Source organism: Paenibacillus sp. Marseille-Q4541 (genome assembly GCF_018310695.1).
In the GTDB taxonomy this organism is placed as follows: domain Bacteria; phylum Bacillota; class Bacilli; order Paenibacillales; family Paenibacillaceae; genus Paenibacillus.
Genome location: NZ_JAGXCY010000008.1, coordinates 75,342 through 187,217, shown reverse-complemented (window position 1 = coordinate 187,217; position 111,876 = coordinate 75,342). Strand labels below are relative to the sequence as shown.

Here is a 111,876-nt window from a genome sequence, read left to right as displayed (position 1 = left end):
TATAGAGTTTTAAATATAGTAAATCGTTGTATAAAGGAGACTATCTTTATCCACTTTCATTTCATTGAAGTAAGTAACGTCTCAAATGGAATGAAAATAAAAATAGGTAAACAAAATAAAAAAAACCAAGCCAATGATGGCTTGGTTTTTTGTTCTTTTTTGCACACTGTTGCGATATGATTCCATTCTACTTAAACTTACGCCCAAGTAGGCTGAACATTAAAACGTGCTGTTTCTGATTCCGCTACAACTGTTTCACTTGGCTTCGCTTCACGCTTAGGCTCTTCTACCGAAATACGGTAGATGTCTGCTCCAAGACCATTCAGCTTCTCTGCAAGATGCACATAACCGCGGTCAATATGATGAACACCGCCTACTTCAGTTGTGCCGTCTGCGATCAAACCAGCAAGAATCAAAGCTGCTCCCGCACGCAAGTCAGTAGCTGTTACTTTTGCGCCGGTAAGTTTAGCTCCCCCAGTAATGATAGAGGAACGACCTTCAATTTTGATTTCTGCATTCATCAGGTTGAACTCATCCACATGCATAAATCGGTTTTCGAATACTGTTTCCGTTACAACACTAGTTCCTTCGGATTTGAGCAGCAATGACATCATTTGTGATTGCATGTCTGTCGGGAATCCTGGATAAGGAAGCGTCTTGATATCTACAGCTTTCAGAGGACCGTCCGCAATAACGCGAATTCCGTTCTCGTCAGGAATAATAGTTACGCCCATTTCTTCCATTTTAGCAATAACAGGACCAAGATGGTCAGAGATCGCACCTTCGACGTAAACGTCTCCGCCTGTAATTGCAGCTGCAGCCATATAAGTTCCTGCTTCAATCCGATCCGGAATTACAGCATGTTGGACACCGTGGAGTTTTTCTACTCCCTCGATGCGAATTACCCCAGTACCTGCACCTCGAACCTTTGCTCCCATCCCATTCAGGTAGTTAGCAAGATCCACAATTTCCGGTTCTTTTGCTGCATTCTCAAGAGTGGTTGTTCCTTCAGCAAGTACAGCAGCCATCATAATATTTTCAGTTGCACCGACACTCGCTACATCCAAATAAATTTTGGCGCCGCGCAATCTTCCATTCGACCTTGCTTCTATATAACCTTGTCCTAGGCTGATTTCTGCACCCATTGCTTCAAACCCTTTAAGGTGTTGATCAATCGGGCGAGTACCAATGGCGCATCCGCCTGGAAGAGAGATTTTGGTATAACCCATACGTGTTAGCAGAGGACCCATAACCAAGAAGGATGCCCGCATTTTAGTAACCCATTCGTAAGGGGCTTCGCACGAAGTAAGATTCGTTGCATTTACGGTAATTACCTCATTTTGGTATGTAACTTCCGCTCCTAGCGATTCCAGTACCTTGTTAATTGTCAACACATCGTCTAGAGGAGGTGCATCTGTAATGATGCTTGCTCCTTCTTCCCCTAAGAGAGAGGCGGCGATGATCGGAAGAACTGAATTTTTAGCGCCGCTGACTTTGACACTTCCGGTCAATCTCTTGCCTCCGCGGACGATAAATTTGCTCATCTTGTTTCCCTCCGCGCGTTAATTTCCTTTTTCTGCACACAATGAAGATTGATCTTCACTTGCTGTCCGATTGCGTCGGAAAATTCGACATCAACATTTAATTTTCTACATGATGCCGTCCTTCAGAAAAGAATGGTTTGCACTTTTCATTTTTGAATTAGTTCATTGGTTACAAAACATGATTACAATCATGTAAGACCATTTTTATTCGAATTTATTCGAAACTGTGATTAAAAACAAAGAAATAGCAGTCTTTCTGCTAATCCCCTAACTTCCATCATAACATTAAAAGTTCATAGGAGACAAGCGATTTTTCATTTTTAAAGGTTTTTTACAGTTTTACACTTCATAAGACTCCGATTAGACGATATTACATTGTTATCAAATGAACATCTTTAGTTCCATTGTTCACATAAAAACATGATGTTATTCGACAAAAGCCGTCTTAAGTGTGAATGCCTAAGAGTGATATAACCAGCCTAGAATGCTTTAAAACAAATATTTCAGCATTTGTGTCCATGAGAGATATTTGAGCACAAACTCGGACACAAAATGACCCAAAACAATGGCTAAAAGTAGTTGCAACATTCTTGCTTGGGCACTTTGTGGATGCTTCACAAACAAGTCTAGCTTCAAATGCTGCAAAGACCACCAAGCGATAGCGATACATGAAAGAGAAATAATCATAGCAACAAGACTGTTTGTACTAATGGCCTGATTAACTTGATCATTCATTACTTGATCCATGTCCACTCTCCGCCTTTCTCAGATAACATAATTTTAACACACTGTGAAATCATATTAGGATCGATGTTTCTTGTCAACCGATCTTACAATATTGAAACTCCTAATCCTTATTTAGGCTTATAATTGTTGTATTTTAGACAAAAACATTTCTAAATCGTCTTCTTTCTGTCATTTCCTCGGAAATAATCTCGAAAACAAAAAGAACCTGACGAAAGGGTCAGGTTCTCTCTACATATATTAGTTCCCGGATACTTTAAGTCGGTTCATAGCCTTTTGCAAGGCAATTTCAGCACGACGGTGATCATAATGATCTTGGCTTCCTTTAGACGCTAAACGTGTCTCTGCACGCTCAAGAGCTGCTTTAGCACGTATAATATCAATCTCGGAAGCTAGTTCAGCACTCTCAGCCAAAATAACTACCTTCTCTTTGCGAACTTCAACAAAACCGCCTGCAACAGCGATTTTCAGTTCCTTTCCATTCGCTTTAATGGACACAGGCGCAATTTGCAATGGTGTTACGAAGGGAACGTGACCTGGTAGAATCCCCAGTTCACCTTCCACTCCGCGTACAACAAGGCTACTTACCTGCTCAGAGAAGATGAGTCGCTCCGGAGTTACAATTTCCAATAAAAAGGTACTCATCGTCATCCCTCCTGAACTCTATCCGAAGGATAGTTCAACTTCATCTTTGGGTCTTTAGTCCTAGGAACTAAACGACTATTCCATTGATTTTGCTTTTTCTACCGCTTCTTCAATTGTTCCTACGAACAGGAATGCTGCTTCTGGAAGATGGTCATACTTACCATCCAAAATATCTCTGAAACTGCGAACTGTTTCTTTAACAGGAACATATTTCCCTGGGAAGCCGTTAAATGCTTCTGCCACGTGGAACGGTTGGGACAAGAAACGTTGGATTTTACGAGCACGAGCTACGAGCATTTTATCCTCTTCACTCAGCTCATCCATACCCAAGATTGCGATGATATCTTGAAGTTCGTTGTAACGAGCAAGAATACGTTTAACCCCTTGAGCTACATTGTAATGCTCTTCTCCTACAACATCAGGAGTAAGGATACGGGAACTTGATGCAAGTGGATCTACCGCTGGGTAGATACCCATCTCAGAGATTTTACGCTCCAAGTTAGTTGTTGCATCCAAGTGAGCAAACGTTGTTGCCGGCGCAGGGTCAGTGTAGTCATCGGCAGGAACATAAATTGCCTGGATGGAAGTAACCGAACCTGATTTTGTGGAAGTAATCCGTTCTTGTAATTGACCCATTTCCGTTGCAAGCGTAGGTTGGTAACCTACCGCTGATGGCATACGACCCATAAGGGCAGAAACCTCAGAACCTGCTTGAGTAAAGCGGAAGATGTTATCAATAAAGAGAAGAACGTCTTTACCTTCTTGATCACGGAAATACTCAGCCATTGTAAGACCTGTCAAGGCTACGCGAAGACGAGCACCTGGAGGTTCGTTCATTTGACCGAATACCATTGCTGTCTTGTTAATAACACCGGAGTCCGTCATCTCATGGTACAAGTCATTACCTTCACGAGTACGCTCACCAACACCGGCAAATACGGAGATACCACCGTGTTCTTGTGCGATATTGTTGATAAGTTCTTGGATTGTTACTGTTTTACCTACACCCGCACCACCGAAAAGACCGATTTTACCGCCTTTTGCGTATGGAGCAAGCAAATCGATAACTTTGATTCCTGTTTCAAGCATTTCCGCTTGTGTAGAAAGTTCATCGAAAGTAGGTGCCAAACGGTGAATCGGGTTACGAACTGCAGTAGCTACTGCAGCACCATTGTCGATTGGATCTCCCAATACGTTAAATACCCGGCCCAAAGTTGCTTCCCCTACAGGTACAGAAATAGGTGCACCTGTATTGATTGCTTCTGCACCACGAACGAGACCATCTGTAGAAGACATTGCAATACAGCGTACACGGTTATCACCTAGATGTTTAGCTGCTTCAAGCGTAAGGTTAATTTCTTTACCGCTGCTTGTCTTTGTGTTGATTGTAACTGCATTATTAATATCGGGAAGTCCGTCACGGTCGAACTCAACGTCAACAACCGCACCCGTAATGCTGACAACGCGTCCTTTGTTCATCTTCAGTTCCCTCCTACAAGCTAGAGCAGTAATAACTCCCTTACCTTCATACTTTGAAAAGGATGAGAGGTTATTCTGGCCAGCTTCATTGTTTATCCGTACTTTAATTATGACTGCGCGTTTGCACCCGCCACAATTTCTGTGATTTCCTGCGTAATCGCAGCTTGACGTGCTCGGTTATAAGTAAGCGACAATTCGCCAATAAGCTTCGATGCATTTTTGGTTGCACTGCCCATCGCTGTCATTTTCGCCCCAAGTTCACTTGCCTTACCGTTCAGAAGTGCACCGTAGATCAAAGTCTCGGCATACCGAGGCAAAAGAGCTTCTAGTACTGCTTCAGGTGAAGGTTCATACTCGTATTGAGCAGAAGCTCCTGCCTGCTTTTTCTCAGGTCTTTCCATCGGAAGAAGTTTTTCAACCGTAGGAATTTGGGTAATTGCATTCACAAACTGGCTGTAACAGATATAAATCTCGTCAAAATTACCTTCTTCAAAACCTGAAACGGCTTGGTTTGCAATGGATTTGATATCGGCAAATGTTGGTGAGTCAGATAGATCTGTTACATCCATACCAATCGGTTGCTCACGGCGTCTGAAGAAATCGCGACCTTTCCGTCCAATTACAAACAGAACATATTCGTCTTTAGAAGTGTGGCGCTCTTTGAGTGTCAGAGAAACCTGACGAAGAACGTTGGCATTGTATCCACCCGCTAGACCACGATCTGAAGTAATTACAAGATAAGCTGTCTTTTTGACAGGACGAGTCACCAGCATTGGATGGCTAACCTCAGTAGAAGAGGATGCAATACTTGTTACCACTTCCTTCAACTTATCGGAATATGGTTTTGCAGCTTCTGCCTTCTCCTGCGCTTTTCTAAGCTTGGATGCGGCAACCATCTCCATTGCCTTGGTAATTTGCTTCGTGCTCTGAACACTTTTGATTTGACGCTTTATTTCGCGCATACCTTTTGCCATGTTTTCACCACCTTAAAGTTTTGACTATGTCAAAACTATCATCGTAAGCATTCACTTCGTTTTGACTATGTCAAAAACAATCTTCGTAGCATTTACTTTTCATATAAGAAAGAGAGGCTGCGGCGTACGTTGTGTTCGCGCAGCCCTTCTTTGATCTTTAATATATAGGAAAACGTTGCTCTCAAGCTTGCTACTTAATTCGATTTAGAAAAGCTTTTTCTGAATTTTTCGATAGAATCTTTCAGCGCAGCTTCATTATCAGCAGTAAGCTCTTTTGTTGTGCGGATAGAGTCCAAAATCTCAGGGTGATTACTTACCATGAATGAAAGATATTCTCTTTCAAAACGAGTTACGTCACCTACTGGGATTTCATCAAGATATCCTTTAGTAGCTGTGTACAAGCTGACAACTTGTTGTTCAACTGGAAGCGGCTTATGCACATCTTGCTTCAGAATTTCCATCATACGTGCACCACGGTTCAAACGAGCTTGAGTTGATTTATCAAGATCTGAACCGAATTGAGAGAACGCTTGAAGTTCACGATATTGAGCCAGATCCAGACGCAGGGAACCTGCTACCTTTTTCATAGCTTTAATCTGAGCGGATCCACCAACACGAGATACGGAGATACCAACGTTAATCGCTGGACGTTGACCAGAGTTAAACAGGTCCGCTTCCAAGAAGATTTGACCGTCAGTAATCGAAATTACGTTCGTTGGAATGTAAGCAGAAACGTCAGATGCCTGAGTTTCAATGAATGGCAGAGCGGTTAATGAACCACCACCGAGCTCATCATTCAATTTAGCTGCACGCTCGAGCAAACGGGAATGCAGATAGAAAACGTCACCCGGGTAAGCTTCACGGCCCGGAGGACGACGAAGCAGCAAGGAAAGTTCACGGTATGCAGATGCTTGTTTAGTCAAGTCATCATAAACTACGAGTACATGCTCACCTCTGTACATAAAGTACTCACCCATTGCACAGCCAGCATAAGGAGCTATGTAAAGGAGTGGTGAAGGTTCAGATGCAGATGCAGTTACAACCGTTGTATATTCCATTGCACCGTTACGACGAAGTGTTTCTACTACTTGAGCAACAGTAGATTGTTTTTGTCCGATAGCAACGTAAATACATTTCATTCCGCTACCTTTTTGGTTTAGAATCGCATCAATAGCGATAGCTGTTTTACCTGTTTGACGGTCACCAATGATAAGCTCACGCTGTCCACGACCGATTGGTACCATTGCATCAATCGCTTTGATACCTGTTTGCATTGGCTCATGTACCGATTTACGAGCCATAACACCAGGAGCCTGGTTTTCTACCGGGCGGAATTCATCAGTTGCAAGTGGACCCTTGCCGTCTACCGGTTGGCCCATTGCATTAACAACACGACCGATCAAAGCTTCCCCTACAGGAACTTGCATGATTTGTCCGGTACGTTTTACTTGGTCTCCTTCACGAATGTCTGTGTAAGGTCCCATGATAACGATACCTACATTGCTTTCTTCAACGTTAAGCGCAAGGCCCAAAACGCCTGTAGAAAACTCAACGAGCTCACCGGACATTACGTTCTCGAGTCCATAAACACGGGCAATCCCGTCACCGACTTCGATTACAGAACCAACTTCGCTGACTTCGATGTCCGTTTTGTATTGTTCGATCTGATTTTTAATGATAGTACTAATTTCCTCAGGTCTGATACTCAAGCGTCCTCACCCCTCACTACTTTACTCGTCTGTTAAAAGACTGTTCTAGACGTTTCAGCTGGCCAGCCAGACTGCCGTCATAAATCGTATCGCCGATGACTACTTTAAGTCCGCCAATCAAGCTTTTATCGATAATATTTTCAATACGAATCTGTTTATTGACACGATCACCAAAATCTTTAGCAACCGCATCTTTCTCTTCTTGGCTAAGCTCATATGTCGAATACACACGCGCAGTAACCAGTCCGAGTGAATCTGCTTCATAATTCACGTAACTTTCCACAACTGCTTCCAGTGCATGGATTCGATTACGTTCGATGAGCAATTTAATTGTATTCAATACAGGCTCTGAAACTTTGCCTTGCAAACTGCTGTCTACGACACTCAGTTTTGAAGCAACGCTGACGTTCGGAGAAGAGATAAATTTAACGATGTCGCGATCTCCGTTAATGGAGGTTGCTACCGCGTGAAGTTCGGCCTCGAATTCCAGTACGGATTGATTTTTGATCGCCACTTCAAACAACGCTTTTGCATATCGCTTGGCGACTACCGAATCCCGACTCATGGTCTGCCTCCTACTTCATTCAGATACTTTTCAACAAGTTCTTCTTGAACGTTGTCTTGCTTAACTTCTTTGTCCAAAATTTTGGAAGCGATCTGTACGGATACAGCCCCAAGTTCATTGCGAAGGGATGCAACCGCTTTGTTTTTCTCACTTTCAATCTCACGAACAGCTTCAACTTTGAGACGCTCTGCTTCTTGTTTCGCTTCACTTAGCATTTGCTCCGTTTGGTTTACACTTGTTTTGCGAGATTGTTCAATAATACTTTGAGCTTCATTACGCGCTTCTTGCAAAGCTGCCTTTTGCTCTTCTACATATTGAATTGCTTGCTCACGAGTCTGCTTTGCTTCATTAATTTGAGAAGCGACTAACTCACGACGCTGCTCCATAATAGCGAACAGTTTATTAAATGCATACTTAGACAAGAGCCAATAAAGGATCAAGAACGCAACGATGGTAATAGCAATGTTTTCCCATAAAATGTGCACTCACGTCACTCCTTTCCGTTCATTCCTGTATCGTAACAAAACGAAGGCGCGGATGGCATCGCCCTCCCCGCCAAACCGTTACTTCTGATATTATGAAAACATGATCAAGAACGCGATAACTGTAGCTGCCAAAGGAATAACCTCTACGATACCTACACCGATAAACATTGTTGTTTGCAATTGTCCACGAGCTTCTGGTTGACGAGCGATAGACTCAACTGTTCTACTTACGATCATACCGTTACCAAGACCTGCACCAAGGGCACCAAGACCTACTGCGATAGCTGCTGCTAACATTTCCATTTTTGAATTTCCTCCTCAAAATATATATACAATTTTTTTGTTAAACTAACGAATATAATAATCTCCTTGCTGGCTTACAAACCGCTCTGGAGTTACTATTGCTGTAACTTAAACCTAATGTTCCTCGTGTATTGTTGTTTGGGCGATATACACCATCGACAATATTGTGAAGATGAAGGCTTGTAAAGCACCTACGAAAATACTAAAACCTTGCCATGCCATCATGGCCGGAATTCCGAACCATCCAATTTTCAGAATGGTAGAGATGAGAATCTCACCTGCAAAGATATTGGCAAACAAACGAATCGCAAGAGCGATCGGCTTCGCCAAGTTCTCGATGATGTTCAGCGGCAGGAAGATTGGGAACGGCTCGATGTAGTGTTTCAGGTAATGCTTGCGGTTGTGTTTCAGACCAAGATAATTCATTAGAATGAAGATAATAATCGCAAGTCCTGCTGTTATCGAAATATCTGCCGTAGGAGACTTCCACCATAGAATTTCAGCGTGGTGTCCCTCACTAAGACCTCTAGTCGCCTCGATAACGTGTCCAAATGCTGTAGCTTGTTCTTCGTGCTCCGAAATAACAGAGAACGGCAAACCAAGCAAGTTGGCTACGAAAATAAACAGAATCAGTGTCAGACCTAAAGTTATGTAAGGTTTACCTTTACTTAACGGCATGGCACTTGAAATGAGATTCTGAACGAATTCAACGACCCATTCCATGAAATTCTGTACTTTAGAAGGGTTCTCCACAGATAGATTCCGAACACACAAACGAACGAGTATGAACACGAATAATACCGTCACTGTGAGCATTAATACAGCGGAAAGGTCAATGTTCAATCCTCCGAGTTTGATAATCGGTGAGTCATGCATATTGATTTATTCACCCCTTTCCCATAGTAATGTCAATTTCTAGTTCTAGAATTCACAAAAATACTTACTGGAATCGCTAAAACCTGTACCAAGAAAAGTCCTATCACAGTAAAACTCATAGATACCTGATCAAATCTCACAGCTAGCATAATTGCAAGAAGAGATATACACATCCGCGACAAAAAGCCAAAATTAACTCGTTTGCCGCCAGGAGTAGCTGCACTCTCCGAAACTTGATGGATTTTAATATACAGATACCTAAAGTTGAATAACCCTGCAGCTAGCCCGATTGTAAGGCCCAAGAACAAAGGACGTTGTTCAGGCAATAGCACCCATGCCAGAAGTGATCCTGATAATAAGAAGAACGTCACTCTGGTAACAGCATTTACAATGGAAGACAAATCATTCATTTTGTTCCCCCAAAAACTTCTTAATAAAAAGGGCTATATTGAGAACACCTAGAATGAGCCCAGTCAGACAGCCTATAGCGATCCAAAAACTTGGTCCATTCACAACATTCATTAGCCACTTTCCTATAAAGTATCCGATCGTTATGTAAGCAGCCAGCAGGATGCCTGAACCACCGATACTCAAAGCAATTAACCATGGTTTATCCTGATTCATAATTAGACACAACCCATCCCTAGAAAGCGCTGTATATGGAAAATGAGTTAATATTACGTTCACTCTATAATAGAGTGAAAACGAAGAAAAATGTGTCAGGTTTGTCCAATCCCAATTATCTTACTGAATGGTTTAAGCGTTTGTCAATCGGTAGATCAACCTGTTCTGGCTGTAAGAAATACTGAAAAACCCTGAAAGAAACGCAGAAAATCTCTCAAACCCTTATAAACCGTACAGTTTAACTGTACACTGTACTGTCTATACTAGAGAATGATAGGAATAATTATTTTTTGAACTTTCTGTGAAAAGTCTCAGGAACTTCATTCTTTTTACCGAAATAGTGCAAAATCGCACCGACAATACGTTCGGAAGCGTGTCCATCACCGTAAGGATTTGCGGCTTCACTCATTGAAGCATACAGATCCGAATCGGTTAGCAAGGCTTTGGTTCTCGCATACACATTTTCCTCATCTGTGCCAACCAGTTCCAGCGTTCCTGCCTCAATCCCTTCTGGTCTTTCCGTTGTATCACGAAGTACAAGGACAGGCACTCCAAACGAAGGAGCCTCTTCCTGCATTCCACCGGAATCCGTAAGGATGAGATGTGTGTGCGGGTAAATATTATGGAAATCAACCACGTCGAGCGGATCAATCAGCTTAATACGCGGATGGCCTCCGAGCAATTCATAAGCTGGTTCTTTAACTGCTGGGCTTGGATGTACAGGATAGACAATAGCGATATCCTCAAATTCATCCGCAATTCGTTTTACCGCTTTGAAAATGTTTCGATGCGGTTCGCCTTGAGATTCCCTGCGGTGTGCAGTCATCAGGATAAGTCTTTTACCCTTTGCAAACTCCAGTACCGGGTGGGTGTAATCTTCGCGTACTGTATATTGAAACACATCTGTTACCGTGTTGCCTGTGACAAATACACTTGATTCTGATTTATTTTCTCGCAGCAAATTACCGCCGGACATATCCGTCGGAGCAAAGTGTAAGTCTGCGAGTACTCCTGTTAGCTGTCTATTCATTTCTTCTGGATAAGGAGAAAGCTTATTCCAGGTCCGAAGTCCAGCTTCCACATGACCTACCTTAATTTGCTGTAAAAAGGCCGCATAACTAGCCAGGAATGTTGTCAGGGTGTCCCCATGAACTAGCACAATATCCGGTTTCGCTTCACGCAGAACCGGTTCAAGTCCTTCCAGCACTCGGACAGTAATTTCATTCAAGGTTTGACGATCTTTCATTACATCCAGATCGTAATCTGGCTTGATGTTAAATACTTCTAGTACTTGGTCCAGCATCTGACGATGCTGGGCTGTTACACATACTATGGATTCGATATCTTCGGAGTGACGTTCAAGCTCCAAGATGAGCGGAGCCATCTTGATCGCTTCAGGGCGCACTCCGAATACCGTCATAACTTTAATTTTAGACATTACTTAAGAGCCCCTTTTATGCCGATTTGTTATTTGGTGCCGTACAAACGGTCACCCGCATCACCAAGACCTGGAATGATATAACCATGCTCATCCAAGCGCTCATCCATAGCCGCAACATAAATATCTACGTCTGGGTGTGCATCCTGAACGGCCTTCACGCCTTCTGGCGCAGCAATTAAGTTCATCATCTTAATTTGAGTACAACCGCGCTTCTTCAGTACATTAATAGCCTCGATGGCAGAACCACCTGTCGCCAGCATCGGGTCAATCACGATAAGCTCACGCTCTGTTACGTCAGTCGGAAGCTTCGTATAGTATTCAACTGGTTGCAATGTTTCTGGATCACGGAACAGACCTACGTGTCCTACTTTTGCCGCCGGAATGAGTTTCACTACGCCATCAAGCATACCAAGACCTGCACGAAGAATCGGTATCAATCCCAGCATACGGCCTGAGATTACTTTTCCATCTGTCTCTGCAACAGGTGTTTGTACTGTTATTGTTTCGAGTGGAATATCACGTGTAATTTCGTAAGCCATTAAAGTTGCTACTTCATCTACAAGTTCGCGAAAATCCTTTGTGTTCGTGCTCTTGTCACGAATAATTGTCAATTTGTGTTGAATCAACGGGTGATCACATACCACCAATTTTCCCATTGTTATGTCCCTCCGGTAGGTTCTTCTTCCATTACCAATCTAGAGTAGTTTCTGATCATAGAAACAATCCTGTCGATAAATCCTGTATATTATATCATTCCCTATCCTCAAATTACACCTATAACCGTGACAGCTTCGGAACATCAACCAAAAAAGACCGAAACTACAAAAAAGCAGCTTCGGTCCATTTGTTAAGAAATAGCCAACGAAAGCTAATTCTCAGTATGGGAAAAAAAACGAAATTTTAGTACTTCAGTTCAGGGTAAAGCGGGAATTTATCCGTTAGCGCTGTAACTTGACGTTTAGCTTCTTCAAGAACAGCTGCATCTTTAGCGTTTTTAAGTGTCTTAGCAATGATCTGACCAATCTCCACCATAGCTGCTTCATCCATACCACGGGAAGTGGCAGCTGGAGTACCAATACGAATACCACTTGTTACAAAAGGACTCGTCGGGTCAAATGGAATTGCATTTTTGTTCACTGTAATACCAATGGAATCGAGAACGTGTTCTGCCTCTTTTCCAGTAATGTTTACGCTACGTGTATCAATAAGCATCAAATGGTTATCCGTTCCGCCAGAAACAATATTCAGACCTTCAGAAATTAATGTTTCTGCGAGCACCTGTGCATTTTTCACAACGTTCTGAGCATATGTCTTGAATGACGGTTGCAGCGCTTCTCCCAATGCTACAGCTTTAGCAGCAATGACGTGCATCAAAGGACCGCCTTGGGAACCAGGGAATACTGCTTTATCAATCGCAGCTGCCCAAGCTTTCGTTGTAAGAATCATACCACCACGTGGCCCACGAAGGGTTTTGTGCGTAGTTGTCGTAACAAAGTGTGCATGTGGAACTGGATTTGGATGAAGGCCAGCAGCCACAAGACCTGCAATATGAGCCATATCTACCATGAACAACGCACCAACGTCATGCGCAATTTTGGCAATCGCTTCAAAATCAATCGTACGCGGATAAGCGCTCGCACCAGCAACGATCATTTTAGGGCGATGTTTAAATGCCGCTTTACGGATATCATCGTAATCAATTCGGAACGAATCTTCTTGTACACCGTAAGCTACGAAGTTATACAAAAGACCGGAAGCGTTTACTGGGCTACCGTGCGTAAGATGACCACCGTGCGCCAGATTCATACCAAGAACGGTATCGCCTGGTTTCAGTGCAGCCAGATACACAGCCATGTTCGCTTGTGCACCGGAATGAGGCTGAACGTTAACATGCTCGGCACCAAACAACTCTTTTGCACGATCACGAGCGATATCTTCTACGATATCCACATGTTCACAACCGCCATAGTAGCGTTTGCCTGGGTAACCTTCTGCATATTTGTTAGTAAGTACAGAGCCCATCGCTTCGATAACAGCCTCCGATACAATGTTCTCCGATGCGATCAATTCGATGTTATTTTGCTGACGTTTCAGTTCCAGTCCCATCGCTTCCAGTACAGCAGGGTCACTTTTACGCAGTTGTTCCATAACGATAATTCCTCCTAAGAAATAAAATAATATTAAAAAAAGTTAATCACATGTTGAGATATTGCTTGATGTCTCCACCTGATACACTGCACGTTCACCACCGATAAGCTTTGGCCTTGTAATGGCTGTTGTTACGCGAGCCTCACCAATATATCGCCTTTGGGTACGATAAGGTACTGCCACTCTACGCAAATGCATACCAATCAGTGTTTCTCCAATATCGATTCCCGCATGGGCTTCTATGGTTTCAGCTAGACACGGCTCTTTTAAAGAAAGGTACGCTGCAGCTGCCATTGAACCCCCTGCTTTTGGAACGGGTACAGCAGAAACTTCCGTAAGACCAAGTTGCAAAAGCAACTTTCTTTCCATGACTAGCGCTCGGTTCAGATGCTCACAACACTGAAATACTACTTCAAAACCAAATGCTTCTTTCACCTCGTTAATACCCTGAAGTAAGGACTGGGCAATTTCCAAAGCACCGCCTGTACCAATTCGTTTGCCGGCTACTTCACTAGTGCTGGTACCGACAACTACGATGTTTCCAGGACCGAGATTGCCCGCATCTGCGAGTTCTCTCAATATTTCTGCGGTGTGCTGTCCAAACTCATGCCATCCCGAGGCAGGCTTATGTTGATCCATCGCCTTCATCCTTCCCTTCTTTGAACTAGCACAGGCTTATTATCGCCAAAAGGTAAGGGCGTTGCTAATGAACGAACATCAAAGGTAAGTTCGTCTCGCCCTTTTTTCATCCATTATAACGAAAAAAATGACGAAAGACGAAAAAAGAGCAGTCTGCACGTAAAGTTACGCACAGAATTGCTCTTTTGCCCAGGCGACCGGCCGATATTTCCGGTGCTCCATCGTGGTTTAATCCACACTCGTCGCCAGTTACACCAGAATCTACTTAATATTCCATTTCATCATAGAACATCGCATGTTAGAAATCAACCATTTATGAACGTTTCACTGTAAAAAATATATCCTTATCGCAGCTTATCCAGCACTCTTTCCACAGCTGCGCGTATTTCTGCTGCCGTTACATCGTAATCTTCCCTGCTTCCACCAAATGGATCCGAGATATCAAAACTTGGTATCCGCTGCTGTATCTCAATAATACGCTGGCGGTCAAAAGGTTCTGTCTCTTGGCCAAGTGCGCGTTTCATTTCCCATTCCGCGTACAAACGGTCCCTCTCCTTGAGATCCTCAAGAACTTTGATGTCGTCTTCTGCATATTCCTTCAGGGTATAGATCCGGTCTGCAGCATTTGGGAAGTAATGTAGCACATGCTGCTTATGTGAGCCGGTTAAAGTCAAAATAAGATCTGCCCACTCCACATGTTCGGACGTAAGCGAGGACGAAGTGATCACATCATGGACATTATGATCCTGAAGCACCGCCTTGGCGTGACGTGAAATGGCACTTCCATCTGTCGCTGCAACACCGGCAGAGCGAACCGAAAGAGATATCCCTCGTTCTTTCGCTGCTTTTCGTAGTAGCCCTTCAGCCATAGGACTTCGGCATGTATTACCAGTACAAATAAATAAAATATGTTTCATCTCGTCACCTCCACAGGGCCATGTAGCCTATATAGATCATTCCCCATCATCAGGAGATGATTTCTATTGTAAGATGCTTTCATCTAATATGCAAAACGGAGGATTAAAAACCTCTGCATATTAGGTGAAAGCATCCGTATCAGAAAATAAACAAAAGACCAAAAGCGAGTAATATGGCGCCTCCTACGGCCTCACCGTACTCTCCCATATTACGATTTACTCTTCTGCCGATTAACAGACCCACAACGGACATCAAAAATCCACAGAGTCCAAAAGCAAATAACGTGAGCCACAAATCGGTCCGGAACATTCCAAGCGTAACACCGACGGAAAATGAATCAATGCTTACACTAAACGCAAACATAAGTGTACCTATAAACGTACGATGATCCATAAAACTTGTCTCACCGGAACGAAAAGCATTAAAGATCATATGAGCACCCAGTAATAGTAATAGCCCCCCAGCTACATATGATGTAACTTGTCCGAGCAAAGAACTAAAATACTCCCCAGCATAAAATCCAATCAGTGGCATTAGGACGTGAAATACCGCGATCAAAATGCTCATACGCAGCACGTGCAATAAACGAATCCCCTTCATGCCAATTCCGATTCCGAGAGAAAATGCATCCAAGCCCAAAGCCACCGCCATTATTAAAATGGTAATGAGTTGGCCCCACTGAGCAGAAGCATCCAACATTGTTCATACCCCCATGTCCACAGCATTCTTGTACACGATATGCGGACAAGAATGGAAACATGCCGGATATGATTATTCTGCTATATGAATAATCCGATGGCCGGCTGCTTTCAGCAAGCGATTCATAATCGCATCGCCAAGACCATTGCGGGGACATGCCTCGGCATACAGGACCGAGGCACCGATTTCGTCACAGCTACGCAAGGCAGCATATAGACGATGGGCTCCTTCGGCAAGTCGGTCTAGACTGCCGAGAGAATAAACAGCGTCTGCGCGGTAGAGATGCAAGTGCTCGCTGAAAGCAAGCACCGCCGTTCGTTCTCCGCGCTGTGCCGCTTCTTCCAGTGCGCCGTTAACATACGCGGAAACTGCATTTGGCGATCCTTGTACTACGCAAAGTTCCCCTTTGGGAGCGTAATGTGTGTACTTCATCCCTGGCGAGCGAGGCGCAGGGATTGAAGCAGCTGACCCGGAGTCTATGGCTAGGCCGGGGTCCAGTTGTACCTTAGCGGCGACCTCGCCAAGCTGTTCCGCTGTAATGCCGCCAGGCCTTAGAATCGTGACCGTCCCATCATGATGTGCCTGTACAACCGTAGACTCTACACCGACTCCTGTAGGTCCACCGTCTACAATCCCAGCGATACGTCCCATCAGATCTTCCTGTACATGAGAAGCCGTCGTAGGACTTGGACGCCCTGAACGATTTGCACTCGGAGCGGCAATCGGGCAATCCGCAGCTGCAATCAGTTTCAGTGCAACAGGATGATCTGGCATACGCACACCTACTGTATCCAGCCCTGCCGTAACCTTCTCAGATAACGTCTGCTCTTTTAGCGGGAGAATTAGGGTAAGGGGCCCCGGCCAAAATGTATCCATTAACTTGTTAGATAAATCATTCACTTGTTCCGTAAAAGCGTCCAGCTGTTTCCTGTCAGCAATATGAACAATGAGCGGGTTGTCGGAAGGTCTACCCTTTGCCGCGAATACGGCCTCAACTGCGGTGGTATTTCTTGCATCAGCTCCGAGCCCGTACACCGTTTCCGTAGGAAACGCAACAATGGAACCTTCCTGGAGCAGCTGTGCAGCTACCTTCAAGTGTTCCATTGTCTCGTTATCATTTTGTTCCTCAATTATAGATTGCTGTAAGGATTGTCCATTAGCAAGTTCAAGTTCATCTCGGCTCAAAGAAGTCACGTCCCAGATCCGAGTTACAACCTTCTTTTCATTACACATGTGGTTATCATCCAGTCTCATATCATTAATTATCGTATATTATAGCACAATTCCTATCGTTTTCCGTTTAGGTCTATATTTCTATCTATTTGTATTTCTATATATGATGAGTTGAATGAGGGCAGATATTTTTTTGAAATTCCATCATGTTCAATTATGTTCTATTACAATTATGCTACAACACTTCCAACCCAATCCCACGCTTTCACCAACATATCCCATAGGAAGAATCGGACTTCAGGCTCAGAAGCACTCTCATTTCCCGCTGCCGCCCCCGTCTGTTCTGCGTTTGCTGTCACATTATTCTCAGCTACATCTCCACTTTTACCACCAACAAAACATAGAGGAGGGAATAACACGCACCACCAGTTTTGTCCTTCCCCTTTGCCAAGGGTAATCCTTACTGCTTCATAATCTCCGGCAGGATAGATCAGTTTGCCATACATCTTCGTTGGAAAAGGAACCGTCGCAAGTTCCACATTATAGTTGTAATCTAGCCCGCGAGCTTTTAACTCTTTGCCTACCAGCTTATTCAGCTCCGGCAGGTGTCCACGAACCATCGTTCTTGCTTCTTCCAGACTATGAGGATCAGCTAGTGCTGGAACCCATTCATTCATTTGCATTACCACTGCATCCCGGATCTCTCTTTTGACCAGCTGGTCGTGAGGCATATCGGAATTCGCGAGAATCCGTAACCGGATCGAATCGTGCGGAATTAGCGCTTGGTGTATGGCTGCGTCTGACTTTTGACCTTCCCAACTCATCATGACAATCATCATGCACGCCACGATCATGAAAAACTGCTTTATACTCTTCCGCATGTTCTTCTCCCCCTCGAACCCTTGATGTCTATCATTATGTCCGGGAGTTGATAGAGTTAAACCTAGCAAATCTCTTTTTTTGAAAACTACTCATAGATTTATAGAATTAACGAAGCCTATAAAAAAGAAGCAGATCCCGATCTCTTCATAAAGAGTCTCATCGTGATCATGCTTCCATTTTTGATAAATACCATCTACTCCTTGTTTTCCGTAAACAAGGATTTACGCTTACGCTTTAGCTTGCTTGCGCCCAAAAGCACTTCTCTTCTTCTGATCCCCTGAAGCGGGAGCAAGGATGTCATCATCCACCTCTTGACCGTGTACCTTAATACTCATAATGAGCCCGATACTCGCCATATTAATGAGTAGTGATGTACCTCCGTAACTAATAAAAGGCAGTGTAATCCCTGTCAGCGGCATGAGGCCAATGAATGCACCAATATTCTCAAATACCTGGTACAAATACATCGAGACAATACCGACGATAATATAGGGTCCTGCTCGTTCTTTGCTCTCTAGAGCAATCAGGATCATCCTATGAATCAATATGAAATACAACAGGAGCAGCACCGACGATCCAACGAAACCAAATTCCTCAGCGATCAGTACAAAAATGGAATCTGAATACGTATAGGGAACACGTCCGGATTGAACCGAAGTTCCTTCCATAAACCCTTTCCCCGTAATCCCCCCAGAACCAATCGCAAGTTTGGCATTATCGGTATGCCAAGAAGCTTTCGCTGTTGCTTTTTCCGGCACGAGCCATGGATCAAACCGCTCTGCCCAATGGGCACGTCCGATTTTATCTAAATAATCATAAATAGAATCATGATACACCGTATAGAGCTTAATTCCCCCGCCCACAACTACGGCAATAATGACAAATCCGATCAAGGCATGGGAAGCTTTGATATTACCGATCCATAGCAGTCCAATTAAAATCACCACATAGGCCATCGCATTCCCGAGGTCATTCTGAAGCATAACGAAGGAAAATGGAACAAAGGTCATGAGGCCAATGGGAACTACATCTCTCCAAAACTCTAGTTTGGCCTTGCCTCTTTTGATCAGTACCGAAGCCAGGAAAATAATCAAGACCAGCTTGAATAACTCGGCAGGTTGGATGGAAAACACACCGAGATTGATCCAGCCTGATGCGTTATTTATATTTCCCCCAAAGAAATTAGCAGCCAAAAGAGTGAGCAACCCAAAGAAATAAATATAAAGCGCATATTTAACAAGCAATCTGTAATCTACCAATGTTATGGCGAACACAGCTCCAAATCCAAGTACATAGAAGGCTAACATCTTAATATGATGTCCTTCAAACTTTGTACCATGGGTTGAGCTATACAGACATACAATACTGATGATCATTAACATAAAGATGATCATTAGTATGGGCGCATCCATCTTTTTAAACTTTTGCAGCATGAACCGTCCCCCTAAAGGCGAGACTGGGCATTAATCTAACCAGCCTTACTTAATAATTAGCTTCTTACACGACAAGGAAAGGGAATGACTTCCTATTTTAAACAAAACAGTTCCTAAACCGACATGAAGCTGCATTTATACTCTATTGTAAAGGATGAAATCGTAAAAAGAAAATGTTCCCGAGCTTACAATTTCGTCACATTCGTTTGAATCCCAAGTACATGTCTTTCGATCCCAGCCAGATCCGGCACAATCTCAATTAGATCCCAGTGACCTGCTTGCCTTAACAGCTCTGCCACATCCTGTGCCTGCCCTTGGCCAAGCTCAAAACCGACCAAAGCAGGAGGCGCAGCAAGAAGGTCAAGCTGCGCCATCATGATCCGGTAGGGGGCCAGCCCATCCGGCCCACCGTCAAGAGCTGTGCGCGGCTCATGTTCGCGCACTTCGCGCTGTAACCCGGCGATGTCCCCCGCCGGGATGTAAGGCGGGTTCGACACGAGAATGTCGAACCGCTCCCCCGCGAAGGGTGCGAGCAAGTCGCCTTCGCGAAAGGTCACGGCTGCGCCGTTTGCCGCTGCATTGAGCGCAGCAACCTCCAGCGCCTCTGAGCTGATGTCGCTGGCTGCGACATCCCAGCTTGGACGCTGTACCTTCAGCGTCACCGCAATGGCGCCGCTGCCAGTACCAATGTCGATGGCCCGCGGTGCACCGCCTGGCCACAGCTCATCGCCGTGCTTCATCATCGCCTCGACCAACAGCTCGGTCTCGGGCCTTGGAATCAGCACGGATGGGGTCACTTGAAACAGCAAGCCGTAAAACTCCTGCTGTCCGATAATGTATTGGGCCGGTTCCCCGCGGCCCTTGCGGTTCACGGCATCTGTGAAAGCCGTAATTAACTCAGCCGGAAAGGGCTCCGGCTGCGCCATATAATAAGCAGCTCCTTCGAGGCCAAGCACATGCATAAGCAAAAGCCGTGCGTTGTTTTGCGGCTCCAGCACGCCACAATCCTCTAAAAAAGAGGAAGCCTTCGCAAAGGCTTCCCGATTGCTGCTTCCCTGCGGTAAGCTGAATTCTTGCCGCATCAAAGCCTTATTCCCCTTTATCCATCAATTCTGCTTGCTGTGCAATAGTGAGCGCAGACAGAATTTCTTCGATTTCACCGTTCATTACCTGATCCAGTCTATGCATGGTTAAACCGATCCGGTGATCTGTTACCCGGCTTTGCGGGAAGTTATAAGTACGAATCCGCTCACTGCGGTCTCCCGTTCCTACTTTGCTTTTCCGTTCGCCGGCATACTTCGCTTCTTCTTCTTGACGCATCATATCGAAAATCCGAGTCCGAAGCACTTGAAGCGCTTTTTCTTTATTCGAGTTCTGGGATTTGCCGTCCTGACAAGTCGCTACGATCCCTGTAGGAACGTGAGTTACACGAACCGCCGATTTGGTCGTATTAACGGACTGTCCACCAGCACCACTGGAGCAGAACGTATCTACGCGAATATCTTTATCATGAATTTGAATATCCAGATCTTCTGCTTCCGGCATAACCGCTACTGTAGAAGTAGAGGTGTGGATACGACCTCCCGATTCTGTTGCAGGGATACGCTGAACACGGTGTGCTCCACTTTCGTATTTCATTTTGCTGTAAGCACCGCGGCCATTAATCATGAAAATAACCTCTTTAAATCCACCAACATCATTCTCATTAACGTCCATAAGTTCAATCTTCCAACCTTGAGACTCCGCATAACGAGTGTACATCCGGTATAAGTCAGCTGCAAAAAGTGCTGCTTCATCTCCGCCCGCTGCACCGCGAATTTCAATAATAACGTTCTTATCATCATTCGGATCTTTCGGTAAAAGAAGAATACGAATCTGCTCTTCCAGCTCTTGCTGACGAGCGCTCAGTTCATCAATCTCCATCTTAACCATTTCGCGCATTTCATCGTCCAGCTTCTCATTTTGCATTTGCTTAGCAGCTTCCAGTTCTTCCACGACCGTCTTATATTCCGTGTAAGCTTCGTATGATGGCTGCAGATCGGACTGCTCCTTAGAGTAGTCTCTTAGCTTCTTATTATCACTTGCTACATCCGGGTCACACAAAAGCTCACTAAGTTTCTCATATCGATCAACCAATGCTTGTAAACGATCCAGCATAAGTAAAATCACCTCTCCATATCAATGTTTGTCGACTTGCCTACGTTAATTTTCATCTTGTCATGTACAACGCTAATTTATATTAAAAGCTTCCAACTGTTGATGTTATTGTTATATTCCTACAATGCACAATACGTCCGGCAGCTTCTCTTCCCTATATTCACTGATGATTGTATCGCTACAATGTCATCCATCCCTTTACCATAAAATAAACACATGTGGCCTTTTATCTGACGACTCTTTATTATATCATACGACAAAGCCCTTGAGAAGATACGGGCCGCCGCCCAGATTCATACAGAGTTAGTGAATTCTATTGTAGTACATACATAAAACACACTCAAATCATAAAAAAACCTCAGGTGCATCCACTAGGATGCGCCCAAGGCTTCTTACTAGAACCTATCTTTATACGTTAAAACGGAAATGCATAACATCGCCGTCTTGCACGACATATTCTTTACCTTCGAGTCGAAGTTGGCCACGTTCTTTTGCTCCGTTCATGGAACCTGCAGCAACAAGATCATCATAAGATACAACTTCAGCACGAATAAATCCGCGTTCAAAATCCGTATGGATTACGCCAGCAGCACCTGGTGCTTTGGTTCCTTTACGGATCGTCCAAGCACGAACTTCCTGTACACCTGCTGTGAAATAAGTGTATAGGCCAAGCAGACGATAAGCAGCTTTGATCAGGCGGTTAAGACCGGACTCTTCCAGCCCCAACTCTTCAAGGAACATTTCTTTGTCTTCCCCTTCAAGCTCAGCAATTTCTGCTTCTACCTTCGCACTGATCGGTACTACTTCTGCATTCTCGTCTGCAGCGAACTCTTTAACCTTCAGTACGTAAGGATTGCTGTCTGCAGAAGATACTTCTTCTTCACTCACGTTAGCTGCATAGAGTACCGGCTTCATTGTAAGCAAATGAAGATCGCGAATAATCACACGCTCGTCTTCTGTCAGCTCTATACTACGAGCAGGCTTGTCTTCATAGAGAACAGCTTTTACTTTCTCCAGCACTTCTACTTCCTGTGCGTGCTGTTTGTTGCCGCCCTTCATATTCTTACGTGCACGATCGATACGTTTTTCAACACTCTCGATATCGGCAAGAACTAATTCCAAATTAATGGTTTGAATATCGGAGATGGGATCAACTTTCCCGTCCACGTGAGTTACGTTCTCATCTTCAAAGCAGCGAACTACGTGTACAATCGCATCAACTTCACGAATGTGGGCTAAGAATTTGTTACCCAGACCTTCCCCTTTGCTCGCACCACGAACAAGACCTGCGATGTCTACAAATTCAAAAGCGGTTGGAACTGTTTTTTTCGGAACAACGAGTTCTGTCAGTTTATCAAGACGTTCGTCAGGAACCTCTACGATACCCACATTCGGATCAATGGTACAGAAAGGATAGTTGGCACTCTCTGCGCCCGCCTGTGTAATTGCATTAAAAAGGGTTGACTTCCCTACGTTCGGTAACCCTACAATCCCTGCTTTTAAAGCCATGTATATGAACAACTCCTCAAAAGTATTTGGTGAATATTACGGTTTTCATCAAACAATCTTTCTAATTATATATGAGAACAGGGAGGGCTTCAAGGATATTACACATGGCAGCTTTCCCCTCTTGTCGTCTTTTCGAAATCTACCTATTCATGCTGTGAAAAATCTCTTATGTAGCCATCTACTTTATACGATGAATCAATACGAAAATTAGGGCAACTCCTTATACATGGTAATGCTCTTAGAATAGAATCCCATCTTATGATATAGACGAAGGGCACGTTCGTTATGTCCGAAAACATGGAGGCCGATTCGAACGGCCTGAAGTCTTCTTGCTTCTTCTTCCAGAAGGCGCATGGTTTTTTCACCATACCCTCGGCCTTGATACACATCTAGTATTGAAATATCATACAGAAACACTTCTTTGAACTCATTCTTCCTATGAATATGAAACCAGATAAATCCGATGACAGCAGGTGTGGGGAGCATTCGGTCAATAACGCGATAAAAATAGGCGTTTTCTGTATGGTACCCATCTGGGAGTATCTTGCTCATATCCTCCAGCGCACGTTTTTCTGCATGTTCTGGCAGCCACGTACCTGCCTTTACCTTCTCTTTCATATAGCCCACAAGTGTAAAAGCCATAAAGTCTTCATATTGCTCTTTATCCATTGCTAGCAATCCAAGCATGAAAATAACACCTTCCTTACTTGATCGTTTTGATCAGTCGTGGAGTGCCTTGCAAATCAAATGGACGAGCAGCACCTACTCCAAACATAGCCGTTCGAAGTTCAAATTCTACCTGGGCAAGACGAGAATGAAGTGCTTCTTCGGAGTGAACGGCCGCTTCAAGAAGCGATCTTCCGAAACCGGCGAGATCTGCGCCAAGCGCAATAGCCTTCGCAGCGTCCACGCCGGAAGTGAGCCCACCGCTGCCAATTATAGTCCCTTTCGGATTCATCTGTCTCACCTCTGAAATGCATTCTGCCGTAGAAATGCCCCAGTCTACAAATGCTTCCGCAGCTGCTCTTTTTACCTTGTCCGCGTTTCTGAATTTTTCAACCTGAACCCAGCTTGTACCGCCGGCGCCAGCAACGTCAACAAAGGAAACACCCGCCTCATACAATTTAGCAGCCGTTTCTCCATCAATTCCCCAGCCGACTTCCTTTATTCCTACAGGAACAGAAACTTCTCGGCACAATAGCTCTATCTTCCGAAGGAGTCCACTGAAATTCGTGTTTCCCTCCGGCTGAAAAATTTCCTGTAATCCGTTCAAATGCAGCACGAGCATCGAAGCACCTGCAATATTAACCGCCCGCTGACAAGCTTCCCTACCAAACCCATAGTTCAGTTGTACAGCTCCAAGATTCGCAATAATCGGTATCGTAGGAGCAAACTTACGCATGGAAAAAGAAGCCGCTAGTTCCTCTTTCTCTACTGCTGCCCGCACAGAACCAACACCAAGAGACCAGCCCCTTGCTTCAGCTACAGAAGCTAACCGTTCATTAATCTTTCCTGTCGCTTCACTTCCCCCTGTCATCGAGCTGATCAATAACGGCGTGCGAAGATCCTGGCCCAGAAACTGTGTATCCAGATGAATATCTGCAAAATCAAGTTCGGGTAGAGCTGCGTGCCGAAACCGATAAGACTCAAAACCGGCGGTAATTCCTTGTGCGTTTACGTCTTCACTAAGACAAAGCCGTACATGTTCTATTTTCCGTTCACCGGTTGGGACTTCAGGCAGCAAGTGCTCGTTAACCCCTTGAAAATCCTTATCGTTATGTATTTTGTTCCCTTGTTCCGTGTCCCGCATGTCCTGTCTCCTTTACCCTATACGTTTCAAACGTCCCTTTTCAGATAGAGTCATTATAACGTAAAAATGAGATTCTCGCCTTGCGTAAAGAAGCACCGTTCTTCTTCTCACACATTAATATTGGGTGAATTCATATTAGTCTCTTTATCTACGCCCAAGGCGAGCGATTTCCTCTGCAACCAGCCTGCCTGATAAAGTGACAATAGGTGTCCCTCCTCCAGGATGTGTGGTCCCCCCTACAAACCATAGGCCCTCTATATCTTTGGAACAGTTGGAAGGACGAGTGAACGTCTGTCTCGCCGTATTCGAGGAAATTCCGTAGATACTCCCTCGGTAAGCAAGCGTATCCCGCTGAATATCTTCTGGAGTGTAGTGACTCATTACGTCTGCCTGTTCAAGGTCAGGAATGCCAAGTTCAGAAAGACGCCGTATTAGTTTTTCTTGATACGCAGGCAGCTCCTGCTCCCAACGCCAAGCTTTTGATACATAAGGTGCATTGGCAAGTATAAATAGATTACTTGCACCGTCTGGTGCCAAATCCGGTTCTGAATAGCCAGAGTAACACAAATACAGCGTAGGATCTTCGGGAGCTCTTTTTTTGCTGAAGATATCAGTGAACTCGGCTCGGTAATTCTTCGGAAAGAAGACGGTATGATGATGAAGTTTGTCGTATTGTCTTTGGATACCAGCGAGGGTAACAAACCCAGACAAGGATGGCTCATATTGCTCAAGTCTACGGTTGTTCATAGAAGGGCGTTCTTGTTCAGGAATAAGCAACTGATGAATACTAAGCACATCCCCGTTGGCAATGACAACATCCGCCGAGTATTCACCTTGATCCGTTTCTAATCCAGTAATCTTCCCAAGATGAGTTTTGATTCGTTTGACCTCTTCACCGGTACGAAGGACAACTCCCTTCTCCCGTGCTAATTTTTCCATCCCTGAAATCAGCGAGTAAGTACCGCCCTCAACTCCATACACCCCGAGCTCTGCTTCCACGTGACCGAGCATCGCGAAGATGGATGGCGCTTCATAAGGAGAAGAGCCCACATAAGTCGCGTATCGACCAAACATAGCTAATGTATAAGGATGGCGAAAATACCGCTGAAGTAGTGTATCCAGCTTCGTTAGTGGTCTAACACGCAGCAAGCTTTTCAGCATAGATAAGTTATATTTATCCTGTGGATGGAGCATTAACTGCCCCAGGAATTTCTGGTTTGCTTCACAGTACAATGCCTCAGATTCCTTCATAAATGCTTCGTAATGTAATGCATCTTCTGGACTGTATTTAGCGATCTGTTCTTTCATTAATACCCGGTCCTTGGAAAGGTCTACCGTCGTACCGTCAGCAAATACATTTCTTGTGCGCGGCTCCAGATCATAGAGCTTCACGTAATCTTCCATCTGTACACCTGCTAATTCAAACACTTCGCGGAAAATATGGGGCATCGTAATGGTGCTCGGCCCACGGTCAAAAGTATAGCCGCCGAGCTGAATTCGCTGCAGTTTACCACCGGCATGTTGTTGCCGCTCAATAATCGTTACCTCAGCCCCGAGTGTGGCAAGGCGAATGGCCGAAGACAATCCTCCGAACCCTGCTCCGATAATAACTACTTTTTGGCTGGTCAATTATAGCGCCTCCCTTTCCATACGTATCCTTTCCCCGTGACCGCCCCAAGCCAGGAAGAAATGCCAATAGCTATAACACAAGCAATACTAGCCGGCTGCAATAAAGACAACCACAGCGGGTGCCCCCCCGTCCGGTCTGCTACTCTTTTTACTAGCATCCCAAGCAAGGTCCCAAGTGCGCCCCAAGCCATTAGCTGCCCTTCACCAGAGAAAAGTCCGAACAGGAAACTGATCGGCGGTAGAAGATAAAGAATAGCGTACATTACGAGAATACAAGTGAGCAGCAAACCACTGCGTCCTAGACCCTCGTACATGTTTTTCTTGTATCCGTTCCATACCTCAGCAGCATTCTGATACATTCGTGTACGCGTGTGAAAATGTACATCTGCAAGTGTAACGGGATGTCCTGCTCTTTTTACCGCACGGGCAAGCTGCATATCATCCAATAAATCCGCTTTGATCGCTTCATGACCACCGGTTGCTGCATACGTATCACGATGAATGAACATAAAAGCTCCCGTAGCCGCAACAAAACGGGCATTCTGCGAACCCCTGACACAGACAATAGGCAGATGACTAATGATCGTAAATTTCATCATCGGTACGACGAGCTTTTCTAGCCATGTCTCCGTAATTTGTCGAGGAAAACCGGTGACCAGTCCTTTTTCCTGAGCGATTGCTGTGGTAAGAACAGCCGATAGTGCCTCTTTTTCTAACCTGACGTCCGCATCCATATACAGCCACCACTCACCCGTTGCTTGCTGAGCAAGCTGATGACATGCATAGGATTTGCCCATCCACCCTGAGGGAAGGTCCCTTCCTTGCAGAATGCGTAACCTACGATCATGAACTGCCAATTCTTCTAGGATTTCGCCGGTTTTGTCTTCTGATCGGTCATTCAGAACAATCACTTCCAGCTGGATCTCTTTCGTATCCGCCCCCAGCACGCTTTCTACACAGTCTCTGATGTGAATCTGTTCATTACGTGCAGGTATTAACACTGAGACCCTAACTTTTTCGTCTACTGAGTCAGATTTGTTATCTCCTTTCCCTCCAAGAAGGGGGAGCTTGGACCGATTCCAGATAGAAAAGATAAGCTGAACGGCAAGAATACCGCAAAGGATTAGCAGCAAATAAAGAAAATAATTCATCGTTTATACCCGCTTCCGTACAAATACATCATCAAACCGCTCGCTTGTAGAGCGTCCTGATTTCACCAAAGGTTTGTATCTCTCTGGCCTGTTGTCTACACAGGTCATCACTTCTAATTTCTGCTGATTTAGCTGCTCTTCCATCACTGCTTCTAACTGGCGAGTGATCACTCTGCTGTCAAGATCGCCCCAGTTCTCCAAGAGCGGGGGACCCGCCATAAGCAGGGCTTCCGGCTTGTCTTGCCCATACATGCCGTGTACTAGAGTTACTGGTATCACTGCCGTGTTCGGCAATCGTCGTAACAGGACTCCGATCCCTCGCTGAAAGGATAAAGGACGCAAATCCTGATGAGTGATTTTTCCTTGGGGGTACATCCATACCCGTTTTCCTGAAAGTAATAACTGTACCGTATATTCGAACGAGGACCTCACATCCGCAGCAGACTCTTTGTTTATGGAAAAGGCCCCTAATTTACGAAAAAAGGAAAACTTATTCAGCTGTTTTTCTTCCATCATGACATAATGGTCATGGCGAGTAAGCAGGCGGAACGTATGGTAAGCAAGAAGACCGTCCCACCATGAGCTATGATTCATAATGTATAGAACGGGATGATCCTGAGCGATTACCGGATCTAGATTTCCTGCAAAGCCGACATACCTAAACCGTCGCTCCAGCAAATATTTTTTGTGATATTGGAAAAACATCTGATCAAAAAGCCGAGACTTGTTTGCGGACAGCATACTGATGCCTCCCTTCCGCAAGTAAAATACCAAGTGCAGCAATCATACCGCTGCCATAAAGCCCTGCCTGAACGGCAAGCAAACCAAACAATAGGATGAACATTTGATATAAGGTTTTACCTCTACGCTGAATCACTGGATCAGAAGGTATAGGTGGAATAAAGAAGGACAGTAGCCCTCCCATCACAAACCAGCTGATAAAATTGGTCCAGGGAACTCCGTAAAATCCTCCTGCTCCTTCCCAGTTCCAGAATCCGCGGTGGTGAGCTACGGGATCTAGTACCAGATCCATCATGAGCGCCCAAGCCCCCGTCTTCATTGCTCTCATCGCTTTGCTCTTCCAACCATATCCTCCTCCGCTAAGAAGTGCTGAATTCCCTACCACAGCAATCCATGCAAATCCGAGAGTAAAAGGAACGGCAAAGAGGTGAGGCCCAAAAATATGAGAATACGTATAGGCTCCGAATGGCCATCCGGTATGAACGCCAACCCATTCTACAGCCATTCCCCCTGTCCAAATAACGATGGCCATCAGCCACATAAGCGGCTCTCTCCACCATCTGACTGACCGGTCGGACAGTTTGTTTTTTTCGTAATTCCTAAATATGAGATCAATCGCACTCAGGGCATACAAAATTAAAAATAAGCCATTAGAGAAAGAGAGCGCATCGGGTACGCCAATGGTTAATAACAGTACGGCTCCAATACTGTACCAAATCCAGTATACAAGCTGAATCATCAGGATACCGCCGCTTTGGAGCCTTCTCTCCGCAGAGTAGGATATCTAGCAGCGATCTCAAGAAAAAGCTTCATTTTATTCTCATCGTTCACATAAGCCCGCAGTGTAAATACATCATGATTATTTCTCTCCACTGCGTCTAGAATCGAGGCATAGAAAGAAGCTGCTAGTTCAATGGCTAAGCCACTTACTGGAGGATAGGTGTTTACGTCTGATAAACCCGTTTCAAACCAGCGAAGTGCCATCTGTTTAAGTTCTGTAAGTATAGATACGAATCGTTCATCTATAATCCCCTTATTAAAATCTTCTTCTGTATAGCCATGAGCTGTCATCATATCGAGCGGAATGTATCTGCGTCCTCTTCTTTGATCTTCACCCACATCCCGAATGATGTTAACGATCTGCATCGCTTTGCCAAGCGCAATACCTGATTCCAATATCTTCAGCCCGCTGTCATCGCGCAGAACAGGCAATAACATCTCACCGACGGTTCCAGCAACAAGGTAGCAATAATGTTCAAGCTCCTGAACCGTTGTATAGTGAGTCAACGTCAAATCCGATAATTGTCCATCCATTTGCCTGAAAAAGGGCTCTTTAGATAGACTCGGAAAGGTACTAAATAACCAACGAAGCGCTGGCCAAATAAAGTGATCCTCAGCTCGCTCAAGATTATGTAAATGTTCTCGAAGCTCATGAATGGAATAAGGAGCTTTCTCCGGCTCATCTACGCTGTCATCAATAATTCGGCAAAAAGCATAAATCACAAATACCGCCTCACGCCTTGGGCTCGGCAAACCATAAAAAGCGTGGTAAAACGAGGTGGATCCTTGCTTGATCATTTCCTCGCAACGTTCAAATACCGTTTCGTTCATGATCCCAACTCCTTTATTAGTTGATTTGCTGCCAGCTTCGCGCCCTGCATTACGATAGGAACCCCTCCGCCTGGATGAATCGAGGCGCCTGCCGCATACAAGCCTTGGATGTTCGGATAGGGTTTCGGCTGAGGACGATATACACCGGATTGGAACAGTACCGGCGCAATCCCAAAGCTGCCTCCTCCATACAAACCATCACGTTTAGCATCGTGAGGTGTACGTACTTTTTGCCAGCGGATATGTTTTCTGAGACCAGGAAAAGCTTTGTTTTCTGCCTCTTCCAGTACTTTCTCGACTAGTTTTTCGGTTTCCTCCCCGTGAGTGAATGTTTCTGCATTGGGCACAGGAATTAGAAAATAGAGAACGCTATGACCTTCTGGTGCAGCTGATTCATCTGTACTAACAGGATTAAACACATAAAAAGATGGATGATCCGGAAGAGTGCGTTTTTGGAATACGTCTTTCATATTTGAAACAAACGCATCCGGAAGGAAAAATTGATGTGTTGTTGCCTCCTCAAACCTCTTTTCTACCCCCAAATACACTAAAAGACAGCCGGAAGAAGCCTTGAACGTCCTTTTTTTTCGCCTTTGTTTCGTAGTGAGCAGTCCAGTAATTTGGGGGAAATCCCCATTATAAATAACAGCATCATAAGAGGCAGTGCCCCTTGAAGTAACTACCCCTTTACAAGATCCATCTTCTACAACTAGTGATTTCACTTCTTCATTGAGATGAAAAATCGCCCCTCGGTTCTTTAGTTCCTCTGCCAGCATCGGTGCAAGCGCAGCATATCCGCCTTTTACCATCCATACACCGTACTCATGCTCTGCATAAGGTAATAACGTATAAATACCCGGCGTAGACAGCGGGGAACCCCCAATGTACAGACTTTGAAGAGAATAAGCGTCTCGTAGCTGCTCACTGCGAAAATACCGACTCATAGCAGAGCGTAAACTGGTATATGCTCTCATCTGTTTTAGAAGGCGTGTCATATCCCGGCTATAGAAATCTCGTTGATTTGAAAAAGGTCGTTCGAGAATGGAGCCTACTCCTTTTGGGAAAAGCGGATCCATCTCAGACATAAACCGCTGAAACCCTTGTCCTTCTCCGGGAAAAACACGGTTAATTTCAGCTACCTGTTCTTCACGGTTTGACCACTTGCTAAGTACTCTTCCGTCTTCAAAATAAAAACGGTGCATCGGGTCGCATCGAATGAGTTCCACTCGCGAACGATCCACACCAGCCTCCTCCAAAATGTCCAGGAGCATGTCCGGTAAAAGAACAATGGTTGGGCCTTGGTCAATCCGGTAAGGCCCCTCCTCCTCATAGGCAAGCCTACCGCCTACTCGATGCGACTTTTCATAGACCGTCACTTGATAGCCCTGTTTAGTCAGAAGTAATGCAGCAGTAAGTCCTCCAATACCGGAACCAACAATAGCGATATGTTTCTTGTTCATGTCAGTTGCCCTTCTTCCCTTTGGTGCTTCGAGAAGGAACGTGATGTTTGTTTTTTGGCATCATCCTTCTGAATCAGTCCCACTGATATTTTTGCTGACTCGAAAATAGTAGGCAGTCCGCTGCCTGGATGGGTTCCCCCACCAACGAGATAGACTCCTTCAACTTCCTCAAATCGGTTATGCGGTCTTAAATACATCATCTGTCCAAGCTTATGTGAGAGATTAAAGAGCGCTCCATTATAAATATCGAGTTCCTTCTCCCATTGTAGTGGTGTAAAGAATAGTTCCTCTTCGATATGTTCCGACAAGCCCGCAAGTTCCGGAATTTGTTCAAGTCGGTCCAGCATGCTTTGACGAATTTCCTGACGCTGCGCGTCCCAATCAATGTCAGCTGTAGTATTCGGTGTTGGCATCAGTACATACAGTGCTGACTTCCCTTCAGGTGCAAGTGTCGGATCTAGCACAGAAGGATTGTGGACATAGATGGATGGGTCTGTGGATAACGTCTTGTGCAGAGTCATCTCATCCACATTCGTACGATAATCCGCGGCAAAATGAACGGAGTGATGAGCAAGATCAATTTTTTTATCCACACCAAGGTAGAGCATCGCTCCTGAGCAGGAATATTTCATATCTTTTATCCGCTGTGGAGTATATTTTTTCAGTACCCCTGGCTCAAACAACGTATTCATCGAAGTAGCAAAATCACCGTTGAGTACCACATGATCTGCCAAAACTTCTTCACCGTTCTTCAAAAGGAGGCCCTGTGCCCGTCCCTGTTTAACGAGGACTCGTTCCACCGCTGTACCGGTATGAATGGTTCCACCATATTCCCCGATGACATCCGCCATTGCTTGAAATATTTGATTTACTCCACCTTTCGGATGATGTAATCCGAAATGATGTTCTATGTACGAAAGGATCGTAAACGCTCCCGGGCAATCCCATGCCGACATCCCCAAATACTTCGCTTGAAATGTAAATCCCCATCTGAGCCGCTCATCCTTAAAGTATCTAGAAAGTCGGCCATATACTGTATCTTGCAAGTGGAGATAGGGCAGTGCCTGGATTGCATCTTTTTTTATGTAATCCGATAATTTGCCAAATGGTCTGCGCAGCAGCGGTTCTACCTTTTGGTATTTGATCGCCTCATCTCGCATAAAGTTTCTATAGTTCTGCTCATCTCCGGGAAAAACACGAGCGATCTCTGCTTCCGTCTTCTCTTCATCACTCGAGGGTCTGAATACCGTATCTCCAAAATGAAGAGAATAGAGTGGATCGAGCTGCTCCATATCAACATAATCGTATAAAGATCGGCCAACCTTCTCGAACATTTCCTCGAGTAAATGAGGCATCATCAGAAAGGTAGCACCGCGATCAAAGCTATACTCTCCGAGCTGTAGTTTCGCAGATCGGCCGCCGATCACAGATTGTTTTTCGTATATATCAACTTTATATCCTTGTCCGGCAAGCAGCATGCCCGCCGCCAAACCGCCGGGTCCAGCCCCGATAACAACAGCACGTCTTTTTTGCTGATTTCGATTCATTGTGGACTCACCTTTCTATAATTGAGGTTAGGATTAGCGGATATGATAGACAATATTCATAGGTTTACCACAATATTCATATCAAACATTATACAAACATAATACAAATCTCCTTAAATAAAGTAAAGTTAAGACAAAGTTTATACAAACCTATTACACTAATACTTGAGCTTACTAACAAAAAAAGCACGCTCTTTTAGGAAACCTAAGAGCGTGCTTTTTCTAATATCTTTTACCCATTCATCACAACATGTTAAGGCTATTTTCTATAATATAGGTCAGCCGGGTGTGACCTAGACATATAGGTTAGTGTGAACCAATCTTGCCAGCTATGGGCGCTCCCCGTCATGATCCACTGCGGATACTTAGGAGCTTCCAGCTTCTCATATCCTTGTCCGCCAAGCACAAACTGCATTTCAGGAGCATGCGATATAATCGTCGTTATCATATCATCTGCAGCTTTTGCCATGTCTTCGTTTGTTACCGATACACACACCAGATCAATCTTCTGATCCTCAAGAATCGGTATAACTCCGTCCGTAGGAGTGTTCGCACCCAAATAAAGTACCTCTGCTCCATTTTTGCGCAAGAATAGGCTAAATAATAGTAACCCAACCTGATGATGCTCCCCTTGAGGACAGAGGGCAAGTACCTTTGGCAAATGTGGATAGATCGGAAATAGATGAAAAAACTGATAAAACCGTTGAGAAATGAGCTGTGTCATAAAATGCTCCTGAGCGACCGAAGCCCGTCCATTCTCCCAAGCATCTCCTACCCGAATGAGTATAGGAACTAAAACACGATAAAACATCGCATCATATCCGTACATCGTAAAACCAAAATCAATCAGAGCGTTTGCACGTTCCCCCTGAAATTGGTATAAGGACTGGTAAATTTGATCCTCCATCTTCCGTAATGCATCTTCCGTTCCTCCCTGAGGAATAGGTTCAGCGAGGATTGCATCCGCCTTACTCTGTTCTTCCTTATGGGATTGCAACAGACGTACGGCATGGGAAATGCTCATATGGTGAGAATCTATTTGCTCTTTAAGCCAGCGCAAATCCTCTACATTTTGTTCGCTATACATCCGGTATCCCGAATCTGTTCGCATTGGCTCCACTGCATGGTATCTATTCTCCCATGCTCGCAGTGTTACAGCAGGAATACCCAACATTTCTGTAACCTGTTTAATTGAATACAAAAGGCATTCACTCTCTTTTCTTCTATCATCCGGTCCTTAGTTAAGGGCTCAAACTCCCCAAAACATTCTACAAAAATAGTACACTCATTATACACAAACCGAAAATCACTGTCGATAACCTGACATATTCTAGAATAACTGCTTGCTTCAATTGTTGTATGTTTGTGTTAATAGTGTGCAGGCTACATAGATATACTTTTCATGCCCATAGCAACTATTAGACCCGAAGGGACGTCTCGTTATGAACAAGAATCATAAAAACCATTCAGTGAATCCAACTTCCTCTCATCCCTATCCTATAAAATCCGTTACAAAAAGACATGAACGAGTAAAGAAAATCATTTTCTGGTTTGTTCTCATAAATATAGTGTGGCTGGCTGCAGTTATTGTCTATCAAATGAATAAACCACTTCCTCCGGGCGTTGCTTATGAAGGCCAGATACATAACGTAAGTGATGTTGAATTTCTAACAGACCTTACCTATCCCTCCTCCGATGGATCGATGAAACATGAACAGCAAATCATGAAACGAATGGAAAAGGTGGTTTCCGAAGCAGAACAGTTCCTTGTTATCGACCTGTTCTTATTCAACAATTATCAGCACACGGATCAGAAATTCCCCCAAGCGAGTGAACGGTTCACTAACTTGCTCATCAACAAAAAGAAAGACAACCCGGCGATGGAAATGGTCTTCATCACAGATGAAGTGAACACCAATTACAATTCACATCCGAATGCTCTTCTAGAGCGAATGAAGCAGCATGGGATTCGAGTCGTTGTTACGGATGTAGACTCCCTTCGTGACCCCACACCGATTTACTCTGCTGTGTGGCGTACTTATTTTCAGTGGTTTGGGCAATCGGGAACCGGCTGGCTACCAAACTTGATGGCGAGTGACGGTCCAGATGTCACCCTTCGCTCGTATCTCAAACTCTTGAATGTAAAAGCTAACCATCGAAAGCTGGTGGCCAGCGAGAAATCGGCTATCGTCTCCTCTGCCAATGTGCATGACCCAAGTATTTATCACTCCAATATTGCCTTTGAAGTGAGCGGAAATATCATCGGGGATATGCTTAAAGCAGAGCAAGCCGTTCTGGATATGTCAGGAGGAGGTCAACTGCCGACATTTACTCCTTCTCCTGTAAATGAGCAAGGTTCTACTCAGGTTCGTTATTTGACGGAGGGAAAAGTAGCAAACTACGCACTTGATCTAATGAACGAAGCGGAGAAAGGAGATACCCTTTGGATGGGAATGTTCTATCTGGCAGATCGGGATATTAAATCGTCACTACTTGATGCCGCTTCACGCGGAGTTTCGGTCAAGCTTATTCTCGATCCGAACGAAAATGCGTTTGGTCAGAAAAAAATAGGCATCCCAAACCGCCCAGTTGCGCAGGAACTGGTGGATGAATCAAAGGGTCAAATTGAGATCAGATGGTATAACACGACCAAAGAGCAGTACCACACGAAGCTTCTGTACCTATCGCGCAGTAACGGTCCCCAGCTCATTCTGGGTGGCTCAACGAATTTTACGCCGCGTAATCTGAACAATTATAATCTTGAAAATGATCTCTACATTGAAGCACCAGAAAATAGTAAAGTGGCTACTCAAGTGAATGGTTATTTTCAGCGTTTGTGGACGAATAAAGATGCCGAATACACGCTGGACCTCGCTGAATATAAAGATGATATTCCATTTTTCAAAGACCTGTTATACAAGTTGCAATACTCTCTAGGCTTCACCACGTTTTAACGATTGCTAAATAAAAAAAAATGTAAACCTGCTGATCACGTATCATTTCAGCAGGTTTTTCTCATACTCAAACAAACAACGAATAGGCCAAAAAAGGGTTGACACCTGACTTCTAATATGAAAAAATTCACTAGACTAACGATCGTTAGGTAGGTGTGGTAATTATGAGTTCAACTTCTATTAAACAGGTGGCACTGACACAGTTTGCCCTTGAAGGTTATGAAGGAGCATCGCTTCGAAAAATTGCCGAAGAAGTCGGCATTAAGAAACCCTCCATATATGCCCACTACAAAAACAAGGAAGACCTGTTCCTTCATGTTGTGCGTTTTGTATTCCAACTGGAGCGCAGGCGAATCCTCGCTTTTTTTCAGGAACAAATGGAGCTTGAAACGACTTTAGAACTCAGGCTGCGAGGGTTATTCGACTGGATTCAAGAAGAGTTTGAATCTCAGGATGCTGCAAGATTCCTCATGCGAATGACTTACTTCCCTCCACAGGCATTACATGGGGAAGTCATGGATATCGTATACCCCTTTCTAGACGGTCTTGAGAGAACGCTCGCCAAGTTTATTGCAAGTGAGGCATTTAACGGCAAGCTGTCTCAAGAAGAGGCGATGCAATTTGCCATTGCCTATATGACACTCATTGACGGAGTATCCGTCGAGCTGCTTTATGGAGGTTCTGTACGATATCAAAAAAGGTTACAAGCAGCTTGGCCTGTATTTTGGGAAGGTATTTTACATCTATATGAGAAAAAGGAGTCTACATCATGAATCGCTACTGGTTGTTTGTTGTGCTCGGGGGTGCCATTGAAGTTATATGGGTATCCGGGCTTAAGCACGCTTCCACTCCGTTAGAGTGGATTGTAACGGTGCTTTCCATTGCAGTCAGCTTTGGACTAATTATAGAGGCGTCAAAGAAACTGCCTGTTGGCACGGTATATGCCGTATTTACGGGTCTTGGTACAGCAGGTACCGTTCTAACTGAAATGCTTCTGTTCGGTGAACCTTTCCGAATATCGAAAATATTACTTATCGCCCTCCTGCTCGTAGGAGTAATCGGACTTAAGCTTGTTACGGACGATACGCCCAAAGCTGAGCCCTCTCAAGGAGGTGCCGTCTAAATGGCATGGTTAGCAATCATTTTCGCAGGATTGAGTGAAATTCTCGGAGTCATTGGAATCAAAGGAATCACGACTGGTAAAGGTAAAAAATATTTTCTGCTCATGGGACTTAGTTTCCTGCTCAGTTTCTCACTTCTCTCTTACGCTATGCAATCTCTCTCCATGGGTACGGCTTATGCTGTTTGGACTGGAATTGGTACGGTAGGAAGCACCTTGGTTGGTATGTTCATATTCGGAGAACCTAAGGAAGCAAAACGTTTATTATTCATTGCTATTATTCTGTGTTCTGCAGTTGGTTTGAAACTCATCGGCTAACTGTTCGTATAGTAGATAGGCATATATTAGAAGCCAAAGTAAAAAGAAGCTTGCGCTGATTTTACATTTGGCTTTTCTTTTTGTAATGCACTCAATCCCCCCTATTTTCCCACTCCCTTACAGCTCCGCGTAAAGTTGTATCCACCTCTTTTTTACGTTATAATTTTATGTGACTTATAAGTCAAAATGAGAACCGTGGAGTTCTGGAAAGGGGTGACGTCTATTAATGAACTCAATCACGGATAAAAAAAAGCATATTTTAGTGACCGCATTAGGACTGTTTTCTACGAAAGGAACTTCCGCAACATCAATGCAAGAAATTGCTGAAGTCTGTGGCATATCCAAAGGCAGCCTTTATCTTCATTTTAAATCCAAAGAAGAGCTGCAGCGCAGCGTGATCAATTACTGTATCCATTCCATTTATGACAAAATTGTGCTTGTGGAAAGCGAGCAGGAGTTATCACCTAAAGATAAACTGCGCAAGCAGTTTAAAATTCTGCTGGAAAATTTCCTTGAACTAAAAGAGTTTTTTCTTGCACAACTTCAAGATGCGATCAGTCAAGGTAACAGTGGCCTAACGATGGAAAATTGCCCTGAAGGTATGCTCGCCCTCACCATGAAACAGTTTAATCAGAAGATGATTGATGTGTATGGACCAGAAATTCACCCCTATACCCTTGATTTGGCGCTTCAAGTACACAGCATGATGGGTGCCTACATAAGGATTATCGTCTCAGAAATTCTACCCATGCGGATCGAGCGAATGGCAGAGTACCTCGTAGAAACACTTGATGATTTAGCCGAAGCTAAATTACGTCTTGAACGGGAACCTTTTATTCCGCAAAAGCTTTGGCTTACCTGGATGGAAGAGGGAATACCGAAAGGTCCATCTAAAAAACATCCGTTTCTTCTACTGAAAGAAATGCGTCAGCGAATAGAAGAAAATACGGAATTATCTGACCGCGTACGCACTGAAGCGCTCGAGTCCATTCTCGTAATGGAACATGAGCTTACCGAAATCAATCCTCGCCGCGTAATTCTAACCGGTATGCTCAGCAATTTAAGTGCTGTGCCGGGTACTGAAGAACAGGTGGGACAACTAAGCCATTTGTTTGAAACTTATTTATCCTGGCGCGAATAAACATGCGTCATCCCCTAATTATATTTTTATTATTGTTGTGAAAGAGAGAGGAGAAGAAACCTACGGATGAAAGGAATAATTAATTTCTCACTTCGAAACAAATTGGCGATCTGGATCCTGACCATCATCTTGACCTTCACCGGACTGTACAGCGGTTTGACCATGAAGCAAGAAACGATCCCAGATATCAACGTTCCGTTTCTGAACGTCACTGCTGTATACCCGGGTGCTGCCCCAGAAGGTGTCGTTGAGGAAGTCACTAAGCCCCTGGAGGAAACGCTTCGTAATGTAGAAGGTATTAAGAGCATTACTTCTACGTCGATGGAGAATGTCTCCTCGGTCATGATTGAATTTGATTATGGTACGAATCTGGATAATGCGACAGCTGCGGTACGTGAAGTACTGAACGATGTACCGCTTCCAGAAGATGCTCAGAAACCAACGATCTCCAAATTTAGTATGAACTCCTTCCCGGTAGCTTCTATGAGCTTGTCAGGGAAAAATGGAGAAACGCTTGAAGAACTGACTCGTCTTGCAGAGAACGAAATTGCCCCTGCTTTTGAAGATGTGGAAGGTGTTGCTTCCGTTCAAGTTTCAGGTCAATATACAAGAGAAGTCGCCCTGAAATTTGATCAGAAGAAAATGGATGAACTTGGATTAACAGAAGAAACAGTTAAAAATATTGTTCAAGCTTCTTCCCTTCGTGTTCCACTTGGACTATTCACAATGGAAGATACGGAAAAAGCCGTTGTTGTGGATGGCAATATTATTAACGTAGATGATCTGAAGAACCTTGAGATTCCTGTCATCCCATCCGGATCTGGTCAAGGCGCAGGTACTTCTCCAGATACAGGTGCAACTCCGGGAGGCGCAGGCGAAAATCAGGGTACTGGCTCTGCAACGATGCCTGGCGCTGGTGCCGGAGCACAAATGACAGGCATTCCTACCGTAAAACTTGATGATATCGCTAAAATTGAAGTTATTGGTAAAGCGGAATCCATCTCTCGCACCAACGGCGCTGAATCTATTGGTTTCTCCATTGTAAAAGCGAACGATGCCAACACGGTTGATGTCGTGAATGGAGTGAAAGATGCAGCAGCTGATTTGGAAGGTCTATATGACCATATCAATCTAGATATTTTGCTTGATCAGGGTCAACCGATTGAAGATTCTGTTCATACGATGCTGTCCAAAGCTATGTTTGGTGCACTTTTCGCAGTACTCATCATTTTGCTCTTCTTGCGGGACTGGAGATCAACGATTATTTCCGTTATTTCGATTCCACTCTCCCTACTGATTGCAATTACGGTACTGCACCAAATGGATATAACGCTCAACGTGATGACACTAGGCGCCATGACCGTTGCAATCGGGCGGGTAGTCGATGACTCCATTGTTGTTATTGAGAATATATACAGGCGTCTCTCTCTTTCAGGAGAGAAGCTCAAAGGCAGAGAACTGATCGGTGCCGCTACACGCGAAATGTTTGTACCGATTATGTCCTCAACGATTGTTACCATTGCCGTTTTCCTTCCACTTGCACTCGTTAGTGGTATGGTTGGTGAATTGTTTATGCCGTTCGCACTGACGATGGTATTCGCATTGCTCGCTTCCCTGGTTGTAGCGATAACCATTGTACCTGCCATGGCTCATTCCCTCTTTAGAGGCGGACTGAAAAACAAAAAGAATCATGAAGAAAAACCAAGCCGACTATCAAATGGCTATACTAAAATTTTGAAATGGACACTTAATCACAAACTCATTACCGTGGGTGCAGCGGTAATTATCCTTGTCGGCAGTTTGTTCCTAACCCGCTTTATAGGTATAAGTTTCTTGCCAGCGCAAGGAACAAACTACACGCTGGTTACTTACAGCCCTGAACCGGGAGCAACACAAGAAACCGTTGAAGATCGTACGCTTAGCGTTGAGAAATTTATTCTTGATTCAAACGGCGTTGAGAGTATGCAATACTCGGTTGGTGGCGGTAACCCTATGAGTATGGGTTCATCGAACTCCGGTCTCTTCTATATTATCTTTGAAGAAGGCGCTGATATTGGTAAAGAAAGTGAAGCCATTCTCGCCGGACTGCAAGAACGTGTTCCTGAAGGCGAATGGGCGACTATGGATATGGCAGCCGGAGCAATGGGTGGCAGCACCCTGACCGTTAGTGTCTTTGGTAATAATCTGGAACAGATTAAACCTGTCGCTGACGACGTTCTGGAAGTCATACAAAAAGATACAGAAAACTTCGAAGATGCAGAATCTTCTCTGGCTGAAGGGTACGATCAGTACACACTCGTAGCCGATCAAGAGAAGTTAAGTTCCCTGGGACTTACTGCTGGGCAACTCGCAATGGCCCTCAGTCCAGAACGTGAACGCCCTGTTCTGACCGAAGTTGAAGTAGAAGGTAAGTCCTACAATGTGTACATTGAAACGGACAGCAAAGAATATGGAAGCATTGAAGAAATTGAAAAAGAAACAGTGACTTCACCGCTTGGTATCGAAGTTCCAATTGGAGACGTTGCTAAAGTAGAAGAAGGGACTTCCCCTGATTCCATTATGCGGATCGACAGTGAAATGGTAGTACAAGTAACTGCAAACATCCTGTCTTCCGATGTAGGCTCAGCCTCTACCAAAATCGAAAACGCAGTCAAGGATATGGAATTACCAGAAGGTGTTCATGTTGAATTTGGTGGAGTAACCGAACAAATCAATGAAACCTTCACTCAGCTCGGCCTTGCCATGCTGGCAGCGATCGCGATCGTTTACTTCGTACTCGTTGTAACGTTTGGCGGCGGACTTGCTCCGTTTGCAATCCTATTCTCCTTGCCGTTTACCGTTATCGGTGCACTAATCGGCTTGCTTATTACAGGAGAAACCTTGAACGTATCCTCTCTGATGGGTGCGCTCATGTTGATCGGTATCGTCGTCACGAACGCAATCGTTCTAATCGACCGGGTTATTCACAAAGAAAAAGAGGGTATGTCTACCCGAGATGCCTTGCTTGAAGCCGGTTCGACCCGTCTACGTCCAATTCTGATGACAGCCCTAGCGACCATTGGCGCCCTGCTCCCACTTGTATTTGGATGGGAAAACAGTGCAGGTATTATTTCCAAAGGACTTGGCGTTACCGTAATTGGGGGCTTGATCAGTTCTACACTGCTCACGCTCGTTATCGTACCGATTGTGTACGAATTCTTGATGAAGTTTAAAAAGAAACAGATTGAAGACTAAAGACCTTCACTTAGAGAATTCACAATCGTAAATCAAAGAGCACGGAGGAATAGCTGCATCCCAGCTACCTTCCGTGCTCTTTTCTATTCATGGAATGAACACATGGCGGCATCGATATGACATACTGTATGATAAAAGGATACTATCCATTAAGGGGTTGTCGATATCGGATGATTACCACCGTTACCTTAAACGCTGCTCTAGATAAGGTGTATACCGTACCCGATTTTCAGCTGGATCAGGTGCACCGCCTCCTAGGTGCGGTCACCGTGCCGGGCGGCAAAGGCATTAATGCCGCCCGGGTCTTACGCCTACTCGGGGCCCCTGTAGGCGCTACCGGTTTGGTTGCCGGACACACCGGCCGGCAAGTGCTGGACGGGCTGCGTACCGAAGGCATCGCAGCCGACTTTGTGGAAGCCGCGCATGGTGAGACGCGGCTAGCCATCACGGTGCTGGGTCCTAGCCCCAGCACCCAGACCGAGCTCATCGAGGCGGGACCTTCGGTCACCCGTGATGAGCTTGCGGCGTTGCGCCGCAAAGTCATGACCCTGGCGCGAAGCTCCGCCTGGGTCGTGTTCTCAGGCAGCCTCCCGCCGGGCTGCCCGGCTGGGCTGTACGCTGAGCTGATCGCTCTAGCGAAGGCGCAAGGTGCCCGCACCGCTCTCGACGCAAGCGGTGAGGCGCTCTCGGAAGGGCTGCAAGGCGGACCGGATCTAGTGAAGCCAAACGCAGATGAAGCGGCCCTTTTTGCAGGGGTAACGGCGCTCAGTCCGGATACAGCCGGGATCGCCGCAACAAAGCTGGTGAGGGCCGGTGCGAAGCTCGCCGTCATCTCCCTCGGAGCAGACGGTGCCGTAGCTGCGACCGCTGACACCTTGTACCGCGTACAGATCCCTTCCATTCCGATTGTAAGTCCGCTCGGCAGCGGAGATGCCATGGTAGCAGGCATGACTGCAGCAGCACTGGAGAACCCGGATGATATTCCATTGATCCTCCGGCGAGGAGCTGCTTGCGGAACCTCGGCTGCCCTTCATCCGATGGCAGGCTTCTTGTTGCCGGAAGATGTAGCGAGGTTGGAACAGCAAATTACGGTTAAGCAAATGTAGCACCCAACTGAGCTTGCATTGGTTTTGTTGAGAAAGAATCATAAAAAGGGCTCCTCCGCATAACCATGTGGAGGAGCCCTTTTGTGTCTGTTTTCACTGTGTCTGGGGGGACAAGTGAGCTATCGTTCTACCACATGATATTCCACCCTCTTTCTCCTTTACTGTGAAACTACGTACAGTGTGTGGCTCCTTTTAGGGGCACTTTTATCGTGAAAAACGGGGATTATCTATAAATCTATGGGGAATGTATGCTATGTTATTATCAAGTCTTTTTCAGGATTTTTCATTTTCATAGAAATATAGAGAAATGGGGTGGATCTGGATGGATCTATTGCAGGACCCTTTTGGCCGGATTCACGATTATATACGAATCTCGGTTACAGACCGCTGTAACTTGCGTTGTGTCTACTGTATGCCGGAAGATGGAATGGAATTTGCTCCGCATGAGGATATCATGACGTTTGAAGAAATCACCCAAATTCTTAAGGTCCTTGCTCCTATGGGTCTGCGAAAAGTACGACTTACGGGCGGCGAGCCTATGGTTCGCAAAGATTTGGATCAATTAATTACTATGATCTCTGCAATTGATGGCATCGATGATATTGCACTCACGACGAATGCGGTATTTCTGGAGAAAAAAGCACAGCTGCTCAAAAATGCCGGGCTTACCCGTATTAATATCAGCCTAGACTCCTTGCGACCAGATCGTTTCTCCATGATTACCCGCGGGGGTGACGTGAACAAGGTACTGAAAGGGATTGAAGCGGCTGAAGCAGCTGGACTTGATCCAATTAAGCTGAACGTGGTGCTCATGAAAGGGATTAACGATGATGAAATTAAAGATTTCATTGCCCTTACGCAGCACTCACCGCTCCACGTCCGCTTCATTGAATATATGCCAATCGGACATGCGACGGATTCCTGGCGCAAATCGTACCTCCCTCTGTCCACTGTGCTTGATGCATGTCACGAAGCCGGATGGGAAGTAGAAAATACACCAGGACCTGGGGGAAACGGTCCTTCCGAGAATCGTAGACTCAAGGGAGCAAAGGGCACCTTTGGTTTGATTCATCCGGTAAGTGAACATTTCTGTGATAACTGCAATCGGCTACGTCTCACCGCAGACGGCCATATCAAGGCTTGCTTGTACTGGTCGGACGAATACAACGTACGTAAAGTAGTAGGAGATAGAGAGGCTACGGCCGCTATGTTCCTCAAAGCACTGGGTAACAAACCGAAGAATCACGAAATGGCACTGGCACTGGAAGAGAAAGCGCAAAGTCACACCCCGACCGTGCGGCGTATGTCGCAAATCGGCGGCTAACTTTCATGCCAAGTCATGAGCCCAGATGATAAGAATAAATAAAAGAAGCGTGTTTCCTGCAAATCTTACATTTGCTTGGAACAGCTTCTTTTTCGATTGATCTCTTGTTCTATTGCTTATTTGCTATCGCCGATATCCCTTCTCTTCACTGTAAACTTTGTACAAGCGAATACAACATATATAGTGCAAGCCCCGCCATCGTAAGGGAGGAAACTTTGCCAAGCCATCTGGATAGGGTCCCGGTCTGATCCCATCTCCCCATGATTCTTCCCGCAGTAGCAAGCAAAATAAACCACACCCACGATACTAGAATCGTTACCACAGTATAAGCAGTACGTTCCGTTCCTTCATATTGTAAAGAATTCGTGCCGATGACCCCCAGAATGTCTAGAATAGCATGGGGATTGAGTATCGATACGGATAAAGCAAAAAGGATCTGCTGACGGCCCGTGAGTGCTTGTTGTTTACCTTTTGAACCGCCACCTGCCCGCCACATCGTCCAAGCCATATAGATAAGAAAAAGACATCCAGCGGCATATATTACTTGAGTTACCCTGCTCTGGTCAGAGAGTAGGAGAGATAGTCCCCCTACCGCAAGCACAATAAGGATCGTGTCACATAACGCTGCCGTTACAACAGCTGGCAAAGACCCCGCCCAATTTTTCTGAGTTGCTCCCTGATTAAAAACGAATAAATTTTGCGCCCCAAGCGGTAAAATAAGTCCTGCTGCGAGAATCAGGGCGTGAATGATAGCTTCTTGCATCTTAGATGTTCGACCCTTCCTATTCTAGTATTTTCGATACGTTTTCTTTTGCATGCTTTATCCTATCTCATGAGGAACGGCTTGTATCCAACCATTTGGTTGAAGTATATACCAACCAAATGATATAGTACGATCCATATCAACTGTGGGAAGGATGTCGTCCTATTGAAATCTGTTGTTACCGAGCTTCGTTTTGCCCCCGACCCGTTGCTACCGGTTCCGCTCTATCTTCAGATTGAAGAATACATCAAACAAAAAATTTTGCAGGGAGAATGGACACCCGGGATGCGTCTTCCTTCCCAGCGTACGCTAGCTGCCGCATTTAAAGTAAATCGGAGCACACTCATTGCAGCGCTGGAGGAGCTGCAATCTGCAGGATTCATCGAAAGTAATCATGGAGGGGGAACCAAAGTATCCCGTGCCGGATGGAACGGCTTGTCCCCTACTCTACCCAATTGGGAAGATTACGTGGAGAGCGGAAATCATTATCCGAACCTTCCTGAAGTTCAGCAAATCAATCAATTTGAATTTCGGGAAGGTTCCCTTCGCCTCGGGACAGGTGAACTGCCTCCTGCACTTCTCCCTCAGGCTTACTTTCAAAAAATCTATGAGAAACTGGCACAAAATGCCCCCAGTCTTGGTTATCTTGAACCTCAAGGATCTTACAAACTACGACAAGCCGTTTCCACTTATTTAGCCGGACAACAGATTCATGCTTCTCCCGAATCCATTTTTATCGTTTCTGGTTCTTTACAAGCCATGCAGCTGATTGCGATGGGGTTATTGCCGAGAAAATCGTCAATCCTGGTAGAAAAACCATCTTATTTGTATTCGATCCACGCCTTTCAATCTGCAGGAATCCGTATGATTGGGATGCCAATGGATGAAGAAGGACTTCGAACTGACGGACTTCAGCGTTATATCCGGCAATACCGCCCTTCCTTGCTCTATACGATTCCAACTTTCCAAAATCCGAGCGGTACTATCATGAGTGAAAAGAGGAGAAACGCCTTAATTCAGACCGCTGAAGATACAGGATTACCTATATTGGAAGATCATGCGTATGCAGAATTGTGGTTTGACGAAGAACCTCCTTTATCTCTCAAAGCCCGCGACCCGGGAGGTTATGTTTTACATATGGGCACTTTGTCCAAAAGCGTCAGCCCTGGTCTTCGGATTGGCTGGGTTACAGGGCCCGAGACAGTCATTCAGAGGCTGGCAGATATTAAGATGCAAACAGACTATGGCGCCAGCAGCCTTGCGCAGGATGCCGCTACGCTCTGGTTTACGGAGGGATACCATGAAGCCCACCTAACCCAGGTTCGTAAAGCATTGATCTACAAAAGAAACCGGGTCCTAGATATCCTATCCCGAAATTTGAATGGTGCAGCGGAGTGGAATGTACCTCAAGGCGGATTTTATATTTGGGTGAAATTATTACATGGGATTCGGCCAGAAAACTTGTTCAAAAAAGCTCTTGCCGAAGGAGTTTTGCTAAACCCAGGATCTATTTATGACCGATTTGATCAAGACCACATCCGCATATCCTTTGCCTATGCATCTGTGGAGGAATTGGAGCGGGGAATCATGGCGCTGGCACGTCTCATTCTATCCAAATGATTTTGCTTCAAAATCAAGGACACTCTTGCTTTCACATATTACAGAAGTCTAAAATAAATAGGGAAGCGTCTGTTCATCACTTTTCTTTCAGGGGGTATGAAGCATGAAAGCAGTAAACAACATTAATTAAACAATGGAGTTTCTATGCCGTAGCTTGGTCTAGGCGTCTATAAAGCTCAACAAGGCAAAGAAGCGGAAGCAACTATCTCCCATGCGATCAAGACAGGCTACCGTAGCATCGATACCGCCGCGGTATACCAGAAGAAAGTGTAGGTTAGGCCGTGAAGATTGATACGATGAACAAAGATGAAAGAACAGGTTCAGACCCCGACAACTTTGATTTCTAGGGATTTACTCTTTTTATATGTATGCGCATGAAACAATTTTGTAGATACTGCGTTAACCACCACACATGCGTGTAATAATAGTGAGGAATAGATTTATATTAACGGAGGGATTATCCATGACAATTACTCATTTACAAGATACAGTAACGCTTAACAACGATGTAAAAATGCCGCAGTTCGGACTCGGGGTATGGAAAGCTAAAGATGGAGACGAAACCTACGCAGCTGTTAAACATGCACTCCAGCATGGATATCGTGCAATCGACACCGCTGCTGCTTACAAAAACGAGGAAAGCGTTGGAAAAGCGATTAAGGATGCAGGCGTGCCTCGTGAAGAACTATTCATCACCACAAAAGTATGGAATGCCGATCAAGGCTATGACTCTACTATTCGCGCTTTCGAGACTAGTTTAGAGAAACTCGGACTCGAATATATTGATCTGTATTTGATCCACTGGCCGGTGAAAGACAAATATAACGATACGTGGAAAGCATTGGAGCGTCTCTATAACGATGGTAAAGTCCGTGCCATTGGCGTATGTAATTTCCACATTCATCATCTGGAGGATCTATTGTCCGAAGCAAAAATCGTCCCTGCGGTAAATCAAGTGGAATTCCACCCGCTTCTTACACAAGAACCGCTTCGCGATTTCTGTAAATCCAAAGGGATTTATTTTGAAGGCTGGTCTCCACTCGGTAATGGTAGATTGCTCGACAATGCCTCGATCCAAGCGATTGCTGACAAATACAATAAGACGGTAGCTCAAGTTATCTTACGCTGGCATCTACAAAACGACGCAATTACGATTCCGAAATCTGTTACACCAAGCCGGATTGAAGAAAATGCAGCGATTTTTGACTTTGAGTTGTCTGCAGAAGATATGAATGCAATTAATGCTCTTAACAAAGACGAGCGTACGGGTGCAGACCCTGACAATTTCAATTTTTAATATTAGATTACAATGTTACGTGCCCTTGAAACCTGAATCCATCCTCCTTATAGGAAGATGTTCATGTCTTTAAGGGCATGCTTTTTTATATCCGGTTCATTATGCAGCAATTTAGGAGGAAAAGGACTATGAAGCATCTCGTTATTTTAGCTCATCCGGTAAAGGATAGCTTTAACCGCCAAATCTGTGAAGTAGTTGAGCAAGCTTTATCTCAAGAGGGCGATACAGTTACTGTTCGTGATCTGTATGAACTAAATTTCAGTCCTACATTAACTGGTAAGGAAATGGAAGCTTGCTACGCTGGAGAGCTTCCCGGAGAAGATGTTCAGGAAGAACAGAAGTGGGTTACTGCTGCGGATACGATTACGATGATCTATCCGATCTGGTGGGCGGGACTGCCTGCCATTATGAAAGGTTATATCGACCGTGTCTTTTCCTATGGATATGCCTATGCCTACAGTGAAGATGGAGACATCATCCGTATGCTTCAAGGCAAACAAAGCTTAGTCATTAATACTCATGGCTCCGAAGGCTCGTATTATGATCAAATCGGAATGTCCTCTGCACTGAAGCTTACCACTCAAAAAGGAATTTTGGAGTTTGTCGGCATTCAGCCTGCGGATCACCTGCTCCTCGGCAGTATGGATGACCTATCTGATGATCGGAAAAGTGAACTATTACAGCAATTGAAACAAACGATAAGCGGCGTGTTCACACGAAATTAATGATTAAATTCACCTTTAATCACAAGCGTATATTTCTTTGACCCACTTAAAATCTTCTCTTGTGTTCATATTGGTAAACATCGCTGCAATTCTAGCAGCAGAACTATGCGAGCTGGCTTCCAGCTCGTATTCTGTTGCATAACTTACAGAAATATTAGCAAGCATATCCACAACTCTCTGTTTATCTGCTCTTCCCCATTATGATAATATATAACAAACTATTCCATTCTTCCCATTGCTTGTTGTCGTATAAATACATATCTTTGAATAAAAATAAATTGTATCCCCTTACATATACGTGCTAAAGTGTAAACAAAACGTAAACTACACAGCCGGATCAGTAGAAGATCCACTTGAAAGGAATGGCCTACCTTTGCGTACGTCCTCTTTTTCGCAGCTAAAGCTGTATAATTTTTTTGTCTATGGAGCTATTGCCGTCTTTACCAGCTTTTTTTCCATCTATCTTCAAGAAATCGGCTTGACCAAAATCGAGATTGGTACTTTGATGGCCATTGGTCCTTTTGTTTCTCTGTTCGCTAACCCTTTCTGGGGTTATATGAGTGACCGAACTCAAAACATCCGTAAAACAGTACTTTTTATGTTGGCAGGCACATTGTTGTTGGTTCAGGCTGTATTTCTCACACAAAGTTATAGTTTTATTTTTACAATGATGATTTTTTTCTATTTCTTTCAAAGTCCTTTATTTGCGCAAACGAATAGTATGATTCTGACTTATATTGACGGAACACCGCATAAATTCGGTTCCTTCCGCCTATGGGGTTCAATGGGCTGGGCTTTCACTGCTATTTCTGTAGGACCTATCATGGATCGACTTGGCGATTCCCGAATCTCCCTTGTCTTTAGCATCCTGCTCATTGTCTCCTTTGGTTTTGCTCTGCTTCTACCGAAACTCGAGCGGTCATCAGATGCACCTATTGTTACGATACGGGGATTTTCGCAAGTTATACTAAATCCCTATTTTATGACTTTTATTGTGCTGGGCATTCTCGTATCCGTTCCTAATGCAATGAACAGTTCGTTTGTATCCCTGTACATTACAGAACTTGGCGGAAGCAAACAAATGGTAGGTCTCGCTGTCTTTATGTCCTCTATTCTAGAGATTGGTGTATTTCTACTATTTGACCGTTTTTTGAAACGAAAAATGACGGTTATGCTTGCTTGTCTGGCGATTGTCAGTCTGCTCTTCGTGCTACGGTGGGAACTCATGGCACAGGCGACAACCCCAATGCAGATTGCCTTTATTCAATTGCTGCATTCGGTTACGTTCGGGGGATATTTTTATGTAGGAACTCAGCTTACGATGCTCTTCATTCCAAGACCTTACCGCTCATCCGGTCAGGCACTCTACACGCTTTCCTGGAGTGGGGTTTCAGGAGTCATTGCCGGGATATTCGGCGGCTTTATGTTCCAGAACTTCGGGGCATCCGTCATGTATCAGTTTGGTGTACTCATGTCGGCAGTCGGGTCCATCGGTTTCGGGATCATGTACTACATTGTGCGCAGGTATGGTTACCAGCCTCCACTTCCTTCTAGTTACAAGGTGAAATCCAGTTCATAAAGTATTTTGCTTTCCAATGATAAAAGGCTGGAGCAGGATGAATACTCTTCATCCTGCTCCAGCCTTTTATGATGATGCCTCTCTTTATCTCTGAGCCAATACTTCTTCTAAGAATGCTGCCACCGTAACATAATAACCCTCCGGGTCATCCAGATGAACCCCATGCCCGCATCCCTCAAAATGAGCAAGCTTGGTATTGGCCCTGCGCTCTGCCATAAGCTCTGCCTGATCTTTATCCAACACAAAACTTTTGCCTCCATGAATCAGTAATGAAGGGCAGATCGAGGTCATCCAATCTTTCCACCAATCTCCGTTAATATGCTGCACAGAGGTCGTTATTCCCCTCAAATCAGTTCGAAATCCCCATCCGGTTTCATCTTCAAATATACTCTCCATGAAGTAGTCCATGCTCTTCACTCCACTCTTCGTAAGCAAATCTCGTAGTTGTTTTAAAGAACCGGCATGATTCGGGAGGGTCTCCGTAAATGACATGTCGCTGTTTATGATTACCCCGATGTCTTCTATCACTAAAGCCTGTACGAGTTCAGGATATTTTGCTGCAAACTGGTATGCATTTGCTCCTCCAAGCGAATGACCAAGAATCGTGACCTGCTGCCCATGTAACTCACTCTGAATAAAACGGTATATATCCTGTAGATAACTTTCTCTTGTATAATCTCTGTCCGAAGGATGATCACTCCATCCATGACCCCGCTGGTCGAGGGATAGCACACGCCATCCTTTTAACCGAGGAGCTAGCTCAGAGAACGTTTTGGCATCTCCCATATGACCATGAAGCATAAGAAGCACATTACTTCCCTCACCTCCGTAGTCCAGGTAGGAGAGCTGCAATGGACCTGACTGAAAATACTTTCTCGTGACCCTCTGATTCTCTTTAAATTGAAACATATCTTATCTCCTCCCGTTTCATCATTGTTCTGGTTCTTATCTACAAAATAACAGATAATAGTGACAGAAATAGTCATTATTAAGAAAATAGAGGTTCGTTTATGTCCAAATCCAAAAGACTACTGGAATTAATGCTGACCGTAAACCAGAAGCGTACTTTCACAGTAAGAGAGCTTGCTGATGAATTCGGTGTATCCAAACGAACGATTCTTCGGGATCTGCAAGAGCTGAGTGAACTTGGGGTTCCTCTTTATTCCGAAGTAGGACCGCACGGTGGCTACCGTATGTTACAAGATCGGATGCTGCCCCCCATTGCTTTTTCCGAGGAAGAGGCCGTTGCAATCTTTTTTGCCGTCCACGCCCTTCGTCACTATGATTCCCTGCCATTTGAGGCAGAAACGGTTTCTGCTTTAGGTAAATTTTATAACTTCATGCCGCAGGATACGCGGGATCGTATTGATCAAATGAAAAATAGGGTCGATTTTATCACACCTAAACGAACAGCTCATCTACCCTACCTGGCTCTTTTACTTGATGCAGCGATTTACCAAAAAATATTGCATGTGGAATATCAATCGCAAACCGGGTGTTCCACACGTGAAATACTGCCTCAAAGAATCTATGCCAGAAACGGACTTTGGTACTGTTCTGCCTACTGTTTCGAGAAACAAACTATTCGTGTATTTCGCTGTGACCAGATGAAGTTCGTTACCCCTTCACTACCTCAGCCAAAAAATCCGAACCAAATTCTCACTACTATTCAAAAAGAAATGGATAACTCCAAAATTACAGGGAATTCTGTCCCTATCCTTGCAGATCTAACTGGAAGGGGAGTTGAAAGATGTGAAGCTGAACCATGGTCTGAGCCTATGCTCCATATCAGGGAAGATCGGACAGGCTGGATAGAGGGTCTAATTCAGAGAAATGATTTACCTTATTTCGCTAATTTTTTTATTAGCCTAGGCAAGGACATAAGCGTAAAGGACTCACCTGCACTGGTAGCAGCCATCCGAGACATTTTGGCTGAACTTGACGTAAAGTATGAACGCGGTAAAGAAGAGGGCTAAACCTTAAACAAAAAACCCTGCTCTATCGTAACTGAGCAGGGGGAAAAACATCTATTTTCTTACGCTTTTGGCAAATGGAAAGAACTCTTCAGTGATACGACCCGATTAAATACCGGTTTGCCTGGTTTCGAATACTTAGGATCCACATTAAAGTATCCATGACGGAAAAATTGGAACTTGTCTTGAGGTTGAGCATCCTTCATGTTCGGCTCTACAAAGCCGTGAATGATCGTGAGCGAGTTCGGATTCAGTTCATCAAGGAAGGATTTCTCTACAGGTTCCGAAGCTTCCTTGTCTTCTTCAAGCTCATTGTCGCTTTCCGGTTCTTCTTTATTAATAAGTGGTTCAAACAAACGGAATTCAGCAGGAATGGCTTGGCTTGCTTCCACCCAGTGAATCGTTCCCTTCACTTTACGGCCAGTAAAGCCGGAACCACTCTTCGTCTCTGGATCATAGGTACAGTGGATCTCCACAATGTTACCCTCTTCGTCCTTAATGACATCGTTACATTTGATAAAATAAGCATGTTTCAAGCGAACTTCGTTCCCAGGGAACAATCGGAAGTATTTGCTTGGCGGATTCTCCATAAAATCTTCACGCTCAATATAGATTTCACGGGAGAAAGGAATCTCGCGTTTACCCATTTCCTCGTTCTCTTGATTGTTCTCTGCTTCCAGCATTTCGACTTGACCTTCTGGATAGTTGGTAATTACCACTTTGATCGGATCAAGTACAGCCATCGTACGCGGCGCCTTCAGCTTCAGATCTTCTCTGATAAAATGCTCCAGCATTTGCAGATCAACCAGCCCTTGGCTCTTCGAAATACCTGTCTCATAGACAAACTCACGAAGCGCTTCTGGCGTATAACCGCGACGACGAAGACCAGAGATTGTCGGCATCCGCGGATCGTCCCAACCATCTACATGATTCTCGTCTACAAGGAGCTTTAGTTTCCGTTTACTTGTTACCGTTTGAGCAAGATTCAAACGTCCAAATTCATATTGGTGCGGCTCAGCATCGAGTTCGCAATGCTCAATAACCCAGTCATAAAAAGGACGTTGGTCCTCAAACTCCAGGGAGCAAAGGGAATGGGTAATACCCTCAATCGCATCTTCCACAGGGTGAGCGAACGTATACATCGGGTAGATGCACCACTTATCACCTGTGTTGTGGTGAGACAGATGTGCGATACGGTAAATGATCGGATCACGAAGGTTAATATTCGGCGATGCCATGTTGATTTTGGCGCGGAGTACACGCTCTCCATCTTTGAACTCCCCGTTACGCATACGAGTGAACAGATCCAGGTTCTCTTCCACGCTGCGATCGCGATATGGGCTGTTAGTACCCGGTTCTTTCAAGGTACCGCGCATTTCGCGAATTTGATCCGGACTGGAATCATCCACATAAGCAAGTCCTTTTTTGATAAGGATGACTGCCCGGTTGTACATTTCTTCAAAATAGTCCGATGCGAACGGATTCTCATTCCATTCATAGCCGAGCCATTTTACATCCTCACGGATGGAATTAACATATTCCATATCTTCCTTAGCCGGATTCGTATCATCAAAACGAAGATTGGTCGTACCACCAAATTCTTCGGCCAGTGCGAAGTTAATCCAAATTGCTTTGGCATGTCCAATATGAAGGTAACCATTGGGCTCCGGAGGAAACCGGGTCACCACTTTTTTTACTTTTCCTGTACGGAGATCTTCAGAGATCACATTTTTTATGAAATTGGAGGGTGTTAACGGCTTCTCCATGATGATCAACCTTTCTTTACGTAATAATATCGTTTGGTCAAAAAACACTTTCTATTAATATACCTTTTCAGGCGATATTGAGCAATGATTTAGGGTTAAGTGAGTAAAGGTGTCCGGCTGTCATGCTACTCTTTTTTACAAGTCTGTGTACATCAATAATCTCTCTCTTTCCATCATTCCCATTTATATTGTGCGGCTAACCTTACGTATGCGAAAGTGTGCAAATCGATGTGCTTTTGATCTCATTAAATAGGTACGGTCACAGCGTCCTAAGCCTTTTGACGACAGGTCCAATATAAGGTAGCATGAAGGAAAATGAGGTGTTAAAGGAGTATTAGTTATGAAACCAATGAAGCTGCCCAAAGAACAAAAGGATCAGATGATTAGACTGATTCAGGCGTATTTTGAAACGGAGCGCGGAGAAACAATCGGCGATCTGGCTGCGGACGGAGTTCTCGATTTTTTTATGACAGAGCTCTCCCCTTATGTTTACAATCAGGCTTTAGGTGACTGTCGTGTTATGGTTAATCAGCGTATGGTCTCCCTTGAAGAGGATATCTATGCTCTGGAGAAAAACATCAAGTTGTCTCGTTGATTCATCTTCCATAATCAGGTTTTATTCATATATGTTCTTACTTTTTAATTCTATGATTCTATTTAGAAGGAAGGTTTGATTATGTTTGCTTACAAGCTCGATGATGACATCGAATTAAAACCCCTTTCCATGGAACATACAGGAGCTCTATTTAGCTTAACGGATAAATCTCGTGAGCGGCTTCGGGAATGGCTGCCTTGGGTGGATAATGTAACGGAAGAGACACACTCTGTTCAGTTCATCAAAAATGCAATCCGCCAAGCGGCTGACAATGGCGGCTTTACAGCAGGAATTTGGGTGAAAGATGAGCTTGCCGGCGTCATCGGATTCCATGAAATTGACTGGCATAATCGTACAGTTGGTATCGGATATTGGCTTGGTAAAGGTCATGAGGGACAGGGAATCATGAGCACCGCTTGCCGCGCTCTGGTCGATTATGCCCTTATGGATCTTGATTTGAACCGGGTTGAGATCCGCTGTGCTACAGGCAACCATCGCAGCCGTGGAATTCCGGAAAGACTCGGATTTGTCCTTGAAGGCATTGTTCGTCAGGCTGAAAAACTACCGCTCGGTTATGTAAATCATGCCGTATACGGTATGCTCCAAAGCGAGTGGAAACTGCTTCGATAGATACAAATTACGTTATTTACATATTAAAAAAACGGGCATTTTGCTAACCAAATAGGTGATGCAGAGTGCCTTTTTTATATACAACCTAGATTTAATCTAGACTTAAGGTTTCCTTCATATCCCCCTCAGTAAGATCGGTTATCTTTAAGAAGCCGCCGAATCAGGAAGGGAAGGTATGAAACATGAATGACAAAGTATCGAATTGGGTCATGTCAAGCTCACTTGCCATGATGTTAACCATTGGGATGGCTGTCAGCACCAGTCCTTATGCAAGCAGCGGTCAATTGGCCACAGGCTCAGAGAAATCACAACAATCAACGATTGACACCAGAAGTGGAGCTGGACGCCAGCAAAGTGTAGTTACGACCCAGCAGCAGACAAGTAAAAGTAAATCCGATCGTTCAGACAAGCAGAGCAGTTAGATGCTCGCCCCTTTTCTCAGAAATAATATGACCTAACGAGAAGCTCTATCCTAACAGTACAATAACCGAAAATGATACCCATACGAATTGAAAAAGAGGCTGACCTAAGTATTACAGGTTAGCCTCTTTTGGATGCTGACTACAACATGTATCGCATTAATATGTCATCGACAAATTGTCCTGAAATGTAAAACTCCGATTGCAACCTTCCTTCTTCCACAAACCCGCACTTCTTATAAAAAGCCAGTGCAGACAGGTTGCTGGATAATACACGCAAACGCAGTTTGCGAATCCCTTGACTCCTCGCATATTTGATCATCGAGTCCATGAGTGATGTCCCAACGCCCTGCTTTTGATAAGCTGGATGTACCGCGATATGAATCTCAAGTACATGATTGTTGCTGTGTAGAGGCGTAGGCGACTTAAATCCGATATATCCACACAGGTTTGTATGATCAAGTGCAATCAGCTGATTTCCCGGTGGGGATGACAGCAAATATTGTTCTGTTGATGTCCATAGAACGGGTGCAGGTGCATTATGCTCGTCCCATACAAGAGCATCCAGTTCCATCAGCTGCGCTGCGTCCTGAAGCACCGATTTGCGCACCGTCAGAGCTTGTCTGGTTACTATCATCTGCGATCTCCCTTTCTTTTCTATACGTGTATTTTGTATTTTTCCTATTCTACCATATGCCATACATAACATGACAAAACAAGATGAAATATGACCCTTTAGGACAAAAGAAAATAAACCCTCCCATGGGGAGAGCTTATTTAATGGTTCATATACAATCCTCTTCTGACTTGAGCAATTCCAATACAACCTTCGTTATTACTGCACTTGCCATAGAGCAGGTACATTGGCCGGTTCCCATCCTGCTAGGGAAGTATGTGGTTGAATAGCTTTATACGTTTTTCCATTATAGGTCACAAGCTGACCTACGGTATATGCCGTGTTTACCTTCCACTCCGAAACACCAGGATTCGGAGTAGCAGAAGTTTTGACGGTTATCGCATTACTTGCAGCAGACATATTGCCTGCTGCATCTTTAGCTTTTACTGTAAATGTGTAGGAAGTGTTCGCTGTGAGTCCACTTACCGTTGCTGTTGTACCCGTTACCGTAGCAGCCAGCGTAGTTCCATTATACACATCGTATCCTGTGACACCTACATTATCGGTAGACGCAGTCCAGCCCAGTGTAATACTGGTTTCTGTTTGAGCAGAGGAAGCAAGATTTACAGGCACGGTTGGTGCCTGCGTGTCCGCTACCGGTGCCGCCGCTGTTTTTACGGTTACCGCATTACTTGCCGCAGATACATTACCTGCTGCATCTTTTGCTTTTACTGTAAATGTATACGAAGTATTCGCTGTGAGTCCACTTACCGTTGCTGTTGTACCTGTTACCGTAGCAGCCAGCGTAGTTCCATTGTACACATCGTATCCTGTGACACCTACATTATCCGTAGACGCAGTCCAGCCCAGTGTAACACTGTTTGTCGTTTGACCAGTGGAAGCAAGATTTACAGGCACGGTTGGTGCCTGCGTGTCCGCTACCGGCGCCGCTGCTGTTTTCACCGTTACCGCATTACTTGCTGCAGACAGGTTACCTGCTGCATCTCTTGCTTTTACTGTAAATGTGTAGGAAGTATTCGCTGTGAGTCCGCTTACCGTTGCTGTTGTACCCGTTACCGTAGCGGCCAACGTCGTCCCGTTATACACATTATATCCCGTTACACCTACATTATCGGTAGATGCAGTCCAGCCTAGCGTAACGCTGTTTATCGTTTGAGCAGAGGAAGCAAGACCCGCAGGCGCTGTTGGTGCGATTGTATCTACCGGCGGTGTTGTTGGATTACCGGATAGATCTGTTTTAAGTTTGTTCAGAAGTGTCTTGTTACGATCTCCACTCAGTTCCCAGAACATAGCTCCACCTAGGTTTTTATTCTTAATATAAGATGTTTTGTATCCAATAGATTCAACATCGTCATAAGAAATGAAACGTTTGTTGGATGCGTTATAAAGGAAAGGCACCTTCGCTGTATCATTCCAGTAACGGGTGTAGCCATTTTTGTTGATGTAATTTGCTTCTAGGTCATAGAAGTCAAAAGATCCGGCTTCCCATGTACCTACCGTAGCCCCACCCGCACATTGTTGATATTGACCATTATTTGCTGCGGCACAGCCGTCCCATCCACGTCCATAGAACGGAACACCCAGTACAAGTTTGCTTGCTGGTACACCCGCATTCAAATGACCTTGTGCACCTGAATCTACATAGAAAGAGTCCGCTTGTGGTACACCTGCTGCTGTAGCTGCAGGGTCGTAATAAAGTGGCGCATTATGTGCACTGATCTTTTGCCATGCCCCGTTAAAGTCGTACGTCATAATGTTAATCCAGTCTACAATTTCAGCTATTTTTCCAAGTTCAGTATTCGCGGCATAAGTAGCAGATGCACCGCTTGCAATAGTAACCAGATATTCTTTTCCGTCGACTTTCTCTGCCGCATCCAGTTTAGTACGAATTTCTCGTAACAACAGTGTATAGTTTTGTTTATCCTCAGGACGTTTGCTGTTGCCATTAAGACCACCCGATACTGGGTACTCCCAGTCTAGATCGACCCCGTCAAAGTTATATTTGCGAAGGAAATCGACAGCCGAGTTAGCGAACGTTTCTCTTGTAGCTTGTGTAGCAGCAACATCGGAAAAACGATTAGACCAAGTCCATCCACCTACAGAGATGATCGTTTTGAGGTTCGAATTAATCTTTTTCAATTTGTTCAGCTGATTGATATTCCCTGCATAGGGCTGATCCCACGTATCACCTGCATATCGTTTGCCGGTATCAATCCATGGATCGCCGAGAACGATCGTTCCGTTCGGTACGTTAATCGTTTGGCTGTTCTCGTCCTGACAAGACCAAGTTACCGGATTCGGTCCTGTAGGATCAGGGTTTCCGTGTTTACCGTTCCAGCAGATATCCGCAAAAGCGTAGTTAATATGCGTCAGCTTGGTAGCATCAATGTCGGATACGTTATACGCTCTTCCATAGGCAGCCCATGACGGATAATAACCCACAATCTTATAACTGTCTGCTGCAGAAGCGGAGCTGGGACCAGCAACCAAAGAAGGAACAATCACAGATAAGAGCATCGTTAAACCAAGAATAAACTTAGCGCCCTTCGCACTCGCCTTGCGCACGTTAATAGAAGCTTTCATTTATCTCACTGCCTCCTTTGCACTTGCCTGCTGAGCACTAAAGGAATTCAAAAACGAACGATGTGCACTCGAAAACTGATTGTTTGCAAAGGCATCCCAGTTAATTGACCAAGTCATAATTCCTTTTAGACCAGGGTAACCGGCAGGTTGACGAAGCGTATATGATCCACCATAAGAAACACCCTTAATTAGATAGTTCATTGCTTTTTGCAATTCAGCTGGTGCCGTGTAGCCTCCGCCTGCAGCTTGCTGGGTAGCCGGTACACCAATAGCAATTTGATCTGGACGAAGCGGACTAAAGAATGGACCGGAGCTGCCGCCTACATTGAATCCTTGAAGCAGCATTTCAGCCATAGCTACATGGAAATCTGCAGTCCCTTGGGAGTAAGCACGGCCATCAAGCCCGATCATGGAACCGCTGTTATAATGCTGCACATGTAATAAATTCAGATCGTTACGAAGGGCATGAATGACAGGAAGATAAGCTCCCCAAGGTCCGCCATAATTCAGATAACCACCTTGCACATAAGCCGTTTCAGGTGCTGCTGTAATCATGAAATTGGCACCAAATGTGGCTTTTACAGCTTTCACTCCGTTAATTAAATTTACGATTTTCGGTGTTGTCGGATTGCGGAAATCAGTATCCCCCGCATTCAGGGATAACGAACTGCCTTCGAGGTCAATATCCAGACCGTTGAAGCCATACGTATTAATGATCGATTTAAGGGAATCTTCAAACTGCTGTTTTTTGGTAGCATCCGTTAGTTCGATCGTTCCATTCGCTCCGCCCATGGAGATAAGCACCTTTTTCCCTTGGCTTTGCAGGTAGGCAATATCAGATTTAAATTCCTCTACAGAAGCGTTGTAAGGAGTGAAGGCTAAGGTACCGCTTCCATGAGAAATCGGTTCTGCAAAGGATACATTGATGATGTCGTAGGCCGGGTTTACATTACGCAAACGAATATTGGTAGATCCATTATCAAAGTTATGCCAGTATCCAATCAGCCATTTGCTGCCTGTTGGATTGGGGTTGGGATTCGTTGTTCCTGTTTTGGTTGTTACACTAAGCGAGCTACTTGCAGCAGACACATTGCCAGCAGCATCTTTTGCTTTCACAGTAAATGCGTATGTGGTACCGGCTGTTAAGCCAACAATAGCTGCTGAATTTGTTGCAACTGTGGTAGCAAGCGTACCGTCTCGGTAGACTTCGTATCCTGTGACACCCACGTTATCCGTAGAAGCAGTCCATGCCAGCTGAAATGACGTTTCTGTTATGCCAGATGAAGCCAAACCAGTCGGAACTGTAGGTGCCGTAGTATCTGGAGTCGGTGTCGTACCGCCTCCACCTGAAGCATCCCCCGTATATTTCCATAGCGCAGGAACATTTGGCGGCTCCCAGCCATTTAAAGACGTATGAGGCTGTAAACATTCATAATTTTTGCTCTGATAAGTAACTTGATCTCCCTTCTTGTATGCAGTATTCGGCTGCCATGTTGCGGCAGCGTCTGCTCTTGTTGCCAACCACGGAAGAATGAGAAGAATGACCAATACGGTGATCATTGAACGACGGAAGACAGAAGCTTGTTGCAAGCGAAACCCCTCCTATATTTCATTCTTATTTTTGTTCATAGAAACATCTGAAAAAGACGAGACCGATCGTGGTTGCTGGTAATGAAGAGCACAAAATTCGATTGGGCTGGTGTGGCGACCTCACCCCTTTCGTCAAGATAGGACTTTTCCCTTTAAATCCATTTTTTACAGGGAATTTACAAATCCGTTACCATGTATTTAATCAGCAAAATACAAATGGCATAAGGGATAAATTATTGTTATGTAGGGTGAAAAAAGTTACATCAATCGTCTTAGTTTTGTGTATTCGTCTGAAATTAGGAAGGAAGAAGGGGGAATGGAATATGCTGCGTAGGGCAAAAGATGCAAAGATTCGCAATGCGGAATTTCAAGACGGGTTACAATAACAACACAAAAAAGGAGTCCCGATGAGAGGACTCCTTCATTTCGTATAACGTGATAAAACTAAAAGGAGATATGTTCTTCTCCCAGCTCGTATGCCTTCACCCTAGAGGCATTGATACGAGCATGGATGACAAACATGATGATACCGACACCAGCAGTAATCGTAGCAAACCAAGCAACTGGAGCAAGACCTCCGGCATCAAACATCACGCCCATTGCATACGGTCCCGCTACTCGCCCTATAGCGCCAATCCCGCCTGAAACACCTAGATAAAATGGCGCTGCCTTCCCCGCATGATCTGAGATGAAAGCAGGCGTAGCAGGGGAAATCAGCATCTCGCCTAGTGTAATGAGGATCATAGCTAGAATCATGCCCGGGTAGTGCTGGAATAGAGCAATGACAGCAAACCCTGCTGTATAAAATACTGCGCTGACTGTCATCTGGGCTGTTGACGTGGAAGCGATTGTTTTTTTCAGGAATGAAGTCACCGGTTGAGCTACAAAAATAAGGATCCCATTTAAAGTCCACAGCAGGCTATAAGCCTTTTTCTCCATCCCCTCCGATATGATAAAGGGCGAAACCCCTGTATTCCAGATCGAATTGCCCAGCAAAATGAAGAGTGTACCCAAGCTGAGGAACAGGTAAAGCCGCAGATTAAGAAGCAACTGCCACGTACTTTCTTTTTTCTGCTCGCCAGTCACATGCTTCTTAGGTACATAAACCTCCCCCTGTTCACGATCGACCTTACCGAGGTAAGAAAAGAAATACACGCCAAAACCTGCTGAAGTGATCCCGTTCGCAATAAAGCTCAAGTGATAGGAAATGTCAGCCAAAAATCCGCTGAGTGCGGTTCCTAGCGCAACACCGATATTTTGCGCAACATAAATGACGTTAAAAAGTTCTCCTCGCCGTTCGGCAAACCGAAATCCGACAAACGCTTGAATGGCCGGCAGCGACATTGAATTAAATAGCCCGATCAGACCCATCATGGTAATAAATAGCCACCAAGTTTGACTGATCCAAGGCAAAGTGAATAACCCGAGGGCATTAAATAAAAGAGCCCCTACGATCAGTTTTTTGACTCCCACTCGATGGTACAATGCGCCGCCAAGAAGCTGCCCAGCAATCCCACCGAGAGATTGAATCAAAATCACAAATCCTGCCTGTGTCATGCTTCGGCCGAGCTCATCAAATACATACATCGTGGTAAGCGGCCACATAAGGGAACTGCCTGTTGCATTAACTAGACTAGCAACTAGAAATACTTTTACTTCTTTTGGATATGTATCAAGCCATCTCATGTTAGGTTCTCCTATGAAGTCAATTCAATATATAAAATCAGAAACTCTTTCTACATTTTTCAATTTCATGTAAGATATATCCTTCTATAATAAATCTGCAATGAGCGTACGTAAAGGACAGCTTCGAATGCTAGGTTACGAGCTTCTATGTAACGGTCATAAAAAAACACAAGCAGCTGTTTGGGCAGAGGTGTAGAACCTTTGCAGAGCCACTTGTGTAACTTGATAAATATTTTTGTTTTCTATTGTTTCACCTTATATAAGGGAGGGTAATGAAGAGCAAGGCATTATGAGACAGGTAGAGACCTCCTCCACATGCCATATCATGGACCACTCCCGAAAATTCGTCATGTACAGGTTTCGTTCCCCCGAACCTATTCATGGCGAATTTTATTTTTCAGGATTTATTGCTATCAAAAATTTACTTGGCAATCGATTGTATCGGAGCTGAATTGGCGTTTGTATTCTTATCCGCTGTCTCATCAGCAGGTACAGCAACTTTTTTGTCCGTTGTTTTGTAGAGATAAGCAGCGTAATAAGCTCCTGCTACAAAAACAGCTCCACCCGTCAGATTACCAAGCCATACGGGAACAAAATTCGCCAGATATTCTCCCCAAGAATAATGACCTTCAAAGATCGCTGCTGGAATAAGGAACATGTTAGCGACAACGTGCTGGAACCCCAAAGCGACAAACGCGGTTGTTGGAATCCAAAGTCCAATGATCTTAGCAGTCATCGAATCTGCTGCATAAGCGAGCCAGACCGCAAGAGCAACTAACCAGTTACAACCGATCCCGGAAATATAAGCATTCAGGAAAGGATCTTCTATTTTGTGTCCTGCGAGATCCACCACTTTATCAAGATAAACTCCTTGGCCAGTTAAACCAAGCACATGACCAAAAAAGTAAGCTACGAAAAGAGCCCCCACAAAGTTTGCTACGGTAACCAGTCCTAAATTGCGGAATACTTCTCTGGTTGTAATTTTTTGTGTAATTCGCGCAAGAGATAATGCCATCATATTGCCTGTAAGCAGTTCTCCTCCTGCAACCAGAACCAAGGTAAGTCCTACCGGGAAGACGAGTGCTCCTACAAATCCAGTCATACTGCCCCATGCTTCTGGAGCTGCAGCGGTCACACGGATGTATAATAAGTATCCCAATGCAATGTAGGCTCCCGCCAAAAATCCTAAAATAAGAACCGTTAAAGTAGAATTATGCGCTTTATGTTCACCCGTTTCCGCTGTATACTCAGCGACTTGTGCCGGTTTTAATGCTGCCATAGTCGGAATATCTTCCTTTCGCTAATAAGTAATGTTTGCACTTCCATTGTAAAACTTCTTCCATTTCAAGTTTGTTAAAAAAATCACAAAGTCTTATTTTCTCCCTTACTCTCCTTTTTTAAAACACAAAAAAACCGTCAGCGAAGAAATGCACTAACGGTTCTGAACGATTTATCAAAAATAAGATATAAGTAAAAATGTTACACTAACAAAGACTCTTTCACTTGTATAGGAGCAAGTGCTGCTTGCCCTACCGAATTCAGAAAATTCCACGGTTTGTTATAATGGGGCTGGAAGAAAAAATCAATAAAGGCCAGCTGATCCACTGTCATCTCATTTTGAATACATACGGAAATCGTGTTGATTGACTGTGTCAGCTCTGCTTCACTCATCAGCTGTGCACCTACAATCCTGCGCGACTCTTTCTCGAAAATGACTTTGATAAGCACTTTCTCCGCTGTGGGCATAAACTCTGGACGGTAACTATCTTCTATAGCCACCGCTTCAACCACAAGTCCGGCAGCAGTTGCAGCAGCTTCAGTCAGCCCGGTCCCTGCGATATTTTGCTCGTAAATTTTAATTCCTGATGTACCCTGTGTTCCCATGTATGGAAGGGTCGGGTTCACGAGGTTTCGTGCTACAAGCATTCCCATACGTACTGCATTCGTCGCAAGCGGAATATATGTGGTCTGACGAGTCGGATTATAATAAATCGCAGCACTGTCTCCCGCCGCAAAAATATCAGGATTACTTGTGCGCATATAGCGATCGACTAGGATAGCTCCATTCGGCATCATATCTACTTTTCCTTCAAGAAGAGAGGTGTTTGGACGGAAACCGATACAAAGAATAACAAGATCCGTTTTATACTCACCCTTGTCAGTGACGACAGAAGTAACTTTGCCTTCCTGTCCTCCAAAGCGGCTAACCTTCTCCCCCAGTACTAACTCAATGCCTTTATCCGTCAGCGATTGCTGAATTCGGTCTGTAAATTCTGCATCTAGATATTTGCTCAGAATACGATCTTCCGCATCAATCAGAGTAACTTCCTTCCCATTCATTTGGAACGCTTCTACCAGTTCAATACCGATGTATCCAGCTCCAACTACAGTGACATGATGTGCATCTTTTGCTTTCTCAATAATGGTATTTGAATGATTGTAATTTTTGCATAGGAGTACATTATCCAGATCAATACCCTCAAGCTTCGGTATTATAGGCCAAGATCCTGTTGTCATAATTAGCTTGTCATAGGTGTCCGTCACTTCTTCGCCCGTCTTCAAATTGCGCGCCTTCAGCGTACGTCCTTCGGTATCAATATTCGTAACTTCATGCAGCATCTTTGTTTCAACTCCGAGCTCCTTCAGCTGTTCTGGAGAAGAGTAGAACAATCCATCTGGGTCTTTTACGACTCCCCCTACATACAGAGCAATTCCGCAAGATAGAAAAGAAATATTATCGTTACGCTCGTATACTGTGATCTGTGCATCTGGATACAATTTGGCGGTATTAACAATAGCAGCAGTACCTGCATGAGTACATCCAACAACAGCGATTTTCATAATAAAATTCCTCCTACATGATATCCGATTTATTTGTGAAAACTTTCACTAATGTGAGTAAAAAAAGGTCCGTTACATACGTGTTCTTCTCAACTCCACTATTGTCAGGAGTGACTAGAGCTTTCCATCCTATGCGTGCTTCAATAATGTAATCAATAAATATAACTTACTCGCGGCTTGGTAAAAGCCTCGCTTCTCTCAAACTTTCATGCAACGTTGCTTCCCGGGTCTACACCATATTCAGCTAACTTCTCTCTATATCTGTAATCCTTCATTTCTTTTATCTTCAAGCTGTAATTATAATGTGAATAAATTCACTAATGTTTATAACCTTATTATAATGTGATATTTTTCACATTTCAAGTCCTTTTGCCTAATTTCCTCAAAATAATTTTCTGCACTTCCCACTCTAATAGATGACTTCCTGAAAAGCCTTGATAACAAAGGAATTCTCTGTATTGTATCCCTCTCTAGAAAGGAATGACTGGCCTTCAAATGGGCTTCTGATGAATTGCCTTTACAAATATTAGGAGTAGAATAGGAGCTAAGTTAAAGATCACATGCGGCCTGCGGCATTTTAATTATGCAAATTCAAACGGACAGGTCGGCCATGCGAAAGGACGTGTCTCTATGGATTTTCCTTGGAAACGGAACCTCGCTGTGCTCTGGATCGGAGTCTTTTTTTGCAGCACAGCTTACTCCATCTCCATCCCCTTCTTACCTATCTTTATGAACACAGAGCTCGGCGTCGGAGAAAACAGGCTGGAATTATGGTCAGGTTTCGCCTTTGGTATTACCTTCCTTGCCAGTGCACTTATTTCTCCTTTCTGGGGTTCCCTCGCCGATAAGTATGGGCGTAAACCTATGCTTATACGTTCTGGATTTGCCCTCTCTCTTCTTTACTTGTTGAGTTACTTTGTACATGACCCTTACCTATTTATTATTGTACGCATCTTTCAGGGTCTTCTAGCAGGGTTCGTTCCTGCCTCGATTGCACTAGTAGCAACGAATACACCCGAAGCAAAGACCGGTTATGCGCTCGGAATTATGTCCACTGCGGGTGCAACAGGCAGCATAATTGGACCGCTCATTGGCGGTGTAGTAAGTCACTACTACGGCAACCGGAACGCATTCTTATTTTCAGCTATCATCGTACTTGTATCCGCTTTAATTGCTACCTTTTTTGTGAAGGAACATAATTTCGATCGTTCGGCTGCCCGCTCCAGAGTAAGGGACGATATTAAACAAGCGTCAGCTAATAAACCTTTTATGGCGCTGCTCGGCATTATGGCAGTAACTACGTTCTCTGTCATGATTCTAGAACCGCTGCTTACTGTATATGTCATGGAAATGGGCGTCGATAAAAGTAGTGCTTCCTTGACCTCAGGTATTATCTTTTCCTCCGTCGGTATCGCTACGATTATCATGGCTCCTCGCTGGGGGAAAATCGGGAGGAAGATTGGCTACTCCAAAGTGCTTATCATTGGGCTGATCGGCGGTGGCCTCGGAAATATGGCTCAATTTTTTGTCAGTGACTATATCGGTTTTGGTATTCTTCGCTTTGGTTATGGATTGTTTTTTGCAGCGGTCTATCCAACCATAAATGCACTGATTGTAGAAACTACAGACTCCTCTTTCAGAGGAAGGGCGTTTAGTCTAAACCAGTCTGCTTCACAGCTGGCAACGATGGCCGGACCCATTATTGGCGGTTTACTGGGTAGCTGGTTACCGATCCGCTGGATTTTCATACTCAATGGCTTGGCACTGCTTGTGGCCGCATGGCTGATCATTCGGAATGGTAACCTTCAGATGAAAGTGAAGTCTACGAATCCGAGAGGAATAGCAATAAAGCAGCAGGCTCCTCTTAAGCAGAGATCATGATCGTCATAGGTAAACAATATCAATAAAATGGCCATCCCCTAACGGTTTCAGATCAAAGAAATCATTTTCTCAGACAAAAAAAGCAACATGGGCTAACCATGCTGCTTTTTTTATATACTGCTCATTTATTGGGTTTGCACCAACTACAGCAACTTTTCTATAAGTGCAGTCATCTCTTCTGGCGATTGTTTTGGCTCAAAACGTTCCACTACTTCTCCGTTTCGGTCAATAACAAACTTCGTAAAGTTCCACTGGATGTCGCTGCTCTCTCCGCTACCCGGTTTTTGTTCTTTCAGATATTGAAAGATTGGGTGTGTGTTCTCCCCATTTACATCGACTTTAGCAAAGACGGGGAAATTGACACCATAGTTGAGTTGACAAAATTCTTCAGCTTCTTCACTCGAACCCGGTTCTTGCCCGCCAAACTGATTGCATGGAAATGCTAGGACAACCAGCCCTTGGTCTTTGTATCGATCATACAGCTTTTGCAGTTCCCCATACTGCGGGGTAAGTCCGCATTTGCTGGCTGTGTTGGCGATAACCACCACTTTACCTGTATACATGTCGAGTGGAACTTCCTGATTTGCTGGAGTTACCGCTTGATAAGAATAGATAGACATAAATTATGTTCCTCCTCTGCTTCTATAATTCTCTTCTATTATTACTATACCCGTTTTTCCTTCTAGCTCATCATAGATTCTCTGTTTGATCCGAATAAACCTTCAAAATTAAAAAAATTAAATAAGACACCCATTGACTGTTCCATATTCTGTTATATAATAACAAAAATTCATATCTAAGGAGCCGATCACCATGCAACCTACTTTCGTAACTAACAGACTAACACTAAGACCTCTCCAGTCCACTGATGCAGCGGCAATACAAAAGTTTGCAGGGGAAAAAGAAGTGGCTAGTACGACTTTATCGATCCCTCATCCGTACCCCGATGGCTCTGCAGAAGCTTTCATTGTTGCCACTCATGAAAGGCACAAGAACAATTTAGGCACCTCCCTCGCCCTTATCTCGAATGAAACGGGAGAGCTTGTCGGTTGCATGGGACTACATATCGCCAATGACCATAACAGAGCAGAACTGGCTTACTGGATTGGTAAACCGTATTGGGGACAAGGCTATGCTACAGAAGCAGCCAACCGTATGCTTCAGTATGGATTTGAGGAACTGGGACTTAATCGGATTTATGCAGCTGCTATGACTAAAAATCCGGCCTCTTCCACCGTTATGAAAAAGATCGGAATGAAGTATGAAGGAGAGCTGAAACAACATATCATGAAGTGGGGCGAATACGAGGATCTTGTCTATTACGGTACTACGAAAACAGAATATGAAGCTACTTTACGCTAATATAAAAAAGAGGAGGATACGCGCGTATCCCCTCTTTTTCATGTTCTATTTTCCACCAAGTCAGGCATGCAAGTCCGTCGTTAACATAATTAGATGAGTACAGTGCCTCGCATTTCCTCTGCCCGTTCAGCCCGTTCTTCAGCTTTCATCCTTGGGCATGTATAACACTTGCGGTTCTTTCCGTCCGATATTCGGTAGTACTCGCAGCATGCTGATTTCATACGATACGGTTTTTCCGAGTTCAGCGGATTCTCTATGTATACAGGCTCTATGTCAAACGGATTTTTCTTGCGGTTAAACAGTTCAGGCGCAAATTGTTTCACCGCTTCGTGGTCCTTTGTAAGACGATCTCCAAGATGCTGTTCCCCGCAGGGAAGGCCTTCTTTGAACAAATTCAAATAATACGCAAGGATATTCGGAAATTGTCCCCATAGTGCCGGGACGGGTACTCCTCCTCCTGCAGCCATTCCCTCTACAAGTGGACGAAGTGTTCCACCATAAAATCGTTCCAGCATCTGCTGACGTTCTGCTGCATCTGCACGATTTGTATGCTTATATTCTTCCTTGTTATGAAGCACAAAGCTTAACTGCGGAGCACCAGAATCATTCAGTTCCATCTGTAAACTTACATTTGAAAGGGAGATATCCATATATGTGTCACACATGGATATCATATAGTGTGCAGCAACCAGCAGACCACTAACTGTGTGCATCACATACACAGCTGCTACTCCTGTCGTCTCTGCCTGAAGATGGCGCTGATATATCTCAAGCCATGGATTTCCATACTCGGGACGAATCAGCTCGAGTAAGGTAATATCTCTCACCGAGTCAGGTGATAGATTGCTTTGAATTCGCCCATATTTTGCAAGCACGGTATAATCTAGCGTCATCTTCATCTCACCACTTTCATCTCATTATTACGTACTACCAAAAAAATCTATACACCAGCAACTTGGCGCACTTGTGTTTGTAAGGAATTTCCAACTCCGATAAGACCCCTGTTCTCCTTGCCTGCAAGCGCGAAAGGCAGACAAAGCGGAACTCCTGTCCGCGGATCAGTCACGATATCCGCCTCAATGCCAAATACTTCTCTAAGCACATCTGGGGTCATTACTTCTTCAGGCGAACCCGTTGCAGTTGCTTTCCCTTGCTTAATCGCGATCATATGGTGCGCATAACGAGAGGCATGGTTCAAATCATGAACCACCATCACGATCGTGCGCTGTGCAGTGATATTCAGTTCCTCCAGCAACTGCAATACCTCAAGCTGGTGAGCCATATCGAGGAACGTCGTAGGTTCATCTAGAAAAAGAATATCCGTATCTTGCGCAAGCGCCATAGCGATCCAGGCACGCTGGCGTTGACCACCCGATAGTTGATCAATTGGACGATCATGAAATTCACTGAGCCGAGTCGCCTCAATGGCCCACTCAATCATTTTTTTATCTTCCGCTTTCAGGGTGCCAAAACCTTTCTGGTAAGGAAAACGGCCATAGGACACAAGTTCCGTAACGGTCAGCCCTTCCGGTGCAGTCGGGTTCTGTGGAAGAATAGCTAATTGTTTCGCCACTTCGCGAGTGGACTGCTTATGAATGGACTTTCCGTCGAGCAAGACCTGACCATTTTTCGGCTGCATCAGGCGGGCCATTGTTTTGAGAATAGTAGACTTACCGGAGCCATTTGCTCCAACAAGTGCTGTGATTTTTCCTTGGGGTACTTGTATATTTAGATCTTCAACGATCAGTCGGTCCTCGTAAGCAATGCTAAGTCCTGCAGTTTCCAGGCGAAACATAAAATCATCTCCTCCACTTGGTTGGCTTTGTAACAAAAAGCTGGCATTTCAAGATGTATGTATGTTTAACATGAAGTTCAAACGAACAACAAATGAAAAATTCATGATGATTTCGTAATCTATTTAAAGATACTGATAATCATTATCATTTGTCAAGTCGTGATCTGTTGTTTTTGCTGGTAATTTTCAATAGAAAAGCAAAAAAGCACGCCTTCTCCCTTACGAAGGCGTGCTTTTCAAACATTTTAAAAACTTATTTTGTTGTTAACGTCCCTTGCGTCCACCAGAGCGACCTCTGTCATAGCCACCTGAGGAATTACGGCTATCTCTTCCTTGAGAAGAGGAACCGCTGCGACTGCCACCTTGATAGCTTCTTCCGCTACCGTTACCACCGCTTCTTGAACGCGATTCACTACCTGTAGAACCTTCGGAAGAACGCCAAGGACGATCACGGTCCGCTCTCTTCTGGCCTTCACTTCCTCCAGGACGTCCACTCGTGCGAGCTCTGTCCGCACCTTGGCGCCCTGCTTCACTACTACGCTTGCTTCCTCCGCGTTCCAGATCATAGAAAGCGTTCTGCTGTCCACGTGACTCACCTCGGCCGCTACCAGATGTTTCTTTCGGTCCGCGTGCTGCGCCTCGTCCGCCGCGCGAAGACTCCTGTTGCCCACGTGCTTTGCCTCGTCCGCCGCCGGATGACTCCTGTCCTCCGCGTGAGCCGCTGCGACCACCACTTCTTCCAGCGGATCGATTTCCTTCACGCTTTGCGTCAGATCGAACTCTTCGTCCTTCTCCGCCGCTGCTGCTCCATGAGCTTCCACCACCGATTAATTTCTCAATGGTTCCTGGTTCGCCTGCATTACCACTCTGCCAAACGGCACGGTCAAGACGCTGCTCAGTGCCTTCTTCGATTCGAGCGATTTCCGGCTTGTCTTTTTGCGCTGCAAAGGTAATAGCAAGCCCTTTGCCGCCTGCACGTCCCGTTCTTCCGATTCGGTGGATATAACTTTCCGCGTCATGAGGAATATCGTAATTGAATACATGCGTTACGCCTTCCACATCCAGTCCTCTTGCTGCCACATCAGTAGCTACAAGAAGCTGCAGCTTGGCATTACGGAATGCTTTCATTACCGTCTCACGCTTCGCTTGGGACAGGTCACCATGCAGCTCATCACTCGCATATCCAAGATCCTGTAGAGCCTCATTTAAAACTGAAGCGCGGCGTTTTGTACGGCAGAAAATAATACCGAGATACGGACGGTATTGCTCAATTGCCCCAATCAGTGCTTCTTGCTTCGTACGATCCGTTACTTCTACCACTAATTGACGGATTTGCTTAACTGGAATTACATTGCTCGATTGTACTTTTACGTCAACCGGATCCTTCATGTAGGCACGTGCCAGTTTGCGAATACCTGCCGGCATCGTTGCAGAAAAAAGCATCGTTTGACGTTTGTAAGGCAGTGCTTTAATGAGCATTTCCACATCATTCAGGAAGCCCATATGCAGCATTTGGTCCGCCTCGTCAAGAACCAGCATCTTCACTTTATCCAAAACGAGAGTTCCGCGGCCCAGATGATCCAGCAATCTTCCTGGTGTACCGATGATAATCTGTGCGCCGCCTTTTAGTTTGTGCAACTGTTTCTCTACATCCTGTCCTCCATAAACAGCAAGAACACGAATATCTTCTCTAGACTCAGTTAACTTCTTTGCTTCGGTTGTAATTTGCAGAGCGAGCTCCCTTGTTGGAGCTACAATTAATGCCTGCGGAGAACGATCTTCCGCATTCAGTCGCTGCAAAATCGGCAGCATGAAAGCAAAAGTCTTACCTGTTCCCGTCTGCGCCTCGGCAATAATATCCGAACCTTGGAGCAGAATCGGAATTGATTTTTCCTGTACCGGTGTAGGTACCGAGATACCTTGCATACGCAATGCTTCATTCCATTCGGGCAGAATGCCCAACTTATCAAAACTTACCAAAATATTCACCTCATGGCTCTATTTCAAGCGATTTTTATTCGACTACCTTAAGCAAACATGACCGGCAATTATTCTCCCTCGTCGCTCTTTACTTCATGAACCGGCGCATCATGGCAGACCCGGTTTTGGAAGGATATCTGAACTTAATATCAAAAGCATTTGTCTGCTTCAGTACACTTTTCATATGTGAGAAAGCAGTAAAGCTATGCTCCCCGTGATAATTACCCATGCCGCTTTCCCCTACGCCGCCAAATGGCAGATACGGTGTAGCAATATGCATCAGTGTATCATTAATAGCCCCTCCACCAAAAGGTATTTGTTCAACAATCCGGTCTTGCACAGATTGATTGAGCGTAAATAGATATAAAGCGAGTGGTTTTGGCCTAGCATTTACCATATCCACGACTTCATCGAGGTGTTTATATGTCATCATTGGCAAAATCGGACCAAATATTTCTTCCTGCATCACAGGACTATCCCACGTGATCTCATCCAGCAGTGTTGGTGCAATCTTGAGCGATTCGCTATCCGTTTCCCCGCCAAGGACGATGGAGCCGTTTGTGAGAAAAGACTGCAACCGGTCAAAGTGTCTAGGAGACACGATCCGTCCGTAATTATCATGTGAGACTGGCTCTTTGCCGTAAAATTGCTTGATCGCTTTTTCATATTCTGTAACAAATGTGTCCCTTACACTCTCGTGAACCAGCAAATAATCGGGAGCAATACAGGTCTGTCCGCTATTCGTTAGTTTACCAAAAGCAATCCGTTTAGCGGCAAGCTTCATATTGGCATCATGGTGAACGATGCAAGGGCTTTTCCCCCCAAGCTCAAGCGTAACAGGAATAAGGCGCTCTGAAGCAGCTTTCATGACAACTTTACCGACAGCCACACTACCTGTAAAAAATATTTTATCAAAAGGCTCAGCTAGCAGCGCCTCACTTGTCTCAACTCCGCCCTCCACTACGGTTACAAATGCAGGATCAAATACTTCCCCAATGATGGAGGCGAGCACCGTAGATACATGCGGGGTAAGTTCTGATGGTTTGATGACAGCCGTATTCCCAGCCGCAATCGCTCCTATAAGCGGTGATATCGCGAGCTGAAAAGGATAGTTCCAAGGCGCGATGATCAGCACGCTGCCAAATGGCTCGGGAACGATATAACCTTTACTGCCGATATGAGTTTTGGCTGTTTTTACTTTACGGGGTTTCATCCACCCTTTCAGCCGTTTGGTGACAAAAGAGATCTCCTCCAGTAAAATACCGATCTCGGTCATATATGCTTCTTGCTCACTCTTGTTTAGGTCAATCTTCAAAGCATCTAAAATTTCGGATTCTCTGCGCCGAATGGCATCTTTCAGCAAACTTAGTTGTTCCATTCTTGCTTCCAGACGTCTTGTTGCACCGGTTCTATAGTAAACTTTTTGTTTATGTACGATTTCACTTATATTCATTTGTTTTGCCCCCTTACATTTCTAAATTTGCAGAAATACGGATCGTTTTCCCGTTCCTGATTATACATGTATTACCCACTACTACAAAGCTCCCCACCCCGCAATGGAGTAGAGGAGCTTTTTTATGTGTACCTATTTACTGCTTTCCGGATCTAATAATTGAAATAATGAGCCATAACACCATTAAACCGGCAATCACAATGCCGACTTCAAGTAGCGGCACGTGCCAGACCTGCTCTGTCTTCGAAGATCCAATAAAAAGACCCACCATGAGGATACAAAAAGCCAGTAACACGATGCTAAGTGATAATTTATTACTGATTTGATCCAGCTTGTGCTCGAATTGCTCCAATTCAGGAATGCTGATTTCTACCTTAAGTTTTCCTTTGCTTATAATTGAAGTCAAAAGTCGAGCTTGTCCTGGTAAGTCCACCAGCGTCTCAATGAGTTCGGTTACACTGCTTAGCAGTTTCCCCTTAATCTTTCTCGAACTGAACTTTTCGCGTATCAGCTTCCGCCCGAAAGGCTCTGCCATATCAATAATGCTAATGGTGGGATCCAGATTTTCGATAACTCCTTCCAGTGTAACCAAGGCTTTACCTAGTAATATTACATCAGAAGGCAGGGTAATCTGGTGCCTCTGCGCGACTCCAAATAAATCATTCAGTGCTTGTCCAACACTGATACTGGCAAAAGGAATATCGTAATAGTCATCCCGGATGCGGTCCAGATCCCTGCGAAGTGAGCCCATGTTGGTTCCTTCGGGAATCATTCCGAGACGTTCAATGGATCGTACCATTCCTTCTGTATTCTTACGCATAAGCGCTATGATAAGCGAAGAAAGCTGTTCTTTCATCTCCTCATTTAGTCGACCCACCATTCCGAAATCAAGAAAAGCAATGGTTCCATTCTTCATTACCATTAGATTTCCAGGATGGGGATCTGCATGGAAGAAGCCTTCAATAAATATTTGATGCAGCATGGAGTCAACCAGCCGCTGAGCTATATTTTTTAGGTCATAACCTTTCCCGATAATAACTTCCCGCTGATTCAGCATGATGCCATCCATATATTCCATCGTCAGAACTCTGGCGCGAGTGTAATCCCAGAAGATTTTAGGGACATGAACCTCTGAGCTCTCCATAAACTGAAGTCCTACTTTTTCCGTATTTCTTCCTTCATGGCTATAATCAAGCTCCGCAAGCAGAGAAGCAGCAAACTCTTTAACCATCTCCCGCAGCTGATAACGGGTTACCCATTCCCACCTGCGTTCTGCAAGAGCCACGAAATCTTTCAGAATATTCAGATCCCGCTGAATGACAGGAGATATGCCCGGCCTTTGAATCTTAATGGCTACTTGTTCACCGCTCCGGAGTCTACCGATGTGTACCTGTCCAATACTGGCAGCTGCAAGAGGCGTATCGTCAAATTCAGCAAGTAGCTCTTCCAGTGGTGCATTGAGTTCCTGCTCCAGAATTCCCCGTGCAATCTCCGGAGAAAAAGGCGGCACCTGATCCTGCAGCTTGGTGAGCTCCGAAATGACCCCTGATGGAAGCAAATCCGAACGAGTACTTGCGAGTTGTCCTAATTTGACAAAGGTGGGCCCAAGATCCTCAAGTACATGCCTTATACGTTCCCCAAGTGTTTTGGCTTCTGGTCCGGTCTCATGAGTAATCCATCTTCTTGGCAGTGATAACACCTGAAAAAAGCTGATTTCCTCAACAATATAGCCGAAGCCATGACGCATCAGCGCCATGGCAATCTCTCTATATCGTCCGGCATTTTTAATGTGAACTGCCATTTATTCGATCTCGTTTCCTTTAGGAGGCTGCTCAATTTCAGGCGTTGACGTAAGAATTGGTGTGTCCGGATGCTTCACGGGTTGACCAGCTTCAAGCGCTGACAGCTTTTGCTCCAGTTCCTCAATTCGCATGTTTAGTCGGTTTACATCTGTTTTGGTAGGTACACCAAGGTCAATTAGCACTTTCTCCACTTGGCCTTCAATCATTTTCTTAAAACTTGTTTGTTCTTCATTGCCGCGCTCCATCAGCTTCTCAATGAGTGCCTTGGATTCGGATGGTGCAAGCTCACCACGTTTTACCAAATCGCCAACTGCATTCTCCACTTTTTCCTTGCTGACTAGGGTAAGACCCCACCCCAGGGAAACCGCCTTTTTAAACAAATCGCTCATGCCTTTTGTCCTCCTTCTTAGAAAATCTTGTACTACCTATAGTATATACCTTTATTACCCTCTCAACCCAAAAGGCAACTCTTATCTTCTTTTCTTCGTCCGTGTAGCCCACATTGCTGACTGAAGGATTAGTTGTCTAAACGACTCGTTACTGAAAGAAGGTACAGAATTCCCTGGCATTAAGTAGACAACACGTCCCATCCCGTAGGTGTGTGCCCAAGCTGCCGGCCAGGATTTGCCGTCCTCGTTCATATACTCTAGAAGAACCGTTCGATCCGAGAAATTATCAAACTCAATTTGGTAAGGTTCCTCGTCCATAGTGAAGTTCTCAATTCCAGACATAATAGGGTGAAGCGGATCTGTTACTTGAAAACGCAAACTCCGCGGGGCAGGATGCCCTGTAAATCTTCCCCCAAGTAATTGAGCAATTTCATAGCGATTGTGCATAGAAATCCCATTGTGTAGAACGAGCAGCGCCCCTCCTCCACTAACATAACTCAGTAATCCTGCTGCCTGTTGTGGAGCCATTGCTCCTTTCCAGTCATCCAGGTAAGAAATAAGTAGATCATACCCAGCTAGGTGTTCCATTAACATCAAATTACGGTTTTCACTGCATTGTACTGTCATCTCATCCTGAAGAATTCGGCTAATTTCCGCATCGACTCCTTGCAGAGGATGATACATGGGGTGTGTGTAGTCCCCTAATAATAGTGCTTTTTTTCGATTCATTATCGATTCCTCCTTTGCTCTGCTTTTGTCTGATTGGTTTCGTTTCATTTGCTTACGCAAAGCAAGAAAGTTCCTTGTCCTTTACTCGCTTATATGATCGTTCCTGCTCTTACCTATCCGGTACATCAGGAAACGAATAACTTTATGGTGATTGATATTGCCTAGTATAACCTCCAATGTTTCGTATAAATCCATAAGTTACATAACAGACAAAAAGCCATTTATTTATCACTACTCTGAATTCGTCACAGACAGAAAATACCCTTTATTCATCAGCTCAATTTACCAAATTCGTCATATATCTTCCTTTACATAAAAACAAACCGCTGAAGGAAACGCTCCCGCGGTTTATTTCTATATAATTATCTATTCTTTAACGGACAATACTTCTCCATCAAGATGATCGGATGTCTCTTCTACAGGGAGTCTAGTCATTTGAATCCGGCGGATTCGCTGCTTTCCAACTTCTAAAACTTTGTAACGGAAGCCTCTAAAGTCAAATTCGGGGTGCTCCTGTTTCGTTGGAATACGACCTAGCGTACCTACCATAAATCCACTAAGCGTCTCATATTCTTCTTCAGGCAAACTTGCCTTTGTAATCTGACTTACTTCATCCAGATGGGCAATCCCCGTGAAAATGTAGGTATTCTCATCCATTTGTTCAAAGATCGATTCATCTTCATCGTATTCATCATATATGGAACCTACGATCTCTTCAATCAAATCTTCAATGGTGATGATCCCCGCGGTACCTCCATATTCATCAACGACGATGGCCATGTGCACCCGATTCTGCTGAAGTTCTTCTAGCAGGTCGTCCCCTTTTTTCGTTTCTGATACAAAATAAGCAGGACGAATGATATCCATTATGCTTTTCGGCCTTTCTGTATCCTTCCTAAACTGGACGATCAAATCTTTAACATGCAGGAGACCAATGATATTATCGATCCGCTCCTCAAATACGGGAAACCTAGTATACTGCTCTGATTGCACGATCTCAAGTACTTCGTCGAACGGGGCATCTGCTGAAATTGCAATCATGTCCGTACGATGGGTCATCATATCAGATACATCCTTATTATCAAAATCAAATATATTGTGGATGATCATTTTTTCACTTTGCTGGATCGTTCCTCTTTCGAGTCCCGTATCTACAAGCATCCGAATTTCTTCTTCAGAAGCTTCTTCATCCTCCGCATTGGGATCGATACCAAATAAACGAACGGTTAGGTTAGTCGATACAGTAAGCAATTTTACAAAAGGTTTGACGATTTTGGACAATACACTTAAAGGACCGGATACTGCAAGTGCAATCGTCTCTGCCTTTTTCATTGCAATCCGTTTAGGTACGAGTTCCCCAAATACGAGCGTGAAGTAAGAAAGAATCAGCGTAATAACAATGACGGATATGGAAGAAAGCACGGAGGGAGAAATATCTAATCCCAGTGACAGCACGTAATCTACAAGCACGGATGCAAATTTGTCAGCCGCAAAAGCACTGTTCAGAAATCCTGCGAGCGTAATCCCGATCTGGATCGTAGATAGAAAACCCGTCGGTTCCTCCAGTAATTTTTCCAGCTTTTGTGCACGTTTATTTCCTTCCAATGATAAAATACGAATCCGGTTGTCATTAATGGAGATCAGCGCCATCTCGGAAGCTGCGAAAAAGGCATTAACGATGAGTAGTACGAGAATGACTAAAATATCTAACCCCAATGGATGTTGCACCTCCTAAAATAATCAGTCCACGTTAGGAAACTTCCTAGCCTGTGGAAATATGTACATACTCTAAATATTAAGACTTATTAACATCTAAACACAAATTTGAGTCTTGAAAACTCTCTTACACTTTTGTAAGTTGCATGTGAATCTGAAACAAAAAAACACCTCACCTCTACTGCGGTCAGGTGTCCTTGCCCTATAGGTTGTAACAAGAGGGGATTTCTTATACTTATACTTCCTGTTTCTGTGCAAAATACTTGCCTAGTGCAACCATCATACTTCCCATACGCTCTTCTTCCGGTATCACCTGAGGTGTAACTCCTTCTTCTATCATCGCTTGTGCTGTCACTCTTCCCACAGCGGCAGCTACAACGTCCCCTTCAAAACGTTCCTTCATGATGGCAAGCTTCCCATGCTGCTCCGCATAGGCTGCGAGAAAGCGAATCTGAGGAACACTTGTAAAGGTAACCGCATCAACTCTTTGTTCAAGAATATCCTGCAGCAGCTCTTCAAGTTCATGTTCTTGCGGCGGTATGTGTCTATAAGGAAGCACTTCTCTAATTTCAGAAGTCCCCTTTTCTCTTAGCCATGCCATCAGGCGCGGAGCTGACTCCCCATGAAGCTGGACAGTGACACTTTTCCCTTGAAGATCGTAATCCATGAGTTCACGAATCAATCCGGACGTACTCCCGTCATCGTCCCGAACGACCGGCTTCAAATTCCGTTTGCGCAGCGCATTCACCGTCTTGTAACCACGGGCCGCGATCTGGGTTTTCTGCAGCGCCTCTAACAATTCTTCCTCAAGCCCAAGCTGTTCTGCGACTTGAAAAATAGCATCCAGTCCCATGCCCGTTGTGAGAATCGTCCATTCCGGAGGATGCTTCACCCAAGCTTCTATGCTGCTCTTCAAATGCTCATCATCTAGAAAAACCGTACCTTGCGCAGGCCGAAGTAGCGGAGTACCGCCCAGTTTTTTTACGATCATAGACATTTCCTCAGACTTGCGGGGTCCAGCTAGTGCTACTTTTTTGCCAAGCAAATTTTGTGCCATTTCTTACGTACCCCCCTCTTATGCTTGTGTTGTCCCTAGTATACAAGGGAAACATAGGAAAGGAAAAGTAGTTCAAATGTTCCAAGATAAGGATTACGTTCCTGAAGCACTACCTGCAGTGTGCCCGAGAGTTTTTTCCGATTTCTTTTTTTTCTTTTTCTTGGTTGGTCTCACAAACAAGAAAATAAGCACAGGCATGACAAAGATGAAGAAAAGAGTAATGAGCACCCACTCCCGGTCGAAATTAAATACCTGTACCGAATCCTTAAAGAACCAGAAAGCACAGACATATGCCAGCAAGATGACGGGGCCCTGCATCATGCGTCCAGACATATTTTTAGTTAGACTCCCGATCCCATAGCATACAACATAAATATCAAAGGCGATCTTTGTCATGTGAGTAGGCAGCATGGTTGCTGCAAGAAACATGTCAAAACGGTCCAAAAAATCACTAATCTGTACCTGGCGAACAAGTTCAAAGGAAGGATAGGTCAGCCTAGGGATAATCGGAAGTCCCAAGATGAGGATCATCATGATCACATGCATCACGCATAACAAGAGGGAGAACGAGACTCCTTTCATTGCAGCCTTCATATTAAAACTGGCCTTCCCAAGAATAAAAGGAAGGATGACCGCTTCTCCTGCGAAGGAGAAGTAGTACCAGCTTCCTTCTGCCACTCTTTTTATATCAACAGGAAAAAATGGTTTCAAATAGTGAAAATCCAGTTCACCTGATACAAAAAAGGGAAGGGTTAAAATAACAAGAACCATAATCGGGATAAAAATCTCAGCCATACCCACAATGGACTTCATTCCTCCTCGAATAATATACCCCGACATAATGAAAATGCTGAAAAGGATAACCATGATCGGCGTTCTCGCTAACAGTGTTGTATCTACGTAATCGCTCATAATTCTTGCATCCCTTGTTAAGATGAAAAAATAGTAGAGGATGTACAGCACAACTACCATACGACCGATGACAGGAAATCGAATAATCATCGCTTGAAATATGTTCTTTTCTCCAAATCTCCGCTGCGTTCTAGACAGAAGCCATATGCTGAAAATGACAACGAGATACACAATCAAAATACATAGATAAGCATGTTGTCTCCCAAACAGAACAATATCCGATGGAGAATGGATTAAGTTAATAGGGAGCGTTATGAGCAAAATCATAAGCACGAGCTGTCGACTTGTCATCGGCTTGGACTTCGGTTTTTTTATGTTTTGAGACTGATTTGATTCACTGGACTGATGAACGCTCATGAATATTCCCTCCTTAATCTGCTTCATCGTGATTCTGATATCTCTTATTCTCCAGCCACGGGTACAAACGGACTTAAAAGATGAGAAATGACAATCGTGGGTCTAATGACGGTTACAGGAGATACATTGTAAATCCAAATTGCAACGCTAAGTGCAATGATAGAATAGGAAACCCAACGGTTCACGGGTTTGTAACTACGCAGGTTGTTAAAATCCAGCATTACAATAGAGAAGGAGGCAACTAGAAAGAAAAAAAGCGCCAGCCAGTTCATTTGATCATCTTTCCTTCCTTAACGGCAAAGGGCTCAGTAGCTGTCCCCGTATTTTCTAAACGAAATTTAGGTTCTACCTCTATCGTGATTTCAGGATATATCTGATCCCACCGATCCTTTATTCGTGCCCAAAGCTTCGGATGTTCTGTCTTCAAAAGTCGGCCGAACCCCAAAATGTCGGATTTATAATTTTGAAGATTTTCTATGTTCGTCTCCATCATTTTTTTGACCATTTCATTCATTTCGTGCTCCAATTCCTTTATGTTTGCTTCCTCCGTCGTATCATAATTCGATTCATTCGTCGTTATGGACATTCGTGCATCAATCGTAATTTTCATCGTTATATCTTCGTCACTGTGTACAATAGGCGTAAATTCGGCATTGTTTTCATTAATGGAAAAAAAGATCTTCCCTTTCCCTTTCGGAGCATTGACGGGGAGCTCAATATTACTTGCTTGGTCCATGGCAAGCAGGATTCCCACTGCATGTTCTTTATTAATGAGACCAACCAATTGATCTTCTCTAAATACAGCAAGACCAGCGATGCCAAGCCCTTTTTTAGGCTCTGCCACACTAGAAGGAACGCTTTCTACTGTAGAAATGAGCGGCATAACCGGATCAATTCCCTCCTCCAAAATCAGATTAACAAGTGTCTTCATCGTCCACGGCTTCTTTAGATAAGAAAACACAAGCTCCCGAATGGCCTCGCCCGGATATTGTTCAATCTGAGGTTCCGCACTTAAGACTTGATAGGCATCTCCTCTCGTAACCACAGGTAAGGCAGATAGTCTGTTCTCCGGAAGACGGCCAAATGAATCCAGGATAGTGGAGATACCTTCCCTTGCTAACGCCTCTCCAAACAATAAAGATCTACGATGTGAGAAAAATATTTTTCGAGGGGTTTCCGTCTGCATGATTAATGTTGCGCCACGTAAAGAGTCGCTTGCAACCGATCTTAGAAACCAAGGATTCTCTCCATTGCCTCCTCCTTCCGGACCAGCAACTTGGCCCGGAATCGTAATCTGTAAAGTGGTTCTGTATTTATCCTCTTCTTTATCAAGTGCTGTACCCACCACGAAAGCCACGTCATTGATCTCTCTTCGATCCCAGCACCCCGTAAGCAGTACAGACAACAGAAGCAGCATACATAGGAGCAGATGAACCTTTCTCACTCCCCCCAGCCCCCTTCGTCACCTGTCGGTGTCCCGCTGATATCATCACTGATACGTTGTCGTTTTCCTTTCGGAGTTGTGGAAGGTCTGAATTTCATCTTCCACCATGGAACCCGCATTAAGATATCTTTGGATTGCCCTCTTCTATATGGGCTGACACCGAGGAGGTAAGGCTCTCCAAAAGAAGTGAGCTGGGTAAGATGTGCTGAAATGAGCACTGTACCAATAATAATCCCAAAAAGCCCAAGTGTTCCCGCAAGAATCATCAACGGAAATCGTAACAGTCGAAGCGTAATCGCAAAGTTAAACCTCGGAATCGTAAACGAAGCGATCCCTGTCATGGACACGATGATAACCATAGGTGCAGATACGATACCGGCTTGAACCGCAGCTTGACCAATAACAAGGGCGCCAAGGATACTGACGGCCTGACCTACTGTTTTGGGTAAACGGACCCCCGCTTCCCTTAACGCTTCAAAGGAAAGTTCCATGAGCAGTGCCTCCACCAAAGCAGGGAAAGGAATCGCTTCCCTCGCAGCCGCAATACTAAGAATCAGCGTTGTCGGCAGCATATCCTGATGAAACGTCGTAATGGCGATATATAAAGCAGGAAGAAACAAGGCAACCATCATAAAGAACAACCGAATCCAGCGCAAAAAATTGCTAATAAAAAACCGTTCATAATAATCTTCACTCGCTTGAAGCATCTGCCACATCGTTACTGGACCAATCAAACAGAAAGGAGTACCGTCCACTAAGATGGCAAACTTTCCTTCCAGTAAATTCGCAACCACTGTATCAGGACGTTCGGTATAGTGAACTTGAGGAAAAGGTGAATAGGGATGATCTTCAATTAATTCCTCAATGTAGCCTGACTCCAGTACTCCATCAATCTTGATGTTTTGAAGACGGTGTCTGACATCTTCAATTAAATCTTCCCTAGCAAGTCCTTTTATGTACGTTAAAACCACTGCGGTTTTTGTCTCTGTACCCATCGTCATATTTTCCATCTTTAGCATCGGTGTCTTCAGTTTGAACCGAAGAAGGGATGTGTTTACTCGCAGCGTTTCATTGAAACCTTCCCTCGGGCCCCGGATAGCCGATTCTGTCTGAGGCTCTTGTACGGAGCGACGCTGACCTCCCTTAAGATTAATAAGTAGTCCATTGTCCATATGCTCTACGAGAACCAGTACACTTGCATCCATAATGGCTTCTATTACTTCATGCCAAACCGTTGCATTTTTTACTTGCGTAACGGAAAAAGGGGTATTTTCCAAGGACAGCTGCTCTTGTCCATGAAGGGAACCGCTCGGGCTAAGCCCCTCGACAAGAGGATGTAGAATGTGATCCTGAATATCATCTGTATTTACGATACCTTCAATAAAAGCAATGCTCACCCGAGGGCAACCGTCATGATGAATTTCCCGAAAAACAAAGTCAGAGCAATCCTTTAACAAGGTTTGTAGGACTTTATTATTCTCATCTAGGTTCTTAACGAGGGACCAGTTCATCTGCGGCAGATGGGGTACACCGATCCCTGTATCCGAATTGCCCCCTTGTTGCTTATCCTTTTCTCTGTTCATAACGATTGCTCACCTCCCGTATCACTGCTTCTCCGACTCTCTGACGTAAAGTACTTATATTGGAATAGCATGCAACAGGACAATCCCGATTATGTACAGACATAGAAAAAAGGCCCTGCATTAGCAGAGCCTTCCCTATTCATTAAGACCTGTATGTTATCTACGATTTCTTCTAAACAAGCTGTCCACAGCCACATATCGACTTCCCGCCACCGCGAGGGTAATACCCATTCCGATGAGTGCAACATCCAGCTCATAGCCGCCGATGAAGCCAGCTCCTGCCTTTGCCGTGAAAATAGCACCTACGAGAATGGCAACAAAAAGCAGACTAATGATCCGTGTGAACAAACCGATGATCAAAAACAGTCCCCCAAAAAATTCTACGAGTGCCACAATCGTGGCCACAAATTCAGGGAGACCCAAACTAATAAAGAAACTTTGAGTCCCTTCCATGCCTTGAAATTTCACGATACCGTGCATCAGAAAAATAAAACCTAGCACAACTCTCGTAAATAAAAGTCCTAGCTCCATGTTTCGGGTCAGGTTGTAATTATGGTTGCTATACATTTTCTGTATTCCTCCTATAAATTGTTTATGTGTGGCTCGTTTATAATTTCATACTGAATTATTCAATTACATAATTAGATTAGTGAGGCACTACATTAAATACAGCAAACAGGGTCATTAAGACCAACACGGAGCATACCAGACTCCAGCCTGAGAATCTCAGAGTAGGTTCCTTGTCCGGTTCCAGAATTCGGGCAATTCGGTCGTTCACTACACTATCGGCAGCGAAAGAAGAAACGACACCACCTTGAAACCTTGCGTTTACGGAACCTATTCGAAGCAGTTTGAGAAGTGCCCCGCCCAGACCTACGGGAGTACCTGCTTTTTTAATGGCATCATTATCCGCCATAATCTCACGCACCATTTTATAATTCGATAGAATGGATTTTAGTATAGGCACATAACCGATCGTAGATACACCTAGTGTAAGAAGAAAAGTTTTGAGTGGATCATAATGCCGCAAATGATAATGTTCATGAAAAAGTACAGCTTCCATCTCTTTTTCGTCTAATAAATGGGTAAGTCCTGATGAGATGATGATTCGTCTTTGAAACAGGCCAAAAGCGAGCGCAATCGGTTCATGGGTATGGATAACCACAAGATGCTTACGCAACATCAGCTCGGGGTAACGTTTCACGTAGAATGTTGTGAGTTCCGAGTCACGTAACCAGTTTATGTATTTCAAAGCACGGGCTGATCGGATCAACTGGGTCCATATAGAATAGAGAACTAGAATAAACGTCCCTAGAACAAACGCATTCAACAAGTAAATGACAGACAAAAAACCTAATTCCTTCATCCAGTGAGTACACCAGGAGAAAATATTATAGGAAGTCTGTAACCCCCAAATCATATGAGTCAGATATAAACCCATCTGAATATATACAGCGACACAAATGAGGGTACCTCCAAAAAATAATGTCCTGGAATGCAATGCCCACCTCACGACAAGTCCTTCTTCCACTGTTTTATTTTCGACTCCAATTGTTGAATCAGATCAGAATCCGCTTTTTCTACAGCATCAAGCATATGGGTAACCGCAACGGCGCCAAACTGGTCCATCAGTTCATGTGTCAGTTCTTTGGATTGCGTATCCATAAACACCTCCCTTGATTGTACCGGGCGATACTTTGAGGTTCTACCTTGAAGTGATTTGACGAGCAAACCTTTCTCAACAAGCCTGTTCATAACGGTCATTACCGTATTGAAGTTAAGGGCCTTATCTTCTTCCAGTTTGACCTGGACTTCTTTGATACTCAACTCATCCTCATTCCAGAGGACATCCATAATTTTGGCCTCCAGGGGACCGAAAAAACGGTTCAGACCTTGTTCTCCCACCTTAAAGTGACTAATCCTCATCCAGCACCCCTCCACAATACCCATTGTATTGTCTCTCTTTCCTTTGTCAACATAGTATTCCATTCGTAACCATTCTCTCGTAACAAAAAACCGTGCAGACAGCAGTGTTCTGTCCACACGGTTACATATAAATCATGTCAGATTTTAAGAATTAGATGGCATAAAATCACGAATATCTACACCTAGACCCTCAGCCAAAATCATTCCTAGTCGGTGGTCTGCTCGAATGAAATTACAGATCGCACGGAGCTGTGTTTGTTCCGGTGTCTGTTTCAAATCTTGAATCAGATTATTGTGTAAGTTTTGTTTTTCTTGCTCTGTGAAGCCACGATACGTATCTCCAGCTTGTTTGAAGTCATCTTCTGTCTTCTCAATCGGCTCACGTGTAATATGTCCGTTCACTGCTACTTTGGAGTCACGATATTTCGGATCTTCTTTCGGACTTTCCGAAGAGCTGTTAGGCTCGTAGTTATATGCTGAAGGATCCTGATTCATCTGCATCAGTCCATCCCGTTGATGGTTGCGAACTTTGGAGTAAGGGCAGTTAATCGGAATCTGCAAGTAGTTTGCTCCGAGGCGGTGACGCTGTGTATCCGGATAGGAGAACAAACGACCTTGAAGCAATTTATCTTCAGAAGCTTCAATTCCTGGTACAAGGGCGCTAGGCGAAAAGGCAGACTGTTCCGTTTCTGCGAAGAAATTCTCCGGGTTACGGTTAAGCGTCATACGTCCCACCGTATGGAACGGATACTTATCCTCTGGCCAAATTTTCGTTGGATCTAGCGGATCGAAAGTGAGTGCATCCAAATCTTCCGGATTCATAATTTGCACTTTAAGAACCCATTCTGGATAATCACCACGCTCAATAGCTTCATAAAGATCACGAGATGCATGGTTAAAATCCTGTCCTTGTGTTTCGGAAGATTCACTCGCTGAGAAATTACGAACGCCTTGCTGCGTCTCCCATTTGTATTTAATGTATACAACTTCATCCTTATCGTTAATCCATTTGAAAGCATGAACCCCAAATCCATCCATTTGGCGGTAGTTTGCCGGAGTACCATAGTCAGATAATAACCAAGTCATCATATGTGTGGACTCTGGTGTCAGTGTCATGAAGTCCCAGTATCTCGCAGGCTCCTGAATGTTCGTTACTGGTGAAGGTTTCAAGGAGTGAACCATGTCAGGGAATTTTATTGCATCGCGGATAAAGAATACCGGCAAATGATTACCAACTAGATCATAGTTTCCTTCGGATGTATAAAACTTAACTGCAAAACCACGAGGATCACGAGCCGTCTCCGGAGATCCTTGACCATGAATTACGGTAGAGAAGCGAACAAATACGGGTGTTTCTGTTCCTTCCTGTTGTAGAAAAGCAGCTTTTGTATAAGAGGACATGGAGTTTTCAACTTTAAATACACCATGTGCTCCTGATCCACGTGCATGAACTACGCGCTCTGGAATACGTTCACGGTCAAAGTGTGCCAACTTCTCGATTAAATGATAGTCTTCCAGTAGAGTGGGCCCTCTTCTTCCTGCTGTTCTGGAGTTCTGGTTATCACCCACTGGTGTACCTTGATTTGTAGTTAAACGATCTGTCATATAGGGGTCACCCTTTCAATTAGATTTATACGTGTAATTAGATTTAATCTAAATTTATATATTGATTGTAGCATGTGCGGTATCTGTTTTGCATGAATAAACTATGAACGGTTTGTGATTAGAAAATGAACTCATTGATACATATTATGAAGATTAGTAATTGTTTATGAACAAAAAGAAAGCCCCTAAATGTTTGCACATTTAAGGGCTTTCTTTAATCTGCCAAACGGTAACCTACACCGCGGACTGTAATGATATATTTAGGTGCAGCAGCCTGGTCCCCAAGCTTTTTACGAAGACTTTTGATGTGAACGTCGACCACATTACTGCCCCCTGTGAAATCCGTCTCCCACACCCGGCTCAGCATCTCTTCCCGTGAAATAACAGAGCCTTTCGCATTCATTAGAATGAGCAGCAGATCATATTCCGTTTTGGTCAAATGAACTTGAATATCCTGTTTATGAACGAGCATCCGCTCCATATCTACTCTTAAATCTTTGAAAACGATCGAATCGCTACCGCTTGTTTTGGCCACTTGTTCTTGTCTTGGTACAGCACGGCTAATAATGCGCTGTACATGATACAGTGCCTCATGAGGTCTTCCCGGCCATACTAACAGTTCTTCCTGAAGCATCTCTGGTGCTGCACCACGAATAAATTTTTCGCTAACTAAAAATAGATTCTGTGATGAAGTTGATTCCTTTAACTTCATCTGAAGATCGAGGGCATCCTTCTCATCATAAGCGGTCACATCATAAATGAGCAGGTCATGCGGAATATTCTTATATAGCTCGGGCTCTAGTCTATGAAACATCATGACATCAAAGCATCGATCTGTCAGCACCTTAACCAAATCATGTACCTGATTCAGAACGGGACTTACTAATAGAATCCGCTTTGTAACGGCACAGAAAGGGACCGTCTCTTCTTCTGTGTTACTTAGCAATTGAGCAGCCTTATCCTTTGAGATGCGAATGGACGCATAGGGATATTGATTTTTATTCACTAGTTCTTCCGCTTGCTTTGGCATTCTGGACATACACCTCCAAAAACAACATGCGCATGGTCAATCTCGTATCCTGTTTCCTTTGCGACAGAATCTGTCCAAGCAGCAGGTACTTCGGTCATCACCTCATCCACCTTACCGCATACTTCACAAATAATATGTTGATGATCATCTGTCCTAGCATCATATCTACTTGCCGTTTCACCGAGTTTAAGCTCAAGAATGAGTTCCTTTTCTACGAGATAACGCAATGAATTATAAACTGTACCGTAAGCTAGATTATATCCTTGCTGCGATAGCATGGTCATCACTTCAGCTGCTGTCGGATGGTTATGAGCTTTCTTTACTACATCATAAACAGCCTGGCGCTGTGTTGTTAAATTTAATGTTTTAGGCATAAGATCATCAGATCTCCTTCTATTTATATACATGATAAGTATTTATTTTTAGATTAAGTATAAATCTTAATTCATAACCAGTCAATCCCTGTATAAACTGCGGATGGTTCACAGAAGATAGCATGATAGTGCGGTAAGTAAGGGAGGCGGAAAAATGAAAAGAATAATGGGTTCATTTGTTGTAATCTCGATCTGTGTCCTTTTATTTGACTGGACGATAGATATTCTGTTTGGGAGAGGTTTTGCAGACTCAGGATTCAATCTTCAGAATTACATCCTGCGAACATCTGAGAAATATACATTAAAATTTTCTGGAATTATTGTTCTCATCTATTTTTTTCATAATCAACTCGCTACATTCTTTTACAAAACCTATCTTATCCTTAAAAAACCGTTAAACTCTGGCCCCCCGTTTTCTTCTCTTATGAATCCAAGCGGCCCCGAGAAGGAGAAGCGGAAAGTAAAAAACAAATAACGGGTGAACATATAGAAGAGCAAGCCTTCCATATTCCAAATGATAAATGAAATTTCGGGCCATACCCGTTGCCCATACATTCATAATAAATGCAATAGGGAGGATTAACTTGCGGTAAGGAACACCAAATAAATCGGAAGCGCCAATTAGAGCTGCACTGAAGTATAAGGATATCCGAAAAAAATCACCAATGATCAGACTCATCACTACTAGAATATCTACCCGCTGTACAAACTCCGATATTTCAACAAGGCTAATCGTAGACAACAGAGGAAACGGAGAACCTTTTGCAATATTTAAACCAAGACAAGCAATGTTAATAAACATGGTCTGACTAAGTATCAGCCCACCCACAATAATAGCCAAAATACCGATATACCCTCCTTTTTCGGGACGACGCATGTAAGGAAGAAGCATAAGGAAACATACCATCTCTCCAAAAGGGACGATTAAATTTTCATTTAAAACCCCATTCAGCACCGGTTTAATTCCATCTTCAAGGATAGGTAGAATCAGATCGAGCTGTATAGCATTAGAGGATAAGAGCAGAATATTGCTGAGCACCCCCACAAAAAATAGAAAACCCAAAAGTAAAACTGCAGTTCGTGCAATTACTTCAAATCCTAAATAGACGACATAGGATACACAGATCATCATAAATGTTGTCGTGATAACCATAGGGGTATTGTTCAGGGAGCTGATATTAATTAAATTCGCCCCATCACGTAAATTACGGCAACCGATGTAGAGAAAATAAACAATGTATAGAAAACCCACTACACTTCCGAGATACTTGCCCAGCACTTTGCGACTGTATTCCGTAAGCGGCATTCTTGGAAATTGCTTCGCAAGATACGAATAACCCCAGAACAGTCCGGCCCCAAGAAACATGCAAATCAGAACAGAAATCCATGTGTCTCTGCCAGCTGAATACCCTAGGTTAATAACAATAGCGGTACCAATCTGAAACATCACCATAAGGGACAACATTTGGCCGGAACTAATCTGGTTTTTATTCACTCTAATCTTCTCCTCCCGTACTATAGGGGTTATTTCGAGTCTGGGTGTGCATAACCACCGATTGTATAGTCACTTTCACCTTGCTTCGCGAGAAGACTTCGTCCCAGTCCTCCGCTTCTTCCCACTCTTTGTACTGATGGGACCGTTGCTTTTTCAATGCATAACCAAAACCCAAAACATCCGTTTTCGACCTTTGAGCCTGCTCTATAGCAGACAGGACAATTTGTCTTGTCTTTTCACTCCAAGTTTTCTCATAGATTTGCATCGCCTCTCCAGAAGTCAAATTCACCGGACAATCCGCTTCACTAATAATTCCTTTTTGCCTTACTACAAGGTGAAAATAAGGAGTGCCATCCTGAATGGAAGCCTCGATCTTCGTCTTAGAGAATGAGGTAGCAATGGCCATGGTTCCTGAAGGATCATGGGGGCAAGAGATATTCATTGCCGCATTGTGCACCTTGTTACGGATAATCGTGAGTCCAAGGCCTTGATCTCCTTCCATCCACCCTACAAGTTTATCCCCTTTAAACAAGGCCATGCCGTCGACGGAGACATGTGTAGGGACACGGACTGTATTTATATTTTCCATTCTGCTTCCTTGAGTTTCGCTCCCTTTCACCACTGCTCCGCTAATCGCTGGACCCCCGCCGGGAGTAATCATTCCTCGAATCACATCGTCAATTTTGTTGGGATAATTATGAGAGTAGTCACGGTTCGTATATCTTACTTTGTTCACCAGATTGTTCGCTGTTACCGGACCGACCGGACTTGTAACAGAAAGAATGTTCTTCGCTAATGTTTCTTTTGCGATTAGGACTTGCATTGTAATACGTGTCTTCGGATCACGTTCAATATAGTCAATAAATTTCCCAATCCCCACCTTTTGAGCTAAGTCATCACTGATTACAAGCACAGCTACGTGGGAAAGAGATATGATTTTGGGTAAGTCTTGTGACATTTTACTTAGCACTTCCTGCAACGTTCTTCCTTGTCCGGTAAATACGAAAACTGGCGTGGTCCCTTGACCTTGCCCACCGGACAGTTCAGTCGGAACTGCCGCTTGAAAAGTAATGTTATATATACCTGGCTTATCGCCACGATCAACAGCAAGTCCTGTAACGATCAAACGTTCCTTCAGCTCTACGGAGTCCCAGCATCCAGCAAGTAGAGACGTCATAAGGACAACGGCGATTATCTTACAGATTATCTGCTTCATATCTTTATGAACCTTTCTTGTTCTGGTCTCTCTTATCCATGGCTGTTACGGGCTTGTCCTCTGTAACTTCATTAAACTCACCGCTAATAGCCCTAGGTCTTTTCTTCATAAGTGAAGTAGGTAAACGTAAAATAGAGTCTTTTTGCTGGTCAAGTACAAAGGGGCTGAAAGGCGACATATATGGGACACCAAAAGAACGCAAACTATTCATATGCGCCAAAAGGACAATAAGCCCAAGCACAATTCCATACAGACCAAAGGTAGCGGCAAGCACAATAAATCCAAAACGGAATATCCGTCCGGCGATCGCCATCGTGTAGGTAGGAATTGCAAAACTAGCTGTACCCGTAATTGCAATAACAATCGTTAATAGCGGGCTTACAATCCCTGCCTGAACCGCTGCCTGACCAAGGACAAGGCCACCCACAATATTCGCTGCTTGTCCAACGACACGCGGCATCCGAACCCCCGCCTCCCGTAATAACTCGAAGATCAATTCCAAAATGACCGCCTCTACAAAAGCTGGAAAAGGAACATTTTCACGTTGAGACACGAGATTATAAAGAAGTGCACTAGGAATTAGCTGATAGTGATAAGTCGTCATCGCAATGTAAAGAGAAGGCCCAAGGAGCAGTACCAGAAAACTTACATAGCGAAGCAGACGAAGCAACATTGCGATATCAAACCGATCCGAGTAATCTGCTGCACTGTGGAAAAAATGAGCAAATACGGTTGGCACAATAAGAACAAATGGACTGCCGTCTACAATGATCACGACTCTTCCTTCCATCAATCTCACGGCTGAAGTATCCGGGCGTTCCGTAGCATACACCGTCGGAAAAGGAGTCATCGCCTGATCTTGGATCAGCTCTTCAACATAGGTAGAATCAAATACACCATCTACTTGAATCTGGTCGAGGCGTCTGTGTACTTCTTTTACCACATCTTCATCTGCAATGCCGTTCATATGTATCACAGCAAGTCTTGTTCTGGACTGACTGCCCACGGTTCTCGTATCTACACGAAGATCAGGGCTGTGGATTCGTCTACGCAGAAGCGAAACATTAATGCCGATGGATTCTACGAATCCCTCTTTAGGTCCCCGAACAACAGACTCCGTCTGTGATTCGGTAATCGCTCGAAATTCTCCACCTGACGTTACAATGTGAATGACTTTGGGACTGCCTTCAATCATGATGAGGGTGTGTCCAAGCAGCAAGTTGTCCATCATATCCTTCCAGTCACAGCAGTACTTCACAGTACCAAGACTGAACACTTTCTGGATAAGTCCATTATGTATCAGGGAAGTACCGTTCTCCTCTTCAGCCATTTCACCTATTTTAAATTCAATATCCAATAACGAACGAATAATAAAATTATTAACTAGTTCATTTTGAACCAGTGACTCTATGTATACCACAGCAATCGAGACCCCTGGATCTTTGCCAACATACAGCTTTCTGACAACAATATCACTGCTGTTTCCGTTCTGAATAAGTATCCCGTCAATCTTTTGTTGCATAGAGTCCGACATTTGGAATAGGTCATTCTTTTCTTTATTTGGTTGAGGATTAAATTTCGTATCCTGTTTACTTTGACCTTTTGCTTCTTCTTTTGTATCTGGATGTGGAATGGTAGATTGCTCCGATTTCGAAGTATTCGCTGCTTCAGCAGGCTTATGTTCCAGTTTCTTAAGAAACTGACTTCTGTGATGGCGCTTCATCTCTTTTTCCTCCATTTCCAAAATACGTATATGTTGATTCTAACCATCCTATAGTTGCTTTATGTATGAAATACAAAAAGAGCTAGGTGAAATCCTATGCAAGCAGGATTCACTAGCTCTCCTCTTATTTTATGGTTTACTCGGTAAGTACCGCCTCAATCTTGTCCAGAACTTCTTCGCTCAGTTTGATATCTGATGCAACCAAGTTCTCCTTCACCTGTTCTGGTCTGCTGGCACCTACAAGGGCACTTGCAACGTTCTGCTGTCTCAGAATCCAAGCCAGTGCCAGCTGCCCTACTTTTACATCCAGTTCGTCAGCAATTTTGGCGAGTTTACGTACTTTCTCCACCTTTTCCTGATTGATCTTCTTGTCATCCCAGCCCAATTTTGCCGCACGACTATCTTCCGGAATGCGGGAAGCATCATTATATTTACCTGTAAGCAATCCTTGTGCCAATGGTGAATACACAACTTGTCCAATCCCTTTTTGTTCACCAAGTGGAATAATCTCGTCTTCAATATAACGCTCAAACATATTATATATAGGCTGGTTTACCACGATCCGATCCAGTAAGTAACGATCCGCAATGCCAAGTGCTTCTTCCATCTGGGCCGCTGTCCACTGACTCACACCGATATAGAGCACTTTTCCTTGGCGAACAAGGTCATCCAGAGCACGAAGAGTTTCGAGAAGAGGCGTTTCAGGATGAAACCGATGGCAGTAATAAATATCTACATAGTCTGTTCCCAGCCGTTTCAATGAAGCATTACACTGCTCAATAATATGCTTTCGGGATAAACCTTGGTCATTAGGACCGTCTCCCATTTTTCCGAACACTTTGGTTGCCAGCACGTAGGATTCACGGTTGTAATTTTGAAGAGTCTTGCCAAGAAGTTCCTCGGCTGCACCCCGTTCATACACATTCGCTGTATCAAAGAAATTAATACCTGCATCATAAGCAGTCTCAATGGAACGCACAGCGTTCTCCTGCTCGACATATCCACCATAAGTCAGCCAGCTTCCAAGACTGATTTCACTTACTTTCACACCACTGCCGCCTAATCTTCGGTAATTCATCTCTTGGATAACCTCCTTTAAGATTATGTAATCATTTCCTTTTCATATTACCCTTCCCAGATTAGGATGAAAAGAAGAAGCTCATAGAAACGTTGACCCTGTCCTACCACGTAGTGTAAAATTACACTAATTGATACAAATGTTACTTGTATATAAATGCTACAATGCGTGAAGGAGAGAAATAATTATGACGAAGGAGCAGCTCATTAAGCTCTTATCTGGCAAAATAAAGATGATACGTGCTGAAATGGGATATACGCAGGAGCAAATGGCAGAAGTCTTGGGAATATCCAAAAAAACATTGGTCCAAATTGAAAAAGGACGCACCAAAGCCAGTTGGACAACCCTTGTTGCCCTGGTAGCACTTCACCCGGACAGTTTAACTATTCAATCCATTCTTGGTGAAGAACCTATGGAAATTATTGAAATGGCTGCACATAGCATACTGGAAAGACCCAAAGGCAGAACACTTGGAGGGAAACTCTGGTGGGCTGAAATCGTAAGAGAAGGGGACTATATCTTGCAACAAAATATGATCAGTATGCATTATCGGATTCTTGATATCGATCATACCCGCTGGTATAGTACGTTTGATGAAGAAGAGGCTTTGGCAAGACTGTCTGATTTGTCCAAATCCGTGGACTGGGATCGCCGAATGAACCCTGATTCTAAGAAAACCATTACCTTATGAAAATAACGCAGTCACTCCTGTCCAGCTGGACAGGCTGGCTCACATATAAAGAGGCTCTGCTATAAGGCAGAGCCTCTTCGTTTCCCAAGCAGCGGACTTTTTAGCCTAGACGCCTTTCACGATACGTTCAGACCGGCTCTGGACATCGTCAAGCAATGCCTCCTCGTCAATCGTCAGTAATTTCCGGCGGTACATAAGAACTTTTCCGTTCACAATCGTAGTATCTACATCTGCTCCGTTTACACCATAAGCAAGGAGTGATTCGAGTTGATGCAGCGGTGCCAGATGCGGTTTGTTCAAGTCCACCAGAATGATATCTGCCTTCTTACCTGGAGACAAAGTACCGATCTCGTGATCCAGTTGCAGAAGCTTAGCACCATATAGGGTGGCCATCTTCAGCACCTCTTTTGCAGGCAGAATGGTTGGATCGCCATATTGCAGTTTTTGCATCCATGTCGCTGCTTTTATCTCTTCAAACAGATCGAGGGTCGTCGCGCTTCCCGCCCCATCTGTACCAAGCCCTACAGTTATGCCCTCCTGCAGTAGCTTATGAACAGGGGCGATGCCACATCCGAGCTTCAGATTACTTACCGGATTGTGGGACACGCCGCCTCGCAATCCTTTCAGCAGCTGAATATCGGACTCCGCGAGATGCACACCGTGTGCGAGCAGGACATGACATTGCTCAAAAAGTCCAAGTGAATGCAAATATTCCGTAGGGGTCTGGCCATATTTCGCCTGCAGGGAAGCTACTTCCTCCAACGTTTCGGCCAAATGAATATGAATGGGGAGGTCTCGCTCTTTGGCAAGTCCAATCACATAGCTTAAAGAATCCGGCGGACAGGTGTACGGGGCATGTGGGCCAAACATAGTCGTAATCCTCCCTTCCGCCTTTCCATGCCAGCGATCAATCAAGTGAAGCGCCTCCGTCATTCTTACCCCACCATCCGGTTCGAGGAATACTAGCCCTCTCGTTAGGGAGGCTCTCATTCCTATTTCCTCCACCGTTTCCGCGATGGTATTCATGTGGATGTACATATCAGCAAAAGTCGTTGTTCCAGATTTGATCATCTCTGCCATGGCCAGCCTAGCGCCTGCACGGATATCTTCTTCCGTCATATTCGCTTCCGCAGGCAACATTTTCTGATCTAGCCAATCCATTAGTTTCAGATCATCAGAAAAAGCCCGCAGCAAGCTCATCGGACTATGCTGATGGGTATTAACAAGCCCAGGCATCGCGGCAAATCCGGTACCATCCATCACTTCATCAGCCGCATCTGCCGAGCAGTCGCCTCGTTTGATAATCCGGTCATTTTCAATAAGTAGATCTCCCTTATAAGGAAGTTCTTCTCCTTCCATCGTAACGAGCCAGGCATTCTCAATCTTCATTCTCATCTATCGTTACCTCCTTTGTCTAGCAAGAAGCGTAACGCGTAACGCAGCGTGAAGGTCAACTTGTTTTTATAAATGTCCTCGCGCAGGAACAGCATAGATGAAATGAAGTCGTTTATGGATTTCTTCTACCTTGGTCACATATCCATGTTCTTCAAACCAGTGAATTAACTGAGCGCGATCGGCATAATGGGACTTTTCCATGTCTGCTATGACATCCTCTCTCCCTTCATCTCTTAGCGTCCGAACATAATGCTCTCGTGCCTGCCTATCCTCAAACATAAAGTCAACAAGGCCGATTCGTCCGTGCGGCTTCAGGATCCGCTTGATCTCAAGAAGAGCTAGCCGTTTCTGTTCTTCTGTAAGATGATGAAGGGCATAGCTCATTACCGCAAAATCAAACTGATGATCCTCATAAGGTATCGCCAAAAAATTGCCCAACCTCACTTCATATCCCGAATGTTTACGCTCCGCTTCTCTCAGCATAGCAATGGACTGGTCCAACCCTTTCATCTCTAGCCCCCTTTCCAAAAAAAGAGCGGCCAGATTCCCCGTCCCTGTGCCAAGATCCACCCCCTTTTCACCCTTCTGCGGATTGACCACTTCGAGTACCCGATGTAATGCAAAGGGATAACTGGGGTAAGCCCCATACTCCTGCTGACTTCGCTCTCCTCCCACCCGTTCATCATGAAGAGCAGCATAGGAATCATAGTTCCAGTGATCCTGCCAGTTGGACCGCAGCTGTTTGGATTGCTTAAGACTGGCAGTCCACTCATAAATATCGTCCCATGCTAGCTTTTTCTGCTCCTTCCCCCTTGCGATAATTCGATCTGTCGTTTCAATAGATTGCCTGATTTCAATCATCTGGGAAAACAAAACGGCTCTCTGCAGTTCCAGATGATGCAAAACATCCTCGCTGTCCCCTTCCTCCATCTGTGCAAGTACTCGTCCGATCTCTTCCAGAGACATGCCTACCTCTCTCAAGGAAACAATGGTTTGGAGTCTCGCCGCATCCTGTTCTGTAAACAAACGATATCCACTGCTCTCCTGCTTTTCAGGAGTGATGAGTCCCTTTTCTTCGTAATAACGAATCGCTCTCGCTGATATTTGAAGACGCTCCGAGATTTCCTTGATTTGCAGTAAAGCCATGGTCATGCCCCCTTTATTATGTCACTAGTATAAACCTTCACGTTACGTTAATATATACCATCATGCCTGACGTCTATAAAGATAATTACGAGGTAACTACGTCCCTACAACAAAAAAAAAGACTCAAGAAAACAGTTCTAATCACTGTTTTCTTGAGCCTCTACGAATCTCAGGGCCAATCCAGCCTTATTTCATCCATCCTCCACTTTCGTTACATCAGAAACGTTCCTATAACAATGGAAACGCCAATAATAATCGAACGAAGCAGCTGCGCTACGGCCATATTTCCTTTTTCAATTTCTTCACATACTTTAATATTTGGCGTAACGAAATCAAAGATAAGATATACGAGGATGAGAACTACAATCCCTACCACAGACCAAATAATCATGTCTGCCCAGGAATGAGAGCTTAACGAAACCATTCCTACGATAATACAAAGTCCGAGCAGTTTGCTGCCCATATATACACCGGCAGCTTCATTTCCTCCCCTAATTTCCTTCCCGTCATCAAAACGGGTAACTTTACTAAACAGAAAATAGCCTGCAAGTAAAATAATAAGTATGAGCACAATTCCAATTGCCACATTCAGCAAATCTATTCCAAGAGTATTCATTAACGATTATTCCTCCTTTTCACCTGTACCGGAAACGGGAACAGCGGCCGGGCAATAATAAGCCATGTCCCCCGTAATCCGGCCACCTACGCGTGGCAATAACCCACTGTAATGACCACCGATTACATAAACGCCTGTCAATAAATAACCGGTATATAGACCTTCTTCTCTATGTACTTCGACTGATTCCATCGTACAGCGCTTCTGATAAATGACCGGCTGTTGTCCATAGTAGGATTGTACATCCTCACGGTTTTCATCCTCACTTTGCCCCCATTCACTCTCTTGGAGTGTTCCATCGGCATGAAAGAGAGAAGTGCCTTTCCCTTCGCGGCCCCAGTAACTTTTGGCCACATAAGGCACCTTATTTTGATGAAATAGTACGGGATCATAATAGGTCGGCAACATAAATTCAGAGATGGCCTGCATCTCTTCTCTTGTGAACAATGGTTCCTCTAGCAGTTCGCTTGCTTCATCATGACGCTCAAACAGCGACCAGATCAGTGCCATGAACCCCTTGCTCTGGGTAATAATGCTTTGTGCCGGGTTAATAAGCGCAAGTTTCCCCTGTGTAACGAGGTCAAGCAGCCATTCCCCTACCCGCTCCCCTGTATCTTCAGCTTCATCATTGACAAGATATTCAAGAGGATATAACCGATAAAGCACTGAGATCCGCTCTCCCTGACAATACAGCCCTTCATCCTTTATAATCTCAAGCTCAGACAGAGGTGCGTACAGTACCTTATATCCCATCTCCCGGACAATCTCCATCAAATAAGTGGTGTTGCATCTGTCTTCGAGATGCCAGTCGTAACAGGTAAAAGCGACCGTACCGGTCAGTCCAGCCTGTTCATAATGTGTAAGTAATGCTCCAAAAGCCTGTTGGATATGCAGACGCATCTCCACCGTCGTTGCCCCAAAGCCTTCGGCGTGCTCAGAGATCATCTTCTGAGCCAGATAAGAAGCTTCAGGCATACCCGTCGGCGTATCTGTATTATTCTCAATGCACTTCATTGAGCCGTCAGGCTGGATGATATAGTCCTGTCTAGAAACGCCATGTCCAGGAACCTCCAACCGCGCAGCGGGAATCAGTGCAGCATGGATACCCAGTTGCTGATTTAAAAAAGCGTCAGGCAAATAACGCTGGGCAAACCGCAATGTTCTCATATATACCGAATCCAGCATCTCGGAAGCATACTTTAACCTCACGATCTCTTCTTCTGCATAAAGGGTCACTTGTGGCAAACAGTATTCCTTACCGTACATACGATGGTATGGGATATGCTGCTCGACCTCTTTCGTAAATACTTCATCACGTTCTCTCTCTAGTTGTACGATTCGATTCACTTCATCAACCTCCAGAACTGCCAAATATGCCGCCGCTGCCAAATCCTTTAGAGCTGGACTTTGCCTTATAACTTGACGAGCCTTTGGAAGAGGAAGAAGAAGTTTTGCCGCCACCGTAGTAGTATCCACCACCTGTTCCCCCACTGGAGTTGTCACAGTAACCATCATTATTGTTATCCACGCATTCCTGTGAACTGCTGCACCCAGCGAGTGCTACAGGCAAGGTCAGCATCAGGGAAAAGGTCACCCACTTTTGGGCACTCTTTTTCTTCCGCTCAGGTTGTTCAGCCATTGAGCGTTCATTTCCATGATGATCCATACTAGAAATCACCTCTCTTTAAATAGATCATGACGATACCCCGATCCGAGTCAAACGTAGAGTATACCATTTCATAGGTTTCATCACGATGTACAATAAGGTGATCCAGCAAAAGCTTTGCTATTTCTAAAGGAGACGAAACAGACAAAGTAAGCTCCGTTTCTTTAAATGCCCGGCCATTCCATAATACATATTCACACGCGAGGTAACTGGACACTCGGTAGGCATCAAAAGTAGCCTCATATAATGCTTTTCCGTAACTGTACTGTTCCGTATTGAACTGCTGGGCATAAATGAGGTGACGATAACCATCTTCGGATTCGTTTGCGGTATGTTCGTACAAATGACCTCTTATGACCGTGGCATTCACTAGTTTTCTTACAAAAAGTTCTTCCTGCGGCACTTGAATCTGAGTTAACGCTCTCACCACTCGTTTCTCTGACTCTGACCATTCTTCATATTGCAGTGGCACATGCATGTATTCGTCAAGCTCCTTTCCCGTATTCCATGTTCACATAAGCAATCTTTCATTCGCCGATTCCCATAGATCACCTAAAGTAAAACGTACGAGAAGCAAATAAGTTACAGAACCATGAGAAATAAATGGAATTGTCTCCTGCACCAAATCTCCTGTCTAGCTAGGAAAGACTTACCTTCATATAGAGCGGGCCCAAAAAAGCTGAAGCCAGCTCCTGAGCAGGCAGGGGACGGCTGTAATAATAACCCTGAATTTCGCTGCAATCATTCTCAATCAAAATATCCAGCTGATCCTTGGTTTCAATCCCCTCTGCAATGACATTCATATTTAAATGCTGGGCCATCGATATAATGGTGGCCACGATCGCTTTGTCATTATCATTTACAGCAATATCCTGGATGAAAGAACGATCAATTTTCAGTTTGTTAATCGGGAACATTTTCAAATAGCTAAGAGAGCTATATCCTGTTCCAAAGTCGTCCAGACTAATACGTATCCCTAGGCTAGATAACTCGGTCAAAATTTCACTAGATATTTCAGCATCCATCATCATGCTCTCTGTAATTTCCAGTTCCAGATACTCTGGATGAAGCCCCGTCTCCTCCAAAATCTGCTTAATATCTCGTGTGAGATGGGGTTGATAAAATTGCTGAGACGACAGGTTGACCGATACGGGAATACGCGGAGCCCCGGCTTCGTGCCATTCATACATTTGCCGGCAAGCCTCGCGAAGCACCCAGGAACCAAGTTGTGTAATAAGTCCGGTCTCCTCGGCGGCCGGTATAAATATCGCTGGGGACAAAACCCCTTTCACCGGATGAATCCATCTAACCAGCGCTTCTACTCCGATAAGGCGTGCATCTTCTGCGCGGAACTGGGGCTGGTAGTAAAGTTCAAATTCCCTCCGTTCGATCGCTTTACGTATTTCCCCTTCTAGTTCAACTCGCTCAAGGATTTGTGAATTCATTTCACTGGAGAAAAAGAGAAATCCATTTTTCCCTTGCTTCTTCACCTCATACATCGCCATGTCCGCATTTCTTAGCAGCTGTACAGCATCGATACCATGTCCCGGGTAAACCGCAATCCCAATACTAGCCGTCACATAATATTCATTGTCATTAAGATAATAAGGCTGCCCCAACGTCATAAGAAGCCGTTCTGCCATAGCCGTAGCTTCCTCTTCACCGATATTATCCTTCAGTAAAATGGCAAACTCATCTCCCCCCATACGAGAGATGACTACTTCTTCATCTTCTAAGCTTCGCCGAATACGGTCGCTGAGCTGCTGTAAGAACAAATCACCATAAATATGTCCAAGGGAGTCATTAATAAGTTTGAAACGATCCATATCCATGACCATGACGGCAAAAGAATCCCCTTTAGACTGCCGCTCTTTAATCAACTCCGATAAAGCCTGATTAAACATTCTTCGATTCGGCAGCGCAGTGAGCTCATCATGAAAGGCTAGAAAATGGTTTTTTTCCTTCGCCTTCTTTTCCTCGGTCACATCTCTCGCAATAATGTAATTTCCCATTACTTTTCCGTCTACAAGGACAGGTGCGTTCACCATATTCAAATCAACTTTATGTCCACTTTCAAGATAAATGGCCGATTCATAACGAAGGAACTCTCCTTTGGAGGAACGACGATACATTGCTTTTAAATATTCATGCTGATCCGCTACAAAAATAGGCAGGATCGAGCCGATAGAACGATATTTATAGCTTTTTTCATTCAGTCCCATAATTTTTTCAGCTGCAGGGTTGAACCCGATAATGATATGATCTGAATTGATAGAAATAATGCCGTCCTGATTATTTGCATACAATGATTTATACCACTTCTCATTTTCTTGCTTCGCCATTTCCTGACTCAAAAAACGTCTTGATATATACAGTCCAAGCATAGACAGGGCTAGCGTAATTAAGGTACCCACTGTAATAAAATAAGCAAGCCATTCATGCTCAAGCAATATCCCTACAGGCTCATGTCCATGCTTCAGTTCGTAGTGGGCTCCTGCCATACCTGTATAGTGCATCCCACTAATACCCGCACCCATGAGTAGAGCACTTCCAAATTTCTTCCATCCGTCTCCGTACTTCTTGTCTTCCAAAAAATAAAAAGATAACGATAATGCCGTAATAGATGCCGCAAAGGCGATCATGATGGACAGAATGAAGTATACGGGGTCATAAGACACCTTAAGTTCGATAGCCGCCATTCCGATATAATGCATTGCTGAGATCCCTATCGCAAAGAGTGAAGCCCCCGCCAGCAGTCTTATCTTGGACAGTTTCTTATGGACAACAATGTAGAGGGCAATAAAAGAAGCAACGATAGCAACTACGACAGATATAATAATGGTGTTCAAATTATAAGAAACAGGGATGGTAAAATTACTCGCCAGCATACCGACAAAATGCATAGACCATATGCCCATCCCCATTACTACAGCACCATACAATAGCCAAAGTCCATAACTCTTTCCTTTGGAATAACTAATAGTTTTTGCCAGATTCAAAACGTTGTAGGAAGCAAAGACAGCTATTACATACGAGAAAAAAACGAACATCCGATCATAAGAATTATGGATATGTCCCAGTTCCATGGATAACCTCTTTCATAGGTGGAAGTCCCCACCAAATAGTACGTACATGCATAATATATCGACCTCTAAAAAGCAAAATGTAACATTTAGGATACAGTGTGATGACAAATTAACAAATGAATTCGTTCATATAACAAAAAAACAGTGTATTGTCCGGTCATAAATACCGGACAGTACACTGCTCTCTGCAATCCATATCCATTAAGATGGAAAAATTGTGACTTACTTATGCAATGGTAAACCGACTCAATCGTACACCTAGCGATAGAACGATATACACATCTTGCTCCCCTACCGCTCCTACGAGCGGAGTAAATACAGTTTGCCAGCCTTGTACCCCTTTGGCTGCCACTTTTATCGTACCCGCAAGAACTCCATCTGGAGCACCAAGGCGAATCTCAATCATAGACTCTGTAAATTCACTCGACACACGGCCCGTAAAACCGATGGCTTCTTGCCCAAAATCAGCACCTTGGTAGAGCACCCAGCTAGTCTCCTCTACAGCACGCACACAAGTTCCGCTTTCCTTGCTCTCGTCCAAATCTACACCGCTGTAGTCATCATAATTCTCCGCACGTGTCTCCAGTGCCAAATTCCGGGCTGGGATCACTTCTCCTTCTACCTGAATATCAGTAGAAACTTGGATATCAGCGGAAGACTTTCCGATTAGAAGACGATAGCTGCCTGACTCAACACAATACTTGCTGCGTGTTACATCCCAGAAAGCAAGTTCAGTAGCTGCTAATTCAAACGTAACGGCCTTCGTTTCTCCTGGCGCCAAGTAAATACGGCGGAACCCTTTCAACGTTTTGAGCGGACGCTTCACACGAGACTGGTTCGCGCGAATATAGAACTGAACCACTTCCTCGCTCGCAACCTGACTTTCATTCGTAATATCAACACTTGCTGTAATAAAATCTTCCTCACTAAATTCACTCTTATTCAGTTTGAGGTGATCATACTTGAAAGAAGCGTAAGTCAAACCATGACCAAAAGGATACAAAACGTCTCCTTTAAAATACTGATAGGTTCTTTCCGATTTGATAATATCGTAATCCTTAATATGTGTAAGCTGATCTTCGGATTTGTACCATGTCATATTCAGTCTGCCTGCCGGTGCATAATCTCCAAATAGCACATCAGCAACTGCATTCCCTAGTTCCTGTCCTGCATGAGACGTATATACGATCGCAGGAATGTTCTCTTGTACCCAGTTCATTGTAAATGGATAAGCCCCAACAACAACAACCACGGTATTCGGATTTGCAGCATAGACAGCTTCTATGAGACGCTGCTGAGATGCTGGAAGTTCAAGACTTGGACGATCGATCTCTTCTTTTCCGTTAATCAGCGGGTTATTCCCTACAAAAACGATGGCCGTTTCAGCAGCTTTGGCTACTGAAACTGCTTCGGCAATTCCATCTGATTGCACTTCAAGCTTAAATTTCTCCTCTGTTCCGAACTCATTCATCGTTTCATTGACGGCTAGAGCTGCATTGCCTCCGTTTGGAGCCGTTACTTTTTTATTATTCCACGTAGTCAGTCCTACTGTTCCATCTTCTTGTGGCAAGAGGTGAATAATTTCTTTTACGAACCAGCCGTATGCTTCCTCAGCCGATGCCGTCAACTGCTCTTCATCGGAGGTCAGGAGCTTCCCGTTTGATTCGGCACGAAGTGTAGCACTGCCAAATCCCCAGTCCGATAACATAAAGGTCTCGGTTCTTCCGTTAGCGACAACGGGCGGTTTCTCCCCGTCCAGCACACCAAGTGTCTTGCCGTTAGCAGCAGAAGTGAGCGTAATACGATCATTAGCATCACTGTAAGATACTTGTTTGCCAGCAAGCTTCTTCTGGATTGCTTCGAGCGGAGTTACTTTGTACGGGAGAGTACCTGCATACCAATCTCGCAGAACAACGCCTCCAAGTTCGCCGATGACCGCTACGCTTTGCAGCTTCTCTTTGTTCAGTGGCAGCGTGTCATTTTCATTTTTGAGCAGAACCATTTGTTTCTTTGCTGCTTTCAGCGATAAAGCCTTTGCTTCTTCCGTCATCATGGATTCCTCCCCGATGGAGGCATACGGATTTAGTTCAGCAGGGTCAAATTCGCCCAACCTGAAGCGTACACGGAAGGTGTTAAACAGTGCTTGATCCAGATCCGATTCTGTGAGTGTCTCCATTAGGAGACCTTCTCTCATCGCCTTCTTGGACAAGTCTGCATCATCGGTAATACTATCAATACCAGCTAGAATAGACTCCACCACACCCGGTGTATGGGAATCGTAATACTTATGGTCGTTATGTATCCCCATGACATCGCCCGCGTCACTGACGATAAACCCATCCATCCCCCATTCCCCTTTGACAACTTCATTCACAAAAGGATGTAGCAATGCCGGTGTCCCGTTAATGGAATTGTAAGCCGTCATCATAGACTGGGCTCCGCCTTTCAGGAAAGGCTTTTCAAATGCTTTTAAATAATACTCCCGCATATTCCTTGGATCAATGCTCGAAGAACCGCTGCCACGATCCACTTCATTATTGTTAGCCAAGAAGTGTTTCAGCGTTGCTACCGATTTATAATATTTAGGATGATCGCCTTGCATCCCTTTCACTAGACCTGCTGTCAGTTCGCCCGTGAGTTCAGGATCTTCTCCGTAGGCTTCTTCATTGCGTCCCCATCTTGGATCACGTTCCATATCTACGGTAGGAGCCCAAAGGGTAAGCCCGTTCACTTCCGGATTTCGTTTATAGAAGACTCTTGCTTCATCACCAATGACAGAACCGATCTCTTCCATAAGTTCAGGGTCCCACGTATGAGCCAGACCGACTGGCTGAGGGAAACTCGTTGCTTCTCCAAGCCATGCTAGTCCATGTGCAGCTTCTGTCCCATGTTTGTAAGCGCCTACACCAAGTCGTTCAATAGCAGGCTGATATTGCAACATAGACTCTATTTTTTCATCAAGGGTAAGTCTTGAGATTAGGTCTTTTACACGTAAATCCAAATCAAGTTCTGTATCCTGAAACGGGAATTGTATCGCTTTTGTCATGTCTTCATTCTCCTTTAATCACGGAATTTACTACTTGGCCAAACCATTAGATGATCAAATATGAATCGCTTTCAATTTCTATTAATCGATTTACTAAAACGTTTTAGATAATTCCATTATAAGTGCTTCACTTCCAAATTCATAGGACAAAAATCATATTACATATGCCTGTTTTTTTATGCTGCAGTTCTTTCCCTCATGATATAGTGAGCATTGATGTAACAAAACTCATCTATTTTATTTCTAAGGAGAAGCTAGGCATGGCTGGCCAGCTCGGAGTCTTTTCCGGTACCCTCCTAGGGCTACTAATCTATGCTTTGCTTGCTTTCTTCAGCTATTTATATCTCCACAAATTTAAAACGGGTCCCGCGGAATGGGTCCTTCGCAAAATAACTTACCGCTCCTAAACAAGTAGGGTTCTCTAAAATGTTTCCAGTCATTGCGTTTCTATTCATGGCCAGGTGGTAATAATTGAAAAATAAGACACGTTTCCAGCTGAACCATTGAATAGGGGGTTTTTTGTTGTGAATCACCATATAGAACCTTGGTCTGCTTCAGAGCTGCCAAAAACACCTAAATCGTTGTGGCGTGATACCATTTCACTGCCTACCTTTAAAAAACTAAGTAAAAATTTGGTGACCGACGTTACCATCGTTGGGGCCGGCATTACAGGTATTACTACGGCTTATCTTCTCGCCAAAGAAGGGTACAAGGTTACCCTAATTGAGGCTGGATTCATATTAAACGGAACAACCGGACATACAACAGCCAAAATCACTTCCCAGCATGGATTAATCTATAACGAACTTTTGCAACATTTTGGCCTTGAAAAGGCGCGACTATATTACGAAGCTAACGAAGAAGCTCTTCGTTTTATCCGCAGTGTTGTTACAGAAATGGAGATCGACTGTCAGCTCAGCGAGGAGAATGCATACATATATCTTCAGTCGGAAGATGAGAAAGAACTTCAGAAAATGAAAGATGAATATGATGCTTATAAGCAGCTCAGTATTCCCGGGGTATGGCATGACCGCCTCCCTATTCCCGTACCTTCTGTTTGTGGCATCAGCCTGCCGAATCAGGCACGTTTCCATCCTTTAAATTATCTTAAGAAATTGACAGAAGAGCTTGTCCGGTTGGGTGTGCAAATTTATGAAAAAACAACCGCTGCTAATCTAGAGGAAAATGACGATCATGTAAAGGTCTTTTTAGAAAATGGAGGTCACCATATTACGAGCAAACATGTAGTGGTAGCCAGTCATTTTCCTTTTCATGATCCAAGACTATACTTAGCGCGCATGCATGCGGAACGATCTTACGCCATTGCAGTAGAGCCAGAAACATCCTACGAAGGGGATATGTATATTAGTGTGGATGCACCAGGCCGTTCCCTGCGCTCTGTTCGTTATAAAGACAAAGACTTGCTCATTGTCGGCGGGGAGAACCACAAGACAGGACAAGGGATTAGCACACATGAGCATTATGAGGAACTTCTTACATTTGCCGGTGAGCACTTCGGTGTAAAAAAGGTCTATTTCCGCTGGTCCGCCCAGGATCTGATCACCGTAGATAAAGTACCTTTTATTGGACCTATTGGCGGCGCTTATAATCGTGTATTTATAGGAACCGGATACGCCAAATGGGGAATGACAACGGGAACGACTGCTGGGCGACTTCTTACCGATCTCGTCATGAAAAGAAGCAATCCCTATGCAGAACTTTATGACCCCGGTCGTTTCACAGCAGATCCTTCCATCAAAAATATCATCAAAGAAAACTTGAATGTGGTTAAGGAATTCATTACTGGAAAAGTAGATCTGACACATCCTAAATTGGAAGATCTACAAGCAGGTGAAGGATCCGTTGTATGGCATGAAGGCAAGCGGGCAGGTGCATATAAAGATCCTCAAGGCAAAGTTCATCTCGTTGACCGAACCTGTACTCACCTTGGCTGTGAAGTAGAATGGAATTCGGGTGATTGTTCTTGGGATTGCCCTTGTCATGGGTCTCGTTATTCTTACGATGGAACTGTTATGGAAGGCCCTGCGTCCGAACCGCTCAAAAAATTGGATGTCTAATGCTGCCGACGGTTAAGTGAAGACATATAAGCCAAGTTTCAAGAATTTCCTTGTTTCTTATCTATAGAATTATGGTATTGAAGAGAAGAGAATGTACATCCTATACCATGAACATAGATAAGGGAGGCTTCCGCTATGGATTTACAAAGCGGTACATTATATTGGCCAACAACAGTAAGCAAAACTCCAGAATATCCTGAACTTGCGGAGGATCTCACTTGTGATGCTCTGATCATTGGGGGAGGTAGCTCAGGCGCGCAAAGTGCCTACAGGCTAGCTAAGCAAGGATTAAAAGTCGTTGTTGTTGATAAACGCACGATCGGTGGAGGCAGCTCCAGTACAAATACGGCACTCATTCAATATGCAGGTGATAAAAGCTTGACTGAACTTACCGCAAGCTTTGGAGAAGAAACGGCTGTTCGCCATCTCAAACTTTGTGAACAAGCCATCACCGATATTGAAGAGGCCTGTGCAAATATAGAAGATCAGGCTGATTTTATACGTCGGGACAGTCTTTACTATGCATCGACCGAACAAGATATACCTGCTTTGAAGCAGGAACATGCGATTCTGACCAAACATGGATTTAAGGTGGATTATTGGGACGAGAAGCAAATTACTGGGCTTTATCCTTTCCGTAAGGCAGGCGCTCTCTATTACTCCAATGATGCAGAAATGAATCCGCTCAAATACATTTACGGGTTGTTTGAACAAGTGGAATCGCTCGGAGGAAAAATATACTGTAATACGGAAATTACGGACAAAACGTTTGAACAAGATCAGGCTGTTTTTAAAACGAAGAACGGTCATACCATCACAGCAAAGTATGTCATTATGGCAGCAGGATATGAACAGGCAGAAATAACACCAAATAAAAATGCTACAATTACAAGCTCTTATGTTGTTATCACAAAACCTGTATCCGATTTTACCAGCTGGTACAAACGGGCCCTAATTTGGGAAACAGCTAGACCTTACCTCTATATGCGGACTACCCAGGATAACCGCATTATTGTCGGCGGAATGGATCAAGATACAGATCAGTCCCTAAGCCGAGATGCCAAAATCGAGCAAGGGCGTAACATGCTCATGAACGCTTTCCATGCGATGTTTCCCGATATTGACGCAGAACCTGAATATGCACTGGGTGCTTTTTTCGCGGGAACCATTGACGGGCTTCCGATGATCGGACGAAACGAGGAATATCCAAACTGTTTCTATATTATGGCTTATGGTGATAACGGAACTGTATATAATATGAACCTTTCCAAGATCGTAACCGATGTGATTACAAAAGGCGAAAGCCCGGATCTAGATTTGTATCTCCGTACCAAACCCAAACCGCTTGCGAAACAAGCGCGTTAATAAATGAAGGTCGTCTTCAAGTTCACAGCCCCGTGTGAACTTGAAGACGACCTTTTTTTAACTGACTATTTAGAGACTACTTCTGCTAACATAACCTACAACCTTCGATTCAAATAAGCCTCTTCCTCTGTTTGTGCCTCACCTTGTAACGAATCTTGTCCATCCGCATAATTCCACTTTTTCAGCTTGATTAGGTATGACATTCGTAGTAAGGCCCGCACTAGCATTTGTATACTTCCGAGTATAAATAGACAAGACCCAATCAGCTTTACCTCAGGGTAGAAGAGACAAAAACTACCTATGAGGAACAAGATTGAAGTCGCAATCTCACTTGCCAAATGGGCTGTTTCGTATCGATTTCTAATTTGAATTCTTTTCTTTATTACGGCTTTCCTTTTTCGACGTAAATTTAAATGGAACCTTTTTTTCTTTTTTGAAGGAGCACACGGAGACTCTTCTTCGTGAAATCCAGAGCTCATTTCATCTTTCACCATACATCCCTCCTCCTGAAAAATTACCCTGTTCGAGCAAATTCAAACGATACACTGTAATCTCTTTACTCAAGGGTATTCCTGTATTTTTTACAATATCTTGTATTATTCAGTCGCCGATGGTATTATTCATCATACAGTAGTGTATATTGAATAGTACTAAATAAAGATGATTAGCTAATTCACGATGACGAGTTAAGAAAGGATACTTTGGGATGAATGTGAATATTCAGTTTAAAAAGGGCGTTCTCGAACTGTGTGTTCTCGTCCTGATTCACGGTAAAGACCGTTATGGATATGAACTGGCTCAAGCCGTTTCAAGGCATATTGAAATTGCTGAAGGTGCCTTATATCCCCTGCTCAGACGGCTTGTGTCTGATGGCTATTGCACAACCTATCTTCAAGAATCTACAGAAGGTCCCCCGCGTAAATATTACAGACTGACGGAGACGGGACAACGTTACATGAGTGAACTTGAGTCTGAATGGAATGAGTTTGTAAATAGTGTCAGCAACCTGCTGAAGGAAGGAGAAGCGAATGAATAGGCTTCAATTTATGACCATCATGCAAAGAGGGCTTTACCCACTTGAAGCTCAGGAGCGGGCAGAACTACTCAGTGACTATGAGCAGCATTTTGAAATGGGCCTGTCCGAAGGCAAAAGTGAAGAAGAAATTGCCTCTGAACTAGGGAATCCAGAGGATTTGATTAAAGAGGCACTTGGAGACCGGTATACTCCTCCGGCACCCGGATTCCGATCACAGAATGGAGTTCATGATGAAGAGCTTGGCTCATATAATAAGATGCCTTATGGATCTTCTGCTCTTTCCCACAAATCATCGGGCGGATCATTTACTCGCCGTTTATTTACATGGATCGGACTCGTATTTCTTAACCTCATCCTTGCACTTCCGATCTTCGCCACGATCTGGGCTATCTGGGTCTCTCTCGCTGCAATATCGGTATCCGGAATCCTTGCTCCCTTGCTTGCTTTCCTTGATTTTATTTTCATTGAGAAGCAAGTGATACTCCCTGAGCTTTTTGTCAGTCTTGTTTTTTTGGGGATAGGTATCCTGGTTGGGATACTCGCTCTTGGGCTTATGAAAAAACTCGCACGATGGACTGCAGGATATTTCAATTGGAACCAAACCGTCCTGAAAAGAAAGGAGAATTGATATGAAAAATGCGATACGGCTTGCTGTTCTTTGCATCGTGGTCGGACTCATCGGAGTTGCCTTCTTCGGATTTGAATTCGGAGACAAGCGTGTAGATTATGACCAGGAGTTGAGCTTTCAGGCGGAGGATATTGATTCCTTGCTAGTCAAAACCGAAGACAGCACTCACATTATATTTACTTCGACAGACGAGAATAACGTTTCCGTTCATTTTAAAGGAAAATGGAAGCCCGATACCATAGAGGGGCTAAAACAACTACAACCGGAAAACGCACGACTAACAGTTGATACTCGTTCGAAAGATTCTTTTTCCTTTTTTAGCTTTTCCACTGATTTTAGTAAAAACGTAATGGAGATTTCGATTCCTAAGGAAAAATGGCTTACCGAAGTTTCTCTCGACAATGTCTCAAGTGATAATGATATTACCGGTCTTTATGCGAAACGCATCACTCTTAAATCCACATCAGGCAATCTGAATCTGAGCAATATTCAAGCAGAAGAACTTTCCGCAAAGCTTACTTCTGGTACGATGAAAGCAGATCAGGTAAAGGCTTCGGAATTCGCAAGTTTCGAGCTAACTTCTGGCAACCTTAAGCTCAGCTCCATCGAAGCCAAAGAAATCACAACGAAGCAGCAATCAGGCGATGTACAGGCGAAAGATATTCAAGGGAACTATAACGCGAGCCTTACTTCGGGCAATTTAACTGTTGATGGTTTGGCCGGAGAAGGAACGATTCGTATGAAATCAGGTGATGTTGACATTGTCCAGAAAACAAAAGGAAACTTGGACATTGAGACGATCTCAGGGAATGTCGACGTTGAAGCTACGAGTGACTTTGCCGGATTTTACGATGTTCAGGCTACATCTGGTAATATCCATACCCCAGATTCTTTACGAACAGGAACTGAACTCATCAAGGTACGTACAATATCAGGCGATATCAAGATTACACAACCATAACCCTGTCCTTATCGAAGGATTACATGGTCTTACATGGATGTGAAACTGTCGCAAGATGAGGTGAGCCAGATTGATCGCATTTTCTCTTAAAGTTTGCTTCAATATGACGAAGGTTCTAAGAAGCGTGATGCCAAGTTGCATCACGCTTCTTTTGTGTCATAAAGATGTAGATTAGCCATAGATTATATAGTAATATAAAACAAATATTTCCATATTATTGCATTATTGAGACGTTTATAGTGACTCCCTTCCCCACCTATCTACCAAATAAAAAAGGAGTGTTATCTATGTCCCATAGTATTGGTAATCTTGACAAGCTTCTCGTTCTTACTTGTAGAAAGTTGTTCTCTCGCTACAAAGTTCAGCTCTACGCCTCACATAATCAGGGTGATTTCTATAAAAGACTCCAAAATCTTAACTCCCATTATATCGATTACAAAACGAATATTACTGACACA

General features: G+C 44.3%; 105 protein-coding genes and 1 riboswitch (1 of these 106 cut by a window edge). Of the genes, 28 read left to right on the top strand and 77 right to left on the bottom strand.

Annotation, left to right across the window (positions count from 1 at the left end):
- Nucleotides 1-180: hypothetical protein (locus tag KFT32_RS12025; protein ID WP_211747445.1), on the top strand; the 180-nt coding region annotated here is incomplete at its 5' end.
- Between the two features lie 17 nt (nt 181-197).
- On the opposite strand, the gene murA is transcribed toward KFT32_RS12025, so the two are convergent.
- From murA to KFT32_RS11855, 34 genes are all read right to left on the bottom strand, one after another.
- The gene (murA, locus tag KFT32_RS12020; protein WP_211747444.1) at nt 198-1,544 is read right to left on the bottom strand and encodes a UDP-N-acetylglucosamine 1-carboxyvinyltransferase; all 1,347 of its coding nucleotides are present in this window, start codon (nt 1,542-1,544) and stop codon (nt 198-200) included.
- A gap of 489 nt (nt 1,545-2,033) precedes the next feature.
- A complete protein-coding gene (locus KFT32_RS12015; RefSeq protein WP_249435829.1) occupies nt 2,034-2,291 on the bottom strand; it encodes a DUF1146 family protein in 258 nt (85 codons plus the stop codon).
- A gap of 237 nt (nt 2,292-2,528) precedes the next feature.
- Nucleotides 2,529-2,933: a F0F1 ATP synthase subunit epsilon gene (locus KFT32_RS12010; protein WP_211747443.1), complete on the bottom strand. Its 405-nt coding sequence runs from the start codon at nt 2,931-2,933 to the stop codon at nt 2,529-2,531.
- A 75-nt stretch (nt 2,934-3,008) separates the two neighbouring features.
- Entirely contained in the window at nt 3,009-4,412 is a 1,404-nt protein-coding gene (gene atpD, locus KFT32_RS12005) for a F0F1 ATP synthase subunit beta (protein WP_211747442.1), read from the bottom strand.
- 107 nt (nt 4,413-4,519) lie between these two features.
- Complete coding sequence (atpG, locus tag KFT32_RS12000) at nt 4,520-5,386, bottom strand: ATP synthase F1 subunit gamma (RefSeq protein ID WP_211747441.1); 867 nt, start codon at nt 5,384-5,386, stop codon at nt 4,520-4,522.
- A gap of 194 nt (nt 5,387-5,580) precedes the next feature.
- The gene (atpA, locus tag KFT32_RS11995) at nt 5,581-7,095 is read right to left on the bottom strand and encodes a F0F1 ATP synthase subunit alpha (RefSeq protein ID WP_211747440.1); all 1,515 of its coding nucleotides are present in this window, start codon (nt 7,093-7,095) and stop codon (nt 5,581-5,583) included.
- Nucleotides 7,096-7,111: 16 nt separating this feature from the next.
- On the bottom strand, nt 7,112-7,660 hold the full coding sequence (locus KFT32_RS11990) for a F0F1 ATP synthase subunit delta (RefSeq protein ID WP_211747439.1): 549 nt from the start codon (nt 7,658-7,660) through the stop codon (nt 7,112-7,114).
- Nucleotides 7,657-8,145, bottom strand: coding sequence for a F0F1 ATP synthase subunit B (atpF, locus tag KFT32_RS11985; protein WP_211747438.1), 489 nt, complete (start codon nt 8,143-8,145; stop codon nt 7,657-7,659). The genes KFT32_RS11990 and atpF overlap by 4 nt, the downstream gene beginning before the upstream one ends.
- Before the next feature lie 90 nt (nt 8,146-8,235).
- On the bottom strand, nt 8,236-8,448 hold the full coding sequence (gene atpE / locus KFT32_RS11980) for a F0F1 ATP synthase subunit C (RefSeq protein WP_211747437.1): 213 nt from the start codon (nt 8,446-8,448) through the stop codon (nt 8,236-8,238).
- A 114-nt stretch (nt 8,449-8,562) separates the two neighbouring features.
- Nucleotides 8,563-9,324, bottom strand: coding sequence for a F0F1 ATP synthase subunit A (gene atpB, locus KFT32_RS11975; RefSeq protein WP_211747436.1), 762 nt, complete (start codon nt 9,322-9,324; stop codon nt 8,563-8,565).
- Nucleotides 9,325-9,356: 32 nt separating this feature from the next.
- Nucleotides 9,357-9,734 (bottom strand): ATP synthase subunit I, encoded by a 378-nt coding sequence (locus KFT32_RS11970; protein WP_211747435.1) that lies wholly within the window; start codon nt 9,732-9,734, stop codon nt 9,357-9,359.
- Nucleotides 9,727-9,948 carry an ATPase F0F1 gene (locus KFT32_RS11965; protein ID WP_211747434.1) on the bottom strand — a complete coding sequence of 74 codons (222 nt, stop codon included), beginning with the start codon at nt 9,946-9,948 and terminating at the stop codon, nt 9,727-9,729. Before KFT32_RS11965 ends, KFT32_RS11970 begins: the two co-directional genes overlap by 8 nt.
- 283 nt (nt 9,949-10,231) lie before the next feature.
- Entirely contained in the window at nt 10,232-11,386 is a 1,155-nt protein-coding gene (gene wecB / locus KFT32_RS11960; protein ID WP_211747433.1) for a non-hydrolyzing UDP-N-acetylglucosamine 2-epimerase, read from the bottom strand.
- Between the two features lie 29 nt (nt 11,387-11,415).
- On the bottom strand, nt 11,416-12,045 hold the full coding sequence (upp, locus tag KFT32_RS11955; RefSeq protein WP_211747432.1) for a uracil phosphoribosyltransferase: 630 nt from the start codon (nt 12,043-12,045) through the stop codon (nt 11,416-11,418).
- A gap of 244 nt (nt 12,046-12,289) precedes the next feature.
- A complete protein-coding gene (gene glyA, locus KFT32_RS11950) occupies nt 12,290-13,537 on the bottom strand; it encodes a serine hydroxymethyltransferase (RefSeq protein WP_211747431.1) in 1,248 nt (415 codons plus the stop codon).
- A 42-nt stretch (nt 13,538-13,579) separates the two neighbouring features.
- Nucleotides 13,580-14,176: a TIGR01440 family protein gene (locus tag KFT32_RS11945; protein WP_211747430.1), complete on the bottom strand. Its 597-nt coding sequence runs from the start codon at nt 14,174-14,176 to the stop codon at nt 13,580-13,582.
- Nucleotides 14,177-14,356: 180 nt separating this feature from the next.
- Nucleotides 14,357-14,439: riboswitch (ZMP/ZTP riboswitch) on the bottom strand.
- Nucleotides 14,440-14,520: 81 nt separating this feature from the next.
- Entirely contained in the window at nt 14,521-15,093 is a 573-nt protein-coding gene (locus KFT32_RS11940; RefSeq protein ID WP_211747429.1) for a low molecular weight protein arginine phosphatase, read from the bottom strand.
- A 139-nt stretch (nt 15,094-15,232) separates the two neighbouring features.
- Nucleotides 15,233-15,793: a manganese efflux pump MntP gene (locus KFT32_RS11935; RefSeq protein WP_211747428.1), complete on the bottom strand. Its 561-nt coding sequence runs from the start codon at nt 15,791-15,793 to the stop codon at nt 15,233-15,235.
- A 72-nt stretch (nt 15,794-15,865) separates the two neighbouring features.
- Nucleotides 15,866-17,026: an L-threonylcarbamoyladenylate synthase gene (locus KFT32_RS11930; RefSeq protein ID WP_211747427.1), complete on the bottom strand. Its 1,161-nt coding sequence runs from the start codon at nt 17,024-17,026 to the stop codon at nt 15,866-15,868.
- A 170-nt stretch (nt 17,027-17,196) separates the two neighbouring features.
- Nucleotides 17,197-17,847, bottom strand: coding sequence for a stage II sporulation protein R (gene spoIIR / locus KFT32_RS11925; RefSeq protein WP_211747426.1), 651 nt, complete (start codon nt 17,845-17,847; stop codon nt 17,197-17,199).
- Nucleotides 17,848-18,075: 228 nt separating this feature from the next.
- Complete coding sequence (locus tag KFT32_RS11920) at nt 18,076-19,281, bottom strand: FtsW/RodA/SpoVE family cell cycle protein (protein ID WP_211747425.1); 1,206 nt, start codon at nt 19,279-19,281, stop codon at nt 18,076-18,078.
- Between the two features lie 185 nt (nt 19,282-19,466).
- Entirely contained in the window at nt 19,467-20,363 is an 897-nt protein-coding gene (prmC, locus tag KFT32_RS11915) for a peptide chain release factor N(5)-glutamine methyltransferase (protein ID WP_211747458.1), read from the bottom strand.
- A 7-nt stretch (nt 20,364-20,370) separates the two neighbouring features.
- Nucleotides 20,371-21,438 carry a peptide chain release factor 1 gene (gene prfA, locus KFT32_RS11910; RefSeq protein WP_211747424.1) on the bottom strand — a complete coding sequence of 356 codons (1,068 nt, stop codon included), beginning with the start codon at nt 21,436-21,438 and terminating at the stop codon, nt 20,371-20,373.
- Between the two features lie 408 nt (nt 21,439-21,846).
- Nucleotides 21,847-22,947 carry a redox-regulated ATPase YchF gene (ychF, locus tag KFT32_RS11905; RefSeq protein ID WP_211747423.1) on the bottom strand — a complete coding sequence of 367 codons (1,101 nt, stop codon included), beginning with the start codon at nt 22,945-22,947 and terminating at the stop codon, nt 21,847-21,849.
- Between the two features lie 207 nt (nt 22,948-23,154).
- The gene (locus KFT32_RS11900) at nt 23,155-23,634 is read right to left on the bottom strand and encodes a GNAT family N-acetyltransferase (protein ID WP_211747422.1); all 480 of its coding nucleotides are present in this window, start codon (nt 23,632-23,634) and stop codon (nt 23,155-23,157) included.
- 16 nt (nt 23,635-23,650) lie between these two features.
- Nucleotides 23,651-24,757 carry a type 2 isopentenyl-diphosphate Delta-isomerase gene (fni, locus tag KFT32_RS11895; RefSeq protein ID WP_211747421.1) on the bottom strand — a complete coding sequence of 369 codons (1,107 nt, stop codon included), beginning with the start codon at nt 24,755-24,757 and terminating at the stop codon, nt 23,651-23,653.
- 144 nt (nt 24,758-24,901) lie between these two features.
- A complete protein-coding gene (locus tag KFT32_RS11890; protein WP_211747420.1) occupies nt 24,902-26,386 on the bottom strand; it encodes a phytoene desaturase family protein in 1,485 nt (494 codons plus the stop codon).
- Complete coding sequence (locus KFT32_RS11885) at nt 26,383-27,537, bottom strand: glycosyltransferase family 2 protein (RefSeq protein WP_211747419.1); 1,155 nt, start codon at nt 27,535-27,537, stop codon at nt 26,383-26,385. The genes KFT32_RS11890 and KFT32_RS11885 overlap by 4 nt, the downstream gene beginning before the upstream one ends.
- A gap of 3 nt (nt 27,538-27,540) precedes the next feature.
- Nucleotides 27,541-28,278 (bottom strand): lysophospholipid acyltransferase family protein, encoded by a 738-nt coding sequence (locus tag KFT32_RS11880; RefSeq protein WP_211747418.1) that lies wholly within the window; start codon nt 28,276-28,278, stop codon nt 27,541-27,543.
- Nucleotides 28,247-29,017 carry a carotenoid biosynthesis protein gene (locus KFT32_RS11875; protein ID WP_211747417.1) on the bottom strand — a complete coding sequence of 257 codons (771 nt, stop codon included), beginning with the start codon at nt 29,015-29,017 and terminating at the stop codon, nt 28,247-28,249. The genes KFT32_RS11880 and KFT32_RS11875 overlap by 32 nt, the downstream gene beginning before the upstream one ends.
- Nucleotides 29,017-29,889: a phytoene/squalene synthase family protein gene (locus KFT32_RS11870; protein WP_211747416.1), complete on the bottom strand. Its 873-nt coding sequence runs from the start codon at nt 29,887-29,889 to the stop codon at nt 29,017-29,019. Before KFT32_RS11870 ends, KFT32_RS11875 begins: the two co-directional genes overlap by 1 nt.
- Complete coding sequence (locus KFT32_RS11865) at nt 29,886-31,349, bottom strand: phytoene desaturase family protein (protein WP_211747415.1); 1,464 nt, start codon at nt 31,347-31,349, stop codon at nt 29,886-29,888. The genes KFT32_RS11870 and KFT32_RS11865 overlap by 4 nt, the downstream gene beginning before the upstream one ends.
- Nucleotides 31,346-32,896 carry a phytoene desaturase family protein gene (locus KFT32_RS11860; protein ID WP_211747414.1) on the bottom strand — a complete coding sequence of 517 codons (1,551 nt, stop codon included), beginning with the start codon at nt 32,894-32,896 and terminating at the stop codon, nt 31,346-31,348. The genes KFT32_RS11865 and KFT32_RS11860 overlap by 4 nt, the downstream gene beginning before the upstream one ends.
- A 259-nt stretch (nt 32,897-33,155) precedes the next feature.
- Complete coding sequence (locus KFT32_RS11855; RefSeq protein ID WP_211747413.1) at nt 33,156-34,097, bottom strand: MerR family transcriptional regulator; 942 nt, start codon at nt 34,095-34,097, stop codon at nt 33,156-33,158.
- A 241-nt stretch (nt 34,098-34,338) separates the two neighbouring features.
- On the opposite strand from KFT32_RS11855, the gene KFT32_RS11850 reads away from it, so the two are divergent.
- From KFT32_RS11850 to moaA, 8 genes are all read left to right on the top strand, one after another.
- Nucleotides 34,339-35,850, top strand: coding sequence for a phospholipase D family protein (locus tag KFT32_RS11850; protein ID WP_211747412.1), 1,512 nt, complete (start codon nt 34,339-34,341; stop codon nt 35,848-35,850).
- A 164-nt stretch (nt 35,851-36,014) separates the two neighbouring features.
- Complete coding sequence (locus tag KFT32_RS11845; RefSeq protein WP_211747411.1) at nt 36,015-36,623, top strand: TetR/AcrR family transcriptional regulator; 609 nt, start codon at nt 36,015-36,017, stop codon at nt 36,621-36,623.
- Complete coding sequence (locus KFT32_RS11840; protein WP_211747410.1) at nt 36,620-36,973, top strand: DMT family transporter; 354 nt, start codon at nt 36,620-36,622, stop codon at nt 36,971-36,973. Before KFT32_RS11845 ends, KFT32_RS11840 begins: the two co-directional genes overlap by 4 nt.
- Complete coding sequence (locus KFT32_RS11835; RefSeq protein WP_211747409.1) at nt 36,974-37,288, top strand: DMT family transporter; 315 nt, start codon at nt 36,974-36,976, stop codon at nt 37,286-37,288.
- Nucleotides 37,289-37,514: 226 nt separating this feature from the next.
- Nucleotides 37,515-38,429 carry a TetR/AcrR family transcriptional regulator gene (locus KFT32_RS11830; RefSeq protein ID WP_211747408.1) on the top strand — a complete coding sequence of 305 codons (915 nt, stop codon included), beginning with the start codon at nt 37,515-37,517 and terminating at the stop codon, nt 38,427-38,429.
- A 66-nt stretch (nt 38,430-38,495) separates the two neighbouring features.
- On the top strand, nt 38,496-41,663 hold the full coding sequence (locus KFT32_RS11825; RefSeq protein WP_211747407.1) for an efflux RND transporter permease subunit: 3,168 nt from the start codon (nt 38,496-38,498) through the stop codon (nt 41,661-41,663).
- Nucleotides 41,664-41,779: 116 nt separating this feature from the next.
- Nucleotides 41,780-42,769, top strand: a complete 990-nt coding sequence (locus KFT32_RS11820; RefSeq protein ID WP_349304897.1) for a 1-phosphofructokinase family hexose kinase — start codon at nt 41,780-41,782, stop codon at nt 42,767-42,769.
- A 322-nt stretch (nt 42,770-43,091) separates the two neighbouring features.
- Nucleotides 43,092-44,093: a GTP 3',8-cyclase MoaA gene (gene moaA, locus KFT32_RS11815; RefSeq protein ID WP_211747405.1), complete on the top strand. Its 1,002-nt coding sequence runs from the start codon at nt 43,092-43,094 to the stop codon at nt 44,091-44,093.
- 145 nt (nt 44,094-44,238) lie between these two features.
- Here moaA and KFT32_RS11810 read toward each other — a convergent pair whose 3' ends face one another.
- Entirely contained in the window at nt 44,239-44,856 is a 618-nt protein-coding gene (locus KFT32_RS11810; protein ID WP_211747404.1) for a LysE/ArgO family amino acid transporter, read from the bottom strand.
- A 165-nt stretch (nt 44,857-45,021) separates the two neighbouring features.
- Here KFT32_RS11810 and KFT32_RS11805 point away from each other — a divergent pair, with 165 nt between their 5' ends.
- The 3 genes from KFT32_RS11805 (at nt 45,022) to KFT32_RS11795 (ending at nt 48,498) form a co-directional block, all read left to right on the top strand.
- Nucleotides 45,022-46,476 carry an aminotransferase-like domain-containing protein gene (locus KFT32_RS11805; RefSeq protein WP_211747403.1) on the top strand — a complete coding sequence of 485 codons (1,455 nt, stop codon included), beginning with the start codon at nt 45,022-45,024 and terminating at the stop codon, nt 46,474-46,476.
- 463 nt (nt 46,477-46,939) lie between these two features.
- Complete coding sequence (locus KFT32_RS11800) at nt 46,940-47,773, top strand: aldo/keto reductase (RefSeq protein ID WP_211747402.1); 834 nt, start codon at nt 46,940-46,942, stop codon at nt 47,771-47,773.
- 128 nt (nt 47,774-47,901) lie between these two features.
- Nucleotides 47,902-48,498, top strand: coding sequence for an NAD(P)H-dependent oxidoreductase (locus KFT32_RS11795; protein ID WP_211747401.1), 597 nt, complete (start codon nt 47,902-47,904; stop codon nt 48,496-48,498).
- A 15-nt stretch (nt 48,499-48,513) separates the two neighbouring features.
- Here KFT32_RS11795 and KFT32_RS11790 read toward each other — a convergent pair whose 3' ends face one another.
- Nucleotides 48,514-48,663: a hypothetical protein gene (locus tag KFT32_RS11790; protein WP_211747400.1), complete on the bottom strand. Its 150-nt coding sequence runs from the start codon at nt 48,661-48,663 to the stop codon at nt 48,514-48,516.
- A 208-nt stretch (nt 48,664-48,871) separates the two neighbouring features.
- Here KFT32_RS11790 and KFT32_RS11785 point away from each other — a divergent pair, with 208 nt between their 5' ends.
- On the top strand, nt 48,872-50,077 hold the full coding sequence (locus KFT32_RS11785; RefSeq protein ID WP_211747399.1) for an MFS transporter: 1,206 nt from the start codon (nt 48,872-48,874) through the stop codon (nt 50,075-50,077).
- Nucleotides 50,078-50,161: 84 nt separating this feature from the next.
- On the opposite strand, the gene KFT32_RS11780 is transcribed toward KFT32_RS11785, so the two are convergent.
- Complete coding sequence (locus KFT32_RS11780; RefSeq protein WP_211747398.1) at nt 50,162-50,986, bottom strand: alpha/beta fold hydrolase; 825 nt, start codon at nt 50,984-50,986, stop codon at nt 50,162-50,164.
- A gap of 101 nt (nt 50,987-51,087) precedes the next feature.
- On the opposite strand from KFT32_RS11780, the gene KFT32_RS11775 reads away from it, so the two are divergent.
- Nucleotides 51,088-52,053 carry a helix-turn-helix transcriptional regulator gene (locus tag KFT32_RS11775; protein ID WP_211747397.1) on the top strand — a complete coding sequence of 322 codons (966 nt, stop codon included), beginning with the start codon at nt 51,088-51,090 and terminating at the stop codon, nt 52,051-52,053.
- 59 nt (nt 52,054-52,112) lie between these two features.
- On the opposite strand, the gene KFT32_RS11770 is transcribed toward KFT32_RS11775, so the two are convergent.
- Nucleotides 52,113-53,816, bottom strand: a complete 1,704-nt coding sequence (locus KFT32_RS11770) for a glutamine--tRNA ligase/YqeY domain fusion protein (RefSeq protein WP_211747396.1) — start codon at nt 53,814-53,816, stop codon at nt 52,113-52,115.
- 340 nt (nt 53,817-54,156) lie between these two features.
- Between KFT32_RS11770 and KFT32_RS11765 the strand changes: the two genes are divergently transcribed.
- The 3 genes from KFT32_RS11765 (at nt 54,157) to KFT32_RS11755 (ending at nt 55,463) form a co-directional block, all read left to right on the top strand.
- Nucleotides 54,157-54,411 (top strand): DUF2164 domain-containing protein, encoded by a 255-nt coding sequence (locus tag KFT32_RS11765; RefSeq protein ID WP_211747395.1) that lies wholly within the window; start codon nt 54,157-54,159, stop codon nt 54,409-54,411.
- 81 nt (nt 54,412-54,492) lie between these two features.
- Nucleotides 54,493-55,041, top strand: a complete 549-nt coding sequence (locus KFT32_RS11760) for a GNAT family N-acetyltransferase (RefSeq protein ID WP_211747394.1) — start codon at nt 54,493-54,495, stop codon at nt 55,039-55,041.
- 182 nt (nt 55,042-55,223) lie between these two features.
- Complete coding sequence (locus tag KFT32_RS11755; protein ID WP_211747393.1) at nt 55,224-55,463, top strand: hypothetical protein; 240 nt, start codon at nt 55,224-55,226, stop codon at nt 55,461-55,463.
- Nucleotides 55,464-55,602: 139 nt separating this feature from the next.
- Here KFT32_RS11755 and KFT32_RS11750 read toward each other — a convergent pair whose 3' ends face one another.
- The 3 genes from KFT32_RS11750 to KFT32_RS11740 form a co-directional block, all read right to left on the bottom strand.
- Entirely contained in the window at nt 55,603-56,094 is a 492-nt protein-coding gene (locus tag KFT32_RS11750; protein ID WP_211747457.1) for a GNAT family N-acetyltransferase, read from the bottom strand.
- Between the two features lie 201 nt (nt 56,095-56,295).
- Nucleotides 56,296-58,680: a glycosyl hydrolase family 18 protein gene (locus KFT32_RS11745; RefSeq protein WP_211747392.1), complete on the bottom strand. Its 2,385-nt coding sequence runs from the start codon at nt 58,678-58,680 to the stop codon at nt 56,296-56,298.
- The gene (locus tag KFT32_RS11740) at nt 58,681-60,240 is read right to left on the bottom strand and encodes a chitinase (RefSeq protein ID WP_211747456.1); all 1,560 of its coding nucleotides are present in this window, start codon (nt 60,238-60,240) and stop codon (nt 58,681-58,683) included. It abuts the gene before it with no gap.
- A 98-nt stretch (nt 60,241-60,338) separates the two neighbouring features.
- Between KFT32_RS11740 and KFT32_RS11735 the strand changes: the two genes are divergently transcribed.
- Nucleotides 60,339-60,656: a hypothetical protein gene (locus tag KFT32_RS11735; RefSeq protein ID WP_211747391.1), complete on the top strand. Its 318-nt coding sequence runs from the start codon at nt 60,339-60,341 to the stop codon at nt 60,654-60,656.
- Nucleotides 60,657-60,714: 58 nt separating this feature from the next.
- Here KFT32_RS11735 and KFT32_RS11730 read toward each other — a convergent pair whose 3' ends face one another.
- The 3 genes from KFT32_RS11730 to KFT32_RS11720 form a co-directional block, all read right to left on the bottom strand.
- Nucleotides 60,715-61,956 carry an MFS transporter gene (locus KFT32_RS11730; protein WP_211747390.1) on the bottom strand — a complete coding sequence of 414 codons (1,242 nt, stop codon included), beginning with the start codon at nt 61,954-61,956 and terminating at the stop codon, nt 60,715-60,717.
- 421 nt (nt 61,957-62,377) lie between these two features.
- Entirely contained in the window at nt 62,378-63,235 is an 858-nt protein-coding gene (locus KFT32_RS11725; RefSeq protein WP_211747389.1) for a formate/nitrite transporter family protein, read from the bottom strand.
- Nucleotides 63,236-63,435: 200 nt separating this feature from the next.
- Entirely contained in the window at nt 63,436-64,797 is a 1,362-nt protein-coding gene (locus KFT32_RS11720) for an FAD-dependent oxidoreductase (protein WP_211747388.1), read from the bottom strand.
- A gap of 630 nt (nt 64,798-65,427) precedes the next feature.
- Here KFT32_RS11720 and KFT32_RS11715 point away from each other — a divergent pair.
- On the top strand, nt 65,428-66,678 hold the full coding sequence (locus KFT32_RS11715; RefSeq protein ID WP_211747387.1) for an MFS transporter: 1,251 nt from the start codon (nt 65,428-65,430) through the stop codon (nt 66,676-66,678).
- Nucleotides 66,679-66,821: 143 nt separating this feature from the next.
- Here KFT32_RS11715 and KFT32_RS11710 read toward each other — a convergent pair whose 3' ends face one another.
- Nucleotides 66,822-67,298, bottom strand: coding sequence for a glutathione peroxidase (locus KFT32_RS11710; protein WP_211747386.1), 477 nt, complete (start codon nt 67,296-67,298; stop codon nt 66,822-66,824).
- 193 nt (nt 67,299-67,491) lie between these two features.
- On the opposite strand from KFT32_RS11710, the gene KFT32_RS11705 reads away from it, so the two are divergent.
- Nucleotides 67,492-68,040 (top strand): GNAT family N-acetyltransferase, encoded by a 549-nt coding sequence (locus tag KFT32_RS11705; protein ID WP_211747385.1) that lies wholly within the window; start codon nt 67,492-67,494, stop codon nt 68,038-68,040.
- Nucleotides 68,041-68,129: 89 nt separating this feature from the next.
- Here KFT32_RS11705 and KFT32_RS11700 read toward each other — a convergent pair whose 3' ends face one another.
- The 23 genes from KFT32_RS11700 to KFT32_RS11590 all read right to left on the bottom strand — a co-directional run bounded on the left by KFT32_RS11700 (nt 68,130) and on the right by KFT32_RS11590 (nt 93,704).
- Nucleotides 68,130-68,933: a hypothetical protein gene (locus KFT32_RS11700; RefSeq protein WP_211747384.1), complete on the bottom strand. Its 804-nt coding sequence runs from the start codon at nt 68,931-68,933 to the stop codon at nt 68,130-68,132.
- A 47-nt stretch (nt 68,934-68,980) separates the two neighbouring features.
- The gene (locus KFT32_RS11695) at nt 68,981-69,835 is read right to left on the bottom strand and encodes an ABC transporter ATP-binding protein (protein WP_211747383.1); all 855 of its coding nucleotides are present in this window, start codon (nt 69,833-69,835) and stop codon (nt 68,981-68,983) included.
- Between the two features lie 264 nt (nt 69,836-70,099).
- Complete coding sequence (locus KFT32_RS11690; protein ID WP_481856327.1) at nt 70,100-71,815, bottom strand: DEAD/DEAH box helicase; 1,716 nt, start codon at nt 71,813-71,815, stop codon at nt 70,100-70,102.
- A gap of 88 nt (nt 71,816-71,903) precedes the next feature.
- Entirely contained in the window at nt 71,904-73,268 is a 1,365-nt protein-coding gene (locus KFT32_RS11685) for an aldehyde dehydrogenase (protein WP_211747382.1), read from the bottom strand.
- A 136-nt stretch (nt 73,269-73,404) separates the two neighbouring features.
- Complete coding sequence (locus KFT32_RS11680) at nt 73,405-75,069, bottom strand: ABC1 kinase family protein (RefSeq protein WP_211747381.1); 1,665 nt, start codon at nt 75,067-75,069, stop codon at nt 73,405-73,407.
- Entirely contained in the window at nt 75,070-75,459 is a 390-nt protein-coding gene (locus tag KFT32_RS11675) for a phasin family protein (protein WP_211747380.1), read from the bottom strand.
- An 81-nt stretch (nt 75,460-75,540) separates the two neighbouring features.
- Nucleotides 75,541-76,188, bottom strand: coding sequence for a ThuA domain-containing protein (locus KFT32_RS11670; RefSeq protein WP_211747379.1), 648 nt, complete (start codon nt 76,186-76,188; stop codon nt 75,541-75,543).
- Between the two features lie 366 nt (nt 76,189-76,554).
- Nucleotides 76,555-77,904, bottom strand: a complete 1,350-nt coding sequence (locus KFT32_RS11665; protein WP_211747378.1) for a hemolysin family protein — start codon at nt 77,902-77,904, stop codon at nt 76,555-76,557.
- 235 nt (nt 77,905-78,139) lie between these two features.
- A complete protein-coding gene (locus tag KFT32_RS11660) occupies nt 78,140-78,961 on the bottom strand; it encodes a uroporphyrinogen-III synthase (RefSeq protein ID WP_211747377.1) in 822 nt (273 codons plus the stop codon).
- Between the two features lie 93 nt (nt 78,962-79,054).
- The gene (locus tag KFT32_RS11655; RefSeq protein ID WP_211747376.1) at nt 79,055-80,230 is read right to left on the bottom strand and encodes a GerAB/ArcD/ProY family transporter; all 1,176 of its coding nucleotides are present in this window, start codon (nt 80,228-80,230) and stop codon (nt 79,055-79,057) included.
- A 44-nt stretch (nt 80,231-80,274) separates the two neighbouring features.
- Nucleotides 80,275-80,502, bottom strand: coding sequence for a hypothetical protein (locus KFT32_RS11650; protein ID WP_211747375.1), 228 nt, complete (start codon nt 80,500-80,502; stop codon nt 80,275-80,277).
- Nucleotides 80,499-81,674, bottom strand: a complete 1,176-nt coding sequence (locus KFT32_RS11645) for a Ger(x)C family spore germination protein (RefSeq protein WP_211747374.1) — start codon at nt 81,672-81,674, stop codon at nt 80,499-80,501. Before KFT32_RS11645 ends, KFT32_RS11650 begins: the two co-directional genes overlap by 4 nt.
- Entirely contained in the window at nt 81,671-83,257 is a 1,587-nt protein-coding gene (locus tag KFT32_RS11640) for a spore germination protein (RefSeq protein WP_211747373.1), read from the bottom strand. Before KFT32_RS11640 ends, KFT32_RS11645 begins: the two co-directional genes overlap by 4 nt.
- Nucleotides 83,258-83,413: 156 nt before the next feature.
- Nucleotides 83,414-83,824, bottom strand: coding sequence for a DoxX family protein (locus tag KFT32_RS11635; protein WP_249435826.1), 411 nt, complete (start codon nt 83,822-83,824; stop codon nt 83,414-83,416).
- 79 nt (nt 83,825-83,903) lie between these two features.
- Nucleotides 83,904-84,623, bottom strand: coding sequence for a M56 family metallopeptidase (locus KFT32_RS11630; RefSeq protein WP_211747372.1), 720 nt, complete (start codon nt 84,621-84,623; stop codon nt 83,904-83,906).
- A gap of 143 nt (nt 84,624-84,766) precedes the next feature.
- Nucleotides 84,767-85,183 carry a BlaI/MecI/CopY family transcriptional regulator gene (locus tag KFT32_RS11625; protein WP_211747371.1) on the bottom strand — a complete coding sequence of 139 codons (417 nt, stop codon included), beginning with the start codon at nt 85,181-85,183 and terminating at the stop codon, nt 84,767-84,769.
- Nucleotides 85,184-85,327: 144 nt separating this feature from the next.
- A complete protein-coding gene (locus KFT32_RS11620) occupies nt 85,328-86,788 on the bottom strand; it encodes a catalase (RefSeq protein ID WP_211747370.1) in 1,461 nt (486 codons plus the stop codon).
- Between the two features lie 214 nt (nt 86,789-87,002).
- Nucleotides 87,003-87,818 carry a response regulator transcription factor gene (locus KFT32_RS11615; RefSeq protein WP_211747369.1) on the bottom strand — a complete coding sequence of 272 codons (816 nt, stop codon included), beginning with the start codon at nt 87,816-87,818 and terminating at the stop codon, nt 87,003-87,005.
- Nucleotides 87,794-88,192, bottom strand: coding sequence for a Fur family transcriptional regulator (locus tag KFT32_RS11610; RefSeq protein WP_211747368.1), 399 nt, complete (start codon nt 88,190-88,192; stop codon nt 87,794-87,796). The genes KFT32_RS11615 and KFT32_RS11610 overlap by 25 nt, the downstream gene beginning before the upstream one ends.
- A gap of 394 nt (nt 88,193-88,586) precedes the next feature.
- Complete coding sequence (locus KFT32_RS11605) at nt 88,587-89,687, bottom strand: GerAB/ArcD/ProY family transporter (RefSeq protein WP_211747367.1); 1,101 nt, start codon at nt 89,685-89,687, stop codon at nt 88,587-88,589.
- Nucleotide 89,688: 1 nt separating this feature from the next.
- A complete protein-coding gene (locus KFT32_RS11600; protein WP_211747366.1) occupies nt 89,689-90,903 on the bottom strand; it encodes a Ger(x)C family spore germination protein in 1,215 nt (404 codons plus the stop codon).
- A gap of 4 nt (nt 90,904-90,907) precedes the next feature.
- Nucleotides 90,908-92,626: a spore germination protein gene (locus tag KFT32_RS11595; protein ID WP_211747365.1), complete on the bottom strand. Its 1,719-nt coding sequence runs from the start codon at nt 92,624-92,626 to the stop codon at nt 90,908-90,910.
- A 136-nt stretch (nt 92,627-92,762) separates the two neighbouring features.
- A complete protein-coding gene (locus KFT32_RS11590) occupies nt 92,763-93,704 on the bottom strand; it encodes an aldo/keto reductase family protein (RefSeq protein WP_211747364.1) in 942 nt (313 codons plus the stop codon).
- A gap of 187 nt (nt 93,705-93,891) precedes the next feature.
- Between KFT32_RS11590 and KFT32_RS11585 the strand changes: the two genes are divergently transcribed.
- Nucleotides 93,892-94,395 carry a helix-turn-helix transcriptional regulator gene (locus KFT32_RS11585; RefSeq protein ID WP_211747363.1) on the top strand — a complete coding sequence of 168 codons (504 nt, stop codon included), beginning with the start codon at nt 93,892-93,894 and terminating at the stop codon, nt 94,393-94,395.
- A gap of 105 nt (nt 94,396-94,500) precedes the next feature.
- Here KFT32_RS11585 and KFT32_RS11580 read toward each other — a convergent pair whose 3' ends face one another.
- The 8 genes from KFT32_RS11580 to KFT32_RS11545 all read right to left on the bottom strand — a co-directional run bounded on the left by KFT32_RS11580 (nt 94,501) and on the right by KFT32_RS11545 (nt 105,350).
- Nucleotides 94,501-95,790, bottom strand: a complete 1,290-nt coding sequence (locus KFT32_RS11580) for an amidohydrolase family protein (RefSeq protein WP_211747362.1) — start codon at nt 95,788-95,790, stop codon at nt 94,501-94,503.
- Nucleotides 95,791-95,856: 66 nt separating this feature from the next.
- Complete coding sequence (locus tag KFT32_RS11575) at nt 95,857-96,936, bottom strand: MerR family transcriptional regulator (protein WP_249435825.1); 1,080 nt, start codon at nt 96,934-96,936, stop codon at nt 95,857-95,859.
- Nucleotides 96,937-97,147: 211 nt separating this feature from the next.
- Nucleotides 97,148-97,552 (bottom strand): DUF350 domain-containing protein, encoded by a 405-nt coding sequence (locus tag KFT32_RS11570; RefSeq protein WP_211747361.1) that lies wholly within the window; start codon nt 97,550-97,552, stop codon nt 97,148-97,150.
- Nucleotides 97,553-97,558: 6 nt separating this feature from the next.
- Entirely contained in the window at nt 97,559-98,899 is a 1,341-nt protein-coding gene (locus KFT32_RS11565; RefSeq protein WP_211747360.1) for a glutathionylspermidine synthase family protein, read from the bottom strand.
- A 4-nt stretch (nt 98,900-98,903) separates the two neighbouring features.
- Complete coding sequence (locus tag KFT32_RS11560; protein ID WP_211747359.1) at nt 98,904-99,218, bottom strand: hypothetical protein; 315 nt, start codon at nt 99,216-99,218, stop codon at nt 98,904-98,906.
- 1 nt (nt 99,219) lies between these two features.
- Nucleotides 99,220-99,696, bottom strand: coding sequence for a hypothetical protein (locus tag KFT32_RS11555; protein WP_211747358.1), 477 nt, complete (start codon nt 99,694-99,696; stop codon nt 99,220-99,222).
- Between the two features lie 160 nt (nt 99,697-99,856).
- Nucleotides 99,857-102,304 carry an EAL domain-containing protein gene (locus tag KFT32_RS11550; RefSeq protein WP_249435824.1) on the bottom strand — a complete coding sequence of 816 codons (2,448 nt, stop codon included), beginning with the start codon at nt 102,302-102,304 and terminating at the stop codon, nt 99,857-99,859.
- A gap of 226 nt (nt 102,305-102,530) precedes the next feature.
- Nucleotides 102,531-105,350 carry a glycoside hydrolase family 3 protein gene (locus KFT32_RS11545; protein WP_211747357.1) on the bottom strand — a complete coding sequence of 940 codons (2,820 nt, stop codon included), beginning with the start codon at nt 105,348-105,350 and terminating at the stop codon, nt 102,531-102,533.
- A gap of 164 nt (nt 105,351-105,514) precedes the next feature.
- Here KFT32_RS11545 and KFT32_RS27440 point away from each other — a divergent pair, with 164 nt between their 5' ends.
- The 3 genes from KFT32_RS27440 (at nt 105,515) to KFT32_RS11530 (ending at nt 108,793) form a co-directional block, all read left to right on the top strand.
- On the top strand, nt 105,515-105,757 hold the full coding sequence (locus tag KFT32_RS27440; protein ID WP_283246428.1) for a DUF418 domain-containing protein: 243 nt from the start codon (nt 105,515-105,517) through the stop codon (nt 105,755-105,757).
- A 117-nt stretch (nt 105,758-105,874) separates the two neighbouring features.
- A complete protein-coding gene (locus KFT32_RS11535; protein WP_349304896.1) occupies nt 105,875-107,428 on the top strand; it encodes an FAD-dependent oxidoreductase in 1,554 nt (517 codons plus the stop codon).
- Between the two features lie 135 nt (nt 107,429-107,563).
- Entirely contained in the window at nt 107,564-108,793 is a 1,230-nt protein-coding gene (locus KFT32_RS11530) for an NAD(P)/FAD-dependent oxidoreductase (protein ID WP_211747355.1), read from the top strand.
- Between the two features lie 95 nt (nt 108,794-108,888).
- Here the strand turns inward: KFT32_RS11530 and KFT32_RS11525 are convergent, their stop codons facing one another.
- Entirely contained in the window at nt 108,889-109,287 is a 399-nt protein-coding gene (locus KFT32_RS11525; RefSeq protein WP_211747354.1) for a YrhK family protein, read from the bottom strand.
- Nucleotides 109,288-109,499: 212 nt separating this feature from the next.
- On the opposite strand from KFT32_RS11525, the gene KFT32_RS11520 reads away from it, so the two are divergent.
- The 4 genes from KFT32_RS11520 to KFT32_RS11505 all read left to right on the top strand — a co-directional run.
- Nucleotides 109,500-109,829: a PadR family transcriptional regulator gene (locus KFT32_RS11520; protein WP_211747353.1), complete on the top strand. Its 330-nt coding sequence runs from the start codon at nt 109,500-109,502 to the stop codon at nt 109,827-109,829.
- Nucleotides 109,822-110,457, top strand: a complete 636-nt coding sequence (locus KFT32_RS11515) for a DUF1700 domain-containing protein (RefSeq protein WP_211747352.1) — start codon at nt 109,822-109,824, stop codon at nt 110,455-110,457. The genes KFT32_RS11520 and KFT32_RS11515 overlap by 8 nt, the downstream gene beginning before the upstream one ends.
- 1 nt (nt 110,458) lies before the next feature.
- Nucleotides 110,459-111,418 carry a DUF4097 family beta strand repeat-containing protein gene (locus KFT32_RS11510; protein ID WP_211747351.1) on the top strand — a complete coding sequence of 320 codons (960 nt, stop codon included), beginning with the start codon at nt 110,459-110,461 and terminating at the stop codon, nt 111,416-111,418.
- Nucleotides 111,419-111,705: 287 nt separating this feature from the next.
- Nucleotides 111,706-111,876, top strand: the 5' portion of a protein-coding gene (locus tag KFT32_RS11505) for a hypothetical protein (RefSeq protein ID WP_211747350.1). The gene runs 111 nt beyond the window's last position; only the first 171 of its 282 coding nucleotides appear in the window; its start codon is at nt 111,706-111,708; its stop codon lies beyond the right edge, outside the window.

Coding starts and splice junctions, on each gene's coding strand:
- KFT32_RS11730 (WP_211747390.1), bottom strand. CDS start 61,956: ATGAGATGGCTTGATACATATCCAAAAGAAGTAAAAGTATTTCTAGTT.
- KFT32_RS11585 (WP_211747363.1), top strand. CDS start 93,892: ATGACGAAGGAGCAGCTCATTAAGCTCTTATCTGGCAAAATAAAGATG.
- KFT32_RS11715 (WP_211747387.1), top strand. CDS start 65,428: ATGGATTTTCCTTGGAAACGGAACCTCGCTGTGCTCTGGATCGGAGTC.
- glyA (WP_211747431.1), bottom strand. CDS start 13,537: ATGGAACAACTGCGTAAAAGTGACCCTGCTGTACTGGAAGCGATGGGA.
- KFT32_RS11515 (WP_211747352.1), top strand. CDS start 109,822: ATGAATAGGCTTCAATTTATGACCATCATGCAAAGAGGGCTTTACCCA.
- KFT32_RS11555 (WP_211747358.1), bottom strand. CDS start 99,696: ATGCATGTGCCACTGCAATATGAAGAATGGTCAGAGTCAGAGAAACGA.
- KFT32_RS11525 (WP_211747354.1), bottom strand. CDS start 109,287: ATGGTGAAAGATGAAATGAGCTCTGGATTTCACGAAGAAGAGTCTCCG.
- KFT32_RS11625 (WP_211747371.1), bottom strand. CDS start 85,183: ATGAGGATTAGTCACTTTAAGGTGGGAGAACAAGGTCTGAACCGTTTT.
- KFT32_RS11860 (WP_211747414.1), bottom strand. CDS start 32,896: ATGAATCGAAATCAGCAAAAAAGACGTGCTGTTGTTATCGGGGCTGGA.
- KFT32_RS11875 (WP_211747417.1), bottom strand. CDS start 29,017: ATGATTCAGCTTGTATACTGGATTTGGTACAGTATTGGAGCCGTACTG.
- KFT32_RS11640 (WP_211747373.1), bottom strand. CDS start 83,257: ATGAACAGAGAAAAGGATAAGCAACAAGGGGGCAATTCGGATACAGGG.
- KFT32_RS11510 (WP_211747351.1), top strand. CDS start 110,459: ATGAAAAATGCGATACGGCTTGCTGTTCTTTGCATCGTGGTCGGACTC.
- KFT32_RS11840 (WP_211747410.1), top strand. CDS start 36,620: ATGAATCGCTACTGGTTGTTTGTTGTGCTCGGGGGTGCCATTGAAGTT.
- KFT32_RS11830 (WP_211747408.1), top strand. CDS start 37,515: ATGAACTCAATCACGGATAAAAAAAAGCATATTTTAGTGACCGCATTA.
- KFT32_RS11635 (WP_249435826.1), bottom strand. CDS start 83,824: ATGTATAGCAACCATAATTACAACCTGACCCGAAACATGGAGCTAGGA.
- KFT32_RS11650 (WP_211747375.1), bottom strand. CDS start 80,502: ATGAACTGGCTGGCGCTTTTTTTCTTTCTAGTTGCCTCCTTCTCTATT.
- KFT32_RS11835 (WP_211747409.1), top strand. CDS start 36,974: ATGGCATGGTTAGCAATCATTTTCGCAGGATTGAGTGAAATTCTCGGA.
- KFT32_RS11820 (WP_349304897.1), top strand. CDS start 41,780: ATGACATACTGTATGATAAAAGGATACTATCCATTAAGGGGTTGTCGA.
- KFT32_RS11745 (WP_211747392.1), bottom strand. CDS start 58,680: ATGAAAGCTTCTATTAACGTGCGCAAGGCGAGTGCGAAGGGCGCTAAG.
- KFT32_RS11990 (WP_211747439.1), bottom strand. CDS start 7,660: ATGAGTCGGGATTCGGTAGTCGCCAAGCGATATGCAAAAGCGTTGTTT.
- KFT32_RS11680 (WP_211747381.1), bottom strand. CDS start 75,069: ATGGCAGTTCACATTAAAAATGCCGGACGATATAGAGAGATTGCCATG.
- KFT32_RS11550 (WP_249435824.1), bottom strand. CDS start 102,304: ATGGAACTGGGACATATCCATAATTCTTATGATCGGATGTTCGTTTTT.
- KFT32_RS11630 (WP_211747372.1), bottom strand. CDS start 84,623: ATGAAGGAATTAGGTTTTTTGTCTGTCATTTACTTGTTGAATGCGTTT.
- KFT32_RS11770 (WP_211747396.1), bottom strand. CDS start 53,816: ATGGAGAAGCCGTTAACACCCTCCAATTTCATAAAAAATGTGATCTCT.
- KFT32_RS11705 (WP_211747385.1), top strand. CDS start 67,492: ATGCAACCTACTTTCGTAACTAACAGACTAACACTAAGACCTCTCCAG.
- KFT32_RS11900 (WP_211747422.1), bottom strand. CDS start 23,634: ATGCTTGGATTGCTAGCAATGGATAAAGAGCAATATGAAGACTTTATG.
- KFT32_RS11930 (WP_211747427.1), bottom strand. CDS start 17,026: ATGTGTAATGAAAAGAAGGTTGTAACTCGGATCTGGGACGTGACTTCT.
- KFT32_RS11575 (WP_249435825.1), bottom strand. CDS start 96,936: ATGGCTTTACTGCAAATCAAGGAAATCTCGGAGCGTCTTCAAATATCA.
- KFT32_RS11940 (WP_211747429.1), bottom strand. CDS start 15,093: ATGAAACATATTTTATTTATTTGTACTGGTAATACATGCCGAAGTCCT.
- KFT32_RS11595 (WP_211747365.1), bottom strand. CDS start 92,626: ATGAAGCGCCATCACAGAAGTCAGTTTCTTAAGAAACTGGAACATAAG.
- KFT32_RS11885 (WP_211747419.1), bottom strand. CDS start 27,537: ATGAATTATTTTCTTTATTTGCTGCTAATCCTTTGCGGTATTCTTGCC.
- KFT32_RS11720 (WP_211747388.1), bottom strand. CDS start 64,797: ATGAAAATCGCTGTTGTTGGATGTACTCATGCAGGTACTGCTGCTATT.
- atpD (WP_211747442.1), bottom strand. CDS start 4,412: ATGAACAAAGGACGCGTTGTCAGCATTACGGGTGCGGTTGTTGACGTT.
- fni (WP_211747421.1), bottom strand. CDS start 24,757: ATGCGGGACACGGAACAAGGGAACAAAATACATAACGATAAGGATTTT.
- prmC (WP_211747458.1), bottom strand. CDS start 20,363: ATGCGGCAAGAATTCAGCTTACCGCAGGGAAGCAGCAATCGGGAAGCC.
- KFT32_RS11760 (WP_211747394.1), top strand. CDS start 54,493: ATGTTTGCTTACAAGCTCGATGATGACATCGAATTAAAACCCCTTTCC.
- KFT32_RS11620 (WP_211747370.1), bottom strand. CDS start 86,788: ATGACAGATCGTTTAACTACAAATCAAGGTACACCAGTGGGTGATAAC.
- KFT32_RS12010 (WP_211747443.1), bottom strand. CDS start 2,933: ATGAGTACCTTTTTATTGGAAATTGTAACTCCGGAGCGACTCATCTTC.
- KFT32_RS11825 (WP_211747407.1), top strand. CDS start 38,496: ATGAAAGGAATAATTAATTTCTCACTTCGAAACAAATTGGCGATCTGG.
- KFT32_RS11780 (WP_211747398.1), bottom strand. CDS start 50,986: ATGTTTCAATTTAAAGAGAATCAGAGGGTCACGAGAAAGTATTTTCAG.
- KFT32_RS11670 (WP_211747379.1), bottom strand. CDS start 76,188: ATGAATCGAAAAAAAGCACTATTATTAGGGGACTACACACACCCCATG.
- KFT32_RS11655 (WP_211747376.1), bottom strand. CDS start 80,230: ATGAGCGTTCATCAGTCCAGTGAATCAAATCAGTCTCAAAACATAAAA.
- KFT32_RS11615 (WP_211747369.1), bottom strand. CDS start 87,818: ATGCCAAAGCAAGCGGAAGAACTAGTGAATAAAAATCAATATCCCTAT.
- ychF (WP_211747423.1), bottom strand. CDS start 22,947: ATGGCTTTAAAAGCAGGGATTGTAGGGTTACCGAACGTAGGGAAGTCA.
- KFT32_RS11710 (WP_211747386.1), bottom strand. CDS start 67,298: ATGTCTATCTATTCTTATCAAGCGGTAACTCCAGCAAATCAGGAAGTT.
- KFT32_RS11920 (WP_211747425.1), bottom strand. CDS start 19,281: ATGCTGCAAAAGTTTAAAAAGATGGATGCGCCCATACTAATGATCATC.
- KFT32_RS11765 (WP_211747395.1), top strand. CDS start 54,157: ATGAAACCAATGAAGCTGCCCAAAGAACAAAAGGATCAGATGATTAGA.
- KFT32_RS11530 (WP_211747355.1), top strand. CDS start 107,564: ATGGATTTACAAAGCGGTACATTATATTGGCCAACAACAGTAAGCAAA.
- KFT32_RS11660 (WP_211747377.1), bottom strand. CDS start 78,961: ATGGCACAAAATTTGCTTGGCAAAAAAGTAGCACTAGCTGGACCCCGC.
- spoIIR (WP_211747426.1), bottom strand. CDS start 17,847: ATGCGGAAGAGTATAAAGCAGTTTTTCATGATCGTGGCGTGCATGATG.
- KFT32_RS11685 (WP_211747382.1), bottom strand. CDS start 73,268: ATGAATATAAGTGAAATCGTACATAAACAAAAAGTTTACTATAGAACC.
- atpB (WP_211747436.1), bottom strand. CDS start 9,324: ATGCATGACTCACCGATTATCAAACTCGGAGGATTGAACATTGACCTT.
- KFT32_RS11520 (WP_211747353.1), top strand. CDS start 109,500: ATGAATGTGAATATTCAGTTTAAAAAGGGCGTTCTCGAACTGTGTGTT.
- wecB (WP_211747433.1), bottom strand. CDS start 11,386: ATGTCTAAAATTAAAGTTATGACGGTATTCGGAGTGCGCCCTGAAGCG.
- KFT32_RS11970 (WP_211747435.1), bottom strand. CDS start 9,734: ATGAATGATTTGTCTTCCATTGTAAATGCTGTTACCAGAGTGACGTTC.
- KFT32_RS11700 (WP_211747384.1), bottom strand. CDS start 68,933: ATGACGCTAGATTATACCGTGCTTGCAAAATATGGGCGAATTCAAAGC.
- KFT32_RS11800 (WP_211747402.1), top strand. CDS start 46,940: ATGACAATTACTCATTTACAAGATACAGTAACGCTTAACAACGATGTA.
- murA (WP_211747444.1), bottom strand. CDS start 1,544: ATGAGCAAATTTATCGTCCGCGGAGGCAAGAGATTGACCGGAAGTGTC.
- KFT32_RS11850 (WP_211747412.1), top strand. CDS start 34,339: ATGAACAAGAATCATAAAAACCATTCAGTGAATCCAACTTCCTCTCAT.
- prfA (WP_211747424.1), bottom strand. CDS start 21,438: ATGCTGGATCGTTTACAAGCATTGGTTGATCGATATGAGAAACTTAGT.
- KFT32_RS11580 (WP_211747362.1), bottom strand. CDS start 95,790: ATGAGAATGAAGATTGAGAATGCCTGGCTCGTTACGATGGAAGGAGAA.
- KFT32_RS27440 (WP_283246428.1), top strand. CDS start 105,515: ATGCCTGTTTTTTTATGCTGCAGTTCTTTCCCTCATGATATAGTGAGC.
- KFT32_RS11545 (WP_211747357.1), bottom strand. CDS start 105,350: ATGACAAAAGCGATACAATTCCCGTTTCAGGATACAGAACTTGATTTG.
- KFT32_RS11590 (WP_211747364.1), bottom strand. CDS start 93,704: ATGAATTACCGAAGATTAGGCGGCAGTGGTGTGAAAGTAAGTGAAATC.
- KFT32_RS11570 (WP_211747361.1), bottom strand. CDS start 97,552: ATGAATACTCTTGGAATAGATTTGCTGAATGTGGCAATTGGAATTGTG.
- KFT32_RS12015 (WP_249435829.1), bottom strand. CDS start 2,291: ATGGATCAAGTAATGAATGATCAAGTTAATCAGGCCATTAGTACAAAC.
- KFT32_RS11600 (WP_211747366.1), bottom strand. CDS start 90,903: ATGAAGCAGATAATCTGTAAGATAATCGCCGTTGTCCTTATGACGTCT.
- KFT32_RS11775 (WP_211747397.1), top strand. CDS start 51,088: ATGTCCAAATCCAAAAGACTACTGGAATTAATGCTGACCGTAAACCAG.
- upp (WP_211747432.1), bottom strand. CDS start 12,045: ATGGGAAAATTGGTGGTATGTGATCACCCGTTGATTCAACACAAATTG.
- KFT32_RS11935 (WP_211747428.1), bottom strand. CDS start 15,793: ATGTTGGATGCTTCTGCTCAGTGGGGCCAACTCATTACCATTTTAATA.
- KFT32_RS11560 (WP_211747359.1), bottom strand. CDS start 99,218: ATGGATCATCATGGAAATGAACGCTCAATGGCTGAACAACCTGAGCGG.
- KFT32_RS11675 (WP_211747380.1), bottom strand. CDS start 75,459: ATGAGCGATTTGTTTAAAAAGGCGGTTTCCCTGGGGTGGGGTCTTACC.
- KFT32_RS11870 (WP_211747416.1), bottom strand. CDS start 29,889: ATGAACGAAACGGTATTTGAACGTTGCGAGGAAATGATCAAGCAAGGA.
- KFT32_RS11790 (WP_211747400.1), bottom strand. CDS start 48,663: ATGCTTGCTAATATTTCTGTAAGTTATGCAACAGAATACGAGCTGGAA.
- KFT32_RS11865 (WP_211747415.1), bottom strand. CDS start 31,349: ATGAACAAGAAACATATCGCTATTGTTGGTTCCGGTATTGGAGGACTT.
- KFT32_RS11610 (WP_211747368.1), bottom strand. CDS start 88,192: ATGCCTAAAACATTAAATTTAACAACACAGCGCCAGGCTGTTTATGAT.
- KFT32_RS11810 (WP_211747404.1), bottom strand. CDS start 44,856: ATGCAAGAAGCTATCATTCACGCCCTGATTCTCGCAGCAGGACTTATT.
- KFT32_RS11755 (WP_211747393.1), top strand. CDS start 55,224: ATGAATGACAAAGTATCGAATTGGGTCATGTCAAGCTCACTTGCCATG.
- moaA (WP_211747405.1), top strand. CDS start 43,092: ATGGATCTATTGCAGGACCCTTTTGGCCGGATTCACGATTATATACGA.
- KFT32_RS11695 (WP_211747383.1), bottom strand. CDS start 69,835: ATGTTTCGCCTGGAAACTGCAGGACTTAGCATTGCTTACGAGGACCGA.
- KFT32_RS11725 (WP_211747389.1), bottom strand. CDS start 63,235: ATGGCAGCATTAAAACCGGCACAAGTCGCTGAGTATACAGCGGAAACG.
- KFT32_RS11795 (WP_211747401.1), top strand. CDS start 47,902: ATGAAGCATCTCGTTATTTTAGCTCATCCGGTAAAGGATAGCTTTAAC.
- atpG (WP_211747441.1), bottom strand. CDS start 5,386: ATGGCAAAAGGTATGCGCGAAATAAAGCGTCAAATCAAAAGTGTTCAG.
- KFT32_RS11845 (WP_211747411.1), top strand. CDS start 36,015: ATGAGTTCAACTTCTATTAAACAGGTGGCACTGACACAGTTTGCCCTT.
- KFT32_RS11945 (WP_211747430.1), bottom strand. CDS start 14,176: ATGGATCAACATAAGCCTGCCTCGGGATGGCATGAGTTTGGACAGCAC.
- KFT32_RS11740 (WP_211747456.1), bottom strand. CDS start 60,240: ATGATCACCGTATTGGTCATTCTTCTCATTCTTCCGTGGTTGGCAACA.
- KFT32_RS11880 (WP_211747418.1), bottom strand. CDS start 28,278: ATGCTGTCCGCAAACAAGTCTCGGCTTTTTGATCAGATGTTTTTCCAA.
- atpE (WP_211747437.1), bottom strand. CDS start 8,448: ATGGAAATGTTAGCAGCAGCTATCGCAGTAGGTCTTGGTGCCCTTGGT.
- KFT32_RS11965 (WP_211747434.1), bottom strand. CDS start 9,948: ATGAATCAGGATAAACCATGGTTAATTGCTTTGAGTATCGGTGGTTCA.